Annotated in this window: 89 protein-coding genes, 1 other RNA gene and 5 pseudogenes (2 of these 95 running past the window's edge); 60 read left to right on the top strand and 35 right to left on the bottom strand. The window is 63.7% G+C overall.

Annotated elements, in window-relative coordinates; genetic code table 11:
• Positions 1 to 1689 carry the 3' portion of an esterase-like activity of phytase family protein gene (locus MMB49_RS06670; protein ID WP_047270621.1) on the top strand. It extends 801 nt beyond the left edge of the window, so 1689 of the gene's 2490 nt are visible here — the last part of the coding sequence; the start codon falls outside the window, past its left edge; its stop codon occupies positions 1687 to 1689.
• Here MMB49_RS06670 and MMB49_RS06665 read toward each other — a convergent pair whose 3' ends face one another.
• Positions 1690 to 2997, bottom strand: coding sequence for an MFS transporter (locus tag MMB49_RS06665; RefSeq protein ID WP_229941005.1), 1308 nt, complete (start codon positions 2995 to 2997; stop codon positions 1690 to 1692). It abuts the gene before it with no gap.
• A gap of 537 nt (positions 2998 to 3534) precedes the next feature.
• On the opposite strand from MMB49_RS06665, the gene MMB49_RS06660 reads away from it, so the two are divergent.
• The 7 genes and pseudogenes from MMB49_RS06660 (at position 3535) to gmk (ending at position 11547) form a co-directional block, all read left to right on the top strand.
• Entirely contained in the window at positions 3535 to 3738 is a 204-nt protein-coding gene (locus MMB49_RS06660) for a hypothetical protein (protein WP_003815483.1), read from the top strand.
• A gap of 272 nt (positions 3739 to 4010) precedes the next feature.
• Positions 4011 to 4574 carry an elongation factor P gene (gene efp, locus MMB49_RS06655; protein WP_003813823.1) on the top strand — a complete coding sequence of 188 codons (564 nt, stop codon included), beginning with the start codon at positions 4011 to 4013 and terminating at the stop codon, positions 4572 to 4574.
• A 21-nt stretch (positions 4575 to 4595) separates the two neighbouring features.
• On the top strand, positions 4596 to 5267 hold the full coding sequence (nusB, locus tag MMB49_RS06650; RefSeq protein WP_047270615.1) for a transcription antitermination factor NusB: 672 nt from the start codon (positions 4596 to 4598) through the stop codon (positions 5265 to 5267).
• Positions 5268 to 5354: 87 nt separating this feature from the next.
• Positions 5355 to 6572, top strand: a complete 1218-nt coding sequence (gene carA, locus MMB49_RS06645; RefSeq protein WP_047270919.1) for a glutamine-hydrolyzing carbamoyl-phosphate synthase small subunit — start codon at positions 5355 to 5357, stop codon at positions 6570 to 6572.
• Complete coding sequence (carB, locus tag MMB49_RS06640) at positions 6565 to 9945, top strand: carbamoyl-phosphate synthase large subunit (RefSeq protein WP_003813818.1); 3381 nt, start codon at positions 6565 to 6567, stop codon at positions 9943 to 9945. Before carA ends, carB begins: the two co-directional genes overlap by 8 nt.
• A gap of 18 nt (positions 9946 to 9963) precedes the next feature.
• Positions 9964 to 10884, top strand: a pseudogene (gene pyrF, locus MMB49_RS06635) (orotidine-5'-phosphate decarboxylase); the annotation flags it as partial.
• A gap of 9 nt (positions 10885 to 10893) precedes the next feature.
• Positions 10894 to 11547, top strand: a complete 654-nt coding sequence (gmk, locus tag MMB49_RS06630) for a guanylate kinase (RefSeq protein WP_162098250.1) — start codon at positions 10894 to 10896, stop codon at positions 11545 to 11547.
• A gap of 243 nt (positions 11548 to 11790) precedes the next feature.
• On the opposite strand, the gene MMB49_RS06625 is transcribed toward gmk, so the two are convergent.
• From MMB49_RS06625 to MMB49_RS09530, 3 genes and pseudogenes are all read right to left on the bottom strand, one after another.
• Positions 11791 to 13896: a DUF262 domain-containing protein gene (locus MMB49_RS06625; RefSeq protein ID WP_047270612.1), complete on the bottom strand. Its 2106-nt coding sequence runs from the start codon at positions 13894 to 13896 to the stop codon at positions 11791 to 11793.
• A gap of 86 nt (positions 13897 to 13982) precedes the next feature.
• On the bottom strand, positions 13983 to 14654 hold the full coding sequence (locus MMB49_RS06620; RefSeq protein ID WP_003813814.1) for a response regulator transcription factor: 672 nt from the start codon (positions 14652 to 14654) through the stop codon (positions 13983 to 13985).
• A pseudogene (locus MMB49_RS09530) lies at positions 14651 to 16089 on the bottom strand (sensor histidine kinase). The gene MMB49_RS06620 and the pseudogene MMB49_RS09530 overlap by 4 nt, the downstream one beginning before the upstream one ends.
• 165 nt (positions 16090 to 16254) lie before the next feature.
• Here MMB49_RS09530 and MMB49_RS06605 point away from each other — a divergent pair.
• The 3 genes from MMB49_RS06605 to MMB49_RS06595 all read left to right on the top strand — a co-directional run bounded on the left by MMB49_RS06605 (position 16255) and on the right by MMB49_RS06595 (position 19182).
• Complete coding sequence (locus tag MMB49_RS06605; protein ID WP_047270610.1) at positions 16255 to 17073, top strand: DUF5067 domain-containing protein; 819 nt, start codon at positions 16255 to 16257, stop codon at positions 17071 to 17073.
• Between the two features lie 102 nt (positions 17074 to 17175).
• Positions 17176 to 18009, top strand: coding sequence for a Bax inhibitor-1/YccA family protein (locus MMB49_RS06600; RefSeq protein WP_047270608.1), 834 nt, complete (start codon positions 17176 to 17178; stop codon positions 18007 to 18009).
• Between the two features lie 210 nt (positions 18010 to 18219).
• The gene (locus MMB49_RS06595) at positions 18220 to 19182 is read left to right on the top strand and encodes a DMT family transporter (RefSeq protein ID WP_014760462.1); all 963 of its coding nucleotides are present in this window, start codon (positions 18220 to 18222) and stop codon (positions 19180 to 19182) included.
• A gap of 107 nt (positions 19183 to 19289) precedes the next feature.
• Here the strand turns inward: MMB49_RS06595 and MMB49_RS06590 are convergent, their stop codons facing one another.
• Complete coding sequence (locus MMB49_RS06590) at positions 19290 to 20018, bottom strand: GTP pyrophosphokinase family protein (protein ID WP_003815463.1); 729 nt, start codon at positions 20016 to 20018, stop codon at positions 19290 to 19292.
• Between the two features lie 89 nt (positions 20019 to 20107).
• Between MMB49_RS06590 and miaB the strand changes: the two genes are divergently transcribed.
• Entirely contained in the window at positions 20108 to 21562 is a 1455-nt protein-coding gene (gene miaB, locus MMB49_RS06585; protein WP_022173656.1) for a tRNA (N6-isopentenyl adenosine(37)-C2)-methylthiotransferase MiaB, read from the top strand.
• 174 nt (positions 21563 to 21736) lie between these two features.
• A complete protein-coding gene (gene miaA, locus MMB49_RS06580) occupies positions 21737 to 22717 on the top strand; it encodes a tRNA (adenosine(37)-N6)-dimethylallyltransferase MiaA (protein ID WP_047270916.1) in 981 nt (326 codons plus the stop codon).
• 65 nt (positions 22718 to 22782) lie between these two features.
• Here miaA and MMB49_RS06575 read toward each other — a convergent pair whose 3' ends face one another.
• On the bottom strand, positions 22783 to 23571 hold the full coding sequence (locus tag MMB49_RS06575) for a Fic/DOC family protein (RefSeq protein ID WP_082247914.1): 789 nt from the start codon (positions 23569 to 23571) through the stop codon (positions 22783 to 22785).
• Between the two features lie 92 nt (positions 23572 to 23663).
• Between MMB49_RS06575 and MMB49_RS06570 the strand changes: the two genes are divergently transcribed.
• The 7 genes from MMB49_RS06570 (at position 23664) to MMB49_RS06540 (ending at position 31109) form a co-directional block, all read left to right on the top strand.
• Positions 23664 to 26639 (top strand): DNA translocase FtsK, encoded by a 2976-nt coding sequence (locus MMB49_RS06570; protein WP_373159288.1) that lies wholly within the window; start codon positions 23664 to 23666, stop codon positions 26637 to 26639.
• 126 nt (positions 26640 to 26765) lie between these two features.
• A complete protein-coding gene (pgsA, locus tag MMB49_RS06565; RefSeq protein ID WP_047297701.1) occupies positions 26766 to 27437 on the top strand; it encodes a CDP-diacylglycerol--glycerol-3-phosphate 3-phosphatidyltransferase in 672 nt (223 codons plus the stop codon).
• A 71-nt stretch (positions 27438 to 27508) separates the two neighbouring features.
• Positions 27509 to 28054, top strand: coding sequence for a CinA family protein (locus tag MMB49_RS06560; protein WP_047270601.1), 546 nt, complete (start codon positions 27509 to 27511; stop codon positions 28052 to 28054).
• 60 nt (positions 28055 to 28114) lie between these two features.
• Positions 28115 to 28627, top strand: a complete 513-nt coding sequence (locus tag MMB49_RS09525) for a helix-turn-helix domain-containing protein (protein WP_047270599.1) — start codon at positions 28115 to 28117, stop codon at positions 28625 to 28627.
• Between the two features lie 171 nt (positions 28628 to 28798).
• Positions 28799 to 29032: a DUF3046 domain-containing protein gene (locus MMB49_RS06550; RefSeq protein ID WP_003813799.1), complete on the top strand. Its 234-nt coding sequence runs from the start codon at positions 28799 to 28801 to the stop codon at positions 29030 to 29032.
• A gap of 269 nt (positions 29033 to 29301) precedes the next feature.
• Positions 29302 to 30492 carry a recombinase RecA gene (gene recA / locus MMB49_RS06545; protein ID WP_003820771.1) on the top strand — a complete coding sequence of 397 codons (1191 nt, stop codon included), beginning with the start codon at positions 29302 to 29304 and terminating at the stop codon, positions 30490 to 30492.
• The gene (locus tag MMB49_RS06540) at positions 30489 to 31109 is read left to right on the top strand and encodes a regulatory protein RecX (protein WP_047270595.1); all 621 of its coding nucleotides are present in this window, start codon (positions 30489 to 30491) and stop codon (positions 31107 to 31109) included. The genes recA and MMB49_RS06540 overlap by 4 nt, the downstream gene beginning before the upstream one ends.
• A gap of 285 nt (positions 31110 to 31394) precedes the next feature.
• Here the strand turns inward: MMB49_RS06540 and rnpB are convergent.
• Positions 31395 to 31758, bottom strand: an RNA gene (gene rnpB, locus MMB49_RS06535) — RNase P RNA component class A.
• 324 nt (positions 31759 to 32082) lie between these two features.
• Positions 32083 to 32280 carry a hypothetical protein gene (locus MMB49_RS06530; RefSeq protein ID WP_014760456.1) on the bottom strand — a complete coding sequence of 66 codons (198 nt, stop codon included), beginning with the start codon at positions 32278 to 32280 and terminating at the stop codon, positions 32083 to 32085.
• 187 nt (positions 32281 to 32467) lie between these two features.
• Here MMB49_RS06530 and hpf point away from each other — a divergent pair, with 187 nt between their 5' ends.
• From hpf to trpD, 3 genes are all read left to right on the top strand, one after another.
• Positions 32468 to 33133 carry a ribosome hibernation-promoting factor, HPF/YfiA family gene (hpf, locus tag MMB49_RS06525; protein ID WP_003813792.1) on the top strand — a complete coding sequence of 222 codons (666 nt, stop codon included), beginning with the start codon at positions 32468 to 32470 and terminating at the stop codon, positions 33131 to 33133.
• Between the two features lie 172 nt (positions 33134 to 33305).
• The gene (gene secA, locus MMB49_RS06520) at positions 33306 to 36227 is read left to right on the top strand and encodes a preprotein translocase subunit SecA (RefSeq protein WP_268253407.1); all 2922 of its coding nucleotides are present in this window, start codon (positions 33306 to 33308) and stop codon (positions 36225 to 36227) included.
• Positions 36228 to 36801: 574 nt separating this feature from the next.
• Entirely contained in the window at positions 36802 to 37848 is a 1047-nt protein-coding gene (trpD, locus tag MMB49_RS06515) for an anthranilate phosphoribosyltransferase (RefSeq protein WP_013390084.1), read from the top strand.
• 38 nt (positions 37849 to 37886) lie between these two features.
• Here trpD and MMB49_RS06510 read toward each other — a convergent pair whose 3' ends face one another.
• Positions 37887 to 38486, bottom strand: coding sequence for a hypothetical protein (locus MMB49_RS06510; RefSeq protein WP_013390083.1), 600 nt, complete (start codon positions 38484 to 38486; stop codon positions 37887 to 37889).
• A 48-nt stretch (positions 38487 to 38534) separates the two neighbouring features.
• Here MMB49_RS06510 and MMB49_RS06505 point away from each other — a divergent pair, with 48 nt between their 5' ends.
• On the top strand, positions 38535 to 39251 hold the full coding sequence (locus MMB49_RS06505) for a lysophospholipid acyltransferase family protein (RefSeq protein WP_047270914.1): 717 nt from the start codon (positions 38535 to 38537) through the stop codon (positions 39249 to 39251).
• A gap of 97 nt (positions 39252 to 39348) precedes the next feature.
• Here MMB49_RS06505 and MMB49_RS06500 read toward each other — a convergent pair whose 3' ends face one another.
• Entirely contained in the window at positions 39349 to 41490 is a 2142-nt protein-coding gene (locus tag MMB49_RS06500) for a Stk1 family PASTA domain-containing Ser/Thr kinase (RefSeq protein ID WP_082247913.1), read from the bottom strand.
• Positions 41491 to 41554: 64 nt separating this feature from the next.
• Entirely contained in the window at positions 41555 to 42652 is a 1098-nt protein-coding gene (locus tag MMB49_RS06495) for a polyprenyl synthetase family protein (protein WP_042995708.1), read from the bottom strand.
• Positions 42653 to 42849: 197 nt separating this feature from the next.
• Here MMB49_RS06495 and MMB49_RS06490 point away from each other — a divergent pair, with 197 nt between their 5' ends.
• The 3 genes from MMB49_RS06490 to MMB49_RS06480 all read left to right on the top strand — a co-directional run bounded on the left by MMB49_RS06490 (position 42850) and on the right by MMB49_RS06480 (position 47638).
• Positions 42850 to 43521: a DUF4192 family protein gene (locus MMB49_RS06490; protein ID WP_022173789.1), complete on the top strand. Its 672-nt coding sequence runs from the start codon at positions 42850 to 42852 to the stop codon at positions 43519 to 43521.
• A gap of 174 nt (positions 43522 to 43695) precedes the next feature.
• A complete protein-coding gene (locus MMB49_RS06485) occupies positions 43696 to 45195 on the top strand; it encodes an RNA polymerase sigma factor (RefSeq protein WP_182430256.1) in 1500 nt (499 codons plus the stop codon).
• 130 nt (positions 45196 to 45325) lie between these two features.
• Positions 45326 to 47638, top strand: a complete 2313-nt coding sequence (locus tag MMB49_RS06480) for a DNA gyrase/topoisomerase IV subunit B (protein WP_047270585.1) — start codon at positions 45326 to 45328, stop codon at positions 47636 to 47638.
• An 80-nt stretch (positions 47639 to 47718) separates the two neighbouring features.
• On the opposite strand, the gene MMB49_RS06475 is transcribed toward MMB49_RS06480, so the two are convergent.
• Entirely contained in the window at positions 47719 to 49158 is a 1440-nt protein-coding gene (locus MMB49_RS06475; protein WP_047270583.1) for an aspartate ammonia-lyase, read from the bottom strand.
• Positions 49159 to 49382: 224 nt separating this feature from the next.
• Between MMB49_RS06475 and MMB49_RS06470 the strand changes: the two are divergent.
• The 4 genes and pseudogenes from MMB49_RS06470 to MMB49_RS06455 all read left to right on the top strand — a co-directional run.
• Positions 49383 to 49535, top strand: a pseudogene (locus MMB49_RS06470) (MFS transporter); the annotation flags it as partial.
• Positions 49525 to 49980: a DUF2975 domain-containing protein gene (locus MMB49_RS06465; protein ID WP_229941002.1), complete on the top strand. Its 456-nt coding sequence runs from the start codon at positions 49525 to 49527 to the stop codon at positions 49978 to 49980. The pseudogene MMB49_RS06470 and the gene MMB49_RS06465, both read left to right, overlap by 11 nt.
• Positions 49965 to 50172, top strand: a pseudogene (locus tag MMB49_RS06460) (helix-turn-helix domain-containing protein). Before MMB49_RS06465 ends, MMB49_RS06460 begins: the two are co-directional and overlap by 16 nt.
• Positions 50173 to 50229: 57 nt before the next feature.
• Positions 50230 to 54876, top strand: a complete 4647-nt coding sequence (locus MMB49_RS06455; protein ID WP_047270581.1) for a DEAD/DEAH box helicase — start codon at positions 50230 to 50232, stop codon at positions 54874 to 54876.
• A 229-nt stretch (positions 54877 to 55105) separates the two neighbouring features.
• Here the strand turns inward: MMB49_RS06455 and MMB49_RS06450 are convergent, their stop codons facing one another.
• On the bottom strand, positions 55106 to 57778 hold the full coding sequence (locus MMB49_RS06450) for a DNA topoisomerase (ATP-hydrolyzing) subunit A (RefSeq protein ID WP_047270579.1): 2673 nt from the start codon (positions 57776 to 57778) through the stop codon (positions 55106 to 55108).
• A 157-nt stretch (positions 57779 to 57935) separates the two neighbouring features.
• Between MMB49_RS06450 and MMB49_RS06445 the strand changes: the two genes are divergently transcribed.
• On the top strand, positions 57936 to 59159 hold the full coding sequence (locus tag MMB49_RS06445; protein ID WP_047270577.1) for an alkaline phosphatase family protein: 1224 nt from the start codon (positions 57936 to 57938) through the stop codon (positions 59157 to 59159).
• 116 nt (positions 59160 to 59275) lie between these two features.
• Here MMB49_RS06445 and sepH read toward each other — a convergent pair whose 3' ends face one another.
• Positions 59276 to 60331 (bottom strand): septation protein SepH, encoded by a 1056-nt coding sequence (sepH, locus tag MMB49_RS06440; protein WP_047270912.1) that lies wholly within the window; start codon positions 60329 to 60331, stop codon positions 59276 to 59278.
• A 149-nt stretch (positions 60332 to 60480) separates the two neighbouring features.
• Between sepH and MMB49_RS06435 the strand changes: the two genes are divergently transcribed.
• The 5 genes from MMB49_RS06435 to MMB49_RS06420 all read left to right on the top strand — a co-directional run bounded on the left by MMB49_RS06435 (position 60481) and on the right by MMB49_RS06420 (position 64786).
• On the top strand, positions 60481 to 60774 hold the full coding sequence (locus MMB49_RS06435; protein WP_003813752.1) for a DUF4193 domain-containing protein: 294 nt from the start codon (positions 60481 to 60483) through the stop codon (positions 60772 to 60774).
• Positions 60774 to 61250 (top strand): dUTP diphosphatase, encoded by a 477-nt coding sequence (gene dut, locus MMB49_RS06430; protein WP_003816978.1) that lies wholly within the window; start codon positions 60774 to 60776, stop codon positions 61248 to 61250. The genes MMB49_RS06435 and dut overlap by 1 nt, the downstream gene beginning before the upstream one ends.
• 149 nt (positions 61251 to 61399) lie before the next feature.
• Positions 61400 to 63730, top strand: coding sequence for a RelA/SpoT family protein (locus MMB49_RS06425; RefSeq protein WP_047270575.1), 2331 nt, complete (start codon positions 61400 to 61402; stop codon positions 63728 to 63730).
• A gap of 251 nt (positions 63731 to 63981) precedes the next feature.
• A complete protein-coding gene (locus tag MMB49_RS09670) occupies positions 63982 to 64269 on the top strand; it encodes a hypothetical protein (protein WP_047270573.1) in 288 nt (95 codons plus the stop codon).
• Positions 64270 to 64342: 73 nt separating this feature from the next.
• Complete coding sequence (locus MMB49_RS06420; protein ID WP_229941001.1) at positions 64343 to 64786, top strand: hypothetical protein; 444 nt, start codon at positions 64343 to 64345, stop codon at positions 64784 to 64786.
• 109 nt (positions 64787 to 64895) lie between these two features.
• On the opposite strand, the gene MMB49_RS06415 is transcribed toward MMB49_RS06420, so the two are convergent.
• The 3 genes and pseudogenes from MMB49_RS06415 to MMB49_RS06405 all read right to left on the bottom strand — a co-directional run.
• On the bottom strand, positions 64896 to 65351 hold the full coding sequence (locus MMB49_RS06415) for a hypothetical protein (RefSeq protein ID WP_192829141.1): 456 nt from the start codon (positions 65349 to 65351) through the stop codon (positions 64896 to 64898).
• 9 nt (positions 65352 to 65360) lie between these two features.
• Positions 65361 to 66449 carry a peptidase gene (locus tag MMB49_RS06410; RefSeq protein ID WP_047270569.1) on the bottom strand — a complete coding sequence of 363 codons (1089 nt, stop codon included), beginning with the start codon at positions 66447 to 66449 and terminating at the stop codon, positions 65361 to 65363.
• Positions 66450 to 66576: 127 nt separating this feature from the next.
• Positions 66577 to 66801: pseudogene (locus MMB49_RS06405) on the bottom strand (hypothetical protein); the annotation flags it as partial.
• A 307-nt stretch (positions 66802 to 67108) separates the two neighbouring features.
• Here MMB49_RS06405 and MMB49_RS06400 point away from each other — a divergent pair.
• Both MMB49_RS06400 and MMB49_RS06395 read left to right on the top strand, forming a co-directional pair.
• Entirely contained in the window at positions 67109 to 67255 is a 147-nt protein-coding gene (locus MMB49_RS06400) for a hypothetical protein (RefSeq protein WP_192829140.1), read from the top strand.
• Positions 67256 to 67359: 104 nt separating this feature from the next.
• Positions 67360 to 68703 (top strand): tyrosine-type recombinase/integrase, encoded by a 1344-nt coding sequence (locus MMB49_RS06395; protein ID WP_047270565.1) that lies wholly within the window; start codon positions 67360 to 67362, stop codon positions 68701 to 68703.
• 278 nt (positions 68704 to 68981) lie between these two features.
• Here MMB49_RS06395 and MMB49_RS06390 read toward each other — a convergent pair whose 3' ends face one another.
• Complete coding sequence (locus MMB49_RS06390) at positions 68982 to 69749, bottom strand: Fic/DOC family protein (RefSeq protein ID WP_047270563.1); 768 nt, start codon at positions 69747 to 69749, stop codon at positions 68982 to 68984.
• A 2-nt stretch (positions 69750 to 69751) separates the two neighbouring features.
• Positions 69752 to 69943 carry an antitoxin VbhA family protein gene (locus tag MMB49_RS06385; protein ID WP_003820306.1) on the bottom strand — a complete coding sequence of 64 codons (192 nt, stop codon included), beginning with the start codon at positions 69941 to 69943 and terminating at the stop codon, positions 69752 to 69754.
• A gap of 193 nt (positions 69944 to 70136) precedes the next feature.
• Between MMB49_RS06385 and MMB49_RS06380 the strand changes: the two genes are divergently transcribed.
• From MMB49_RS06380 to MMB49_RS06310, 15 genes are all read left to right on the top strand, one after another.
• Positions 70137 to 70352 (top strand): hypothetical protein, encoded by a 216-nt coding sequence (locus MMB49_RS06380; RefSeq protein ID WP_003820304.1) that lies wholly within the window; start codon positions 70137 to 70139, stop codon positions 70350 to 70352.
• 102 nt (positions 70353 to 70454) lie between these two features.
• Positions 70455 to 70691, top strand: a complete 237-nt coding sequence (locus MMB49_RS06375) for a hypothetical protein (protein ID WP_047270561.1) — start codon at positions 70455 to 70457, stop codon at positions 70689 to 70691.
• 26 nt (positions 70692 to 70717) lie between these two features.
• Positions 70718 to 71632, top strand: a complete 915-nt coding sequence (locus tag MMB49_RS06370) for a colicin transporter (RefSeq protein ID WP_116453805.1) — start codon at positions 70718 to 70720, stop codon at positions 71630 to 71632.
• Positions 71633 to 71784: 152 nt separating this feature from the next.
• Positions 71785 to 73284, top strand: coding sequence for an IS21 family transposase (gene istA / locus MMB49_RS06365; RefSeq protein WP_047271245.1), 1500 nt, complete (start codon positions 71785 to 71787; stop codon positions 73282 to 73284).
• A complete protein-coding gene (gene istB, locus MMB49_RS06360; protein WP_015439062.1) occupies positions 73281 to 74060 on the top strand; it encodes an IS21-like element helper ATPase IstB in 780 nt (259 codons plus the stop codon). Before istA ends, istB begins: the two co-directional genes overlap by 4 nt.
• Positions 74061 to 74484: 424 nt before the next feature.
• Positions 74485 to 79824: an LPXTG cell wall anchor domain-containing protein gene (locus tag MMB49_RS06355; RefSeq protein ID WP_047270517.1), complete on the top strand. Its 5340-nt coding sequence runs from the start codon at positions 74485 to 74487 to the stop codon at positions 79822 to 79824.
• Positions 79825 to 80069: 245 nt separating this feature from the next.
• Positions 80070 to 80303: a hypothetical protein gene (locus MMB49_RS06350; RefSeq protein ID WP_003817136.1), complete on the top strand. Its 234-nt coding sequence runs from the start codon at positions 80070 to 80072 to the stop codon at positions 80301 to 80303.
• A 14-nt stretch (positions 80304 to 80317) separates the two neighbouring features.
• On the top strand, positions 80318 to 81163 hold the full coding sequence (locus tag MMB49_RS06345) for a type IV secretion system protein (protein ID WP_047270519.1): 846 nt from the start codon (positions 80318 to 80320) through the stop codon (positions 81161 to 81163).
• A gap of 34 nt (positions 81164 to 81197) precedes the next feature.
• Positions 81198 to 81548 carry a PrgI family protein gene (locus MMB49_RS06340; RefSeq protein ID WP_003817139.1) on the top strand — a complete coding sequence of 117 codons (351 nt, stop codon included), beginning with the start codon at positions 81198 to 81200 and terminating at the stop codon, positions 81546 to 81548.
• A gap of 3 nt (positions 81549 to 81551) precedes the next feature.
• On the top strand, positions 81552 to 83948 hold the full coding sequence (locus MMB49_RS06335) for a VirB4-like conjugal transfer ATPase, CD1110 family (RefSeq protein WP_047270522.1): 2397 nt from the start codon (positions 81552 to 81554) through the stop codon (positions 83946 to 83948).
• Positions 83949 to 83952: 4 nt separating this feature from the next.
• A complete protein-coding gene (locus tag MMB49_RS06330; protein WP_047270524.1) occupies positions 83953 to 85677 on the top strand; it encodes a CHAP domain-containing protein in 1725 nt (574 codons plus the stop codon).
• 13 nt (positions 85678 to 85690) lie between these two features.
• Positions 85691 to 86233, top strand: coding sequence for a hypothetical protein (locus MMB49_RS06325; protein WP_003817146.1), 543 nt, complete (start codon positions 85691 to 85693; stop codon positions 86231 to 86233).
• Positions 86230 to 87711, top strand: coding sequence for a molecular chaperone (locus MMB49_RS06320; RefSeq protein ID WP_101357246.1), 1482 nt, complete (start codon positions 86230 to 86232; stop codon positions 87709 to 87711). The genes MMB49_RS06325 and MMB49_RS06320 overlap by 4 nt, the downstream gene beginning before the upstream one ends.
• Positions 87712 to 88018: 307 nt before the next feature.
• Entirely contained in the window at positions 88019 to 88723 is a 705-nt protein-coding gene (locus tag MMB49_RS06315; protein ID WP_047270528.1) for a hypothetical protein, read from the top strand.
• A gap of 45 nt (positions 88724 to 88768) precedes the next feature.
• On the top strand, positions 88769 to 89977 hold the full coding sequence (locus MMB49_RS06310) for an XRE family transcriptional regulator (protein WP_047270530.1): 1209 nt from the start codon (positions 88769 to 88771) through the stop codon (positions 89975 to 89977).
• A gap of 215 nt (positions 89978 to 90192) precedes the next feature.
• On the opposite strand, the gene MMB49_RS06305 is transcribed toward MMB49_RS06310, so the two are convergent.
• The 12 genes from MMB49_RS06305 to MMB49_RS06250 form a co-directional block, all read right to left on the bottom strand.
• The gene (locus MMB49_RS06305; protein ID WP_047270533.1) at positions 90193 to 90468 is read right to left on the bottom strand and encodes a helix-turn-helix domain-containing protein; all 276 of its coding nucleotides are present in this window, start codon (positions 90466 to 90468) and stop codon (positions 90193 to 90195) included.
• A complete protein-coding gene (locus tag MMB49_RS06300; protein WP_047270535.1) occupies positions 90465 to 92300 on the bottom strand; it encodes a VirD4-like conjugal transfer protein, CD1115 family in 1836 nt (611 codons plus the stop codon). Before MMB49_RS06300 ends, MMB49_RS06305 begins: the two co-directional genes overlap by 4 nt.
• A gap of 12 nt (positions 92301 to 92312) precedes the next feature.
• Positions 92313 to 92624: a hypothetical protein gene (locus MMB49_RS06295; protein WP_003817158.1), complete on the bottom strand. Its 312-nt coding sequence runs from the start codon at positions 92622 to 92624 to the stop codon at positions 92313 to 92315.
• A complete protein-coding gene (locus MMB49_RS06290; protein WP_047270536.1) occupies positions 92621 to 92932 on the bottom strand; it encodes a hypothetical protein in 312 nt (103 codons plus the stop codon). Before MMB49_RS06290 ends, MMB49_RS06295 begins: the two co-directional genes overlap by 4 nt.
• 66 nt (positions 92933 to 92998) lie before the next feature.
• Positions 92999 to 99670 (bottom strand): DEAD/DEAH box helicase family protein, encoded by a 6672-nt coding sequence (locus MMB49_RS06285; protein ID WP_052773295.1) that lies wholly within the window; start codon positions 99668 to 99670, stop codon positions 92999 to 93001.
• Between the two features lie 119 nt (positions 99671 to 99789).
• A complete protein-coding gene (locus tag MMB49_RS06280) occupies positions 99790 to 100227 on the bottom strand; it encodes a TnpV protein (protein WP_003817163.1) in 438 nt (145 codons plus the stop codon).
• Positions 100228 to 100620: 393 nt separating this feature from the next.
• Positions 100621 to 102558 carry a hypothetical protein gene (locus tag MMB49_RS06275; protein WP_047270540.1) on the bottom strand — a complete coding sequence of 646 codons (1938 nt, stop codon included), beginning with the start codon at positions 102556 to 102558 and terminating at the stop codon, positions 100621 to 100623.
• 14 nt (positions 102559 to 102572) lie between these two features.
• Entirely contained in the window at positions 102573 to 103625 is a 1053-nt protein-coding gene (locus MMB49_RS06270) for a PcfB family protein (RefSeq protein ID WP_047270542.1), read from the bottom strand.
• A gap of 43 nt (positions 103626 to 103668) precedes the next feature.
• Positions 103669 to 105297, bottom strand: a complete 1629-nt coding sequence (locus MMB49_RS06265; protein WP_047270544.1) for a relaxase/mobilization nuclease domain-containing protein — start codon at positions 105295 to 105297, stop codon at positions 103669 to 103671.
• Between the two features lie 2 nt (positions 105298 to 105299).
• On the bottom strand, positions 105300 to 105680 hold the full coding sequence (locus MMB49_RS06260; protein ID WP_047270546.1) for a MobC family plasmid mobilization relaxosome protein: 381 nt from the start codon (positions 105678 to 105680) through the stop codon (positions 105300 to 105302).
• 449 nt (positions 105681 to 106129) lie between these two features.
• Positions 106130 to 106378, bottom strand: coding sequence for a DUF2442 domain-containing protein (locus MMB49_RS06255; protein WP_047270910.1), 249 nt, complete (start codon positions 106376 to 106378; stop codon positions 106130 to 106132).
• A gap of 123 nt (positions 106379 to 106501) precedes the next feature.
• Complete coding sequence (locus MMB49_RS06250) at positions 106502 to 106798, bottom strand: LPD28 domain-containing protein (protein ID WP_003817175.1); 297 nt, start codon at positions 106796 to 106798, stop codon at positions 106502 to 106504.
• A gap of 408 nt (positions 106799 to 107206) precedes the next feature.
• Between MMB49_RS06250 and MMB49_RS06245 the strand changes: the two genes are divergently transcribed.
• The 6 genes from MMB49_RS06245 to MMB49_RS06220 all read left to right on the top strand — a co-directional run bounded on the left by MMB49_RS06245 (position 107207) and on the right by MMB49_RS06220 (position 112696).
• Complete coding sequence (locus MMB49_RS06245) at positions 107207 to 107638, top strand: hypothetical protein (RefSeq protein ID WP_047270547.1); 432 nt, start codon at positions 107207 to 107209, stop codon at positions 107636 to 107638.
• A gap of 19 nt (positions 107639 to 107657) precedes the next feature.
• Positions 107658 to 109865, top strand: coding sequence for a type IA DNA topoisomerase (locus MMB49_RS06240; protein ID WP_047270549.1), 2208 nt, complete (start codon positions 107658 to 107660; stop codon positions 109863 to 109865).
• 51 nt (positions 109866 to 109916) lie between these two features.
• Positions 109917 to 110426, top strand: a complete 510-nt coding sequence (locus tag MMB49_RS06235) for a hypothetical protein (protein WP_047270551.1) — start codon at positions 109917 to 109919, stop codon at positions 110424 to 110426.
• A gap of 107 nt (positions 110427 to 110533) precedes the next feature.
• On the top strand, positions 110534 to 110947 hold the full coding sequence (locus tag MMB49_RS06230; protein ID WP_047270553.1) for a helix-turn-helix domain-containing protein: 414 nt from the start codon (positions 110534 to 110536) through the stop codon (positions 110945 to 110947).
• A 24-nt stretch (positions 110948 to 110971) separates the two neighbouring features.
• The gene (locus MMB49_RS06225; protein WP_047270555.1) at positions 110972 to 111340 is read left to right on the top strand and encodes a hypothetical protein; all 369 of its coding nucleotides are present in this window, start codon (positions 110972 to 110974) and stop codon (positions 111338 to 111340) included.
• 42 nt (positions 111341 to 111382) lie between these two features.
• Positions 111383 to 112696, top strand: a complete 1314-nt coding sequence (locus MMB49_RS06220) for a HipA domain-containing protein (RefSeq protein WP_047270557.1) — start codon at positions 111383 to 111385, stop codon at positions 112694 to 112696.
• Between the two features lie 180 nt (positions 112697 to 112876).
• Here the strand turns inward: MMB49_RS06220 and MMB49_RS06215 are convergent, their stop codons facing one another.
• The 4 genes from MMB49_RS06215 to MMB49_RS06200 form a co-directional block, all read right to left on the bottom strand.
• A complete protein-coding gene (locus tag MMB49_RS06215; protein WP_101357247.1) occupies positions 112877 to 113785 on the bottom strand; it encodes a colicin transporter in 909 nt (302 codons plus the stop codon).
• 26 nt (positions 113786 to 113811) lie between these two features.
• Positions 113812 to 114084 carry a macrolide ABC transporter ATP-binding protein gene (locus MMB49_RS06210; RefSeq protein ID WP_047272474.1) on the bottom strand — a complete coding sequence of 91 codons (273 nt, stop codon included), beginning with the start codon at positions 114082 to 114084 and terminating at the stop codon, positions 113812 to 113814.
• A gap of 5 nt (positions 114085 to 114089) precedes the next feature.
• Positions 114090 to 114761: a ParA family protein gene (locus MMB49_RS06205; RefSeq protein WP_003816882.1), complete on the bottom strand. Its 672-nt coding sequence runs from the start codon at positions 114759 to 114761 to the stop codon at positions 114090 to 114092.
• 112 nt (positions 114762 to 114873) lie between these two features.
• A protein-coding gene (locus MMB49_RS06200) for a WhiB family transcriptional regulator (protein WP_047272435.1) crosses the window boundary here: on the bottom strand, positions 114874 to 115343 show its 3' portion. It continues 28 nt past the right edge of the window; 470 of the gene's 498 nt are visible here — the last part of the coding sequence; the start codon falls outside the window, past its right edge; its stop codon occupies positions 114874 to 114876.

Below are 115343 nucleotides of genomic sequence, written 5' to 3'. Positions count from 1 at the left end.
AACAGCGAGACCGGCAACAAGGTGGCACTCTCGTACGTCTCCGGGCTGAATGGCGCGCCGGATGTTTCCGGTGTGGCGAACCTCAACGACCCGAAGAATGCATCCGAGTTCGTGAAATCCCGCCAGATCGGCGAGCTGGACAAGTTGCCGGATCTGGGCGCCTCCGCGAAACCCGGCGCTCATCAGGCGAACCCTCTGATGGATAACTACGAAGGGCTCGTCATCACGAACCTCGACCAGCTCGCCACTCCCGATGCCTCGTGGTATCGCGGTGACGGTGAATACAAGGCCGCTATCTCCATCATCAGCGACGACAACTACAGCGCCACCCAGACCACGCGCATCCTCGATGTCGAAGCGGAACCGTTCCAGAAGACGGCGGCAGGATTCGACGACTCGGCAAGCGGTCGCCTGTCACAGTACGTCACGGCACTCGGCAGAAACGATCGCCTTGACTACTGGTCGGCTAACGGATTCAGCGACGGCACCGGCACGTCGGAGCCGATAGCGTTCGGCGGACTGTCCTCGACGGCGTACAACAGGAAGCTCGGACAATATGTGTCCGCAATGGACAATCATGGTACCGATGTCGCTCGCCTATGGCTGCTGGGCAACGATCTCGACAAGGCGGCTCCGACCGGCAGCATCGTCCTGACCGATGAGAACGGTACGCCATACAACGGCGAAACCACTGATGATGAGGGGCTCGGCGTGCTGCCGAACGGCGACTTCCTGCTCACCTCCGAAGGCCATCCGAACGCGGCGGAAGGCGAGCATGAGCAGCCGAAGATCCGTATCTTCGGCATCGACGGCCGTCAGAAGAACGAGTTGCCCGTGCCTGAACTGTTCGACATCAACTGCAGGGGACAGGCCGTGCACAACAAGAGCCTGGAAGCGCTGACGGTATCGCCGTCCGGCCATCAGATCGTGGTCGGCAACGAGTACGCCCTCAAGAACGATTCGCCCAGCGGCAAGGACATCGCCACCACAGCCCGCCGCGCGCTGGTCTACCGTGACGACGTGAAAGGCGCCAAGGGACAGTGGAAGCTTGTCAAGCAGGTGGCGTTCAAGGCCGCCGACGTGAACATGGGCATCACCGAGTTCGCGGCGATTGGCGAGGACGGATTCCTGGTGCTGGAACGCTCCTGGGACCAGACCCATGGGTACGTCATAAAGCTTGCGTATGCGCACGGCATCGCAGCCGCCCCGGACGTCTCCGATGTCGCGTCGCTGTCGAAGAGCGCCGACTCGTCGTTCCTGCCGGTCACGGAACTCGCCGATTTCGGCGGCAAGCTGACCCTTGGCGCCCAGTTCAAGCCGAATGTGCAATACATGGACGCCAACCCGTTGCTTGACAACTTCGAGGATCTGGTCATCACCCATACGGACGACAATGGCCGGCTCGATCTGAGCCTGCTCACCGACAACAACTTCGACACCACAGAGACGACGCGAATCGTCAACGTGCAGATCGACCGGTCAGTGTTTGTCGCCGACCCGAGCAACGGCGATGGGCAGCAGCATGGTGCAACTATTCAGAGGCCTTCAGGTGCGGGTCTGGGCGGATCGACCGTCCGGCTGGCTCACACGGGCGCGGCCGTGACGGTGGTCTTCATGCTCGCGGTTGTAACTCTCACGTCGGGGCTCGTCCTCATTGCGGGTAGGCGGCTGCGGATATCGCGAGAGTAGTCAGCGCCACGGTTCAAGGTTCGAGAAAGCCGCCTTGTCAGGTATTTCACGAATACCGTTACTCATGAAGGCCAGTAATACGGTACCTGTCATGATTGCGGCGGTGGTCGCCGCCGCAATCATGTACCCCAGAGAGGAAAGCATGATTCCCGCAATACCGGACGCCAATGAGGCAAGCGTGATGTTAAACAAGGAGAACACTGAGAACACGCGGCCACGCAAATCATTCGGAATGATCAGCGACGCGTAGGCACCAAGGACGGAATTGGCGGGAACGACCATGAGATTCATGATCGCCATGCATCCGGCCAGTAGATATGTATTCTGGGTGAATGGCTGTAAAGCGCATCCTACCATGATGATGAAGGAAACTTGTACTGTTCTGCCTCCCGTCAGACGGTTGGCAAGGGGAGTGGTCAGAAACGACCCGCTCAGCAGTCCGACACCGCTTCCGGTTGAGATGAGCCCAATCTGCCAGCCGGGAATGTTCAGCATCTGTTGATTCAGAATCACAATGCTGACCATCAGGGTGAGGACACAATTCAACAAGAGCACACTGCTGAATACGGATACTGCTTGTGGCCATCGCGTGTACCATGCAAAGCCTTCGATCAACGATGAATGCGATGAACTGCCGCCAATGTGGTTTCGTGGTGTTTTCTTCGTGGAATCATCGGAATCCGATGGGGAGGCGTCGTTCTTGGGCCGTAGATCCGAACGAATCAGCGGAGTCGCAACGGACATCAGCGCATACAGGACGGCGCTGATCAGGAATGGAATCTCGGGGCCTAATCCGTACAGGAACCCTGACAGCGGTTTGGAGAACAATTGGATGCATGCATCGCGCGATTCATTCGCGGAATAGGCTTGCACCAGCTGATTCCCGGTGACGATTTGAGGCAAGATGATATTGGACACATTGGAAAACACACCGGAAGTGAGTCCCCGTACAATGGCAAACAGGAATAGCAAAGGGGCCGACATCATTTTCGCAACCAGGGCCAATGTCATCACACACAGTGTTACAGCCGATATAAGACCGAAAACAATCATGAGTTTCTTGCGATCGATTCTATCCGACAGGTGCCCGCCTGGAAGTGTTCCCAAACCTTCGCACAGTGCGAACACGGTGCCGACCATACCTGCCGTAGTTACATCATGGCTTACCGCATATGCCACCAGCGTGAACGCAAATCCGCCGATTGTGGTTCCCAGTGCTGACGCAGTGTCAGCCACGAACCAGGACCGGTAATCCCTCACCCTCCATGGTGAGATTGTTGATTCTTTTTCCTGACGTTTTTCAGTCACGGTTTTTTCTTCTTTCTGTTGATATGAATAGTTCGATTACATCGAAGAGACTGTTGACGTCATCTCCATATACAGGATGCTCTGCTGTATCGTTCCACCCATAGGGGATGAGGGCTTCCCTTTTGAACGTCAGATATTGTATGCACGATTCCAATTGCTGTTGAATAGTATTTGAGGGAACGTCATATCCGGCAATTTGAAATCGACTTTTCTCATCACCAGGAAGTCAACTATTGATTGAATGTGTCTTTCGTAGTCGCGAGGAGGAAGCGAGACATGTAACTTCCAGAAGAAGGCCGGAAACTGGTTGTCTGTAAAAATGGACAAAGGCGAAATGCCCTTTGATTTCTACGGATCTGGTGCCATGTGATTCTAAATTGACCAACAAGAGCAGCACCTCCTAAATAGTGAATAGCTCCTACCATAAACGAGAAAGGGAATGAAGATGTTTCTCTCTGATGCTGATGTAACGAATCATATATATATATCGTTCACAGCGGTGTAATAAATGCGGCAACTGTTAGTGAAAGGAGGCGAATGATTATGGATACCGAAGTCGAGACGTTACCAAGTAAGTCGACTAGGCAGGAAGGATATGTTGAGGCGAAGCATTGCCTGTGCATAGAATTACTGCCAGACGTCAATGAGCGCGCGACGCGTATCTTCGCGCCGCAGGTTCGTGTTTCAGACCACATGCTTGATTCCGTTCTTTGCATCAACACTATAAACTGCATCGATTGATTACGTGAGAATGGCGTCATGTCGGTTGTCTCCTTTCGGTTCAGCCGACATGTCGTTATTGTCATTATTATGTTCGTTATTCAGCTACTAAGTCATTAGGTGAATTCCACTATTGCTTGTTCCGTTTCAATTGCATGAGGAACAGCTGATGCAGCCGGAAGATGCCATTGGGGGATTGTTCGGCCGCGACGCGCTGTATAGACGGTATGGCATAATAGACAAGGCTATTTTTGAGCTTTGCCGAAATTGAAAACATGAAAAGGTGAGTTACTGTGGCACAGACTACCAATGACATCAAGAACGGATCCGTCCTGAACCTGGACGGCCAGCTGTGGACCGTCACGAAGTTCCAGCACGTCAAGCCGGGCAAGGGCCCAGCTTTCGTGCGCACCACCATCAAGAACGTGCTGAGCGGCAAGATCGTCGACAAGACCTTCAACGCGGGCATGAAGATGGAGTTCGAGACCGTTGACAACCGCAACCTGCAGTACTCCTACGAGGACGGCGACAACTTCGTCTTCATGGACATGACCACCTACGATCAGGTCTACATCCCCAAGACCCTCGTCGGCGATCAGGCCAAGTTCCTGCTGGAAGGCACCGACTGCGTCGTGTCGTTCCACGACGGCACCCCGCTGAGCGTCGAACTGCCGGCCTCCGTGATCCTGACCATCACCCACACCGAGCCCGGCCTGCAGGGCAACCGCTCCAACGCCGGCACTAAGCCCGCCACCGTCGAGACCGGCGCCGAGATCCAGGTTCCGCTGTTCGTGGGCGAAGGCGAGAAGGTCAAGGTCGACACCCGCGACGGCTCCTACCTCGGCCGCGAGAACTGAGAGTAAGGACAACAGGCTTCCATGGCACGTTCCACCGCTCGCAAAAGGGCTCTGAACACGTTGTATGAGGCGGACGAGAAGGGACAGGATTTCCTGTCCCTTCTTGCTGAGCGCATCGAAGAGCCTGGTGCGCAGACCCCGCTTCCCGACTACGCCATCGAGATCGTGCGCGGCGTCGCCGATCACCGGCGTGAGATCGACTACATGCTCAACGAGCATTCCACCGGGTGGAAGGTTCGCCGCATGGCCGTCGTGGATCGCAATATCCTGCGCATCGCCGCATGGGAGATCATCTTCAACGACGACGTGCCCGATCGCGTGGCCATCGACGAGGCGCTCGGCCTGGCCAAGACGTTGAGCGACGGCGACTCCCCGGCGTTCATCCACGGCCTGCTCAGCGCGATTTGCGATGACACCGAAGGACGCGAGGCCATTCTCCACCCCGAAAACGACGAGCCCGACGCACAGTCGAGCGACGACGGTCATGAGCCTGGTGAGCCTGCCGGCGAAGCGTCGCATGCGGAAGCCGAAACCGGCGATTCCGAAGCGTCCGAGGACGATGACATCGCCGACGGCGTCGATTTCGACGACATGACGTTCGACGATGTATCCGATGACGTTGCCGAAGCTGCATCCGAGCAGACGGCCGATCCACAAGCCGGCCAGCAGGACGGCGAGTCCACAAGTAAATGATGAGAAACCAGCCGAATTGCCGGTGGGGCGCGTCCCCGCCGACAGTTAAGGTTGGTACGAATATCCTGAGAAAATAAGGGGGTTTTGGTGAACCAGATTGATTCCGAAACCGTGAGTTTTGCCCCTGATGACGCCGTGCTTGTACTTGAGGACGGGCAAGTGTATGTGGGTGACTCTTACGGCGCGATCGGCAAGACCACTGGCGAGATCGTGTTCGCGACCGGCATGACCGGTTATCAGGAGACTTTGACCGATCCCAGTTACGATCGGCAGATCGTGGTGCAGACGTTCCCGCACATCGGGGACACGGGAATCAACCGGGAGGATCCGGAATCCTCCCGTATCTGGGTGGCCGGATACGTGGTTCGCGATCCCAGCCCCACCGTCAGCAACTGGCGGGCCACGGGCAGCCTTGACGACGATCTCGTCGCCGAGCACATCGTCGGCATCAGCCACATCGACACCCGCAAGCTGGTGCGCCATCTGCGCTCCGCGGGCGTCATGCGTGCCGGAATCTTCTCCGGTGACGCGCTGCTCGACGACGCAGGGCGCCTGAAGACCGTCGCCGCGCTCATCGACGAGGTCAAGGTCACCCCGCAGATGAAGGGTCTGAGCCTGTACGACGAGGTCAGCACCAAAGAGACGTATACGGTCGAGCCGTGTGGCGAGTACGAGGGCAAGGAGCCGCTCTACACCGTCGCCGCCGTGGATCTCGGAGTCAAGGGCATGACCCCGCATCGCATGGCCGAGCGCGGCTGCCGCGTGCACGTCGTGCCGTCCACCATCACTTTCGAGGAACTCACCGCGCTGAACCCGGACGGCGTGTTCTTCTCCAACGGCCCCGGCGACCCGGAGCAGGCCGACCCCGAGGTCGAGCTGCTGCGCAAGGTCCTGGACGCCGGCTACCCGTTCTTCGGCATCTGCTTCGGCAATCAGCTGCTCGGCCGCGCACTCGGCTTCGGCACCTACAAGCTCAAGTTCGGCCATCGCGGCATCAACCAGCCCGTCAAGGACCTGACCACCGGCAAGGTGGAGGTCACCGCGCACAATCACGGCTTCGCGGTTGACGCGCCTATCGGCGAGACCGTCGACGCCCCGTTCGACAACGGGCACTTCGGCAAGGTGTTCGTCAGCCACATCGATCTGAACGACGACGTGGTCGAAGGCCTGCAGTGCGTGGACATCCCCGCGTTCTCCGTGCAGTACCATCCCGAGGCGGCGGCCGGCCCGCACGACGCCGCATATCTGTTTGACCGTTTCGTCGATCTGATGAAGACGTCCAAGGAGGAAAACCGCAATGCCTAAACGCACCGACATCAAGTCAGTGATGGTCATCGGCTCCGGCCCGATCGTGATCGGGCAGGCGGCCGAGTTCGACTACTCCGGCACCCAGGCGTGCCGCGTGCTGCGCGAAGAGGGCATCCGCGTCATCCTCGTGAACTCCAACCCGGCCACGATCATGACCGACCCGGAGATGGCCGACGCCACCTACATCGAGCCGATCGCCACGCCCATCCTTGAGCAGATCATCGCCAAGGAACGCCCCGACGCCCTGCTGCCCACCTTGGGTGGCCAGACTGCACTGAACGCCGCGATGGCGCTCGGCGAGGCCGGTGTGCTCAAGAAGTACAACGTCGAGCTGATCGGCGCCTCCCTTGACGCCATCGACCGCGGCGAGGACCGCGAGCTGTTCAAGAAGGTCGTCGACGAGGCGGGTGCCGAATCCGCGCGCTCCGAAGTTGCCCACTCCATGAAGGAAGTGGACGCCGTCGCCGCCGAACTCGGATACCCGTTGGTGGTGCGCCCGAGCTTCACCATGGGAGGCCTCGGCTCCGGCATCGCGCACGACGAGGAGGAGCTGCACCGCATCGCCGGCGCCGGCCTGCATTACTCGCCGACCGACGAGGTACTGCTGGAGGAGGGCATCGAAGGCTGGAAGGAATTCGAGCTCGAACTGATGCGCGACCGCAACGACAACGTCGTGGTCGTCTGCCCGATCGAGAACGTCGACCCGGTCGGCGTGCACACCGGTGACTCCATCACCGTGGCCCCCTGCTTCACCCTGACCGATCGCGAATACCAGAAGCTGCGTGACATCGGCATCGCCATCATCCGCGGCGTGGGCGTCGACACGGGCGGCTGCAACATCCAGTTCGCCGTGCACCCCGACACCGGTCGCATCATCGTCATCGAGATGAACCCGCGCGTGAGCCGTTCCTCCGCCCTGGCATCCAAGGCCACCGGCTTCCCGATCGCCAAGATCGCCACCAAGCTGGCGCTCGGCTACACCCTCGACGAGATCCGCAACGACATCACCCAGTCCACGCCGGCCTCCTTCGAGCCGACCATCGACTACGTGGTCACCAAGGTGCCGCGCTTCGCGTTCGAGAAGTTCCCCGGCGCCGACCCGCGTCTGACCACGTCGATGAAGTCCGTCGGCGAGGCCATGGCACTCGGCGGCAACTTCCAGGAGTCGCTGGGCAAGGCCATGCGCTCCATCGACAAGCGCCACATGGGCTTCAGCTGGGATGGTGACAAGCCGGACGAAGCCGAGGTCGCCGAACTGCTCAAGGCCATCACCGTGCCGACCGAGCACCGCTATCTGCAGATTCAGCGCGCTCTGTGGGGCGGCGCCACCGAACGGCAGATCTTCGACGCCACCAAGATCGACCCGTGGTTCGTCAAGCAGCTGGCCCTCATCAACCAGACCGCGATGGAAGTGCGTGACGCCGAGAAACTCACCGCCAAGCTGCTGAAGAAGGCGAAGCTCGCCGGCCTGTCCGACCTGCAAATCGCCCACCTGCGCAATCTCGGTGACGAGGGCGAGAACACGATTCGCGAGCTGCGCTGGACCTACGGCCTGCGCCCGGTCTACAAGACCGTCGACACCTGCGCCGCCGAGTTCGACGCGGTCACGCCGTACTACTACTCCTGCTACGCCGACGAGACCGAGCTGCGCAAGCGCGATCGCGAGGCTGTCATCATCCTCGGCTCCGGCCCGAACCGCATCGGTCAGGGCATCGAGTTCGACTACACCTGCGTGCACGCGGTGCAGGAGCTCGGCAAGGACTATGACACGATCATGGTCAACTGCAACCCCGAGACCGTCTCCACCGACTACGACATGTCGAACCGGCTGTACTTCGAGCCGCTCACCTTCGAGGACGTGCTGGAGATCTATGAGGCCGAGAAGAAGATGGGCCCGGTCAAGGGCGTCATCGTCCAGCTCGGCGGCCAGACGCCGCTGTCGCTGGCCGCGCGACTCAAGGCCGCCGGCGTGCCGATCCTGGGCACCACCCCGGAGTCCATCGACCTGGCCGAGAACCGCGAGCTGTTCGGTGAGGTGCTGCGTCGCGAGCACATGAACGCGCCGCGCTACGGCACCGCGCTGTCGCTTGAAGAGGCCCGCGAGGCCGCCCACAACATCGGCTATCCGGTGCTCGTGCGCCCCAGTTACGTCCTCGGCGGACGCGGCATGGAAATCGTCTACGACGACGCCCAGTTGACCAAGTACGTCAACCGTGCGCTCGACGAGGCCAAGGCCGACACGGTCGTGTCCGGACGCCTGCCCTCCCCGCTGCTCATCGACAAGTTCCTGCAGGACGCCATCGAAATCGACGTGGATGCCCTGTTCGACGGCGAAGAGCTGTACATCGGCGGCATCATGGAGCACATCGAAGAGGCCGGCGTGCACTCCGGCGACGCCGCATGCACGCTGCCGCCGAGCACGCTGTCCGACGACCAGATCCGTCGCCTTCGCGAAGGCACCTACGCCATCTCCAAGGGCTGCGGTGTCAAGGGCCTGATCAACGTGCAGTACGCCTTCATGGCCAACACGCTGTACGTCATCGAAGCCAACCCGCGTGCCTCCCGCACCGTGCCGTTCGCATCCAAGGCTACCGGCGTGGCCCTGGCCAAGGCGGCCGCCCGCATCATGGCGGGGGAGACCATCGCCGATCAGCGGGCCAACGGCCTGCTGTTGCCCAAGGGCGACGGCGGTGACATCCACCGTGGCCAGCAGGTCGCCATCAAGGAGTCCGTGCTGCCGTTCAAGCGCTTCCGCACGCCCGTCGGCAAGACCGTCGACATCCTGCTCGGACCCGAGATGCGCTCCACCGGCGAGGTCATGGGCTTCGACCGTGACTTCCCGCACGCCTTCGCCAAGAGCCAGCTCGCCGCATACGACGGCGGACTGCCTACCAGCGGCAACGTCTTCATCTCCGTCAACGACACCGACAAGCGGCAGCTGCCGCTGATGGCCGTCCGTCTGGTCGAGCTCGGATTCTCCATCTGGGCCACGGAGGGCACCGCGTCCGTGCTGCGCCGTTACGGCATCGACTCGAAGATCGTCGACAAGATCAGCACCCGCGTCGACTCCGACCCGGATGCGGCCGTCAAGGTCGAGCACGCCGTCGGTGGCATCGGAAAGAACGTGGTCGAGCTCATCGAAGAAGGCAAGATCGACATGATCCTCAACACGCCGAATTCCCGGGGATCGCGTTCCGACGGATATTCCATCCGCGCTGCGGCCATCGCGGCCGACCTGCCCCAGTTCACCACCATGACCGAGTTCTCCGCCGTGCTGATGGCCATCGAAGCCGTCAAGCACAACGATTACCAGATCATGAGCATCCAGGAGCACGCCAAGCAGCTGTTCGAGTTGGAGAGCCAGGAATAAGTTAGGCCAGGAGCAATCATGACACACGCCAGCAGTGAGGAAGAAATCAAGGCCATGCGGTCGGATTTCGGACTGCGCCTCAGCAGTTCGATGGCCCAGTACGGCCCCTTGTGCGTCGGCATCGACCCGCACAGGAAAAACCTCACTGACTGGGGGTATAACGTCGACGCGGAAGGCGCGGAGCTGTTCTCCATGCGCATGCTTCAGGCCATGCGAGATCGCGCCGCCGCTGTCAAATTCCAGGAGCCCATGTTCGAGCGCTACGGGTCCAAGGGATTCGCGGCGCTCGAACGAGTGCTCTACGCCGCTCGTCAAATGGGCATCATCACCATCGTGGACTGCCTCCATGGAGGCCTGTCCACCACCATCTCCGCCATCGCGGACGCATACTTCAAGCCGGGCGCCCCTCTGCTGGCCGACGCCATCACCCTGCTGCCATACTATGGCGCACGCTCACTGCGGGGCCTCACCAATGAGGCCCTCAACAACGGTCGCGGCGTCTTCATCGCCTCCCTGACCTCCAATCAGGAAGGCGCCAGCATGCAGACGGCCATCCGCCAGAGCGGCGACTTCAAGGGCAAAACCGTGGCGTTCGGCATCGCCAGCACTGCCCAGAAGTTCAATGACGACATCGACGGTATGGGCTCGGTCGGGCTCATCATCGGCGCCACCATAGGCCAGTGGATCGCCGACAGCGGTGTCGACCCGGCGAAATTCACCGGTCCCATCCTTTCCCCGGGCTACGGCTGGCAGGGCGCCGAGGCCAAGGACCTCAAAACCGTCTTCAAAGGCACCAAGGGCAACGTTCTGGTGACCGTATCCCGTTTCATCGCCGCCCATGGGCCCGATATTTCCGCGCTTGCCCAAGCCACCGAGGCCATCGCCATCGACGTCCGGCAGGCGCTCTACGAAGCCATGAAAGAAGGCGAGGACAAGGAGAAAGACGGTATGGGAACCATTACCGCATCACTGCAGCAGACCCCGGCCGAGCCAGCGGCCACTCCCGACGATGATGGCACACCTCGCAAGCGCCTCGTCGTCCTCACCGGCCCCGCCGGTGTGGGCAAGGGAACCGTCGAGAACATCCTGCGTAAGAACCATCCCGGCGTCTGGGTCTCCGTGTCCGCCACCACCCGCAAGCCGCGGCCCGGCGAGGTCAATGGTGTCAACTACTGGTTCCTCGACGACCAGCAGTTCACCGACAAGGAAGAGGCCGGCGATTTTCTCGAAACCGCCACGGTCCACGGCCTGGCCCGCTACGGCACGCCCCTCAAGCCCGTTCAGGAACACCTCGCCGAAGGCGTCCCCACCATTCTTGAGATCGACCTGCAAGGTGCCCGACGCGTCAAGCAGCGTGCCAAGGAGCTCGGTCTCGAAGTCGTCTATGTGTTCATCGCCCCGCCCAGCTTCGACGAGCTCGTTCGCCGGCTCAAGGGACGCGGCACCGAAACTCCCGAGGAAGTCGCCAAGCGTCTGGAAACCGCTCATGTCGAACTCTCCGCCGAAAACGAATTCGACGTCACCATCGTCAATGATGATGTCGATAAGGCGGCGGAGGACCTGTGGCGGGTCATCGCCTCCGAATACGGCATCACGGAGTGACCGCCGAGCGGCACATCTGACTGCCGGACCGTTGCCGTTGGTTGTTGCCGCTGTTTTATGCGCCCCTTATCCAGCCAGAGTCCCATCCGCATACCCTGCGATGGGACTTTTTCGGTATACGCATCATCTTCCATCCGTCCACAGTTCCATTTATGTCGTCTGATGTGGGACCATGACCGGGTGAGGGATATGGGAATGGCGGACTTGTCGAAGTGCCGTGGTCGTGGACTGGCAGCCAGGCGTCTAGCGGGTGCGCAGACGGTAGGCTTTCCAGATATCGCTGAGTTTTTCGCCGTTCGACGTACGCTTCCACACATCCAATCCGGCGCTGCGACCGCCTGCCGCGCGTGCCGCGGCCGTGGGCGACGCATATTCCGAGCCGTCCTCAAGACGGAAGCGTCCCTCCTGGGTCACGGTCACCAGCCAACGTTCGCCCTTGCGCGGTCGCTCCCATACCAAGGTCTCGCCGGGAATCAGCAGACCGGCGGCGACGACCTGCTTGATGGTGACACGCTGTGAACCGCGCGTCTGCCGGGAGCCTGCGTCGCCGGAAAGCTGCTCCGGGGGTTTGCTCGTCAGATCGGCATGGCTCTCGTCATAACGGATGTCCCAGTATTCGGCAAGCAGGCGAATCGTCTCCTTCTGCCGGTATTCCAGCATCGCCGGCGTGCATTCGTTGAAGTCGGCAATCTGCTTGGTCAGCGGGAAACGGCAGGAGTCTGCACGCAGCAGCACGCGGTCGCGACGGCGCCCGTACTCCGTGAGCCGGTCGACCTGCCCCTCCTTGCCTTGCATCAGCACCATATTGCCCAGACGATACATCCAATAGTCATGCAGGTCCGCCGTCCAGGAAGAGAACGACGCCGCCGACGCGATATCCAGAGGCATGATCGGTACGACCGCCAGCGCACGCGGGCGCGGAATGCGAGCCCCGGCACGCTGCTCGTTGGCCCGAACCAACAGCAGACGCACCAGATCAGGGTCTCCCTGCAACTCGCCGTGCAGCCTGATCAGGGCACCTGCCCGGTCGGCGGCGCTGACGGACAGTCCGCGTACCAAGCGAACAGGGAATCCCTTATCCAGATCGCGGATCGCAGCTGCGGTGTGCCCACGACGGTCAATGGCACTCCGACGATTCAGCATATCGACACCGGCCACCTGTTCCAAAGCGCACAGAATCTCACCCAAGCGCTGTCGGTCATGCGACCCCAACGGGTCGGCCGTCCTGCCGCCGTCCCGTGCCGAATGCGAACCACGTTGGGCGAAGAACGAGACCTCGGGGTCGCCGAGGTTCCTGAACGAATGCGTCAGCGCCCACATCGCCACGGCTTTCCACTCATGATGCCGATAGTCGTTCAGCGCCTCCAGCCTGCCTCGGACATCATCCGGCAGCACGGTATCCGACGGGCGCTCAAGAATGCGCCACGCCATGGCATACGGGGCGAGAACACCGTCGATGAACGCCTCAATGGAATGACCGGCGAGATACTGGTTCAGCACGTCGGAAAGGAAGTCCTCGATCAGTTTGCCCGTCGCGGGCTTGTGCGTGAGGATGAGATGCAGATACCGGAAGAACTCCTCCACGCGGGCGGCGTCATCGCCCAGCGGATCCATGATGTCATCCCAACGGGAGGCGTACGTGTCCACCGCGGCGGCGGGCAGTCCTGACATCGCCCGGGCCTTGAACACATCCGATGGCGTCAGGGGGAGGCCGCGCATGTTCATGACGTCGAAAATACGATGCGCTCCATCAAGGTCATCGGTGGTGACGATGACCAAGGTCACCGAATTGACCAGATAGGATGCGAACCGGTGGCGTTCCTCCTCGTCAAGCTGTGCCAATGCATCGTATGCCTGCTTTGTGTTGGCGATGATGTTGCGCTGCGCGTTCGAGGAGCAGTCCTCATCGTTCATGTCGAACAGCGCCTCCAGATTGCCTTCCTGAACGTATTCGCGGAAAAATGCGGCGTCGCGTTCACGGAGCGTCAGCCGGGGCTGCGAGGTGATGCCGCGCAGCTTGTCTCCGGGCTCGACGATCAGAGCGTCCAGCAGACGCATCCATTCCTCGTCATGTTCGAGGTCGCGCAGCGCGGCGATGATGATTGACAGCGAGACCAGACGCTGCTGGCCGTCGATGACCGAGAAGCTGGTGTCGCCTTCCCGCACGAGAATCAGAGAACCGAGGAAATACGGCGTCTCCGGTGATTTGCACGCCTCCTCAAGGTCGCTGATGAGCTGCAGGATGTTCTCCGGTTTCCAGATATAGGCGCGCTGGAAGGATGGGATGGACAACTGATAGTCCGGAGTGAACACCTTGCCCAGTGATTTTTCCGTCGCGTTGATTGCCATGACGCCCCCTCATCGGTAGCTGCTGAGCATCAGCGTACCAGCGGGTCGGTATGGATGCGCTGGCGGCGACTTGCGTGACGGCGCCGTTACAGGTCCGCTCGTTCGACAAGCCGTGCCATCTGCACGCGCCCCATGTCGAGTTTGTCCGCGGCACTGGAGAGATGCGCTTTCGCGGTGCGTTCCGATATGAACATGCGTCCTGCGATCTCGGCGTTGGTGCAGCCTTCGGCGGCGAGCAGCACGGCTTCGCGCTCCCGGGAGGGCAGCGTGTCCAGCAGGGCCCGAGCCTCGTCACGCCTGGACTGGGGCCGCTGCATGCTCAGATCATTGATGAGCTGTCTCTGGCTGGCCGGATTGAACTGCGGGGTCCCCTCGCATATGCCGACTATGCGGCGGATGATGTCCTCCGGCGCGTCGGTCTTGGATACGAATCCCTCGGCGCCGGCCTCCACGGAGCGTTCCACCGTGTTGGACGGGTTCAAGGATGTGAGGATCAGCACGTGAGGAGGATTGCGAAGCGCGCGAAGACGACGGGTGGTCTCGATGCCGTCGATGCCGGGCATCGCCACATCCATGAGAACGACGTCCGGGTGCTCGCTGTCGGCGTTTCGCACGGCGGTGGCTCCGTCGGTTGATGTGGAGACGACAGAGACACGCCCCTGCGAGTAATCGCGGAGAATCATACTCATCGCCTGGCACACCAGCGGATCGTCGTCTATGACGCTCACGGTGATGACGTGCTGTTCGGAATCGTTCACGGCTTCATTCTATCGGCTTGACAGGCGATCCACGGCATTGCCACGTCGAGATGGAAGACATGGTGGTCGTCGTGCCCGTATCGGCATGTCCCGCCGGCCGTCTGCACCCGTGCCGTCAGGCCGGCAAGTCCGTTGCCGTCCGTTGCGGATGGGACCTCGCGCTCGTTCGGGGCGGAGAGACCGCGCTTCATGGGATTGCTGATGTGGATGCGGATGCCGTTGCCGGGGTTCATCGTGACTTCCACAGACACCGGCTCACCCTCGGCGTGTCTGCGGGCATTGGTCAGCCCCTCTTGGATGGCTCGGTATGCGATTTTCCCTGTGCCCTCATCGAGGTCGGAGAGCTGCTGGATGTCTATCCAGGTGTTGATGCGCATGCCGGCGGAGCGCGCATCGTTGATCAGGGCGTCCAATGACGGGCGTGTCATTGACGTTTGCGGGGCGGGAGCGAGCTGCTGACGTGCCTGTTGGGGGTGACGGAGCATGCCGATGATGGAATGCGCCTCATCCAAGGCTCCTGCGGCTTGCCGTCGAATCTCCTCGGATTTCTCTTCGATAAGCGAAGCCTGATTCCGCAATTCGGGGGTCAGCGTCTGCCCCGTCTCATGTGGGTTCGTCGCATCGGCAAGCTGGATGAACGCCCGTGCCTCGCCCTGCAGGGCACTGGCGTTCAAGGCGATGAGGGACAAGGAATGAGCGAGCGTGTCGTGGCTTCGGCTGCGATGGCGTCGGCCAGCTGCTGATCGGTGAGATTGCGATGCAGGCTCACCGCATAATCGCTGATGGCCTGGGTCTTGGCAGCGGCCTCGTCCAATTGCACTCGTGACCGGATATACAGTCCCGCCAGAATGGCGATGAGGATGGCTATCAGCTCCACCACAACGGCTGTGGCTATGATGGTCGGCCTCCCCGCAAGCATCACGGCATGGCCCGAGGCGACATCCGAATCCGGCTTGATGAAGATGGCCGATTGCCACATCGAGGAGTTGAACGGGCGCAACGTGTCGCGCATCTGCCCCCAGACCCCGACCAGCGTCGCCGCGACGATGGCGCGGATGATGCGCTGCCTGCCGCGGCGTCTTGCGATCAGCGATGTGAGCGCCATCAGCATCAGCATCGGATCATAGGGAAAGATCAATACGACGGCGCAGCAGATCCAGAACACCGGTTCCGGGTGCTTGTCGCGTGCAAGCAGCAGGAACGGGAACGCGAAGGCCAGTAGGGAACTCGCGATGAACCAGACGTACATGGCGTTGACCGGATTATTGATGTACCGGGTGGCTGCGAATGAAGTCTGCACCAGGCACATGAACGCGGAAACGGTGATCATCACTGCGGTGCACCATACGCGCGTGCGCACGGCGACGGTGTCCTCGTCGGACGTCGTCGCCGGGAGCGGTCCTCCCGCGCGGGGGTGGGGCGAGAAATCATTCATGGCATCCACTCTACGGGGTCAGGTCTTTCCGCGCCATCGAACGCGGGTTCATTCTTATCTGCCCGAAAGGGCAATCGGAAATGAACGTTCGTCCACTGATGCAAACGTGCGAACTCCGATAGCGTGGATGGTGCATAACTCACCGAGATCAAGAAGGAGAATGCTATGTCGCACGGTATCAAGGGGGAGACGTCCGCACAGGGCACCCCCAAAGGAACCACGATCTGCGGTATCGTAGGCGTCGTCTTTGGCGCTTTGGGGCTGGTCCTCAGCTTTATCCCGATCGTGAACAATATAGCGGCCATCCTAGGCGCCATCGGCGTGGTGCTGGCGATCATCGCCATGGTGGGGACGTTCCGCGGCAAGAAGGCGGGCAAGATACTTTCCATCGTCGCGGCGGTGCTGTCGGTGTTCGCCATCGTCATCACTCTGGCCATGCAGTCCGCAGCCAGCAAGGCCATTGATGAGGCCATTAACGGTTCCGGCACGTCACAGAGCAAGTCGTCCGACGCGAAAAAGAGCGGCGACGATTCCTCCAACGACGGTTCCGCGAACAACGATCCGACGAACAATGACTCCACCGATACGACCAAGGCATCGGGGGAGCAGGACCAGGAGGGTGATCTCAAGAACCTCCATGTCACGATCGTCTCCGCGGCGAAATCGGGCAACGACTATGAAGACAAGCCTACGGTGATGGTCACGTACGAATGGAAGAACAATTCAGGCAAGAACAACTCCTTCGCCGCGCTGGCGCATCCCCAGGTGTTCCAGAACGGACAGGCCCTGGACACCGCCGTCTATCTTAACCAGCCGACCGGATATGACATGAATTCATATACGGCGGAGATCCAGCCCGGAGCGACGGGAAAGGTGACCCTGGGATACGTGTTGAAGGACGAGTCGACCATCACCGTCGACGTGACCGACCTGTTCTCCATCGATGACTCCCGGAAGGTCGTGCACACGTTCGACCTGAAATAGACGAATAGGCAGGCGTTGCGGGTGTGATGCTCAAGGCTGAACATTAATGATTTGTTCAGCCTTCTCCGTTACGATGAAGCATACGCAAACAAAGGAGCCAGCATGACATTCGGACAGCAGCCAGGCAACGGCGATCCCTATTACGGCGGCAATCAGCAGCAGCCCGCATATGGGCAGCAGCAATACGGACAATCACAGTATTCATACGCGCCCAATGGCACTGCGGCGATCAACGCCCAGACCATCTACAGCCGTGAACAGGTGCAGGCGGCCCAACGGGCATCCGTCACCAGGGCATACGGCGAGATGACGCTCGGCCTTATCATCACGGCCGTCGTCGCGGTCGTCGCGCAGATGACCGGCGCATACGTCTCCTTCATCGAGTCAACCGGCCTGATCGGCTTCTTCGGATTCGCGATCGTACAGGTTGTGCTGGCCGTGGCGCTGGGCGCCCGCATCATGAAGATCAAGGCATCGACCGCCCGTGTCATGTTCTACGTGTACGCGGCGCTGATGGGATTCACTCTCAGCTCCATCTTCCTGGTGTACAGCATCTCCGACATCGGCGTGGCCCTGGTCCTGTGCGCGGCGTTCTTCTTCGTGCTCACCATGTTCTCGTTGACCACAAAATTCGACATGCTCAAGGCCGGCCCCATCCTCATGGTGGGCCTGGTGGTGCTGATCATCTCCCAGATCGTGCTCATGTTCGTTCCGGGCAGCACGACCGGGATGCGTATCATCTGCGCCTTCGGCCTGATACTGTTCGCCGGCATGACCCTGTACGACGCTCAGCAGACCCGTGCGCTGTTCAGCGCCTATGAGGCCCAGGGGCCGGAGATGATCAAGAGGATCTCCATCATCTGCGCGCTGAACCTGTATCTCGACTTCGTGAACATGTTCCTGTACATCCTTCAACTGTTCGGCAGCCGAGACTGATATCACTGGAACGGTACCGTCATAGCCGATTCCGCCAATACGGATATTGTCACGACGGCAGATGCGATGGCCCATCCCGCAGTCGCGGGATGGGCCATCATCGTTCAGATGCCCATCGCGCGAATCAGCGAGACCACTCCATCATCGTTCGGGACCGGTCACGGTGATACGCTAGCGTGAATGCTCATGAAGCAGCAGGAAATGGCCGGTATGGCATGTCTTGTGTTGACCTCGCTGATTTGGGGATTCGCGTTCGTCTCCCAGGTGCAGGGCATGGCATCGATGTCGCCGTTGTTCTTCAACGCCACGCGGTTCACCTTGGGGGCGATCTCGCTGATCCCGTTGCTGCTGTGGAAGCGTTTGCGACGATGCCGGGAATCGGGGAAGACGGTTGGCGCGGGGAACCGTGAGGCTGGCGATGACGAACATGACATGATCGCCGGCAGCGCACTGTCGAACCCGCTCATCGTCGGAATGATATGCGGTGTGTTTCTGTTCGCGGCGAGCACGCTGCAGCAGTACGGCATCATGTTCGGCTGTTCGGCCGGCCGCGCCGGATTCATCACCGCGCTCTACATCGTCATGGTGCCGTTGTTGGCGTATCTCGTCCTTCGCCGCGCAGTGCGCATGATGACTTGGATGGCGGTGGGCGTGGCCGTGGCCGGATTCTACCTGCTGTGCATCACGGACGGCTTCGGTTCCCTGACGCTGGCCGACTGCCTGCTGCTGTTCACCGCGGTCCTGTTCGCCGCTCATATCCTGTCGATCGATACGCTGGGAGCGTGCGTCGACGCGCTGACACTGTCATTCATCCAATTCGTGACGACCGCGGCACTCAGCTGGGCCGGCACGCTGATCGAAGGCTCCATGGACTGGAACGGGGCAGGGCAGGCGTGGATCGCCGTGCTGTATGCGGGAATCGGGTCAGTCGGCGTCGCCTACACGTTGCAGGCTGTAGGCCAACAGTGGGTGCCGCCGACCCGCGCATCGCTCATCATGTCGCTGGAATCGGTGTTCTCGGTCATCGGCGGCGCATTGCTGTTGGGCGAGACGATGACGGTACGCGGATACCTCGGCTGTGCGCTGATCTTCGCGGGTATCGTGCTCGCGCAGATGCCCGGTGTCGGCCGCAGACGATTGGCGGTGAACAAGACCGGAAAACGGGATCAGTGAACGCGACCGGAAAACAAGAAAGACAGAATCCCGCTGATCGGCCGTCAGGCGGATCCGTTCCCGTCAGCGAGGGCGGAGGATGCGTGACGGGGGCCGATTCGACCAGCTTAGTCGGCTTTCGGTGTCTCCTCGACCTGCGGCGCGCCGTTGATGTCGCGGTGGATGTTCTGCATCTGGGTCTCGATGTTCTGCAGGCTCCGCGCGCAATCAAGCAGCGTCTGCGAGTGCTCGGCGAGCTTTGCGTCCGGCAGATCGGTCTTGTAGCGCAGGGCGTGCTCCAGACTCGCCCAGTAATCCATCGCGATGGTGCGGAACTGGACCTCCACCGGGGTGTAGTGGGCGCCGGATGAGAGGAACACGGGCACCGCATAGATGACGTGCAGCGACCGATAGCCGTTCTGTTTGGGGTTCTTGATGTAGTCCTTGACCCGCAGCACGGAGATGTCGTTCTGCGCCGACAGATAGTTCGACACGGAGTACACGTCGTCGCGGTAGTTGCAGATCACGCGGATGCCTGCCACATCGAACAGGTTGTCCTTGATCGACGACACGGTCACCGGCAGCGTCTTGCGCTTGAGCTTGCCGAGGATCGAGTTCACCGACTTGAGACGGCGTTCCATGTGATGGATGGGATCATGCGAGAACCGCACCTGGAACTCTGAATCAAGGATCTCCAGTTTGGTGCTTATCTCATACATCGCGCCTTCGTAGACTTGCATGAGATTCACGAATTCGGTGAGTTCTTCCGGTGAAAAAGACCCCCGGTCCATGCCCACGGCATCGAGTCGGGTTTTCAGGTCATTCGTGTTGATGCGGCTTTGTCGGTCAAGTATCACGGTTCACCATCATAGCCGAACTCTTGCGGAGGAACTGAAAAATCGCAGCACGCTGGTGCTGGCTTGGGCAATCGTTACGATGGTTGACTATGAACGAAGACATGATGACCGAGTCGGAGCGCACCTCCACATTGACGGACCCGACCCTTGGCGCCACAACGGGGCGCGGCAAGGGCGTATTTTACGTGCACACGCTGGGATGCCAGATGAACGTGCATGATTCCGAGCGAATCGCCGGTGTGCTCGAAGATGACGGATACATCCCGGCGACCGAGGAACAGGCGGCGGACAAGGACGTCGACCTGATCATCATGAACACGTGCGCGGTGCGAGAGAACGCCGCGGAACGCATGTACGGCACCATCGGCCTGTGGGCGGACCTCAAGCGCACGCATCCGAACATGCAGATCGCGATCGGCGGATGCATGGCCCAGCTTGACCGCAAGAGGATCGCACAGAAGGCGCCGTGGGTGGATGCGGTGTTCGGCACGAAGAACATCGGCTCGCTGCCGCGCCTGCTGGATCAGGCCCGCATGGCGGGGACCTGCCAGGTCGAAGTGGCCGACAAGCTGGACTATTTCCCCAGTCAGCTGCCGGTCGCCCGCGCTTCGAAGGTGTCGAGCTGGGTGTCCATCTCGATCGGCTGCAACAACACGTGCACGTTCTGTATCGTGCCCACCACGCGTGGCAAGGAGCATGACCGCCGTCCCGGCGACATCCTCGCGGAGATTCGCCGATGCGTGGATGAAGGCGCCAAGGAGGTCACGCTGCTCGGCCAGAACGTCAACTCGTTCGGTTACGGCATCGGCGACCGGTATGCGTTCTCCAAGCTGCTGCGGGCCTGCGGAGACATCGAGGGATTGGAGCGTGTGCGTTTCACGTCGCCTCACCCGGCGGCGTTCACCGATGACGTGATCGCGGCGATGGCCGAGACGCCGAACGTCATGCACCAGCTGCACATGCCGTTGCAGTCGGGCTCCGACAAGATCCTGCGTGCGATGCGTCGCTCCTACCGTTCCGCCAAGTTCCTGGATATCCTGCGCAAGGTGCGCGAGGCGATGCCGGACGCGCAGATCAGCACCGATGTCATCGTCGGATTCCCTGGCGAAACGGACGAGGATTTCGAGGCGACGATGGATGTGGTGCGTCAGGCGAGGTTCCAGTCGGCGTTCACATTCGAATACTCGCCGCGTCCCGGAACCCCCGCGGCCGAAATGGAGCAGGTCCCGCATGAGGTCGTGCAGGAACGGTTCGACCGGCTGGTGAAGCTTCAGGAGCAGATCACGGAAGAGGAGCTCGCCAAGTTCGAGGGCCGTGACGTCGAAGTGATGATTACCGGGGCTCAAGGCAAGAAGGATTCCGCGACACATCGCGTCACCGGTCGTGAACGGACCGGCGTGCTGGTGCATATCGGCGTGCCGGACGGTGAGCCGATGCCGCAGATCGGTGATTTCGTGACCGCGACCGTCACCCATGCCGGTCGCCACAACCTCATCGCCGACCCGGATGTCAACGCCGGCCAGACGTATGCGGTCCGCCGGTGAGCGGGACAGACACCGCGATATAAGCGAGACGACATCATGAGTGAGACCATGAACGATGTGACCATGACCGATGTGACCATGACCGATAAATTGACGAATAATGACATGGCGTCGAACGTGACCGGCCCGGCCTCGTCAGGCTCCGAAGGTCGGTCAGCAAACCCGTCCGTGGCGATGCCGAGGGTCGTCAGCATCGTCGGGCCGACCGCGTCCGGCAAGACCGGCCTCGGCATCGCCGTCGCCCGGGCGCTGGCGGAACGGGGGGAGCGGGCCGAGATAGTGAACGCGGACGCCTACCAGATGTACCGCGGCATGGACATCGGCACGGCCAAACCGACCGCGGACGAGCAGGCGGCGGTTCCGCATCATCTGCTCGACATCATCGATCCGGACGAGGCCATGTCGGTCGCCAGATTCCAGCAGGTAGCGCGAGCCACCATCCATGACCTGCAATCACGCGGAATCCGCCCCATTCTCGTCGGCGGGTCCGGCCTGTATGCGCGGGCCGCCATCGACGACATCTCGTTCCCCGGCACCGATCCTGATGTGCGCAGGCGACTGGAGGAACGTGAGCGCAGCGAGGGGGCCGGAGCGCTGTTCGACGAGTTGCGGGCGAAGGACCCTCAGGCCGCGTCGCGCATGGACCCCCACAACCCGCGTCGTACCATCCGCGCGTTGGAGGTCATCGAAGTGACCGGGCGTCCGTATTCCGCCAGCCTGCCCCGCTACCGGTACGTCATCGCCTCAGTGCAGATCGGTCTGGACCTGCCCCGCGAGGAGCTGGACCAGCGCATCGACATCCGCACCAAGCAGATGCTGGAGGGTGGTTTCATCGAAGAGGTGGAGCGGATCCGCCCCCATCTGGGAGCGACCGCCGGGCGGGCGCTGGGCTATCAGCAGGTCATCGATTACCTGGACGGGCTGTGCGATCTGGATGACACGTTCCGAGACATCGCACAGAAGACCAAACGGCTCGCCCGCAAGCAGATGGGATGGTTCGGGCGTGACCCGCGCATTCATTGGCTCCATGCGCTCAATCCGCGACTGGTGGATAACGCGATGGCCGTTATCGACCATGCCGACGCGGGCGATTACGACCCGATCGATGAGCAGGCGGACGAGTATACGCAACATCATCTGGGCGACCTGCAGTAATGGCAGAGCGGCCCGTGGCGACCGGTACCCCGTGGTGACCGGCAACAGAGTCGCCGCGGCTTCGGTCAGTGAGCGGGCCCCTGCTCCCAGCCGGCGATCAGGAAGACCCGCGTGGGGTTCGCGGGGCGCACGATGTCGGCGAACATCTGGCTGAAGGCGTTGATGTCACCTCGATATGCGGCGTGTTTCGCCTGCTTGTATGACTCGCGCGTCACGCCTCCCCAGTCGAGATCCCACCCGGCGTCATGCGCGAGACGGGACGCGAAGATGCGAAGCGTCATGGCGTTGCCTCCCTTGAACGGGTGCAGGTAGCCCAGTTCGTCGTAGACGTGGGCGAGCTCCCGGACGAACACGCCCCGGTCGAGGTTGTCCAGGTTGCGTTTGTCGGCAAGCTCGGTCGAGATGTTCAAGGCGCCGGTCTCGATCAATTGCGCAGGAAAGAATGCCTCGGGGTTCTTGGCCTGATGCCGCTTGTCGGTGACCTCGCGGGTGACGTTCGAGGTGCGCAGCCGTCCGGCGTCGGAGAACACGCCGTCGAACAGTCCCCGGTGGATGGCGACGAGCTCGGCAAGGTCGCCGCTCGGATTCCAACGGCGTTCAGCCAACAGCACCGTTCGGGCGAACACGCTGCTGGCGTGGTCGGTGGCATGATCGTCAAGGCTCCCGTCGGCGAGCCTGCCGCTGACGATCCCGGAGGTCTCCCGGTCCGCGGCGTCGATCAGAGCGGATACGTCGTTGTCGCCCTGCTCGTATCCCGCCGCGGCGCGCATCGTCGCATCGCCCGGCGTCATCGCTTCCAATGCGCAGTTTTTGAGTGCAAATGCGACTGCGCTCGCACGTTCTGCTGGAGTCATAGTTAGATGGTACATGCGCCGATGCCCCTCGCGCGGGTTTTGACGCGAATTGATCGGGAAATAACGGGTGATGGGTAGAATCTGAAGACGCTATGGCACGAACAACATCCTCATCAGGCAATGGTCCTTCCAACGACTCGCCGCGTGGCACCCGCACGCAGCGTGCTTCGTCGCGCGGCGGCGAGACCGGGAAGAGAGCTTCCGGCGGGCGTGGCGGCATGGGGGACGATGCCCGCACCCCGGTCGAGGAGCCGCTGTGGAAGCGGATCATTCTCGCGGTTCCGCGCGGCTTCGGCTCACTGGTTCGGTCGGTTGCCGGAGTGGGTGAATTCGACCCCGTGTATCGCCGGGATGGCCTGTGCTTCCTGCTGATCGTGCTCGCCGTATTCTTCTGCGCTTCCGAATGGTTCCGCGTGAACGGGATCATCGGCCGGGTGCTGCATGCGTTCTCGGCCGGCGTGCTGGGCGTGATGAGCGTCGTGTTGCCGGTGCTGCTGGTGATCGTGGCCATCCGTCTGATGCGCAACAGCGGCAAGAATTCCGACAACCCCCGCGTGGTGAGCGGCTGGGCGATACTGTTGTGGTCCGTCTGCTCGATCATCGACGTGGTCGTGGCCGCCGACGCGCGTTCGTTCGACATCGGCCTGCTGCAAAGGGCCGGCGGACTGCTTGGTTTCGTGCTGGGCTCGCCTTTGGCATGGGGATTGTCGAAGGTGTTCGCCGTCATCGTCTTCGTGGTGGTCGGCTTGTTCTCGCTGCTGATGATCACCCGCACCCATGTCACTCAGGTGCCGGATCGCGTCCGCACCATCGCTGCCATGATCTCGCAGCGTTCCCTGCATCCTCGTCAGGAGCCGGATTCGGCCGCGCAACAGGATCAGTTCCCCAACGAGGTGCGTGTGGGTGACGGCGATGAGACCCTGGCGTTCGCCGAGGGCGTCCCCGCCCATGACGGTACGGACGAAACTGAGTCGGACTCCGGGGGCGCGAAGGACGGATGGTTCTCCCGTCTGTTCCGGCGCAAGTCCGCGGAGAAGACGGATGACGCGTCACTTGACCGGTATGCGGGGGATGACCCGTTCTCCCACGCGGCGAGTCGGCATGGGCAGGCCGCCGAGACATCACTGGACGCACGCGGCAGTGTCATGCCCCGCACGGTGTCCTCCACCATGGGCGCGATGGCCGGAGCAGCTGCCGGCGCCATGTCCGGGGGCGTGGCGGCGGCCCACGCCGCCGATGCCGTCGCGACGATGACATCCGGCATGGCCGCCGCACACCCCGGTGCCGCATCTTCCGGTACCTCAGGCGTACCGGCGTATGCGACGGATCCCGACGGGGGAGCCGGGGCGGCCGGGAGTGCGAGGTTGGTCTCATCGACGGTTGCCGGTACGTCCGATCCGTGGGCGGCGATGCCCGCCGCGGGCGCTGCCGGTGCGATTTCCCCCATGTCCCCGGATGCCTCCTCGGGCGCATCGGCCGGTGCGGGCGAGAACATGAATCCCAATGTGGACGACCCTGCGCTTGCGGCGCCGGACGCCCCGTACCAACTGCCCGACCTGAACATGCTGTCGCACGGCCAGCCTCATGCCGTGCGCACGCCGGCCAATGACCGCGTGATCCGCGCGCTGACCTCCACGTTCCAGCAGTTCAACGTCGACGCGAAAGTCGTCGGCTTCCTGCGCGGCCCGTCCGTCACCCAGTACGAGGTCGAGCTCGGCGCGGGCGTCAAGGTCGAGAAGGTCACGAACCTGCAGCGCAACATCGCCTACGCGGTGGCCAGCTCCGATGTGCGCATCCTCTCGCCGATCCCCGGAAAATCGGCGATCGGCATCGAAATCCCGAACGATGACCGCGAGATCGTCCACCTTGGCGACGTGCTGCGCTCCGACAAGGCGATGAATGACCCGAACCCCATGCTCGCCGGCGTCGGCAAGGACGTGGAGGGCCATTTCGTCACCGCCGACCTGACCAAGATGCCGCACCTGCTGGTGGCGGGCGCCACCGGCTCCGGAAAATCGAGCTTCATCAATTCGATGCTCATGTCGATCATCATGCGTTCCACGCCCGAGCAGGTGCGCCTGATCATGGTCGATCCCAAGCGCGTGGAGTTGAGCGCGTATGCGGGCATCCCGCACCTGCTCACACCGATCATCACCGATCCGAAGAAGGCCGCACAGGCGCTCGAATGGGTGGTCAAGGAGATGGACGCGCGCTACGACGACCTGCAGTTCTTCGGATTCCGCCACGTCAAGGACTTCAACGAAGCCGTGCGCGCGGGCAAGGTGCATGCGCCAGCCGGTTCGAACCGCAAGGTCGCCCCGTACCCGTACCTGCTCGTCGTCGTAGACGAGATGGCCGACCTGATGATGGTCGCCAAGAACGACGTCGAAAGCTCGATCCAGCGCATCACACAGCTGGCGCGTGCCGCGGGCGTGCACCTGGTGCTCGCCACGCAGCGCCCGTCGGTCGACGTGGTCACCGGCCTGATCAAGGCGAACATCCCGTCCCGACTGGCATTCGCCACATCCTCCGCCACCGATTCGCGAGTCATCCTCGATTCGGTGGGCGCCGAGACGCTGATCGGCCAGGGCGACGCCCTGTTCCTGCCTATGGGCTCGATGAAACCCATCCGCGTGCAGGGATCGTGGGTGAACGAGTCCGAGATCCGCAAGGCCGTCGAGTTCGTGCGCACACAGCGCAAGCCGCACTACCGCGAGGACATCGAGCAGATGGCGCAGGAGGCCGAGAAGAAGGCCGTCGAGCCGGATGAGGACATCGGCGACGATATGGACGTGTTGCTGCAGGCGGCCGAGCTGGTGGTCACCACGCAGTTCGGTTCCACATCGATGCTGCAGCGCAAGCTGCGCGTCGGCTTCGCCAAGGCCGGCCGACTCATGGATTTGCTGGAGTCGCGTGGCGTTGTCGGCCCGTCCGAAGGCTCGAAGGCCCGTCAGGTGCTCGTCCAGCCCCAGGATCTGCCTGCGGTGCTCGCGTTCATTCGTGGCGAGACCGATGCGATGCAGGCCTCTGCGCCCGCCGCGGCCGCGCAGCAGGGCGAATTGGCGTAGTGGGTGCCAAGTCGGCCTGACCGGCAGGCCTGACCCGGCCATGATGCAGCCATATCTGACGGGATTCCCAGAGAACTCGAACCGCATATTCATCCAAGGTAGGAGTGTGGGGGTATCGTGAACACTATGGAAAACGATATGCAAAACGATACAACGGAACGCTCGGCGACCGCCAAGAAGTCGCTGCTGGACGGCTGGAACGCACCGCCGAACCTCGTCACGTATTCGCGCATCGTGCTGGTCGTGATATTCCTCGGCCTGTACATCACCGCAGGCTCGTGGGGCGAGAACAACATTCCCATGCGATGGGCCGCGGCCGTGCTGTTCATCGTCGCCGCGTCCACCGACAAGGTGGACGGGTGGATGGCCCGCAAGTACAACCAGGTCACCGAACTCGGCAAGCTGATGGATCCCATAGCCGACAAGCTGCTCACCTGCGCCACGCTGATCGTGGCCGCGGTGTTCGGCGAGCTCGGTCCCGTCTGGCTCGGCTGGATCATCGTCGCGCTGTTTCTGCTGCGTGAGGTGGGCATCACCGTCATGCGCTTCTTCGTCATCGACAAGGGCGGCAAGGTGATCGCCGCCGCCTGGCCGGGCAAGCTCAAGACGCTGTTCCAGTGCATCGGCCTGTCGATGCTGCTGCTGCCCGTGTGGGTGTTCAATCCGGCCCAGACCGCGCCGGTGTGGATGACGGGATATTACACGCTGACGTACGCCCTGATATACATCGCGCTGATGCTGTGCCTGTATTCGGGGGCGATATATCTGATCAACACGTTCGGGAGCCGCAAGGACTGAGCGAGTGGACGCCGTCGTGCCTGCGCACGGCGGCGTTTTTGTTTGATGGCGTTTGATGGAGGGGGATTGCGATGAATGATGCCGATTCGTGCCGTTGCGACGACATGACCGCGCGGATTCTGCGGTTTTGCGAGGCGCATGACGTGAAGATAGTTGCGGCGGAGTCGTTGACCGGCGGGCTGCTGGCCGATGCGTTCGTGCGCGTGCCGGGCGCATCCCGCGTGTTTCTCGGGTCGGCGGTCACCTACGACATTCGTGCCAAGGCGTCGATTCTGGGGGTCGACCGCGGTTTGTTGGAACGCGAAGGGGCCGTGCATCCCGAAGTGGCCCGACAGATGGCGGCGTCGGTCGCCGGGCTGTACGGGCAGCCCGAATACGCTGACCGTGTCATCGGATTGTCGACCACCGGCGTGGCGGGGCCCGGACCGGATGGAGACAAGCCCGCGGGACTGGTGTATGTGGGAGTGCGGATTCCAGCCGCCATAAGCCCTGACGGCGTGCCGTCCGTGACCGCCCACGAGCTTCATCTGACGGGTGGGCGCGAGGAGGTCCGTCGCGGTGCCGTATTCAGCCTTGTGCAAATCGTGAGCCATTTCACAGGAGATATGCAGGAATAAACCGCCGCCGGCGGTGTTGAACACAGTGGAAGCACTTGGACGATATGAAAGGAGGGTCTCATGGAAACGATGACCCGAACGGGCGAGCGGATGGAAACGGCTGGCATCCCCGTCAAGCAGGTGCAGCCGGGTACGGCCAGGATGCGTGATCTCACGCCGGCGCAGCGGCGTGCCGTGTTGTTCGCCCAGCAGCAGGTGTTGCGGGCGCGTGCGGCGAAGAAGGCCAAGGATGAACGGCAGGCGGAACTGAATCGTATGCGTATGGAGGAGGATTCCTTCGAACCGCGTCAGCGCGCGGTCTCGCGTGGCGTCGAGACGCTGCCCGAGGGAAAGGATGTGTCGCTGCGCGAGGCCATCGGCCATGTGCTGCGCGATCTTCGCACCCGCGACAACAAGACGTTGCGTGAAGTGAGTGAGAAGGCCGGCGTGTCGCTGGGCTATCTGTCCGAGGTGGAGCGCGGGCAGAAGGAGGCAAGCTCCGAACTGCTGAGCTCCATCGCGGGATCACTGGGTGTAAGCACCGCGCAGATGCTGCGGCTCGTCGCCGATTATCTGGATTCGATCAGCGAATAGCGATTTGCGGCGCCGGATGCCGCGTGCATATGCATATCGTCGTATCGGGTGCATGAGAGGAACCGTCCGCATGGGCTTGAGGCCCGGCGGGCGGTTTCGTCGTGTTCGGGGGCGTGGAGTCGATTGGTATGCCGGCATTCGCAGCGGCGGGGCCGGGTTAGACTGGGAGACATGCGAGAACGGGAATTCTGGGAACTGGTGGATGAGGTGTTCGGTCATGGGTATGGCCGGAGCCTGGTCCAGGATCAGCATCTTGACGCGCTCGCGGGACTTACCGCGGCGCAGGCGCTGTCTGCGGGGGAGCAGCCGCGCGTGGTATGGAACGTGCTGTGCGACCATATGGACGTTCCCGATCCCCAGCGTTGGGGCTCCGATCACAACGCGCCTCCGATGCCGGTCCGCTGACGAGACACGCGGAACGGGTGATATCGAACAGGTGTTCGCCTATTGGGGTATAGTTATCCACAGTGCACGATGATATGACGTAGTGCGCCGCACGGTTCGACACGCCGACGAATTCCTTGCGACAGTAAGGGGGAGTCGGTGCGGATCGATGGATGCCGGAGAGCCTTCGACCACATTGGCCGGATTCGTTTGCGCCGGTGTTCGTATGTTCCGTACGGTTGATGCATGTGGCATATGGCGCATATGGATGACAACGTAAGGAGATTGACATGGCACAGCGTACGACCTCGAAGGGTGGGGCGGGCAAGGCCGCATCGAAGGCCTCTGTTCGTGAGGCCGCAAGCAATGGGCCGGTGGGGGACGGCATCGATCCCCGACGCAAGGCGGCTTTGGACTCCGCTCTGGAGCAAGTGGAGAAAAGCTTCGGCAAGGGATCCGCGATGCGCTTGGGCGACAAGCCCGAGCAGAACGTCGAGGTGATTCCCACCGGATCGCTGGCGTTGGATCTGGCCCTGGGTATCGGCGGTCTGCCGAAGGGGCGCATCGTCGAGATCTATGGCCCTGAATCGTCCGGCAAGACGACGCTGGCGCTACATGTGGTCGCCAACGCACAGAAGAACGGCGGGGTGGCGGCATTCATCGATGCCGAGCACGCGCTGGATCCGGTCTATGCCCGGCATCTGGGTGTCGACACCGATTCCCTGATCGTCTCGCAGCCGGACAACGGCGAGCAGGCGCTGGAGATCGCGGACATGCTCATCCGGTCGGGTGCCCTTGACGTCATCGTCATCGATTCGGTCGCGGCCCTGGTTCCCAAGGCGGAGATCGAAGGCGATATGGGTGACAGCCATGTCGGTCTGCAGGCCCGTCTGATGAGCCAGGCGCTCAGGAAGATGACCGGCGCTCTGGCACAGGCCGGCACCACGGCCATCTTCATCAACCAGCTGCGAGAGAAGATCGGCGTGTTCTTTGGCAACCCCGAAACCACGACCGGTGGCAAGGCGCTGAAATTCTATGCGTCGGTGCGTCTGGATATCCGCCGCATCCAGACCATCAAGAACGGCGAGGAGGCCGTGGGCAACCGCACCAAGGTCAAGGTCGTCAAGAACAAGATGGCTCCGCCGTTCAAGTCCGCCGAGTTCGATGTGCTGTATGGCGAGGGCATCTCCAAGGAGGGATCCGTCCTGGACATGGCATTGCAGTGCAACGTGGTCAAGAAGTCCGGCTCATGGTTCACGTATGACGGGGACCAGCTCGGCCAGGGCCGTGAGAACGTGCGCAAGTTCCTCAAGGACAATCCGCAGATCACCGAGGAGATCGGCAACAAGGTCAAGGCGGAATTCGGCCTCATCGAAGTGCCCGATCAGCTGGCCGACGGTGAGTCCGCGACGGACGGGGATGCCCCTGAAACGGCGCCGGAGGATGGCGCGCCCGCTGCCGCCGCATCGCCTGCCGCATGATCAGCGCAGAAGCGTTCCTCGCCGCTCATGGAACATGTGAGACGCCGGTTGTCGAACCGGGCGTCGACTCCCCGCGACGCGGAACATGGTCACGTGGGAACCGCCCGGCTCGGCGCTCCGCGCGGAGCATGTTGCGGCCTGGGCGGGAGCCGGAGGATCCCTGCGATGTCGATGCGTGTCGGGAGTCCGCATTACGCCTGCTGGATGCGGCGGATCGTCCATCGGGTGCCTTGCGAGACCGTCTGATCGACAAAGGGTATGACGATGAGACGGTCGCCGCAGTGGTCGACAGGCTGATCGAGGTTGGTCTGGTCGATGATGAGTCGTACGCGCAATCCGCCGTGCGCTACTGCGTCGGCCGTCTGATGGGATACCGCGGTGCGGTTATGGAACTGGCTCGCAAGGGGGTCGACCGTCCGCTGGCGGAGCGGGTCTGCGACGAGGCCCGCATGAGCGGTGTCTTCGAGGACGCCGCATGGGAGTTGGGGCGGCGCAGCGCCGCCAAGACACAGGGCATGGACCCGAAAGTGCGCAAGCGCCGGTTCTGGTCCTCGGGCGGGCGCAAGGGGCACGACGCCGAAACCCTGCGTGCCGTAGCCCATGAGCTATTTGATTAGAATGAACTATCTCAATGAACTATCTCTTAGATGAGATACAGCGCGGGGCAAGCGGGGGAGATGCCCCGGTGGCTTGGCGGGGTGGCGGGTTGCCGGCCCGGTGGTTTGTCGATCCGGTGGTCTTACCGCATTGCCGGCGTGAGAACACCCTCCGACGCTTCGCGCCATCTCCCGCCAGCGGGAGGGAACGGGGCTGCCGGCATTGCGTTGTTTCGTTCGCGCGCCCTCATATTGGTGGGAGGAATGTGTTGGCGGGAGGTATGCGGATTCGGGGGGGGGTAAAGAAAAGCGAGACCCCCGATACCCCGGGTTCTGTCGCGTGTCGCCACGCGGATGGCCATCCATCTCGACCTGACGTTGCCGCCAGGCTCTAGCGGCCTACCCGAAGACACGGGCGAGCAGCCCTTGCCGTCTTCTGCTTGGCCTTGCTCCCGATGAGGCTTGCCATGCGACCGACTGTTACCAGCGGACCGGTGGTCTCTTACACCGCCGTTTCACCCTTACCCGCTTGCGCGGGCGGTCTGTTCTCTGCTGCGCTATCTCTCAGGTCACCCTGGGCGGACGTTATCCGCCATCGTGCTCTGCGGAGCCCGGAAGTTCCTCAGCCTTGCCAAATGAATGACGCGGCCGCGGCCATCTGGGGGTCTCGAATCAGCTACTATACGGCAGGCCAGGGATTTTACGCAGGAGAATCAGGGTGGGCCGGCGCACCGGGCGAGACGATGAACGCCGAATGCCGAATTGCTGTCGGTGGGGTCGTGCTCATCCTCCCGCTGGCGGGAGGTGGCGCGTGGCGCCGGTGGGTGGTGACCACCCCACAGTCGGCCGCCGACAGGATGCCGCAGATCCGCAGCCGCATCGGCTTATGGATCACAGGATCGAATCGTGGCTCGACTGGCACAGGCACCTCCCGAACATTCCATACCGTTATGTCGCTGGCCTTGCTTGCATGCTCGATTCTGCCCGAATGGTCTTATACCGTCAGCATTGCCTTGCGGGCAAGCTTGTCGTGCCAGCGTTCGGTGACGACGAAGTACACGGACCACACGACCTCTATGACGACCATCCAGAGCAAGACCTCCATTGATGTGATGCTGCGGCTCAGCGCCAGCAATACCAGCAGCGCAACAATCTGTGTCGCCAGACCAAAAAGTATAACAGTTTCCTTCAAGGAAAGTAAGCCGCACAGTATAAGCACAGCAACGTTACGGGAACCTGTGAAAAAAGAAACGTATTTCTCTGGGCGAGTTCCCCGCCGTTTACCCTCTGTTCGGCTACAATGAAACTTACCCGGGTGGTGATGACGCCATTCGGCACACATATAGCGGGTGACACCGCTTGAGTATAGGGAGGTCCACATGGAAATCGTCGTTACCGGACGTCATACGCAAGTCAAGCAGAAGTTCCGTGATGTCGTCGAAAGCAAGATGAATCGTGTGACCGCTATCGCGCCGGATGCGCAACGAGCTCAGATCGTGCTGACGCATGAGGGGAATCCGCGTCAGGCCGACACCGCGAAGCGTGTGGAGATCACCGTGATCGCAGGCAGCACCGTGGTGCGCGCCGAGGCTTCCAGCACCGATGAGTTCAGTGCTCTGGACATGGCGCTCGACAAGCTGACGCTGCGCCTGCGCCGCACCCGTGACCGCCGCAAGGATCATCGCCGCGGGTACATCAACCCGACGCCCGTCGATCTGGGAGCGGTCGCTCCGCCGGAACCGGAAGAGGAGCCGGAGCCGGAAGAGCCGAACAACAGCCCCGAAGCCGCCGTCGCCTCCGACCTCGGTCCGGGCGAGTCGGTGGAGGTCCAGGTCGGTGACACGCCGATCGTGATTCGCCGCAAGCTGCACATCGCCGAGCCGATGAGCATCGACGAGGCGCTGTACGAGATGGAACTGATCGGTCACGACTTCTTCCTGTTCGTCAACAAGGAGACCGGCCGCCCGTCCGTCGTCTACCACCGCCACGGTTGGAGCTACGGCGTGTTCGAGATCGACACCCCGGAGAACATCAAGAACAAGTAAGTGTTCCGCCACGTGATACATGGCCTGCCCGGCATATCCAGGCAGGCCATATTTGCGTGTCGGCACACGACGAAACAAGTATCGATGGGCGTGTCCAGCGGGTCGGAACGGCAAAAATCCGAGTGTTCGCATATCATGGATGGAGTTTGTGCCTGATGTCGGGCATCAGGCTATGCTCGTTGACGTACGAAAGCTTAAACAGGGAGCGAATGTGGTAGATATCGTTGACAAAGCCCTCCGCATGGGAGAAGGGCACCAGCTCAAGAAACTGGAGAACGTGGCCAAGGCCGTGAATGCCCTTGAGGACGAGATTTCCGCTCTGTCCGACGAGGAACTCAAAGGCCAGACCGCCAAGTTCAAGCAGCGACTGGACAACGGTGAGAACCTTGACAAGTTGATGCCCGAAGCGTTCGCCACCGTCCGTGAGGTGTCGAAGCGCACTCTGGGACAGCGTCACTTCGATGTGCAGCTCATGGGTGGCGCGGCTCTGCACTGGGGCAATATCGCCGAAATGAAGACCGGTGAAGGCAAGACCCTGGTCGCGACGCTCCCGAGCTACCTGAACGCACTCGAAGGCAAGGGCGTGCACGTGGTCACGGTCAACGACTACCTGGCGAGCTACCAGAGCGAGCTGATGGGTCGTATCTACCGCTTCCTCGGCATGAACGTCGGCTGCATCATCACCGACCAGAAGCCGGCGGAGCGCCGCAAGCAGTACAACGCCGACATCACCTACGGCACCAACAACGAGTTCGGCTTCGACTACCTGCGCGACAACATGGCGTGGGAGAAGGCCGATCTGGTGCAGCGCGGCCACCATTACGCCATCGTCGATGAGGTCGACTCCATCCTCATCGATGAGGCCCGTACCCCTCTGATCATCTCCGGCCCGGCCGAGGGCGACGTGACCCGTTGGTACCGCCAGTTCGCGCGTCTCGTGCCGAAGCTGACCCGCGACGAGGACTATGAGGTCGACGAGAAGAAGAAGGTCGTCGGCGTGCTCGACCCGGGCATCACCAAGGTCGAGGACTTCCTCGGCATCGACAACCTGTACGAGCCGAGTAACACCGCACTCATCGGCTACCTCAACAACGCCATCAAGGCCAAGGAACTCTTCCTGCGTGACCGCGACTACGTCGTCACCCACGGCGAGGTTCTGATCGTCGACGAGCACACCGGCCGTATCCTGCCGGGCCGCCGTTACAACGAGGGTCTGCACCAGGCGCTGGAAGCCAAGGAGAACGTGGAGATCAAGGCCGAGAACCAGACCTTCGCCACGATCACCCTGCAGAACTACTTCCGCATGTACGACAAGCTCGCCGGCATGACCGGTACCGCCGAGACCGAGGCCGCCGAGTTCATGGGCACCTACAAGCTGGGCGTGCTGCCGATCCCGACGAACAAGCCGATGATCCGCAAGGACCAGGACGACCTCATCTTCCGCACCAAGAAGGAGAAGCTGGCCGCCATCGTCAAGGACGTCGCCAAGCGCCACGCCAAGGGCCAGCCGGTGCTGCTGGGTACCGCATCCGTCGAGTCCTCCGAGGTCGTCTCCTCGCTGCTCGACGTGGCGGGCATCGATCATCAGGTGCTCAACGCGAAGCAGCACGCCAGCGAGGCCAAGGTCGTCGCGGTCGCCGGCCGCAAGGGCGCCGTCACCGTCGCCACCAATATGGCCGGTCGTGGTACCGATATCATGCTCGGCGGCAACGTCGAGTTCCTGGCCGACCAGAAGCTCAAGTCCGAGGGCTATTCCCCCGAGGACACGCCGGACGAGTACGAGAAGCGCTGGCCGGGCACCTTGGCCGAGGTCAAGGAGCAGGTCAAGGACGAGCATGAGGAGGTCGTCGAGCTTGGCGGTCTGTACGTGCTCGGCACCGAGCGCCACGAATCCCGCCGTATCGACAACCAGCTGCGCGGCCGTTCCGGCCGTCAGGGCGATCCTGGCGAGTCCCGCTTCTACCTGTCGCTGGAAGATGACCTGATGCGTCTGTTCAACACGCAGCTCGTCGCCCGCGTCATGGCCAAGGGCATGCCGGAAGGCGAGCCGATCGAGGCGAAAAGCGTGTCGAAGGGTGTGCGCACCGCACAGAAGACCGTCGAGGCGCGCAACTTCGAAATCCGTAAGAACGTCCTCAAGTACGACGACGTGATGAACAAGCAACGTACGGTCATCTACTCCGAGCGTCAGGCGGTGCTTAAGGGCGAGGACATTCACGGTGATATCGAGCGCTTCATCGCCGATACCATCGACAGCTACATCAAGGGTGCCCAGAAGGGTTCCAGCAAGCCCTCCGACTGGGATTGGGACGGCCTGTTCAAGGCCCTCAAGACCGTGTTCCCGTTCGAACTTGACCAGGACGCCGCCAAGAACGCCGCCGACAAGCTCAAGGGCGACAAGGCCGTTGCGGCCGTGCGCGACTCCCTCGTCGATCAGGCCAGGGAGGAGTACGCCGAACTTGAGGAGAAGGTCGGTGAGGAAGGCCTGCGCCAGTTGGAACGCCGCGTGGTCCTCGCCGTGCTTGACCGCAAGTGGCGTGAGCACCTGTACGAGATGGACTACCTCAAGGATGGCATCGGCCTGCGCGGCATGGGTCAGCGCGACCCGCTGGTCGAGTACCAGCGCGAAGGCTACCAGATGTACAACTCCATGATCGAGGCGATCAAGGAGGAGTCCGTCCAGCTGCTCTTCCACGTCGACGTGCAGCAGGTGTCCAGGAGCGAGGAAGCCGGCATCGAGTCCGATGACGCCGTCGTTGATGAGGCCGAAGAGGCCGTCGGCGCCGCGAGCTCCGAAGTCGACAAGGTCGAGGACGCCGATGAGGCTGAGACTGCGGAGGAATCCGCCGAGAAGGTCGCCATCGCCCAGTCCGCCAAGGAATCCACTGCAGGCGAGGCCACCGCGCCGATCACCGGCCCGGCTCCGATCAGCCATGCCGAAGGCAAGTTGCCCGCCAACAAGCGCCCGAAGAACGAGGAGCTGAAGACCCCGTGGTCCGACGGCCGTACGTTCCCCGGCACGTCCAAGAACGCGCAGTGCCCGTGCGGTTCCGGTCGCAAGTACAAGATGTGCCACGGCCAGAACGAAGAGTGAGATAGGCTCTCCGGACTAGACGAGTAAGTGGCTCCCCTCGATGTGAGGGGAGCCACTTGCGTTTTCGGGGGAGAGGAAGGGCTTGTCCGCGGGTTGAGCCCGTCGATTATTCGCGGGGCCGCGGAATCGAGGTTCGCCGAGCCTCATTCGCTGTACAACGCACGATTTTGATGGATTCGCGCGTGTTGTACAGCGATACCGCAGGACAACGCGCGCATCAATCGATATACGCGTGCGTTGTCCGCCATATTCGGTGCCCATCAGTGCAAAGGCCTGGTACGCACGCGGCGATCTCATTGACCCTGCAGCGATTCCGATCCATTGCCCGGCAAAGCCTTGGGATACTGCATAACGTTTCAGTCGGGACTCCCGTAGCGGCATCGCGGCGATGCCTGCCGCGTTGCCTGCCCTGATTGTCGGCACGCTGTCCGGGCCGGACAAGTAAGTGGCTCCCGCTGACGGGAGCCGATGATGTTTTGCAATATGGAAGATTACGGGCGACGAAACGACAAGCCATTACAATGAGGCGACGAATACATATCACACGGCGTGACGAAACGCCAAGGAGGGCATCATGGCCGAGATCACATGGAAGTCGATTCTCACCAAGCTGGTCGGGGGAGACCACCTGAGCGCTGAGGAATCGGAGTGGTTCGTCGACGACTTGATGCAGGGCAACGCCGATCCGGCCGCCGTGGGTGCCGCGCTCGCCATGCAGGAGCAGCTGGGACTGACCGCCGACGAGGTGTGTGGCGCCGCAAAGGCCATGGTCTCCCACGCCGTGCCGCTCAACGTGTCCGGTGAGACCACCGACATCGTCGGAACCGGCGGTGACGGCTTCGCCACCGTGAACCTATCCACGATGGGTTCCGTGGCCGCAGCTGCGGCGGGCGTGAAGATCGTCAAGCATGGCAACCGCGCCGCCTCCTCGAAGTGCGGAGCCGCCGACGTGCTCGAGGATCTCGGCCTGCCGATGGATCTGAAGCCCGAGGCGGTCGGGGAGATCGGCGACGAGGTAGGCATCACCTTTGCGTTCGCCCGCACCTTCCACCCGGCCATGCGCTTTGTTGGCCCGATTCGCGCCGCGCTCGGCATCCCGTGCGTGTTCAACATCCTGGGACCGTTGACCAACCCGGCCAATCCGGCGCACGTGGCCATCGGCTGCGCCAACCGCAAGGTGAGTCCGATCATGGCCGCCGTGTACGCCAGCCGCGGCCAGTCCGGCCTGGTCTACACCTCGCACGAGGGCCTCGACGAGCTTGCTCCCACCGGCCCGATCTCCGTGTGGGAGATTCGCGACGGCAAGGTCACCGAAACCGATTTCGACCCGACCCTGGATCTGGATCTTGCCAAGATCTCCGTCGAGCAGCTCAAGGGCGGCGAACCCGATGTGAACGCCGCCGCGTTCACGGACTTCTTGGCCGGCAAGGACATCCCGTCACGCACCACCGCGTTGCTCAACGCTGCGTCCGCCATCGTGGCAGACGGCAACCTGGTCGGCGACGGCACACTCGCCGAGCGGTTCCGTGAGGCGTATGCGCTCGCCGAGAACACCGTCGATTCCGGCAAGGCCGCGGCCCTGTTCGGCAAGTGGATCGAGACCGCCAAGTCCAAGGCCTGATCATTGCGGTGCCCGTCCGATGAGGACGGGCACCGTCGTCATATCCGCGCGCCGTCGTCGAACATGTCGGTGCGTGTCTCGGTGTGCCCCTTGTGTTGGAGGATGAGGCCGGCGCCGCCGACCAGCGCGCACAGACCGAATATGGAGCCCAGGAACGTCGCCAGGGCGGGTACGAACACGGATGCGATGATACCCGCGACGCCTGCGACCAGCAGGATCCAGAACACCAGCTTCGAGGCGTTCACGCGGCCGATTTTCGGGTTCGGCGGCACGAAGTCATCGCCGTACTCGTCCATGACGTCATCGGTATCGAGCCAGCTGCGGCCACCATGGTCGCGGGGGCCGCGCTGGTGCAGCGGCACCTTGTCATCGGTGAACGTGCCGGCGTCCAGATCGTCGACCGACAGCAGCGCCTCCTTCTCCTTGCGCTGCGCATGCTTCTCGAAGCGCCGCGCGTTGCGCGAGCGCTCGACGTCCTGCAGGTCGTTGGCATGCTCCGCGGCGAAGGCGGCCCAGTCGAGATCGTCGCCGGCGTTGGAGCCTGTGTCATGCCCGTCATGTCCGGCGCGCGGAGTGGTGTTTGGATGTTCTTCACCCGCGTTGGTATCGTTGTGGTTGCTATCGTGATGATCGGTCATACCGTCCTACTGTAATCAGGCGGACGGCCAAACTTGGGAGGTGTCATCGTGCTGTACTGGTTCTTTGTCAAAGGTTTCGGTTGGATTGCCCGTCGTCGTATGGGACCGACGGCGATCGGACTGGAGAACGTGCCGCGTGAAGGCGGTGCCATCATCGCCGCGAACCATCTGGCGGTCATCGACGATGCGCTGATACCCATCACCTGCCCGCGCATGGTGCATTTCATGGGCAAGGCCGAGTATTTCGAAGGCAAGGGCATCAAGGGCCGGTTCAAGAAATGGTGGTTCACGTCGGTGGGAGTGTTCCCCGTGGACCGTTCCGGCGGCTCGAAGTCGCTGGGCGCGTTGGCCCACGCCCGTGAGATCCTTGAGGAAGGCCACCTGTTCGGCATCCACGTGGAGGGCACGCGCAGTCCTGACGGGCGACTGTACCGGGGCCACACCGGTGCCGCGCGCCTTGCTCTGGAGACCGGCTGCCCGCTGGTGCCGACCGCGTTGGTGGGAACGCGCGAGATACAGCATCCCGGTCAGGTCATCCCGTCGAAGGGCAAGACGAAGGTGATATACGGCAAGCCCATCCCGGTGGATCGCAAGGACGCCGACGAGATCACCCATGAGGAGGTGCGGGCGCTCACCGACCATCTCGTCAGCGAGATCCGAAAGCTCAGCGGACAGGAATACGTGGACGAGTACGCCCAGAAGGTCAAGGCGGAGCTCAAGGCCCGGCAGGAGGCCGAAGCCGCAACCGCCGGCGAAGACCACTGACCGACGATCCCGAACGCGAACGAAGCGGCTCCCCCTCTCAAACTGATAGAGGGGGAGCCGCTTCGCGTATATGCCGGTATATGCCGGCGCGCCGCCGTCACACGACGGTGAGCGTGATGACGGTCTTGTTGCCGTTCGTGTCGCGCAGCCTCGTCTTGCCGGTGGCGCTCTGCTGCTGCACCAGGCCGAGGATGTTCAAGCCGCCGGTCTTGACTTCGAAACCGAGGGATTCCAGCGTCTTGATGGCGTCGCTCTTGCTCTTGCCGACGAGGTTCGGCACGTCCGCGGTCTCGGGCCCCTTGGATACGGTCAGCTTCACGGAGTCGCCCCAATGCAGTTCGGTACCGGAGTCGGGCGAGGCGGAGATGACACTGCCGGACTTGACGCTGTCGCTGTACTCCTCCGAAACGGTGGTCTTGAGCTTCGCGTTGTCGAGGGCGGTCATGGCCTCGTCCTTGGTCTTGCCGACGATGTCCGGCATGGTGACCGGCATGAGTCCCTTGGATAGTACCACGGTGATCTCGGCGTTGTGGTCCAGGGTCGAGCCGGGCGTCTCGGAAATGCTTTGCAGGGCTCCCTCCGGCAGCGTCATCGAATATTCGGCTGAGGAGTCATCGCGTTTGATGTTGGTGAATCCGGCGTTCTCAAGCGCTTTGATCGGATCCTTGCCATCGGCCGACGTCGGATCCGCGATGTCGCTGGGGATGGTCGCCTGCTTGACGCCAAGCGACACCGTCACCGTGATGCGTCCGTTGTGGCGCTTGCTGATATGGGTGCCGACGTTCTGCGGGTCGGCGGAGATGATGTTCCCCTTGGCGACGGTGTCGCTGTACGCCTCGGAGGAGGTGAACGGGATGTTCGCCACGTTCAGCGTGCTCTGGTAATCGCTCCACTTCGCCCCGACGATGGAGCATTCGGTGTTCTCCTTACAGGAGATGTCGGTGGGCTGCGGCAGCGTCCAGTAGCTGCCCGGACCGAGGAAATACCACCATGAGCCGCCTGCGCCGGCGACGAGCGCCACGACGAGCACCACCACGAGCGTGATGATCAAGGGTTTCTTCGAGCGCTTGCGCTTGGCGGGCTCCGAGCCTTGGTCATCGAGCGGGCGCGCGTCCATCAGCCCGATGGTGAGTGCGGGATCCTGCGGCGTGATTACCTGGGTGGCGGAGACGTCCTGGGGTGCGGTGCCTTCAGGCATCACCGAAGTACGGGCCGTGGCAGGGGCGGTGCCGGTCTGCGGGGCGGTGCCGGTGCGCGAATCGAACAGCGGCGGCGCGGGCGGGGCCGGGATGGCGCCCACCAGCGCGGGGGCGGTCGGCTCCTCGGTATCGCCGCCGGTGCCTACGTCGGCGGGCTTGCGGTACTGCCATGCGTCCATCGGCAGGTTCGCGGTCAGCTGTTGCAGCTCATGCAGGGCGTCGGATGCGTCGGCGGGCCGTGCCTCGACGGCGCGGGCGGTCAAATGCGAGACGAAATCGGCGACCTGCTGGTTGATGCCCGGGCAGGTCGAGGTCAGGGACGGCACGTCCTCATGCACGTGCTTGAACACCATGGTGACGGGATTGTCCGATGTGAACGGCACGTCGCCGGCGAGCATCTCCCAAGCCATGATTCCCACGGAATACAGGTCCCCCTGCATGGTCGCCTTGTTGTCCTCGATCATTTCAGGCGCCAGATACGCGGCGGTGCCGAGCAGCATGCCGGTGGTCGACAGTGTCGCCTGTGACGCGGCCTTCGCCAGACCGAAATCGGTGATCTGCACGTGCCCGCGGTCGTTGATCAGGATGTTCTCGGGCTTGATGTCGCGGTGGACGACGCCCACGCGGTGCGCCGCTGCCAGTCCGTCCAGCGTCTCGGAGATGACGCGCAGCATCTCGCGCACGCTGAACGTGCCCTGCAGGTTCATGTCGTGACGCAGGTTCACGCCATGCACGTATTCCATGACCAGATAGTCCAGCCCATTGAATTCGCCGGTGTCATACACCTGCACGATATGTGGGTTCGCGATCGCCGCGGCGGACTTGGCCTCGCGGTGGAACCGTTCCACGAACTGCTCGCGGTGCGCTCCCTGCGCCAGCTGCATGTGCATGATCTTGATGGCGACGCGGCGTTCGAGCCTGGTATCCTCCGCCTCGTACACGGTCGCCATGCCGCCTTCGGCGATTTTGCGTATGACGCGGTATCGCCCCTCTATCATTCGTCCCTGCGGCTCTTGCGACGTGGCTGCGACTTCACTCATGGTTGTATCGTAAGGTTCTTTCTGCTGGAAAACGGCATTTCCAATACATACGTTGGCGAAAACTCTACGCTTTGATGATCGGGATGAACCTCATGCATGCCTCGGTGAGCGTGCGCTCGTCCTGCGGTGAGAGCCGCAGGTCCCCTATGGCATGAAGCGTGCCCTGCCACAGTGCGCGGATGCGCCGGCGGGATCGGTCGATGGCGCCGGTGCCTTCGAACAGCTCGATGCACCGGCGTACGTCGTCGTCGCCCCGCGACTGCGACGAGAACATGTCGATCAGTGTGCGGCGCTGCCTCTGGTCGGCGCCGCTGATCGCGTCCGCGAGCAGCACGGTGCGCTTGCCCTCCCTGATGTCGCCTCCCACGGGCTTGCCGGTGGATCTGCTGGATCCGATGACGTCCAGCAGGTCGTCGGCGAGCTGGAACGCCTGGCCGAGCGGCAGTCCGATGGCCATGGCGTCGGCATGTGCCCGCCTGGGGTCTCGGCCGGAGGCGAGAAGCGCGAATTCGAGGGGCGCGATGGTCGTGTAGCTGGCGGTCTTCCATCGGAACACGTTCATGGATTCCCGTGCGAGCCGTTCCGGCTCGTCCAATGGAGACAACTCAACTGCGAGGTCGAGCACCTGCCCGATCTCCACCTCGCGGTGCATGCGCAGGAACGTCGAGACGATCATGTCGGGCCGGGGCATCCGTTGCGCCGCGGCATGGGCGATGTCGACGCTGGCGGTGGCGAGCAGGTCTCCCAGCATGATGCCCAGTCCTCGGCCGAGCGACGCGCTGTGCGACGTCGTGCCGAGCGCCTTGTGGGCCGCGGGTTTGCCCCGTCGCAGGTCGGAGTCGTCGATGATGTCGTCATGGACGAGCGCGGCGGTCTGGAAGACCTCTATCGCGCAGGCCAGGTCGAGCACCGCGTCGCGTCCGCGGGCATGGGCGTCATCGTCGTCATGCCCCTGCGGGTCGGTCGCGTCGAAGGCGTGGAGGGCCAGCAACGCCCTGAGCCGCTTGCCGCCTTCGCTGGAGATCAGGGCCTGACGCGCGACCTCGCGGGATATGGTCAGGCACGGGCCTTCGATGGTGTCGTCGGCGTCGAGCGCCATGAAACGGTCCACCGCGTCGGCGATGCGGGACTCGATCAGGGCCAAATCAGATGAAACAGTCATACCTAGAGGTTATCCACAGGGTTTTACGAATACAAGAACTGCGGATTTGCAAGCCTGACAAGCCTTCGACCACATAGGTTGGATTTCGCCCTGAAAACCGGCCCGATACGGCATAGTTGATGGTATCCCGTCGCGGGGGCGGCGGTCGCCGGCATCGTGCGCCGGCGGTGGATGGGACCGGTAAGGGGGACCACGATATGGGACAGGAGACGAACACGCAGGCCGTCCGGTATGCGGAGGCGGTCGCGGACGATGACATGCTGCGCGAGGACGATCTCAGACGCATGCGCGATGAATACTGCGAGCGCCGCAAGCTCAGCGGCACCGTGGCGGCGGACGCGCAATGGGCCGATGAGCCGTTCGACCATTGGCTGGCGGGCCTGTCGGCGCAGCCGCGGGCCATCGATGACGCCTCGATCGCCGCGCTGGTGGTGGGAATGACGGTGACGTTGTCGATCAGGGACGCCCTGATCATGTCATTGGTGGCCGGGGACACCTGCGCCGACAAGCGCACGATGATGGATTTCGCGTCGCGCTCGCATGCGCCGGATGTGCAGAGCCGCATGTGCAGGGAGCTGCAGGGCGCGTTTTTCGACGAGCGACGTCGGCCCGACGAACCGAGATGCCGGGCCGGCGCCGACATGCTCGTGGCCATGGCCGATCGCGTTCCGGAGAGCTTCAGCGTGCAGCCGCTGGCCGTGCTGGCGTATGTGATGTGGTGGATGGGCGACAGTCGAGCGGTGGCGTTCGCGTTGCGCTGCCTGATGCTGGATGAGGATTGTTCGCTGGCGGCGATCGTGTGCTCGGCGTACCAGCGCGGCGTGATGCCGGCGTGGATGGGTGCCGGCCCGCATCACGACGCCGCATGACGGCTCGCGGGAGACCATCGGTTCCACGCCGCAATGAGCCGTGGGAATAATCGTCCTTGGAAGATGGTTAACTCACATAGTTGACGATTTGCTCTTGCCAGAAGTGCGCCCGATGTGGTATAAGCACGCTTGGCATGATGATGCAGGAGGATGAGTTTGGCCACGAAGGATACGATGGCGACGACAGTCCCGGACGATACGGACGCCAAGACGAAATCCGAGAAGAAGGGAACCGCCGCGCGTACGGCCTCTACGGCAGACAAGAAGACCGCAGCGGGCAGGAAGTCCACTGCGGGCAAGAAGACCTCGTCGAGGTCCGCCGCGTCCAAGTCCACGGCACGCAAGTCCTCGGCGAAGGCAGCCGCGCCCGCGAAGCCCACCCGCAAGCGCGCCGCGTCCAAGTCGGCGAAGGCCGTCAAGGACGAGACCGAGGAGATGGCGAAGACCGAGGAACTCGCCAACGAGGATTCCTCGGACGATCTCGACGACCAGGTCGATGAGGATGGTCTGGAGAACCTTGACGACGATCTCGACGATGTCGATGACGGCGGTCTGGATGGCGACGATGATGACATCGATGACGAATCCGGTGAGGATGACGACGTTCCCGAGGACGAAGAGGACGACGAGGGGACCGAACCCGGGCGCAAGGAGCCTGAACAGCCCAAGGAGAAGGGCGCGTTCGTGGTGCGCGACGATGACGACGACGAGAACCTGACCCCGTCGGGCAATCCGAAGCGCCGCGTCATCGCTGCGGGCGCCACAGCGGATCCGGTCAAGGACTATCTCAAGCAGATTGGCCGTGTCAGCCTGCTGAACGCCGAGCAGGAGGTGGACCTCTCCGAGCGCATCGAGGCCGGCCTGTACGCCCAGCATCTGCTCGATACCGAGAGCGACGGCATGGACTTCAAGCGCAAGCGCGAGCTCAAGTGGGCGGCGAACGACGGCAAGAAGGCCAAGGACCACCTGCTGGAGGCGAACCTGCGACTCGTGGTGTCGCTGGCCAAGCGCTACACCGGCCGTGGCATGCTCTTCCTCGACCTGATTCAGGAAGGCAACCTGGGCCTCATCCGAGCCGTCGAGAAGTTCGACTGGAAGAAGGGCTTCAAGTTCTCCACCTATGCCACGTGGTGGATCCGTCAGGCCATCACCCGCGCCATGGCCGATCAGGCACGCACCATCCGCGTGCCCGTGCACATGGTCGAGGTCATCAACAAGCTGTCGCGCGTTCAGCGCCAGATGCTGCAGGACCTGGGCCGCGAGCCCACGCCGGACGAGCTGGCCCGCGAGCTCGACATGCCGGTCGAGAAGGTGCAGGAGGTGCAGAAGTACGGCCGCGAGCCGATCTCGCTGCACACGCCGCTGGGCGAGGACGGCGATTCCGAGTTCGGCGACCTCATCGAGGACACCGACGCCATCGCGCCGTCCGACGCGGTCGCGTTCTCGCTGCTGCAGGAGCAGTTCAAGCAGGTGCTGGAGACTCTGAGCCCCCGCGAGGCCGGCGTCATCAAGATGCGTTACGGTTTGGAGGACGGCCAGCCCAAGACGCTGGACGATATCGGCCGCGTGTACGGCGTGACCCGTGAGCGTATCCGCCAGATAGAGTCCAAGACGATGTCGAAGCTGCGCCACCCGTCGCGCTCCCAGACCCTGCGCGACTTCCTTGATCAGTGATCGCGCCGCTCGGCAGCGCGATCACGCGAGGAGGGGCGGTCCAGTGGACTGTCCCCCCCCCGACGGAGCCATCCGTTGATAGCTCCCCTCGATGAGGAGAGCCGCGAGTTATACAGAAAATAGGATTTGTATGCCCAAACAGGAATACGGTGCCGACAGCCTTACCGTGCTCGAAGGCTTGGACGCGGTGCGCAAGCGCCCCGGCATGTACATCGGCACCACCGACAGCCAGGGTCTGATGCACTGCCTGTGGGAGATCATCGACAACGCGGTGGACGAGGCGCTTGCGGGCGCCTGCGACCATATCACGGTGACCCTGCACGACGACGGCTCCGTGGAAGTGGCCGACAACGGCCGTGGCATCCCCGTCGACGTCGAGCCGAAGACCAAGCTCACCGGCGTCGAGGTCGTGCTGACCAAGCTGCATGCCGGCGCGAAGTTCGGCAACGCGTCCTATAACGCGGCCGGCGGCCTGCACGGCGTCGGCTCGTCCGTCGTCAACGCGCTGAGCTCGCGTCTGGACGTCGAGGTCGACCGCGACGGCAAAACCCATCACATGGCCTTCCACCAGGGTCATCCAGGCGTATATTCCGACACCGATCCCGAGCATCCGTCCCCGGACGCGCCGTTCAAGCGCACCCGCAAGAACCGCCCGACCGAGCTGGAGATCATCGGCAAGGTCAGCCCGAAGACCACGGGCACGCGCATCCGATACTGGGCCGATCCCGAAATCTTCAACGACACCGCCGAATTCAGCTACGAGCAGCTCATCGACCGTGTGCGCCAGACCAGTTTCCTGGTGCCGGGACTGCGGATCACCGTCATCGACGAGAACGTGCCGGAAACCGGCGACGACAGCGTCGACGAGATGATGGAAGTCGACGCCGCACAGACGCCCGCCGACGATGGAACCGGCCTGATGGACGCTGCCGACATCGCCTCTGCGGCCGACACGGCCGTCGAAGATACCGTTGAAGCAGGTGAAGCCGAAGCGCGACCTGCCGCAGTCTCCGCCGCGGTCGAGACGGCGAAGGTGGGCGCGGCCCGCCACACGCACGCCCGCGTCGAGGAATTCCGCCACACCGGCGGTGTCAAGGACTTCGTCGATTTCCTGTCCGCGGGAGAGGCGGTATCCGACATCTGGCGCATCACCGGCGAGGACACCTACGAGGAGGAGACCCAGGCGGTCGGCGAGGGCGGCGAACTGCACGCCCAGAAAGTCACCCGCAAATGCGGCGTCGACATCGCAATGCGGTGGACCAACGGGTACGACACGACGATGCGCAGCTTCGTCAACGTGGTCGAGACGCCCGGCGGCGGCATGCACGTCGACGGTTTCCTCATGGGGCTCACCAAGCAGATCCGCAAGGCCGTTGAAGACAACGCCCGCAAACTCAAGGTGAACCTCAAGGACTCGAACATGCGCGTCGAGCGCGACGACATCCTGGCCGGACTCGTGGCCGTCGTCACCGTGCGCATCGCCGAGCCGCAGTTCCAGGGGCAGACCAAGGACGTGCTCGGCACCGCTCCCGTCAAGCCCATCGTCACCAGGATGACCGACAAGCAGTTCGGCGAGATGATCACGGGCTCCAAACGCGGCTACAAGGAGCAGTCCGGTCGTGTGCTGGAGAAGATTGTCGGCGAGATGCACGCCCGCATCCAGGCGCGCAAGACCAAGGAGGTCACGCGCCGCAAGAACGCGCTCGAATCCGCCGCCATGCCGTCGAAACTGTCCGACTGCCAGCCGGGCAACGACGATGTGGCCGAGCTGTTCATCGTCGAGGGCGACTCCGCGCTTGGCACGGCCAAGGCTGCGCGCAATTCCGGATTCCAGGCGCTGCTGCCGATCCGAGGCAAGATACTCAACGTGCAGAAGGCATCGTTGAGCCAGATGCTCAACAACAAGGAGTGCGCCGCGATCATCCAGGTGGTCGGTGCGGGATCCGGCGCCGGTTTCGACATCGAGCAGTCCCGCTACCACAAGGTCATCATGATGACCGATGCCGACGTGGACGGCGCCCATATCCGCATCCTGCTGCTCACGCTGTTCTATCGGTACATGCGCCCGCTCATCGAGCACGGGTACGTCTACGCCGCCGTGCCGCCGCTGCATCGCATCGCGCTCGCCGGCTCGCACAAGGGCGAGTTCATCTACACGTACTCCGATGACGAGCTCGCCGGCCGTCTGGCGGATCTCGAACGGCGACACATCTCGTACAATCCCGACATCCAGCGCTACAAGGGTCTGGGTGAGATGGACGCCGACCAGCTCGCGGACACGACGATGGATCCGCGCACGCGCATGCTGCGGCGCATCCGCATGGAGGATGCGGCACAGGCGTCCGAGATATTCAGCCTGCTCATGGGCGACGATGTGCCGCCGCGCAAGGCGTTCATCGTCGACAACGCCGACGATTTCGACCGCTCCAAGATCGACACCTGATCCGGCTTTCTGCCGGCTGTGCACTGTCCGGGCCGCCGTCGGCTTGTATCAGGCCGGCGGCGGCCCGAGCCGATATCCGTCTACTGATGCTCCCGGCAGGTCTGGCCGAGGCGGCGCGACAGGGCGATCGGGTCGAGCAGCTCGTCGAGCGTCGACGCGGGCAGGTCGGTGCGCTCGCCGGCGACATCGCGCACGGTGCGATTGTCGTTGGCCGCTTCCTGGGCGATGTCGGCCGCGTGTTCGTATCCGATGGCGCCGTTCAGTGCGGCGGCGATCGACGGGGAGTATTCGGCGTAGCGGCGCCCCGTCGAGGCGTTGATGGTGATGCCGGACACGCAGCGCTCGCGGAACATCGCCATCGCGCGGGTCAGCAGCTCGATGCCGTTGAGCAGTTCGTGGATGATCACCGGGTCGAAGGCGTTGAGCTGCAATTGCCCTTCGGATGCGGCCCATGTGACGGTCGTGTCCATGCCGAACACCATGAAGCAGCATTGGTTCACGCATTCGGGGATGACCGGGTTCACCTTGCCGGGCATGATGCTGCTGCCCGCCTGCCGTGCCGGCACGTTGAGGTCGTCGAATCCGGTATGCGGGCCGGAATTGAGCAGCCGCAGGTCGTCGGCGGCCTTTTTCAGGTGTATGGCGAGGTTCTTGACCGTCTGCGACGTGGCGATGTATCCGCTCATATCGGTCATGGCCGCCACGGGATCCGACGCCGCGGTGATGGGCAGCCCGGTGATGGCGGCCAGATGGCGTGTGGCGGTCGTGCGGAACCGCAGGTCGGCGCAGATGCCGGTGCCGATGGCGGTGGCGCCGAGGTTCAGCGTGGTCAGTTGCGGGACGACGTGTTCGAGGGCCAGGAGGTCGCTTTTCAGGAAGCTTGCGAATGCGTGGAATTCCTGACCGTAGGTCATCGGCACCGCATCCTGCAGCTGGGTGCGTCCGATGGTGACGTCGTTCGTGTGCTTGTCGGCGAGGTCGTGGAACGCCCGCGTGAGTTTCTTCGTCTCTTCCGCGAGCGGCCCGATGGCGTCGATCAGCGCGAGCTTGCAGGCCGCGGGGTAGGTGTCGTTGGTCGATTGTGAATGGTTCACGTCGTCGTTCGGGTGGATGAACCCATAATCGCCTTTGGAATGCCCGCCGAGCTCCAACGCCCGATTGGCGATGACCTCGTTCATATTCATGTTCGTCGATGTGCCGGCGCCGCCCTGCAGCACGTCGACCGGGAACTGGTCGGCGAGCTCGCCGTTCTCAACGTCGCGGCATGCGGCGACGATGAGCCGTGCCTTGTCGTGGTCGATCAGTCCGAGCTCGTCGTTGGCTTCGGCACAGGCGCGTTTGACGGTCGCATAGGCCCGCATCAGCTGGGGATGGGTGGAGTCCGCGATTCGAGAGACGGTGAAGTTACCGAGCGCCCGCTGCGTATGGATGCCCCAATACACGTCTTTCGGCACATCCATGTAGCCGATGCAGTCGTGCTCCTTACGCGTGACCGTGTGTATCGTGTCATTGCCGACCATGTTGCCGCCTTTTCTCGTTCAGGTTTTCCGGGTCAATCATCTCGTTTTTATTCGAGAAACGCTATGGTTGCGCTGAGCGCGAATGACCATGCGTCCGTGAACGGGTCCGGAGCGCGGCGGACCGGCGCGCTCGTTCGGCCTGCGAGAACGGATATCCTGTGGTTCGCCTAGCATGTGTACGAACGTACATACCACTGGATAATACCGGGAGAATCATGGCCAATTTGCTGCTCGCCGTCCCCTACGGATTGGGCGCAGGCGGCGTCGATGCGGCGCTGAACAACTGTGTGGCGATCCATTACGCGAGTCGTCACATGAACTGGCTGCACTGCATGTGGGGGATCGTCCGCGGCGGGGCAATGCGCCATGGTCGTGGTGTCGGGCGACGTCGTGCAGGCCAACCCGGAATTCGCTCCGTCGCGTTGGGTGTATGCCGTCGCGGACATACTGGGCGTGGCGTGCGTCGAGGCGGCGATGGTGCCGCTGTGGAATCTGCTGACGTTGGTGGACCGGCTTGACGTGTTCTCCAGCCGCGCGGTTCGCTGGGTCGATGCGATCATCGCATGCGCGGCGGTGGAGGCGGCGCTGGTGTTGTTCGTGACGCTGTACGGAGGTCTCGCCCATGCCGAATACCGCGACCCGGCGTCGGGTGCCTATGTGGATGTTGCGCTGGGGGCTCCGGGCGTGGTCCCTGCTGGGCGCGGCCGGCCTGCTGCTGCTCGCGGCGTTCGTGCTGCTGATGCTGGTCATGCGCTCACTGCTGGCCGCCATCGCCCAGCGAGACGAGCTGGAGGTGGTGATCTGACATGGCGATCCGAGTGAACCTCGACGTGATGCTCGCCAAACGCAAAATGTCGGTGGGGGGAGCTGGCGGAACGTGTCGGCATCACGTCGGCGAATGTCTCGGTGCTGAAGAACGGGCGGGCCAAGGCCATACGCTTCTCCACGCTTGACGGCATCTGCGAGGCGCTGGAGTGCCAGCCGGGCGATGTGCTGGAGTGGGTCGAGGAGTAGGTCGCCCGTCTTCGAGCGGTGTGTCGTGGGTCTAGGCTGCATCGCATAATCGAATATATGTACGAATGTTTGAATCTGTTCTCGGGTCCTACAAGGGCATGGTTCAAACATGCGTTTGATGTACCTACTGCGGCGCAGAGCCAGGCATGGCCGGTCATCCATGCCGGGGGCAATGCTCTGGTGGTCGCGCCCACCGGCTCGGGCAAGACATTATGCGCGTTCCTCTCGGCCATCGACCGCCTGATGACGGGAGAGACAGATCGTCTGAACGGCTCCGGTGCCATGACCGCTCCGAAGGGCGCGGCTGACGTTTCCAGAGAGCGGCGTCGGACTCGGCGTGTCAAGGTGCTGTACGTCTCGCCGCTGAAGGCGCTGGCCGTCGATGTCGCGAAGAACCTCCGCGCTCCGCTCGACGGCATCGCCGCCGAATGCGAGGCGTCCGGCCTTGCCGCTCCCGATATCGGCATCGCCATACGCAGCGGTGACACGACGACACGGGAGAGACGCGCCATCGCCTCCCATCCGCCGGACATCCTCGTCACAACGCCGGAATCGCTGTATCTGCTGCTGACGTCCAAGGCGCGCGTCATCCTGCGCGACGTCGAAACGGTGATACTCGATGAGGTCCATGCCGTCGCCGGCACCAAACGGGGCGCGCACCTGGCCGTGAGCCTGGAACGGCTGGATGCGCTCGCCGGGCATGCGACGCAGCGCATAGGGTTGTCCGCCACGGTAAGGCCTGTCGACGAGGTCGCGAGATTCGTCGGCGGGATCCATCCCGTGACCGTCATCAATCCGCAGGAGAGGCCCGCGATGGATCTGCGCGTCGTCGAGCCGCTGGAGAACATGAGGGACCTCCAATCAGCCAATGTGCCCGGCCGTGCGGGAGGCGTCGGCGCGTCGGCGGCATCGGCCCCGCATATCAGCGGCGTGACCCCGGCCATGAGACGGCTCGCCCAACGGCGTGGCCTGCCAGTGTCGCCGGATCGACGGTCGGTTCTGGTTTCGCCGGAGGATTCGCAATACGATTCGCAGGCGATCACCGGCGCCGCGGGGGATCGGGCGGGCGGATCCATATGGCCGGTGATCGAGCGGGACGTGCTGGATCAGGTGCTCTCTCACCGCACCACGCTGGTGTTCGTGAATTCGAGGGGCCTGGCGGAGAAGCTCACCGCCAGGCTCAACGACCTGTATGCACAGGATCATGGCACCGATGCCGCGCAGACGCAGTCACCGGAGGGGCGCAGCGGGTTTTCCCGGCATTACGATCCCGTGGTCGGCTCCACGACGATGCTGGTTCGGTCTCACGATGACGGGGACGTCATCGCGATGGCCCATCACGGGTCGGTGTCCAAGGAGCGGCGCAAGCGGATCGAGGAACAGCTCAAACATGGCCTGCTGCGTTGCGTGGTGGCCACCAGCAGCCTGGAATTGGGCATCGACATGGGGTCGGTGGATCTGGTGATACAGATATCGCCTCCGTTGTCGGTATCGTCAGGATTGCAGCGCGTCGGACGCGCGGATCATCGTGTCGGAGGGGTGTCCCACGCGCTGATCTACCCTCTGACCCGGGAGCAGATCATCGGGGCGGCGGCGAGCGTGGAAAGCATGCGGGCCGGCGACATCGAACCGATATCGGTGATCCGCAACCCGCTGGATGTGCTCGCCCAACAGACCGTCGCGGCCGCATCGATGGAGGACCTCAGGACGGACGACTGGTATGCGACGGTATGCAGATCGGCACCCTTCCGCGACCTCGACCGCGGCACGTTCGACTCGGTGATGGGCATGATGACGGGGGCCTACGACAGCGAGGACTTCTCCGCCTTCCGCCCCTGCCTGATGTGGAACCATGATGAGGACCTGATCTCCGCCCGCCCCGGGGCGCAGCGGCTCGCCGTGACCAGCGGCGGCACGATTCCAGATCGCGGACTGTACACCGTGGTGCTGCCCGAGACGGATGGGGGCAAAGGGCCTCGAAGAGTGGGGGAACTCGACGAGGAAATGGTGTACGAGTCCCGTGTCGGCGACATCATCACCCTGGGTACATCCACATGGCAGATTCAGGAGATCACCCGCGACCGCGTGATCGTCACCCCGGCACCGGGCAGGACGGCCCGTCTGCCGTTCTGGCACGGGGACGGCAGCGGCAGGGACTGCGGGTTCGGTACGGCCGAAGGCGCTTTCATCCGGCAGGTCTGCACGGGGCTGACGGATGCCGCAGAAGCGGGCCATCCACGGTTCGACACCGCCACGGCAGACCGCCTGCACGATGACGGGCTGGACGACAACGCCGTGGAAAACCTCGCCCGACTGCTGGCGGAGCAGAGGAAGGCCACCGGCGTCGTGCCGGATGACCGCCGCATGGTGATCGAACGTTGTCCCGACGACGAGGGGGACTGGCGGGTCATCATCCATTCCCGATATGGCCGTCGCGTGCATGAGCCATGGGCGATGGCAATCACCGCGCGTCTCAAGCAGCGTTATGGATTCGACGGCCAGGCATACGCCGCCGATGACGGCATCGTCCTGAGGCTTCCCGCCCAGGAGCATGACATCGATGTCCCGGATCTCATCAGGTTCGACCCTGACGACATGCAGCGCATGATCGAGACGCAGGTGGGGGAGACGGTGCTGTTCGCGGCCCGGTTCAGGGAATGCGCCGCACGCTCGCTGTTCCTCCCCAGAACCGATCCCGGCAGGCGCGTGCCGCTATGGCAGCAGAGACTGCGTGCCGCGCAACTGTTGAACGCCGCGCGGCTGAAACGCAATTTCCCGCTGCTGCTGGAAACCGCCCGCGAATGCCTGCAGGACGATTACGACATGCCCGCGTTGCGTCGCATCATGACGGACATTCAGTCGGGAAACATCGGTCTGGTCGATGTGACGACCGACATTGCGTCCCCATTCGCCGAGAACCTGCTGTTCGGCTATGTGGGCACCGTCATGTACCAGTACGACGTGCCTCAGGCGGAACGATCGGCGCAACTGCTGTCGATCGATCCCGATGTGCTGGAACGGCTGCTGGGGCAGGCCGATTTCTCGGCGATCATGGATCCTCGGGCCGTGCATGAGGTCGAGGAGGAGCTGGGGCGCAGGACGTTCTGGAACGAGCTGCCGGACGATGACATCGATGGCCGGGTCGCAAGATACGCCAAGACGCACGGGCCTTTCACCGTCGAACGGATGATGGCGGACCTGTCGATCGACGCGTCCGGCGCGGTGCACGTCTTGGACATGCTCAAAGCGCGAGGAGAGATCCTTGACGGCATCGCCGCCGAGGACGGAGGAAAGGCATGGCTGCACAAGGAGGTGTTCCGACGCATCCGGGCCAGGTCGCTGGCCAAGGCCAGAGCCGAGACCAAGCCCGTCGAATTGAGCGAATACCAGACATTCCTTATCGGGCTGCAAGGTGTCGGGCCGGTGGGCGGCGAACGATATGACGGCGAAGACGGGGTGATGCGTGTCATTGAGCAGCTGGAAGGCGTCGCCCTGCCTCCCTCGGTATGGGAATCGTCCGTATTGCCGGCACGGGTGCGCGACTATCGTCCGGCGATGCTCGACGGCCTGCTCTCCTCCGGCGAGATCGTCTGGGTGGGTTCCAAGACCACCGGCAGCAAGGCGAAGGAACCAGGACTCGTCGCATTGCATCCGGCGGACTCCCTGCTTCTGACAGTGCAGGATGGGGAGAAGAACGGCGAAGCCCCCGGGGAGCCGGTCACGCTGCCGGATGCGGTGATGGCCGTGCTGGCACCGGGCGGGGCATATCATGCGAATCAGCTCGCAGGGATGACGCGCGCGGCATGGGACGCGTCGTCGGAATGCGTGGACGAATCCACCGGCGAGATATTGCCCCACCCATGGTCCGACTCCCAGTTCGAGGAGGCCCTATGGTCGCTGGTCTGGCAGGGGAAGGTCACCAACAGCTCGTTCGATCCGCTGAGATCCCTCGGAGCGTCATCCCATGCGGTGAAGGCCCCAGCCCGTGCATCACGGCGCAGGGTGCGGGTCAGGGTCAGTGTCCCGGCGAACATGACGGGACTATGGTCCGCCGTACCTCATGCAGATATGCAGGAGGCGTCCGCGGAGCGGGTCGCCATCGCGCGGGTTGAGGCGTTGCTGGACCGTTACGGCGTCATAGCTCCGCCCATGATCGACAAGGAACGTCTGGCCGGCGGATTCTCGGGCCTGTATCCGGTGCTCAGACGCATGGAAGAGCATGGCGCATTGATGCGCGGCATGTTCATCAGCGGATGCGGTGCCGCACAGTTCGCGTCGCGTCAGACCGTGGATGCGCTGCGGGCATGCGCGGCGGAACCCTCCGCGGTCGTGTTGGACGCCACCGACCCCGCCAACCTGTACGGAAGCGTCATCGCATGGCCACGAACGATAGGCGGGTTTTCGATCAGGCCGGCGCGGCGCTCCGGCGCATCGGTCGTGCTCCGGGGCGGACGATTGCTGGCATACGCGGTGCCCCGAAGCCATCATCTGTTGCTCGCGCAGGACGCGGATCCCGCATTGCAGCAGGCCTGCAACGAGCTCGCCTACGCATTGCAGCGAAACCTGCGTGACGGGGGTATTCGCGGGGGTGTCACCTTCTGTGATGCCAACGACGAGCCATTGACTGCGCGAGGCGAGTGGTCGCGCATATTGCACGTCGCGGGATTCGTCCCCGTACCCCAAGGCATGAGGCTCTACTGCTGACAGCCGCCGCCGGTCTCCGATATGTTCCGCCGCCAGCGCTAGGTCACCGGCGTATCTACGCGTGAGGTACGCCATCCGGCATTGCGCATCATCCGACACGGCGTGCCATCTGATATTGCGCGCCTGCAGGAACTGCGCGTCTGCCGAAACGTGGACGGCACCCCCCCCCCTACGCCCCACAGGTGTGTGTGGGACGATGCTCGCTGAAGGCACCGGCCCCGAAACAGCCTCATCCGCAGAAGGCGACAGGCGCGGCCAGATCGACACCGGATGCGTCGCGGCGCATGTCGGGCTTGGGCAGCTCCACCGGCGAGCCTCCCTCGGTGGAGGCGTGCAGCGGGTACATGCCGACGTGGGCGAAGATCAGGGTGTTCTGGCCCTTGAGGAAACGCTGCGACCTCACTCCGCCGGTGCCGCGGCCCTTGGTCGGGTACATCTCCAACGGCGTCACCTTGGCCGCACCGTTTTCGGTGCCGGGCAGCGCGTCCTTGTCTCCGGCGACCGTCAGCACGACGGCTCCGGACGCGGAGAACATGCCGTTGTCGCCCTCTTCGTACGTCCACGCGATCTTGCCTGCGGGCACCACGTTGAACGTGATCGCCGTGCATCCCTCAGCCAGACGGATTCCCGCCATGCCGCCGGCGGTGCGACCCTGTGGGCGCACGTTCCCGGCATCGAACGTCAGCAGCGAGGAGTCGGACGCGACGAACACGAGGCGGTCTTCGTCCGCCGCGTCGGCGGCGAACAGCACGGAGTCGCCGTCCTTGAGGTCGATGACGCTCCAGGAGTCCATCGTGGTGGGGGCCTCGCGGTTCCAGCGTTTCACCACGCCGGCCCGTGTGCCGATGGCCAGGGGAGCGGGGGTCGGGTCGCCGTCGTCGCGCTGATCCATGGGGATGGCGGCGACGACATGCTCGCCGGGAATCGGATCGGTGCTTTCGGTCATGCCGATCAGCTCGTCGGCCGGTATGCCGCCGGCGACGTTCGTCTGCGGCGATGCGGCGAGCGCGGGCAATTCGACCACATGGGCCAGCACCAGACGCCCGGCGGACGTGACCAGTCCGTACGAGGACCGTGTGGTGGTGCGGAAGATGGACACGATGTGGTCGTCCTTCGTACGTCCGTCGCTCGTCGACCGCGACTCCCAAGCATCCAATGCGGCCGGGGTGGAACGCGCTATCGTGCCGGACGCGCTGAGCATCACCGTGCACGGCTCGTCGTCGATTTGCAGCGCCGCGACTGCCGCGGCATCCTCGCCGGCCTTCCTGGCCGCGGCCGCGGCGGTCACGTCCGCTTCGGCCGACGACAGGGTGGTCGCGGCTGCGGCGGCCTTCATCGCGGCCGCGTTCACGCTGTCGTCTCCATGAGGGGTCACCGGCGTCAGCGTGCCGTCCTCGGCCTCGTCCAGCAGCACGGTACGGCGAGGCGTCCCGTATTCGGCAACCGCCTGATCCATTTCGTCGACGACCACGCGGTCCAGTTCCTGCGCGGAGGCCAGTATGCGCTCCAGCTCCTCGATACGCCGCTTGAGGTCGTCGCGCTCCGCCTCCAGCTCGATGCGGCTCATGCGTGTGAGCCGGCGAAGGCGCAGGTCAAGGATGTACTGCGCCTGCACGTCGTCAAGGTCGAAGACCGCGATCAGCCGCGACTTCGCGGCGTCGGCGTCATCCGAGGTGCGGATGACCTGGATGACCTCGTCGATGTCGATCATGGCCAGCAGCAGGCCCTCGACCAGGTGCAGGCGCTCCAGCGCCTTCCGGCGGCGGAATTCGCTGCGCCGGCGCACCACGATGCGGCGGTGGTCGATCCACACCTGCAGCATCTCCTTGAGACCCATGGTGTGGGGTCGGCCATCCACCAGCGCGACGTTGTTCATCGTGAAATTGTCCTGCAGCGGCGTGTGTCGGAACAGCTGCGCGAGCACGGCGTTCGGGTCGAAACCGGTCTTGATCTCGATGACCAGCCTGGTGCCGTTATGGCGGTCGGTCAGGTCGATGGCGCCGGAGATTCCCTCCAGCTTGCGGTTCTTCACCCCTTCGGAAATGCGTTCCAGCACCCGTTCGGGGCCGACCATGAACGGCAGCTCGGTGACCACGATGGCCTTCTTGCGCGCCGTCACGTTCTCGAAATGCGTCATCGACCGCGTGGTGAGTGTGCCGCGGCCGGTCTCGTACGCTTCGCGGATGCCGTTTCGTCCGATGATGATGCCGCCGCCCGGCCAATCGGGGCCCGGCACGTAGCGCATGAGCTCCTCCAGCGTGGCGTCGGGATGCGCCATCAGGTGCTTCGCGGCCGCGACGACCTCGCCGAGATTGTGGGTCGCCATGTTCGTGGCCATGCCGACAGCGATGCCCGAACCGCCGTTGACCAGCAGGTTGGGGATCGCGGCCGGCAGCACGGTCGGCTCCTTGAGCTTGTTGTCGTAGTTCGGCGTGAAATCGACGGTGTCCTCATCGATGTCGGCGTTCATGCCCAGCGCCGCGGGCGCCAGACGGGCCTCGGTGTATCGGGAGGCGGCCGGGCCGTCGTCCAGCGAGCCGAAATTGCCATGGCCGTCCACCAGCGCGAGACGCATCGCGAACGGCTGTGCGAGACGCACCATCGCCTCGTAGATGGCTGAATCGCCGTGGGGGTGGAGCTTGCCCATCACCTCGCCCACCACGCGGGCCGATTTCATGTACGGGCGGTCGGGCGTCAGGTTCATCTCGCCCATCTGGTAGATGATGCGGCGCTGCACGGGCTTGAGGCCGTCGCGCGCGTCAGGCAGGGCTCGCGCGTAGATCACCGAATACGCGTATTCGAGGAACGACTTGCTCATTTCCTCGTTCAACGGCGTTTCCACGATATGCTCTTGGACCTGACGCGGGTCATAGGCCTGATGAGTCGTGGTGCGATGTGCCATAGGTGCCATTCCCCAATCTGTGCTTCGGCCATCCGCATGGCGCGAATGGCCGAAATGGTGCCGTTGAAAAATCCAATCGTCCATGATAGCGAACAATCATGCCAAGAATCCCGCCCAGCCGTGTCCTTTTCCGACGGACGGTGCTTGAATGGAAAACATGAACGCTGAAATCGCGAGCATGGACGAATTGCTGCAGACGATACCGACCGTTCGGTATGGCGACTGGCGGCGCGACGCCGTACGCGGCGGGGCGCTGCACCTGTCCGCCGTGCTGCCGGCGGTCAGCGCGGCGATAGGGCATCCGGTCGCCACGCGGATCCACCATGATCCAGAGGCCTTGCGCGTCGCCCTGGGGGTTCCCAAGGCCGACAGCGTGATCGTGGCGCTGGTTGACGGCCTTGGCTACTGGAACCTTCGGATGCGCGTCGGACACAGTCCGTATCTGCGCGCATTGCTGCGCGACGAGTCCAACGACAGGCCCATCGCCACATGCGCGCCGAGCACCACCGTCGCCGCGATGGCGGCTTTCGGCACCGGCACGTGCCCGGGCCTGACGGGGATGGCGGGCTACACGCAGCGCAACACCCAAACGGGGGAGCTGTCGCAGCTGATCCAGTTCGACAACGCGATCGCGCCTCTGGACCTGCAGAGGGAGCCCACGGTGTTCGAGACCCTGCGGGCCGCCGGCGTGCGGGTCACCAGCTGCGGACTGCCGAAGTTCGCCGACTCCCCGCTGACGAAGGCCGCGTTGCGCGGTGCGGACTACAAGGGCGATATGCGGCCGCTCGGCCGCGTGAGGGCCGCGTGCGAGGCCTCGAAGACGCCGGGGCTGACGTACCTATACATCCGCGACGCCGACAAGGTGGGGCACGCCTACGGCTGGGAGTCCGAGCAGTGGACGGCCGTGTTCGAGCGGGTTGACGAACAGCTGGCGCAATTGCACAGGCTTGCGCCGAGGGGCACGCTCATCGTCATCGTGGCTGATCATGGCATGGTCGGTTCGGATCCGGACCAGCGCGTCGATATCGCCGAGAATCCCGAGCTCGCCCGGGGCGTGGCCCTGGTCGGCGGGGAGCCCAGGTCTCTGATGCTGTATGCCGAGCCGGATTGCGACCCGAATGACATCGCGCGTCGATGGCGCGATCGGCTGGGTGACGCCGCCCTGGTGCGTACCCGGGATGAGGCGATCGATCAGGGCATGTTCGGTGTCGTCGAGCCGCGTGTCAGGCCGATGCTCGGTGACGTGCTGGTATCGGCGGCCGGGAGGGCGACCTTCGTGGATTCGCGCATCCAGACCGACAAGGCGACGCATCTGCCGGGTGTGCATGGCTCGCAGACGGCGCTGGAAATGGACATTCCCTGCCTGATTGACGTGGCGTGACCGTTGCGATGCCGAACGTGTCACGCCGATGTCTCATTATCCGGACGGCCTGTCGCGTTTTTCCGTAAAAAAGGATTGACGTGTCTCGCTGGACAGCGACGGCGGGCCAGACGATCCTACTCGCCGAAGAGAATCTCGTCCCAGCTGGGCACGGCGGAGCGACCCGAACGGCGTTTCGCAGGCGGCGTCTGCCGGTCGGAGCGTTCGGCAGACGTCTTGCCGGATTCGGATTCGATCTCGGGTGCCGTCTGAGCCGCGGAAGCGGACGCGTCCGAATCCGGTGTCGGCCGCGGCAGTTTCGACTCGGCGGCGCCGAGCGCGGCCTCGCCGGCCTTCGCCGGAAGCGCGCCGGTGCGCGGGATGTCGATTGAGGGGCCTTCCTCGGATGGCGCAGGCTCGGTGCGCACGTCCAACGGGGACGCCGAACGTGGCATCCGCGCTTCGGGGCGCGCCGCAGGCAGTGTCGGGGCAGGGGTGTTCCACGCCGACACGGTGCGCTCTATCCTCGCCGAGCGTACCGAATCCCCGGGCAGCGTCGCGGGCAGCATCTCGGAGGGCGTGCCCTCGGTCCCGTCGCCGCGCGCGCCTGTCGCCGTTCCCAGCAGCTTCTTCGCCGTGGAGTTCAGACATGCCACCGCGTTGTCGTGCATGTTCCAGGACCATTCCGCCCTGGCGGTGCGCCCCGCGGCGTCGAACGTCGCGGTGATCTTCCACGGTTCGAGTCCCCGGCGTGTCGCCTTCCACGTCACCGATTCCATGCCGATGCCGGACAGCGCCAGCGCGCGTTCCACCACGTCGGCGGTGGTCCGCCCACGGCTCTCCTTGGGGGCCGGCACGGTGAGGAACTGCTCGATGGCGTACTGCTTCTCGACCTCGACGGCGGACGAGAAACGCCGCACCAGCGCCTCGCTGAGACGGTATCGTTCCGCCACCCGCGCGGGATCCGCGCCGGCCCGGATAAGCGCCTGAATCTGCGAGATCGGTAGCGTAGCCGAGCTGGATGCGCTGGGAGCCGACCGGGACTCCTCGCGGATCTGCTTCGCTTCCAGAATGGCGCGTTCCAGCGTTTCGTCCACATCGACGAAGAAACGCTCGTCGCCTGACGCGAACACGAGACGACCCGCGTCGTCGACGTGGTCGAACCGGGCTTGTGTGAGCGGGTTCTCAGGCATGTTCACACCACTTTCCTCAGAAAATTACAACTTCTTCTATTGTGCCCCACGTGTCGTATTTTACGAGTATTTCAAATCGTGTATCCTATGCCGAGTAAAAGTCATGTATTCTATGGCGCAGAACGTGCCACCATGATGAAAGGATTCAGATGGCTCAGGATTATGATTCCCCCCGCAATAAGGACGAGGATGAGGAATCGCTGCAGGAGTTGGGCAAGGGCTCGCGCAGCTCTTCAACCGATATGGACGACGACGAGAACGCCATCGCCGAGGATTACGAACTGCCCGGTGCCGATCTGAGCAACGAGGACGCCTCCGTGACTGTCATCCCCATGCAGAACGACGAGTTCATCTGCTCGGAGTGCTTCCTGGTCAAACATCGCAGCCAGCTGGCATACGTCACCGACGACGGCCAGCCGGTGTGCGAGGAATGCGCGGCCTGATGGCGTTCGACGAGACATATGACGAGCCCGAATACACCGAGGTCCTGGTCAAATCGCTTGATCCCGGCCATCCGGTCGAGCTGCGGTACGCCCACGCCGGAGACGCGGGCGCCGACCTGGTCGCCGCCGAGGACGTGACGCTCAAGCCGTTCCAGCGCGCCCTGGTGCCGACCGGCATGGCGATCGCCCTGCCCGCCGGATACGTGGCGCTGGTGCATCCGAGGTCCGGACTCGCCGTCAAGTACGGCGTGACCGTGCTGAACGCGCCCGGCACCATCGACGCCGGGTACCGCGGCGAAGTGAAGGTCCCTCTGATCAACCTCGATCCGGAGCATACGATGGAGTTCCATCGCGGAGACCGCATCGCGCAGCTGGTCATCCAGCGTTACGTCGAGGCGAAGTTCGTCCCGGCGAGCACCCTGCCGGGTTCCGACCGTGCGGAACGCGGTTTCGGCTCCACCGGCGTGTCATCCTGACGGACGATCCTGGCCGACGGTGCGAACACGGCCGTCACGGCCCGCAAGCCAAGGCATGCGGGAGACCGTTCACGGCGGAAGATGCCGCGTATGCTTTTTCATTCGCGGCGGGTAGGATGTGATACCAAATACCTGAGAGGGAGGCAGACATGGCCAACGATGAAGCCGAGCATAATGCCGCCCGCATGCTCGGCTGCGAGATCAGCGACGACCCGCTGAACCCGCTGCTGCCGATCATGCAAGCGTGCCGGAACCATCACCCCGACGAGGATCTGAGCATTCTGGAGCGTGCCTATCGTCGGGCGGTCATCCAGCATTCCTCACAGCGCCGCAAATCCGGCGAGCCGTACATCATCCACCCGCTTGCGGTGGCGCAGATTCTCGCCGACCTGGGCATGGGGCCGCTGGTGGTCGCCGCCGGTCTGCTGCACGACACCGTCGAGGACACCGACTACACGCTGGACGAGTGCCGCGCGGAATTCGGCGACACGGTGACCGGTCTGGTGGACGGTGTCACCAAGCTCTCCAAGATGGAATACGGCGATTCCGCTCAGGCCGAGACCATCCGCAAGATGGTCGTCGCGATGAGCCGCGACGTGCGCGTGCTCGTCGTCAAGTTGTCCGACCGTGTCCACAATGCCCGCACATGGCGGTACGTCAAGTCGTCCAGCGCCCAGAAGAAGGCGCGCGAAACCCTTGACGTGTACGCGCCGCTCGCCAACAGGCTCGGTATGAACGCCATCAAGACCGAGCTTGAGGAACTGAGCTTCAAGGTGCTGTACCCGAAGATCTACAACGAGATCGTGGTGCTGGTCGCGCGGCGTGCCGGCCAGCGCGACGTGTATCTCGCGCAGATCCTCGCCGAGATCAACGAGGATCTTGACGCGCAGCACATCAAGGCGTACGTGACCGGCCGCCCGAAGGACTACTTCTCGATCTATCAGAAGATGATCGTGCGGGGCCATGATTTCGCCAACATCTACGATCTGGTCGGCGTGCGCATCATCGTCGACACGATCCGCGACTGCTATGCGGCGCTCGGCGCCGTGCACGCGCGTTGGAGCCCCGTGCCCGGGCGCTTCAAGGATTACATCGCCATGCCCAAGCTCAACATGTACCAGTCGTTGCACACGACGGTCGTGGGGCCGGGCGGCAAGCCGGTCGAGATCCAGATCCGCACCTGGGACATGCACCGGCGCGCGGAATTCGGCATCGCCGCGCACTGGAAGTACAAGGAGAACGGGCAGGCAGGCCGCGCCCTGAGCGCGCCCGACAAATCCGATCTCAAGCGCGGTTCCGACGACAACCAGGAGCTGAGCGAGACCGACAACCTCAAATGGATCCAGCAGCTCGCCGATTGGACCAGCGAGACCCCGGACTCGAACGAGTTCCTTGGCTCGCTCAAGGAGGATCTGGGCGCGGCCGAGGTCTACGTGTTCACCCCGAAGGGCAAGATCGTCTCGCTGCCGGCCAATGCCACGCCGGTGGACTTCGCCTACGCCGTGCACACCGAAGTCGGGCACAGGACGATGGGCGCGCGCGTCAACGGCCGTCTGGTGCCGCTCGACACCAAGCTTGAGAACGGCGACACCGTCGAGGTGCTGACCTCGAAATCCGACAACGCCGGCCCCTCCCGCGACTGGCTGAGCTTCGTCAAGAGCCCCAAGGCCCGCAACAAGATCCGCCAGTGGTTCTCCAAGGAGCGCCGCACCGAGGCCATCGAGGAGGGCCGCGACGAGCTGACCCGCGCGATGCGCAAGCGTAACCTGCCGATCGGCACGCCGCTGACCACCCAGGCGCTGGTCGGCGTCGCCGACGAGCTGAATTTCCCCAACCCCGACGCCGTGTTCGCGGCGATCGGCGACGGGCAGATCTCCACGCAGAACGTCATCGCGCATCTGGTCAAGGACGCGGGCAGCGACGAGGTCGATGAGGAGGTTGAGCAGGAGGCGCTGCCGCTGCGCGCGGTCGAGAACGCCAAGAAGAAGACCGGCTCCCTCGGCGTGTCCGTCAAGGGCGTAGACGATGTGTGGGTCAAGCTGGCGCGCTGCTGCATGCCGGTTCCCGGCGACAGGATCGTCGGCTTCATCACGCGCAATCAGGGCGTGTCGGTGCACCGCGCCGACTGTCAGAACATGATCGACCTGCAGCGACGTCAGCCCGAGCGCGTCGTGGATGTGGCATGGACCAGCACCAAGGGCCTGTTCATGGTCAGGATTCAGGTCGAGGCGCTGGACCGCCAGCATCTGCTATCCGATGTGACCCGTGTGCTGGCCGACCACGGCGTGAACATCCTGTCCGGCTCCCAGGCGACCGGCTCCGATCGCGTAGCGATCAGCCAGTTCAGCTTCGAGATGGCCGACCCGCAGCATCTGAACCGTCTGCTCGCTGCCGTGCGCAAGATCGACGGCGTGTTCGACGTGTACCGCGTCACCGGCGCGAAGGATTCCGCCGTGCCACGCCTGCGCAAGATGCAGTAGCCGGGTTCGTTCCAGCGATCGTCTAAGTCTTCCGCCCGTCCGCTGCCGGTTCCGCGTGACCTTTGCAATGCCGGACGGCCCCGGGGATGACGGGCGTGCGGAAAATCACCCTTTCGGACGAGGGCATGACGGCACGATCCGGTGTGTAATCGATAGTGTCATCGATTGGCGGGATCGCCTATGGTGACACGATGAATATCGACCGGCGCCGGACATCAGAGGTACGGCGCCCATACGGGATCGAGGCAGGCATGTTCTTCCTTCAGCGTAGACGTCGCCCGGCTTTGGCGCGGGTGGTTCGCAACAGCAATGCGACTCTCTGGCGATACGGTCGCCGGGAGTATGACATGGAGGCCGGCGCGGATGGTCGGACGGCCATGACGTCCCCGATGGAACGACCCTCCTGGACGGATTGCAGCGATCGCCGGGCGCCGCATGCCGTCTCGTCGACGTTGGACGCCGTTCTGGGGCGTGTCCATGACATCCCCCAGTCGGCGATGTCGCGTCTGAGCAGCTCTCCCACGGTGTACGCGCGCTGACGGTGACGTGCCCCGCTTACGGGCGCGGCGATGCTGCCGGCCGCGTCGGGGCGTTCTGCAGGACTTGACCGCTATGAGTACGATTATCATGCGTGCCTCGCATGATAATCGCACGTGGTCGTTTTCGGCTTTGTTCCAAGGTTTTCGTTTTTTGGGAGGCCTGCCGATCAGCCTCGTTTTCGCCGAGGCATCTACAGGCACGCGAGAACAATCCGGTGACATTCCACCGTCCTGCCGGCGCTCAACGTCTTCGCCGACCGGCACGGAAAAAGAACGATCCGCCTTGTGGTTTCATGATGTTCAGCATGGGCGATGCCCAAAAGCATTCGCCCAGCAGTACGTCTCCGTGTCGGACAACAGGCACGCCGGGCACGAGGCCTTCAATGTCTCCGTCGCGCAGAACCATCTGCTCGACGTGGCCGTTCGTGGATGGTGTCCGGCACGCCGGTTCGATGAAAGAAACCGCGAGGATCACGGACGGTTCGGCGGCGACATACCGTTGTTTGATTTCGATTAATGCCCGAACGATCTACGTGGTTGTTTGGGCTGCACTAATTTACCGGTCTCAAGCATGTGTATGGCGACGCCGGTGGAATTACGTGTTTAGCTCCAAAGGTCTGGACTATTTATCCGGTAATGACGGAACGGGTTCCGATGGGATTGCGTGTGGTAAGCAGAAGGGATGCATTGACTGCGATCGCGGCGCATTCGGTTGGCGCGTTGGGGAGTGTTCCTTCGTAGAGGGTGATTAGCACTGCGGAGGAGTCTTCGTCGACGGTGGCCCGTACACCATGACATTTGGGATTTCCCATGGAGAAGAAAATGCGCACGGAGGTGTCCGAGACCACTTCGTATCGGTTCCATGAGGATATATGTTCGTTGCTGAGGTCGGTTCGTTGCTGTACGTCGTTGGAGGATTGCTCCGGTGCCTTTGCTGCGGAATCGTATCCTGCATCTGTACCTGGTGAGCTGGGGCTGGATTCGCTCCCGTTAGTTGCGCATCCCATTACCGTGATACTGGTCAAAGCAAATACCAGAAGCGCAGCAACAAAACGGCTGCGGAAGCGAATCCAACTGGCCATGATGTTGTTTCACCAGTCCTTGTTTGCTGCAACGAACAAGTCGTTGACGCGGCTGTCGAAGTATGGGCCTCGAAGATAGGAATTGTCTGCGGGGCCGTTCGAGGTTACGCTGCGTACATATCCGAGACCAGTGGTATTGCTGTATTCGTCGAGCCAAGGTCCACCGGACGAACCACCGCCGAAATCGCAACCAGTAATATGGTTGAACTTGTAAAGGCCATTCCAACCAGTTTGACTAGAGCCCCAGCAGGCCCACATGCTTTGGCCTCCGCTGAGGTTCGTTGGATAGCCGAAAATACTGACGTCGAAACCAGTACCTCCGCCCCACCTAAACCCGTGACCACCAACCGCGTTTACAACAGTATCCCCGGAAGTGCTGCCACTATAGGTGGTAACAAAGGCAACGTCTGAATTGAATCCTCGCCCGGATTCACCATAGTTGATCCAGTCATTGAGCGTTCGGAGCGTGGCAGCTTGGTAAGTGCCATACGTGGCACCGTTGCTGTAACCCGGTGCGAATATCCAATTGGTATGCCAATCTTTTCCTGGGCCGCCATGGACACAATGGCCAGCAGTAACGACCAGACGTTTGGAACGGCTATTGACGGAGGCTCCAGAGCATACGTAATCCTTGCCGTCGGTCTGATTGCGGAAGAAAACTTTTCCGTTGGTCTTTGAGAAATTCGTGACTGGCGTCACAGCCTGTGGCGTGATTGCGTTCAAGATTGCCGTCACGGGGGACGATCCGTCAGTAACTGGTTCGTCTGCCAAAGCCGGTTGTTCGAGCTCGCCAATCTGTCGGTTTACCTCGGCCGTGCTTGTTGGTGTATCAGCGGGAATGGCACTCTTCATGCGTTCTGGAGTCCAGTAGGCTGTGGCGATGGGGTCGCCGACGCTTGTGTTATTGGCCGGAACGTAAGTGTAGGTACGATTTGCACCAAGGGCTGTTACCTGTGCGCGCACGGCTGTTGTGGTGGACGAAGACAATGGATCACTTGCCATGGGCGATGCGGATGCCGGCACAGTGGTCGAGATAAGGAGAACAGCGGCCGACACGAAGGTTGTGAGGGTTGTGTATGTATTGCGGAATCGAGTCATGTTGATCTCCCCGGGAGTTGGTTCACGTAGGGACTGGGATAAGTATGTCCGTTGACTTTCAGTGTCTACGAACATACGCGAGTAAGACGTTCACAACTTATGATTATGGCTACATTACATACCTAAATCACAGAAAAATTATAACTCCATGACGCCAATCGGATTGGCAACAGCGTGTTGGATAGGTCCTTAGAGGACGATCCTCGTTCGATGAATTCCTTCGCACTCCGGTATCCGAGGATGGAACGGAGCCGCTGGTCGTCGAATTACCACACGTAGTCGTTGAGGTCGCGCCTCAGTCGCTCGATCGTGGTGTAGCGGTTCCGGTTACACGAGCTCCTTCTTCAACAGCAGGTCGGCGAGGCGCTGTACGTGCCGTCAAGCCGCATCAACGAAGTCGAACGCGGAGCACGGAACCTGCCCGAACTCAAACAACGGGTCCAAACGCTTGACAATGTATAGGAGCATCAAAATACAGAGCAGGAGCCGCTCATGGCTGTCGCTGCCGGTGCGCTGATCATAGTGAACCAATTCGTATGACGTTCCGCGTTGCAGCTCGGCGGCCCGGCTACCGGCCGTGGCCAGTCCACGGGCCCGTGCGCCATTCCCCGCAATCAAACAGCAATGCCCGGTCTCAAGCCCATGAGACACTTGGGACCATGACTGCCATCATCATGCGCACCTCCGAAGGTGACATGCGCATGATGCTTCTTCTCTGGGATGCGACACCAGGAAACAGGTCACTGAAGATCGTTGAGATTCCAATCAAAACCACTCTGAACAATCCCGGTTTTCCCGAAAAATAGAATCCCCGAGGCCGCAGGGTGGCACCTTATTCAAAATCACCGGCGTAGGCAATTACTCTTTCTTCTAATGGTTTTTCAAGAAGTAGAGAAAGACAAAACAACCGATGTCCAACGGAGACAGGAAAAGACGAAAATGGGGATGCGTCGTCGCCTGCAAAGACGCAGACGGAAGGATCGTCTCCTGGCAGGCCCGATACCAGAGTCCCGTCAATCCCAGGCAAAGAATCTACCGCCGGTTCGGATTGGAATTCCAGACCGAGGCGTACCGCTGGCTCGACGAGGAGCACGCGCTCGTCATCGACCATAAAAAGGGAATCCGCAGGTGGACGCACCCGTCGGCGAGGACGATGCACGGCAGGGTCCTGTTCTCCTCATACGCGACGCGTTTCGTCGCCGACCTGCGGAAGAAGGACGGATCGGAGCTGAGCGGAAGAAGCAAGCGGATCCAGAAGGCGGCGTTGGACAAACTGCTCCCCTGGTTCGGCGAGACGCCCATGTGCGACATCACGGAGGAATTCGTCAACGAATGGTATGCGAAGGCGTGCGACGAGGTGCGTCCCTCCGCGCTTGAGCACGCGGTCTGGCTGCTCAAGCGCGTGATGAGGGCCGCGACCGAGCGGCAACCGGACGGAGGTCCGCCGCTGCTGCCCTCGAATCCATGCAACCTCGTCACGAGGAAGAGACCGTCCAAAAGACGCGAGCAGGCGCCGATGACCAAACAGGAGATCGACACGCTGGTCGAGGGCTTCCCGGAATACTACCGCCTGTCGATCCATCTCGCGCTGCTGGTGGGCGGGCTGCGCATCGGAGAGGTCTGCGGACTGCAACTCAGGGACATCGACCTCGACCACAGGCTGCTGTACGTGCGGCACTCCGTGACGCAGGGTCCGGACGATCTGGGCGAATACCGGCTCGACGAGACGAAGACCCCGGAAAGCCACCGAGTCGTACCCATCCCCGCACCGGTCTGCCGTCTCATCAGGGAACATATCGACAGGTTCTGTCCCGACAGGGATCCCGACACGATGCTCTTCCACGCGATCAGGCACCCGGAACGGGTCCTGAACCCGACGACGATCCAACGGCAGTTCCGCACCGCGAGGAAAAGAATCAACCGCGAGGACGTGACGTTCCACTCCCTGCGCGCGACGCACGCGACGATGTTCATGATCCAGGGCGGCACGCTGCGCGAGACCATGGACGAGCTCGGCCATGTGGACGTCGACGTGGCCGTCCGATGCTACCAACGCGTGGTGCCGAGACACAGGCGCGACGTCGCCGAACGTCTGGCGCTCGAATACCTCCCCGCCGGGGAGCCGGCCGGCATCAAGGCGCAGATAGCCCGGAAGGAGGAGGAAATCGACCAGCTGCGGCAGGCCGTCGCCGGACTCCGGAGAAGACTGGAGGAGCTCGAAGACGACGGAAGGGAACGGAACCAGGCCGGATAGGCATACCCACAAAACCGAAATACCGAAATATTGAAAAACCAAAACCGGTGAAGAACGGCATCAAACGGAACGGACCTCACGTCTAAGCGTTGCGGCATCTGCCGCCGCAACACTTAGACGCGTGAGACAACCCACGGCTGGCCGCGAGCCAATGCCCTCACCCGACCGGATACCGGAAACGGTGAATACCGAAAAAACGAAATACCGGAATGCTGAAAGAACAAAATACCGAAAACCAGATACCAAGGTAATGGATCCTGGTCCGACGCATCCGAAAGTCATCTTGCCCTGTGCCCGCGTTCCGGCTTTCCTTGCCCCGGGGAGACGACGGTGCGTTGGTAGGAGTAATGCTCATACACGTGACGGCGCTGCGCGAGAGACATGTCGTATGCCGTGTTCGCCGGTTGCGCATATTCACCAAGATGGGCCAGGTCATTCGACATGGTCAACGGTTCTGACAACGGCTTGACGATTCTTCTGAACATATCCTCGAGAGGACGCAGGTCGTTTCGCTGCATCCCCACGATCGAGGCTTGATCGTTCGTCCTTTTGTCGATGAGTCCCCAGTCGAAATGCCAGCCGGCCTCGCGCGCGATGATCTCCCAGAAAATGCGTTGCGTCCGTCCGTTGCCCTCACGGAACGGGTGAAGGATGTTGAAGTTGTTGTAGCTGACGCTCAGACGCTTTACGAATTCGTCATGGCCGAGACCTTTGAGAAGATCGTCACCGCGAAGCACCTCCTCGGAGTAGCGAACCCCTATGCTGAACAGCTCCAATGGCTGGAAGGGAAGCCCCTCGCCCTTGCCCATGTCGATGGTTCGCACCTCCCCCGCCCAGTCGTACACGTCCCGGAAGAGGAACCGGTGTATGCGGCGAAGCTGTTCCAGCGTCCCTTCCGCAGGAGGGAGGTTCTCTCTCAGAATGGCGGCACGGGCGGAGCAGAGATCGTTCTCCGCAGCCGCCAACGCATCCTCGTCCGTGGCGCCCACAAGGTTCCGCAGCACGTTCGTTCCCGGAATCAGGTAGGGATCGAAGACACGCGCCATCATCACTCCAGTCCGTAACGGCGACGGGTGCGGGCAAGAAGTTCGGTGCCATCGATTGTTCCCCGCGCATATTCTCCGGCATCGCGCATGAAGGCCCTCGTCACGTCGCCGCCTTCCAGCCGCACGGACTGCACCGACAGTCCGACGTTCTCCGTGCGGCGGCGCATCTCGGATTCAGATATCGTTCCGAACATCGTGCCTCCTTTTCTCCTTGCATTCTAGCAAAACCGACGGCCCTTAGACAGAGCCGCGCCTGATTCCGCTCCTCACGCATGTCGTGTCAGGCGTCATGCCGTTCGTCCCGGTCCGCGTCAAGGGCCGTAGCCACCTCTTCCGATACCGGCATGTACATCGTCCCTGTCGTAGATCTGCGCGGCGGCCCGTTTCATGGCGCGGCGTTCGGCCCTGGATCATGAACATCGTCGCGACGTCGCCGAACGTCTGGCGCTCGAATACCTCCCCGCCGAGGAGCCGGCCGGCATCAAGGCGCAGATAGCCCGGAAGGAGGAGGAAATCGACCAGCTGCGGCAGGCCGTCGCCGGACTCCGGAGAAGACTGGAGGAGCTCGAAGACGACGGAAGGGAACGGAACCAGGCCGGATAGGCATACCCACAAAACCGAAATACCGAAATATTGAAAAACCAAAACCGGTGAAGAACGGCATCAAACGGAACGGACCTCACGCGTCTAAGCGTTGCAACATCCATAACGACAACACTTAGACGCGTGAGGACGGATACCGGAAGACCGGAATCGGTGGATACCGAGATACCGAAAAACCGGAGGGCCGTGAAACCGAACGACGCGGAGGCCTGGGTGAAGACCAGCGTGAGCCTTCGCGCCTCGACCCGACGCCGGCTCAAGGCCTGGGCCGCCGAGCATGACATGCGCATCCAGGAAGTGGTCGATGCCGCCCTCGAAACGTACCTGGGCTTGAAATAAGCTGTGAACCCATGAAAGGAGAACAAATGACAGAGAAAGAAAAGGCCATCGAAGACGAGACCATCGAACTTCCGACCGGGCCCGCGGAGAAGAAGAAGCCGCATCGCGGAAGGATCGTCGTCATCACCGTCGCCGCACTCGCGCTGCTTGCGGCGGGAGGCATCGCCTGGAGGACGCACGAGGACCGCCTCATGGCCGAGGCCAGGGCGGACTGCGCGGCCGAGAGCGAACGTCTCCGCGTCGCGACGACCGCGTACGACGCGCTATTGAACGGCAAGGCCGCCAGCATGGCGAAGACCGACGTGAAAAGCGTGAAGGACGCGAAGACCCTTGACGTCCTGTCCAAGGCCATGAAGGCGTCCACGCCGAAGACCGTGTCCTGCAAAGCGGATTCGAGGCCCGGCGTGCAGGATGCCACGAAGGGCGTCACCGCGAACGCATCATGGTACAAGGCCCACACGAAGTCCCTGAACGGGCTGGTGAACGCGGTCGAAACGTCCAAACTCGACAAGACCGTGGACGACGCGAACACGCTGTACAAGGAGACGGACGGCAGGGTGGCGGACGACAAGACCCGCGCAAGCCTGATGGACGCCATCAGAAAACGCGACGCGGACGCCATCGCGAAGGCCGTGAAGGAGGTCAACGAATCGAAGGCGGCGAAGGAGAAGGCCGACGCGGAGGCGAAGGCCAGGGCCGAACAGGAGGCCGCGGCTGCCGCGCGGCAGGCGCAGGCGCGGCAGTCATGGCCCTCGTCCGGTTCAGGCCACACCGGCTACACCGGCAACGGTTATTCCGGCAACACGTCCACACCGAGTGGCGGCTCGCCCGGGGCATCTTCCTCGGGCTCCACCGGAAGCACCCACTACAGTTGGGAAGAAAATAACGGCGACCAATACGACTGCAAGCCGGGTCAGTTTGTTTATGTTCAATGGTTTTAAGACCGGTTGAGCGTTTGGTTTTTAGTCCGAAAGAGCGGTAGGAATTAGTCCATTTCATCGTTGATGGAAAACAAGTGACACCGGTCTGTCGTTATCGATTAGTTTCCCGAGTTGAAAAAACAACCATTGACGGTTCTCGGGAAAGGAAAGGAATGACCATACCGGTGTCGGTTCAACAACGTATCAGGCTCCTTGACCAGCAGGGAACGCCATGGCGAGCCATCGCCCGTGATTTGAACGTGTCCAGGGACACGGTCAGGAAATACGCCTTGATGGAGGATTGCTCGCCCAAACCCAAACCATCGACCACGCGGCCGAGGAAACTCGACGGGTTCACGCCCGTGATCGACGAGTGGTTGCAAGCGGACCGGTTCATGCCCCGCAAGCAGCGCCATACCGCCAAACGCGTGTACGACAGACTCGTCACGGAGAAAGGGTTCACCGGCTCGTATTCCGCGGTGCAGCGTTACGTGAAGCAATGGCGTCAAGAACATCGTCCCGCCTGTGACGGGTTCATGGAGCTGGAATGGCGGCCCGGGGTCATGCAGGTCGATTTCGGCGAGGCCGTGGTGGTGCTGGCGGGCGTGAAAACCAAGGTGCATTGCCTGGTGGCGTCGTTTCCGTATTCGAACAAGCGTTACGTGGTCGCGTTGCCTGGCGAGAACGCGCAATGCGTGTGCGAGGGATTGGTCGAGATCTTCGAGCATATCGGCCTGGTTCCGATGGTGTTGGTGATGGATAACGCCACAGGGGCCGCGCACCGGACCGCTTGGGACAAGATCACGATCGTCGGGCTCTTCCAGTTGTTCCTGGAGCATTACCGGATCGAGGCCAGGTTCTGCAATCCCAGGAGCGGTTGGGAGAAAGGCAGCGTGGAGAACGCGGTCGGGTTCCTGCGCCGCAACCTCATGGTCCCGTTGTTGAACGTCGAGTCCTATGCGCAGTTAAGCAAGCATCTGCTGTCGCGGTGTGACGAACTCGGCAACGACAAGCATTACCGGGCTGATGAAAGCGTGAACGACTTGTTCGAAGAGGACCGGGCGGGCATGCGGCCATTGCCGCGCGTGCGCTTCGACGCGGTCGATTGGCAGGAACGGCGCGCCGACAAGGAAGGTGTCATACAGGTCGGTTCGTATCGTTACCTCGCGGGCCCGGCCTGGCGTAGCTGGCCGCTATTGGTGGGATTGCGCGCGTTCGACGTGGAGATCCGTACCCGCGACGGCCGCAAGGTGGCCTCGCTGCCCAGGGCTTATGGCGAGCAGGCCGGTACGGTGCGTAGCCCGTCGTCGCTGCTGCCGGCATTGGCGCGCAAGCCACGCGCGTGGGGCGAATCACCCGTGCGCGGTGATTTTCCCGAGGGCCTGAGAACCCTGATCGACGCGCAGGACTCCGCCCGGCGCAAGGCCACGTTCCGCTTGTTGGAGCGCGTGGGTGCCGCTTGCGGTTTCGACGTGGCCTGCAAAGCCGCGGAACACATCATCGGCCAGGGCAGACCGATCGACGAGGCAGCCCTGAGCATCATGGCCAGACGGATAGCGTCCGGCGAGGCGCCGGCCGATGTTCCCGCGCCCGACCTGAGCGTGTACGACGACTTCATGAAAACAGGCGATGGCGATACGCTCAAGGAGCGGGAAGGAGGGAAGGACCGATGAGCCGGATCCAGAACCCCGCGCCGGACGCCACCCGACGCCGCGCGTCCACGAACAGGAAAATGGAAACGATCATGCGATTGGCGCGCCGACTGCCGTTGACCAGGCAAGTGCTCGCCGACCAGCTCGAAACCGCGACCCCGTCGCAAATGGAGTTCATGGACCAATGGATGAACGCGGAGATCGAGTCCAGGGAACGATCGAAACGATCCCGGCTGCTCAAGCAGGCCGGTTTCCCGGCCGTCAAGACATTGGACGGCTATGACTGGGAGAACATTCGTTTTCCGGTGGATTGGGGCAGGCGGTCGCTTGAATCATTGGAGTTCGCGAGCCGTCCGGAGGATGTGGTCATGTTCGGACCTCCCGGCACGGGCAAAACCCATCTGGCGATGGCGTTGGGAAGGAAGGCCTGCCTGGAAGGCATGACGGTACGGTTCTTCACCGCCGCTGGCCTGGTCATGCGCTTGTTGCACGCCAGCACGGAAGGCAAACTCGACAGGGAAATCGCGTCCATCGGCAAGGCCCGCCTGTTGATCATCGACGAGTTGGGCTACGTGCCGATCGACGAGGAAGGCAGCCGGTTGTTGTTCCAGGTCATCACCAACGCGTACGAGATGCAATCCATCGTTTACACCACGAACATCGAGTTCAGCGGGTGGGGCCGGGTGTTCGGGGATCCGAACATGGCCGCGGCGATCATCGACCGGACCGTGCATCACGGCAGGATGCTCAGGTTCGAGGGCGAGTCCTATCGCAGGACTCATGCTCTTATGCAATGAAACAATAAAACACGAGCAATGACAGGCCAGTTCCGAACTGGACTAAAACCTACCGCTTTTTCGGAAGGAAAACTCACGCCACACTGGCCTATAACAACTTGACAAAACACAGGGTCAGTTCTGCCCCATCGGCTGATTCCCTCCCATCCCCTCTCCTCTTTCAGGGCCCCGCGGCATCCGTCGCGGGGCCCTTCCCATCCCCCCCCCCGGCGGATGTCCAAACCGACGCCCCCCGGACGGTGGTTCCATGGTGTGCGTGCACCGGACGCGCCCGATATCGCATGTTATCGGCGCCCGCCCGCGTGGAACACCCGGACGGGCCCGCCCCACGGCGGACCGGGGGAACACGCGTTCCCCACGTCCCGCCCCGGCGGCACCGCCGGGGCGACCCGCAAGACAGGAATCCCTGAAAGGAGAGGGAACATTGGTTTCCGAAAAGAACGACAAGAAGCGCCGCGGGCTCAGGCCCCTGGTCGCCGGCATCGTCGCCGCGGCGACGCTGCTCTCCCCGTGCGTGGCGTACGCCGGCGAGGGCGGCGCGGGATCCGGGTCCGGCTCCGGCGGCGGCACCGGCATCGGCACCGGCAAGGTCAGCTGGGTCTACAAGGACTCCTGGGGCGCGCCCACCCGCGAGAACGCCGTCGCCGCGATGGCCAGCATCGGCGTGAGGAACCTCGGCGGCGCGCAGTCCAACCAGGCGATCGACCAGGCGCTGAACCAGGCGAACACGGAATGCGCGGACCGCTCCAAGGCCGACGGTCTGTCCAACGCCCAGTGCCGCCTCGTCGGCCTCGGCTTCGTCCACACGCCCGGCAGCGCTGGCGACTACTACACCGGCGCCAACGGCACCTTCAACGCCGACGTGTGGAAGGCCGCCTACAATTCGTCCGGCATCCCGAACAACACTTACACCTACCAGGGCGCCAAGTACACGACCGCATCGCGCTTTAATGACGGTGTGACCTCCATTAATGCTCTGGCCACGCGCGAGATGGGCAAGGCGCCGGTCGCGGTCATCGCGATCGTGCTCAACCAGGCCGAACCGCCCGTGAACTACGACCTGGGCGTGTCCACCAAGGCGAACGGCACCACCACCAAGGCCGGCGACACGCGCAATGTGGCCGACACGATCACCACCAGCCGCAACGGCAGCCCGATCAGCGAGAACCTGACCGGCACCAGCACCCTGCGCTGGACAGGCGTCGACGGCACCACCCGCAAGGCCAGCAAGCAGTTCACCATAGGCAACCAGGCGAGCCAGGACGTGTCCTTCTCCTACAAGGACATAGACGCCTCCTGGAAGAGCTGGCCGGCCGGCAGGTTCGCGTTCGACGTGAGCTTCGCCAAGCAGGGCAGGATGAAGAACGCCGTGGCCCTGAACGGCGACAAGGACGCGAACGAGCAGTGGTCCGCGCCGCAGCTCCCGCCGCCCTCCAAGACGCTGACCGACGCGGCCGGCGGACAGGTCACGGCCCCGAACGGCCAGATCGCGTCCGGCAGCCTCTACACCGCGCACGTCAAGGCGCACAGCTCCGCCTCCGAGCATTTCTGGCTGTACGACACCATCGACGTGAGCTCGCAGCAGGTCGTGATCGGCGGCACCGAAACGGACGACCCGTCCAAGATCACCGTGACCGACGAGGACGGCAAGACCGTCCAGGCCGAGATTTCGATCGATGACGGCCAGACGGGCAAGCGCATCGTCAAGGCGCACGTCGTCAGGCCCGCGTCCGGCTGGTACACGCTCAACGTGCCCCAGGCGGCCAAGCCCACCGGCGCCGACTACGACATCCCCGACGATTCGAAGGCATGCTGGCAGGGCGACGGCAAGGACTGCCAGACCGGCAACAGCGAACAGGTCGGCAAGGTCACCCCGAAGCCCGACAAGGTGTGGGTGCTCGACCCCGACGGGGCGCTGAAGGCCGACGACCCGCAGCGCACCAACGACAAGGGCAGCGACAACCGCACGTTCGTGACCGGCGACGCGATCGGCGCCGTCGTCAACGGACGCATCCCCGCCCATCTCCTGAACCCGTTCACCAGCTACAGCATCCAGGACGACTGGACCGCCAGCAGCCAGTGGATCGACTGGGGCCACAAGGACCAGGTGCGCGTGTACGTGGACGGCGAGGACGAGACCGCGAACTTCGACATCGCCATCGACACCGCGAAGCACACGACCACCGCGACCGCGAAGAGCGTCTTCCTCACCAGGACCGCGCTGGGCACCGCCGGCCGCAAGGTCAAGCTGTACATCGGCGGCATCGTCAGGAAGGCCCCGAACGCCGACTGGGCGGCCGACCAGAGGAAACTGACCAACAAGGCGTCCGAGACGTGGAACAACGAGACCACCGGCACGAACGAACCGCCCGTCTGGGTGCGCAACCCCAAGCCCGACAAGGTGTGGAGCGTCGACGCCGCCAAGGCCGCGCAGTCGTCCGACCCCGCATGGACCAACAAGGCGTCCGACGACACGAAGACGTTCGTGCAGCGCGACACGTTCGCCGTGACCGTCAACGGCAAGCTCCCGGGGAACCTCGCCAGGAAGATGACCTCCTACGAGATCGGCGACGACTTCGCCAAGGCGGCCAAGTACATCGACCTGGACAAGGCCAGCGTCGAGGTCACCATCGACGGCAAGGACTCCACCGACCGGTTCGACATCCACAAGGAAGGCACGAAGGTGTGGGCCAGCGCCAAGAAGTCCCTGCTCGACACGACCTACAACACCGCCGCCGACCGCGCCGTGCGCATGACCGTCGAGGGCGCGTACCTCAAGGGCGTGCTCAAGGCCGGCGAGAAGGTCACCATGACCAACGGCGGCTGGGAGAAGTGGAACGACCAGGAGATCCCGTCCAACGAGCCGCCCGTCAAGGAATGGAGCCCGAACCCGGACAAGAGCTGGATCCGCCTCGAGAACGGCAAATGGGAGGCCGCCATCGACCCGTCCGAATCCAACAAGACCGGCGCGGACACCATGAAGTTCCTCGACGGCGACCAGGTCGGCAGCGTCGTCAACGGCACCATCGCCAACGACCTCGCCAAGGTCAACGACATCACCCTGACCGACGACTACGCCAAGGCCGACTACCTGTTCGACCTGACCGGCGACAGGAGCCGGATCCGCGTGTACGAGGCCGACGCGGCCACCGACGCGAAGTCCAGCGTCGCGGACATCATCAACACCGGCCGCGACGTGACCGACCGCTTCGACATCACCGTCAACGGCACCAAGGTCACCGCCAAGGCGCACGCCGACTACCTCGCGGAGCAGGTCGGCCTGAAGAACCCGAAGCAGATCACCCTGTTCCTGCCCGGCACTGTGGACTTCGCGGACGGCAAGGGCGCGGCCCAGGTCCGCAAGGACTTCAACAAGGCCGCGGGCGACGAGCTCACGTTCTGCGAGAACCCCGACGGCTCCAAGCTGGCCAACTCGGGCAGCGAGAAGGTCAACGACGAGACCCAGCCGACCAACGAGCCGTACATCTGCGGCTACGTGCCGCCGGTCAAGAAGAAGGTCATAGCCGAAGGCAGCCAGGGCGGCGCGAACCAGGACGCGAACGACAAGGTCGTGTACCCGGGCCAAAGGGTCGAATACCGCCTGACCACGAAGCCGCAGCTGCCGGCCGACCTGGCCTACGACGTCGTGCACGTCCGTGACACCGACACGTACGACCAGTACCTGATCCCGGACAAGCAGACCCTCGAGATCACCGACCTCGTCACCGGCACCCCGCTCGTCACCGCCGACCCCCAGATGGGCGTCGAGGGCGACTACACGGCCGTATGGGACGACGCGAGCCACGAGCTCACCATCGCCTACTCCGACAAGTACGTGCAGGAACACTGGACGAAGGGCTCGCACCCGCAGGTCCAGGTCCGCTTCGAGGGCACCGTGAGCGAGGACGCGCCCACGACCGTGAAGGTCGGCAACCAGTGGGCGCTGACCCTGAACGGCAGCGTCACCCCGTCCAACATCGTGGAGAACAACCCGCCCAAGCACGACCCGAGCAAGAAGGACACCCAGTCCTCCGCGCAGGGCGACCCGACCGTCACCATCGACGGCAAGACCATGCTGCTCGGCGACACCGGCAACTACACGGTCACGCTCGACCTGAAGCAGAAGGACAACGCGTACCGCGTGTGGCGCGCCGGCATCACCGACGACTACGACGAGCAGTACGTGAGCATCCTCCCGTCCGACATCGAGGTGCTCGACCAGTCCGGCGAGGACGTGACCGGCAGGTTCAACGTCCAGGTCCGCGACGGCGTCGCCTACGTGTACGCGAAGACCGTGGACACGTTCGTGCCGAAGACCGGCAGGACCATCCCGGGCGACCCGCAGCCCGAGGACCTCGCCGCCTACGCCTCCGCGAGCGGGCACGACCCGCTCAACGAGCCGGCCATCGACCAGACGCTGCTCGGCCAGGAATACCAGGTCGTCATGCCGTACAAGGTCGTCAAGGTCACGGACGGCTACACCGTCAGGAACAAGGCCGTCCAGGTCACCAACGACACGAAGGCCGAGACCAACGAGGTGTCCAACCCGCTCAAGCCGGTCAACCCGGCCAAGGACGTGACCGTCAAGGTCGGCGGCGATTCCGTCAACGGCAAGAGCGTGTACGAGGGCCGCACGTTCCTCTACAGGCTCGATTCCAGCGTGATCCCCGCCGACCGCGCCTACCCGCAGGTCGACCGGTGGTCCATCACCGACCAACTCGACGTCGAGCACGACCAGTACACCGGCCAGTGGGCCGTGTACGCGACCCGCGACCTGTACCGCGACGGCGAGATCATCGCCGCCAAGGGCGCGAAGCTCGCCGGCAGCGGCTTCGACGGCTCGAAGTTCGGCGGCGACCTGTTCACCGCGTCCGCGGACGACCAGGGCGTCGTGACCGTCGAGGCCACCGAGGCCTACCGTAAGCTCGTCTCGGCCGACACCGCCCACGAGAACGGCTGGCGCGCGTACATCCAGTGCAAGCGCATCAAGACCGCCGACCGCGTCGAGAACCGGTTCACCGAGCACTTCAACGGCAAGGACCTCGAATCCAACGTCGTGTGGACCCGCACGCCCGACATGACCCCGAGCCTGCACCTGGAGAAGTACGACGCGGAGTCCGGCGAGAAGCTCGGCGACCGCGACGACGTCAAGCAGGCGCTCAAGATGGACGGCGACTCGTTGGAGATCGCGTTCAAGATCACCAACACCAGCAAGGTCGATCCGACGACCGGCGAGGGAGCGTGGTTCCAGGCCAAGAGCCTAAAGCTCACCGACGGCACCATCGCCGGACTGGGCAAGGTCGAGGACATCAGGACCCCGGCCAACTGGGACACCCTGGTCCTCAAGCCCGGCGAATCCGTGACCGTGACCGGCACCCTCAAGGGCGTGACCGAGGGCGGCCACCACACCGACCGCGCCAAGGTCACCGGCACCCCGCTCGTCGAATGCCCCGTCACCGACCAGCTCGGCGACCAGTCCGGCAGGACCGAGGGCGACCAGGCCGTCGACGGCGACGCCGGCAAGGCGGAAGGCCTCAAGCAGGTCACCGTCTCCGGCCGCACCCTGTGCGAGGACACCACGGTGGACTCCAACCCGGACGACTGGAACGGCTACCGTCCCAAGCCGCTCGCCATCACCGGCGCGGGCATCGTCCCGATCGTCCTGGCCGTGCTCGTCGCGGTCGGCGGCGGCGCGGGCCTGCTGATCGCGTCCCGCCGACGCGCGGCGAAGGCCCCGGCCGACACCGAGGGCTCGGAGGAGTGATCCGACGAACCTGACCCCGGGCCCGCGGCGGACCGTTCCCCATGATCCGCCGCACGGGCCCACGGGCGCGCCCGGATCCCCTCCCTTCCCGGACGCGTCCAAGGCCCCACCGGCGAACGGTCGGCGGGGCCTTTTCCATACCATCGTCCGAGCCTCTTCGGGTTCGTCGGGAACGTCCAAACCGGAGCCTTCTCGACGGCCATACCGTGGTCATGTCATTCAAAACAAGTCGAAAGGACAACATCATGTACGGAATCACCATCGCGGCAGACAGCGGCAGCGTCGTCACCAGCGCGTTGCAGCTTTTCAGCCAGTTCGCCATCATCGGCGGGGGCCTGTGGGCCGTGTGGGGCGTGGTCACCCTGGCGGGCGGACTGAAGGACCAGAACGGCCCCGCCACCCAGTCGGGCGTCTGGCAGGTCGTCGGCGGCGGCCTGATCATCGCGGCCGCGGCCCTGTTCTCCAACATCGCCCTGTAGACGGGAGGCCACGCATGGTCGATTTCATCGTCGGCATCCTCAACTCGATAGGGTCCGGCGTCGGCGACGACCTCGTGGCCGACCTGCTGAAGACCCCCGCCGAATACAACGCGGACATGTACCAGCTGAGCCTGACCGTCGCCCTCTCGGCGGTCAAACCTATAGCCAGCACGATACTGGCGATCATGTGCGTCCTGGAACTCGCCAGGGTCAGCACCCGGGCGGACGGCGACCGAGAGCTGGGCGTCAAGCTCGTCGCCATGGCGATGTTCAAGCTCACGCTCGTGTTCACCGCGGCCCAGCACAGCGAGCTCATGCTCCAGGCCATCGACGAGATTGGCGACAGCGTGCTCGGCGGCATCCAGTCGTCGGTGGACACCAGCGGCGCGTCGTCGGGCCTCGGCCTTGGCGACAGCATGCGCGACGCCATCGACTCCGCCGGCTGGAAGGGCCAGATACCGTGCCTGATCCTGCTGCTCATCCCGTTCCTCGTCTCCAAGGGCGCGACCATCGTCGTCACCGTCGTCATCCTCCTGCGTTTCGTGCAGATATACATGCTCACCGCGTTCAACCCGCTGCCGATCGCGTTCATCGCCCAGGAGGAGACCCGCCAGTGGGGCATCAACTACGTCAAGCAGTACGCGTCGCTGGTGTTCCAGTGCGCGACCCTGTATCTGGCGATCCTCATGTACCGCACGCTCGTGGGCGGCACGCTCAACCCGAGCAAGTTCAAGGACGGCGACAGCCTCTCCGGCTGGGTGATGGGCAACTTCACCGGCCTGCTCCTGGCGAGCGTCATGCTCATCGGCGTCGTCATGGCGGCCAACTCCGTCGCCAAGAAGCTCTTCGGCGGCGAATGAAACACAACGCAATCCACGAAAGGAAGCAATCATCATGGCGTTGCAGATGCCCGTCTACAGGGAATTGACCACCATCGAATCGAAGGTGTTCATGGGGATGAGCTGGCGGCAGTGCCTCGCCGCCGTCATCCTCGCCGTCGTGTGCGGGGGAGGGTACATCGGCCTGTGGCTCGGGCTGGGCATGGACCCCAACCTCGCCATGTACCTGATCTTCCCGCCCGGCCTGCCCGTGGCCATATGGGGATGGGTGAGGCCAAAGGGCCTCATGCCCGAGAAATACCTGAAATACATCCTGCGCCACTACACGCAGCGCGAGGTCTACCTGCTCGACGGTCCGGGCAGACCATACCGCACCGGCGCGAAACCAACGATCAAGGAAAGGTGAGGAATGTTCGGAAAGAAGAAAACCCCGGTGGCCGCGCCGGCCGAAGGCGGTGCCGAAGCCAGGGCGAAGGCGAGGAGAAAGAAGGCGACGCGTCTGCCGAAGGGCGTCAAGCAGCTCATCGGCTACGACGCGATGCTGCGCAACGGGACCGCCAGCCTGGGCGACGGGCGGTGGAGCGCCACCATCCTCTTCCAGGACATCAACTACCAGCTGAGCCCGGAATCCCATCAGATGGAGATCATCGACCGGTGGGCCAAGCTCATCAACAGCTTCGAGGCCGGGCAAAGCGTGCAGATCGCCTCCTACACGCGCTCACGCGGCGTGCGGGAGATCCTCGCCGACGTGATGATGGACGAGACCGGCGACAGCCTCGACCACTACAGGCTCGACTACAACCGCCTCGCCCAAGGCAAACTCGAATCCGTCAGCCGCAACACCAGCACCGTCAAGACCCTGACCGTCACCGTCCGCGAAAGCGACGAGCAGGCCGCCGTCGCGAGCCTGAACGCCCTGTGCAACAACCTCGTCAGCCAGATGCGCTCCATCGACGCATGCAAGGCCACCCGGCTCGACCGCGAGCACCGGCTGCGCCTCATGGCCGAGGTGCTCCGGCCCGGCGAGGAGTTCCGGTTCGACGAACGCCGTTTCGAGCATCAGCCCGGCAAACCCGACACCAAGGACCTCGTGTGCCCGTGGAGCATCGACGCGCGAAACCCGACCATGCTCGACATCGAATCCCTGAACTCGAAATACCTGCACCGCACCATGTGGGTGTCCGGCCTGCCGCCGGAACTGTCCGACCAGCTGGTCAACGACCTGACCGGACTGCGCGCCCGCGTCGACGTGAGCATCCACCTCGCGCCCATGGACCGCGGCGAAAGCATGACGCTCGTGCGCCGCAAGAACGCCGAGGTCAAGATGCAGATCATGGATCAGCGGCGCACGAACCGCAAGCAGGGCCTCGACCCCGACGACCTTCCCGACGACCTCGCCGACCAGCAGGAACAGCTCGGCCAACTGCGCGACGAGCTGCGCTCCACCAACCAGAGGCTCGTGGACTCGATCATCGTGATCGGAGTGTCCGCGGCAAGCCAGGAGGAGCTGGAGGTCGCGTGCAGGAACGTGAAGGCCAAGGTCAACGCGCAGTCCTGCACGGCCGAGAGCCTCAAGTTCATGCAGATGGAGGGACTGACGGCCGAACTGCCGCTGGGCAACAACCCACTGCCCATGAAACGCACCCTGACCACGAACAGCGCGGCCATCCTCATCCCGTTCACCACGCAGGAGGTGTTCGAGCCGCACGGACTGTTCTACGGAAGCAACGCCCGCTCCGGCAACCCGATCCTCGCGGACCGGCGAAGCCACATGAACTCCAACGGATTCGTGCTCGGCACGTCCGGCGGCGGCAAATCCTTCACCGTCAAACAGGAGATCGCCGGCATGTTCCTCAACCGTGACGACGAGGTGATCGTCATCGACCCGGAACGCGAATACCTCGCCCTCGCGGCCGCGTTCGGCGGACAGATCATCCAGATCAGCGCCGGCACCGGCACGCGCGTCAACCCGATGGACATCGTCCTGGAGGATGATTCGGCCTCCGACCCCGTCAAGGACAAGACCAACAACGTGGTCTCCATGATCGGCGCGCTCATCGGCGGCATCGACGGACTCGACCCGCTCCAGAAGGGACTCGTCGACCAGTGCGTCAGCAACCTGTACACGCGTTACCGCAACCAGGGCGGGGGAGTGGTCCAGCCCACATTGCAGGACCTGCACGACGAATTGCAGGCGGGCGGCGACCAGGTGAGCCGGTACCTTGCCGACGCGCTCAACCCGTACATCACCGGCTCCATGAGCGGCTTCAACGGGCAGACCAACGTGGACCTGTCCAACCGGTTCACCGTGTTCGACGTGTCCGGCTTGTCCGGCGAGCTGCGCACGTTCGGCATGATGGTCGTCATCGACCAGGTGTGGAACCGCGTCATCCGCAACAAGGCCAACGGGCGGCGCACCTGGCTGTACGTCGACGAGTTCCACCGCTTCTTCTCCAACCAGTACGCCGCCGCCCAGTTCAAGGACATCTACAAGCGTGCCCGCAAATACGGGCTCGGCGTCACCGGCATCACGCAGAACGTCGAGGAGATCCTCGACCTGCAGGACGCGCGCGAGATGCTGTCCAACAGCGATTTCCTCATGCTCCTGAGCCAGAACAGCACCGACGCGGACGCCCTGTGCGAGCTGCTGACCCTGAGCGAGGAGCAGCGCCAGTACTTCACCGGCGTGCTGCCCGGCCAGGGACTCATGAAGATCGGCAGCGCCTACGTGCCGTTCGACGGTCGCATCCCCGCGGGCGGCGACCTCTACCGTCTGTACTCCACGACCTTCCAGGAAGGAAAGTAAACGCATGAGCGGAACCCAAGCCCACCACGCCGGAGGCACACGCGCCCGCATCGGACGCGCGGCCACCGGCGTGGTGTCCAGCGCCGCGCAGTTCGGCGCGGACCGGACCGACATCACCGATTCCATGGGTCACACCGCCGCCGAGATGGCGGGACGCGCCGGCATGTACGGCATGTCCTCCACCATGCACGGCGTGGGCTGGACGGCCGGCAAGGCGCGGCGCATCATGAACCGCGGCAAACGCGCCCTGCGGTCGGGCAAGGGAATGCGCAAGACGGCCGGCAAACCCAAGGCGCTGTCCGAGGCGAAGCCCAGCGATAAGATCGGCAGGTTCGCCGCGAAAGGCAAGGCGAGCCGGCGGATCGGCAAGCACATAGGCGCGGGCCTTGGAAAAGCCGGCCGGAGCGTCAAACGGATGGGATCCACCGGCATGGGCTGGATGGACGAAGCCGGCGCAAGGCTCACCACTGCCGACGACGACTTCGCGTCGAAGCTGGGAAGCACCACACGCGACCTGTCCTTCAAAGCGGCACGCGCGGGCGTGAAAGGCGTCAACTCGTCGGCCAAATTCATCTGGCGGCACCGCCGCGCGCCGGCCAAGGCGGTACGCGGAGCGAAAGCCACCGGACAGGCCGCCGTGCGCGCCGCCCGCGCCGCCGCGAACTTCGTGCGCATGGCCGCGTCCCGCGTCATCGCAGGAGCCGCCTCCATCAGCCTTCCCATCATGCCCGTCATCGCGGCCATGCTCGCGGTGCTCGGCGTGCTCCTGGCCGTCATGGGCGCGTTCCTGGGATCCAGCGCCAGCGAATCCACGGTCGCGGGCATGCCCGCGGAATACGAGGCCGACGTGATCCGCGCCGGATCCATCTGCCAGGTCGTCACGCCGAGCATCATCGCCGCCCAGATCGACCAGGAGTCCAATTGGAATCCGAATGCCGGCAGCTCCGCCGGAGCACGGGGCATCGCACAGTTCATGCCGTCCACATGGGCGTCCGCGGGCAAGGACGGCGACGGCGACGGCAAGGCCGACATCTGGAACCCGCATGACGCGATCTGGAGCCAGGGCAACTACATGTGCGGCCTCGCCTCGCAGGTCGAGACGGCCAAGAAGTCCGGGAAACTGACCGGCGACACGCTCCAGCTGACCCTCGCCGCCTACAACGCCGGCCTTGGCAGCGTCCTGAAATACGGCGGCATACCGCCCTTCACGGAGACCGCCAACTACGTGAAACGGATCGTCGACCTGGCCCGGACCAAGTACACCTCCTCGGGCGGTACCGGCGATTCGGGTCCGACCGTCGGCGCGCTGAGCCCGAAACTCGTCATGAGCGACAGCTGGCACGTGAACATTGAGGCCATGGGCCTGCACTACACGCGCTTCCCCGACTACGACACCTACCAGTGCACCTGGTGGGCCGCGATGCGACGCAACCAGATCGGCAAACCCGTCGACGCGCACATGGGCAACGGAGGCCAATGGAACGACACCGCAGCCCGCCTCGGATACAAGGTTGGCCGGAGCCCGAAGCCCGGCGACGTGATCTGCTTCGAGCCCGGCGTGCACGGCTCCAGCGGATACTACGGCCATGTCGCGGTCGTCGAACAGGTCAACTCCGACGGCTCGATCCTCATCAGCCAATCCGGCAAAGGCTGGATGGCGGTCGTCACCGAGACGATCAGCGCGTCCGACCTCAAGGCCATGGGCGGCGGCGTCAGCTTCATTCACTAGGAAGGAAAGGGAAATGGACGAGCGCAAAAGGAACATCCTCATCATCGCGGCCACGACCGCGGCCGTCGTTCTCATGGTCGTCGCGAACATCGCTTTCATCCTCATGCATCCGTCCGGCACGGAAAATCGGAACAAGCTCGCGGCATCCGACGTCAAGGCGGAGACGTCAACGTCCACGCCGGCCGCAAGACACCAGAAACCATTGGAGGTATGCGAGAAGCTCGCCCCGAAGGCCGCCGCCACATACACCTCCAAGGCCGCCGACCGCGACCGGCTCATCAAACGATACTTCGCATCCGACGCGCAGGGCCTGAACATCCCCATCGACCGAATCGCCGACCAGCCCGACGTACAGGCATCCGGCGGCATGAACGCCGGCACCTCCACGACCGCGACGTGCAGCGTCTGGACCGGCCTTGAATCGCCATGGACCCTCACATGGCGATGGACCGCCGACAAGGGCTGGAAATGCACCGGCATCAGCGGGCCGCTCGAAGGCGCGTACACCGTCCTCGGCGACAAGGCGCCGGAGGAAGACAAGGACGACGAGAAATGATCAGGACCGACAGGAAGACGGGCGAGCCGATCCTCAGCCCCAAACTCACTGCCGACCAGCTGCACGCCATGGCCAACGACCCCGGCTGGCGCCCGTGGATGCGCCTCATAGCCGAACACCCGCACGCATGGCCGGCACTCATCGACTGGTGGCACAACGCGCAGACACAGGGCTTCGACGCGGCTGGAGCGGCGCCGAAGCCTCCCGAATCCATGCGCCGTCGCCGCCGCGTCGCCATACCATCCGCGCCACTGCCGCCGGAAGACGAACCAGAACAGGAACCCGAGCCGGCATCTATGGACGAGGAGCCATCCCGGTCGCAATCCTCCGTTTCCGGTTCTTCCCACGAACCGGAAACGGAACAGTCCCATCCCGACGATTCCGCGGAGAAGGCCCCGAAGGACGCCGACGGCGATTTCGCGGCACTCGAACAGGTCGCCGACCCGGAGCCAACCGCAATGAGCCTCCCGCCCATATCGGAACCGGAACCGACGGAAACCGGGAAGACCGAGAGACCAGGAGGGCTGTCGGCGGCCGTCACCTACTCGGCCGACCTCGACGATCTGAAGGTTCGCCGCGTCTTCCCGGTCGGGAAAGCGCTCGTCGCGATCGTCATGGCCGCGAGCCTCATCGCCGTGTCCTGGATAGGACTGCAAATCAAAACCCGCCACGCCGCCGCCGTGCGGCAAGAGGCGCATGAGACCGCAATCAGCGCATGCGACTCGGCCGAAGCGACACGCAAGACCGTCCAGTCCGACCTGGACAGGACCACGGCCAAAGCCTCCAAACTACTGAAGGACACCAGTCGCGGCCAGGTCGCGGATCCCAAGACGCTTGACGCGTTGAATCGGCTCCTGGACGCAAAGACGACCACAATCAAGGGTTCCTGCGCGCCCGACGCCGCCGCATCAGACGTGGACAGGACCACTGAGGCGCTGCGCAGAACGACCAAAGAGCTCAAGAACCGTCTCACCGACCTCAAGACCGCAACCAAGGCCGTCACCGACAGCAAACTCGACAAGACCGTCGACGACGCGAACGCGCTGTACAAGGAGACGGACGGCAGGGTGGCGGACGACAAGACCCGGGAGATCCTGCTGAAGGCGGTCAAGGCCCGTGACACGGACGCCATCGCGAAGGCCGTGAAGGAGGTCAACGAATCGAAGGCGGCGAAGGAGAAGGCCGACGCGGAGGCGAAAGCCAAGGCCGAACAGGAAGCAGCCGCGGCTGCCGCCGCGCAGCAGCAGGCGCAGGCATCGCAATCCCAATCGGCTCCACAGCGGCAAACGCCCTCATATTCGGGAGGAAGCCAATCGCAATCCCAAGGAAGTTCCGGATCCGGTTCCGGAACCGGACGACGCCCGTCTTCGGGAGGCTCGTCGTCCTCCGCCAATACGGTCGGAGCCTCGCCGGGATGGTCCGTGCCCGCGCCATCAGACGAGGGCACCGGCTTGCCCGGAAGCGATCCGGGGTTGTGATTCGCGAAAAGAGGAGGTGCGTCCACCACGCCCACGCCATCGATGCCCTCCACGCCCTCCACGCCGACGCCCCAGCCGACGCCGTCGACCCCATCGAAGCCATCAGGCACCGACGGCGCGACCGTCGGCTGACGACATTCACGTGGCTAAACGCAGTCGGCTTGTACTGCCGGCTGCGTTTAGCCGTTTTTCGTTTTTTTACGGAGGCGGTTGCCATCGGTATATACCGAAATGCCGATATACCGAAATGTTACATAAGGGTGTAAAATATTCCATTAGGAATTTATGACGCGAAAAAGGAGCGGCCGTGTATTATCCTCCGGAACAGTTCAAGATGCTGGACGAGGCCCATGCCCTCACCGACTCATTGCAGGACCTCGCCCCGAAGCTGTACGAAACGCTGAACGCGGCACGGGCCGATCTGTTGGATCGTTATCCGTCGGATCTGTTCTGGGACAATCAGAACAATATGAATATGCCGCGTCTGATCAACCAGCGATGCGCAAGGATCTGGAACGATGACAGCTGGGTGCTTTCCGACAAATGCGGATACCTTCACCTAAGAGAGGGCTCGTCCGGGCTGCGCGCGATCCTGCGCCGCGTGGATCCGGTGACGGGCAAGCTGCCTAAGACGAATGCCACCAAAGCGTCCCGCGCATACTACATGCAGGAGACCTGCAAAGGGGCCGGGGCCCTCAAGAGACTTTCGCAGGACGATCTGTTCGCGCCCGATGGCGAGGTATCCCCGGATTTGAGCGACACCAGACTGATTCTGGCGTGGCAGGAAACGGATAAGGCCATTTCGGTCACGGCATACCGGCCGTTGGAAGTCGTGCCGTACGCGTACTCGGGATCGGCTAGGAAATACGATTTCAGTCTGGATCTGCTTGACAGGCCGGTGGAGGTAAAGGACTTCACCCCGATCGAGGACAACGACGACAACCTGCTACCCAACCTCGTCTTCGACGACACAAACGAAAACGAGAGCACTGAGATTCAGGCGGAACGATAGAATGGGCTTCCCTCATCGCTCCGTCGCTGATAGGAGATGAAAGCCATGACGGAATACCACGCCGAAAGAATCGCGCAGGCGCGGCACCTGGAAGGCATGACCCAAAGGGAATTGTCCGAGCGTTCGCACATCTCCCAATCGAAACTCAGCAAGTTGCAGAACGGCTTTATCGTCTTCAAAGAAAACGAGGCCAGGTCGATCGCCGCGGCGCTGGGCTTCCCGGTATCGTATTTCACGCGCGAGGATCCCATACTGCCCATGACGGCGGTCACGTATCGCAAGACCAGCAAATCCAGCATGGGAGAGCTGTCTGCCGTATCGATCGAGTATTCCGAACTATGCGCCACGGTGTCGCGACTGTCCGGTCTTCTGGGCATGACTGCCGGCAAGACCGCTTGGATCCGGAAGATCGCCCCGCGTACACCGGAGCTTTCCGTCTCCGAAATCGACCGTATTGCCAATCAGGCGAGAACATGCATGGGGTTGGAACCCGTTGGTCCGATTGGAAACCTGACCCGCAGCCTGGAAAGGCAGGGCATTGTGGTGGCTCCGATGAAGTCCACCGGTGGCAGCGATGATGGGAAGACGAGGCTGACGAGCGAAGGCATCACATATCCGCAATGCGAGGGAATGCCATGCATCGGATACTCCGCCGGCAAACGCATCGGCGGCGACCGCCAGCGCTTCACCAAGGCGCATGAACTGGGACATCTTATACTGCATCGGTTCCGCAGGCCCGATACACCGCAGCAGATGGAGCGTGAGGCGCATCTGTTCGCGGGAGCGTTGCTGCTGCCCGCCGAGGATATGTCGCGCACCGTCCAGAGGAACGCCACGTTAAGCGACTTCCTCAAAATCAAATCGGGCTGGGGCGCCTCCATCGCCGCGTCAATCAGCCGTGCTCGCGCGCTGGGCATCATCAGCTCCGAACGCTATCGTTCCTTGCAGATCCAATTGTCCAGCCGGGGATGGCGCAAACAGGAACCCGTCAATGTGGGGGAGGAGCATCCGCTGCTGCTCAAGCAGATGATCCAGGCCGTTTTCGGAGTCGGCTCAAGCATCGGTGGCGAGCAGGCGATTAAGTCCTTCGACGCCGCCGGCAAGCTCGCAATCCCGTTCCGCTATCTTGACTGCTGGTCCGACGGTCTCGTCGAAGAAGGCGTGGAATTCGGCTTCGTCGAGGATCGAATCAATTCGGTCGCCAGCGACCGTGTCCGTCATGATGTGGAACGGGAACGCATTCCCGTCGGCTGAGGCCTAGCCTGGTTGGGGCTCGCGGCGGACTTCCCAAAATGCGGGGACACGACTAATATGGCGGATAACAGCAGCTCCCTAAGCCTACTCGCAGTGCTCAAACCAGGGGGCTCTTTCCATATCGGGACGGAATCCAGGCTGGCCGTGAAGACGGACTTACCTCGCGTTCAGGGTTCGTGCGCCCGCATGACGATGGGAGTGAACAGTGAGCGATTTCAGCGAACGCGACGGGCAGCTGCTGCGCAGTCGCAGAGCAGCTGGATGGGGCTGATGGCGGGCACTTCGGCGAAGTGGGCGAGCTCGGGAATCGTGATGGCGGTCTTCCGTTCCGCCTCGATGTTGAAGACGACGGTTGCGGAGATGGCGTCGTCCGGATATCTGGAATTGACCTCATGGGCGAGTTCCTGGGCGGTCAGTCCCGCGAGCTTCCTGTACCTGCGCAGCAGTTGCCCGGTCGACGCAGCTTCAATGGCGGATGGTTCGCTGGTCATGCGGCCTTCCTCCATCCTTCGGAGTGTTTGAGTGTGGATTTCGGTTTGGTGATGGTGGTTCCCGGCCATGCCTTGCGGCTGAGGAACGGGTGGAGTCCACGCAGGTTGTAGATGCATTTGTCGTTGTCCAATTGGGCGAGCTCGTCGGGCGTGAGGAGTTCGCGTCCGGTGCGCTGGTAGTTGGTGGTGTGGCTGCCGGACACGCCCTTCGAATCGCTGGTGGTGCGGATGTCGATGGTCTCCTTGCCGAGCAGTTTGCTGAGCCATTCGGTGGTGGACTGCTCGTTGCCACCGAGGAAGAGCACACTGTCGCAGTTACCGACGATGGTCTCCCACGAGTCCTTGTACATGGTCTTCAATTGGGCGATGGTCTGGAGGATGATGCTGACGCTGACCTTGCGCGAGCGGATCGTGGCGACGAGCTTGTCGAAGTTCGGGATGCGCCCCACGTTGGCGAACTCGTCGAGGAAGCAGTGCAGTGGCGTGGCGAGGCATTCGCCGGGGTATGTGCGGCAGCGGCGGATGATGCTGTCGAAGAGGCATTGGTAGAGGATCGCGGCCAGGAAGTTGAAGGTCGGGTCCTCGTCGGGCAGCGCGAGGAATATAGCCGTCTTCCCGTTGGGACGTCTGTAGCCGCCCTCGTGCTCGTCCTGGTATCCGCCGATCCGGTCGATGCCGAGGTTGTCGTCGGAGAGGATCTCCCTGACCGGGCCGACGGTCAGTGGGGCGAGGCGCACGCCGAGGCTGATGATGATGCCCTTCTTGGTCTCTCCGGCGCCCTGGGTGAAGGGCCGGTACTGGCGGGCGGCGAACTTCAGGCCCTGGGCGAGACGCCATGCCTCCCGCAGGTCCGGGTCGTCGTGGTCCGCGCCCTCGCGTTCCCATTCGGCGCGGGTCTCCTCGTATATTTCAGTGGCGGTCCGGGCGACGGCGTCGACCTGGCTTTCCTTGGTCTCGTCCTGTTCGCTGGCCTCGAGCAGGTCGCGCATGTCGGCCACCGCGTTGAGGGTCTGGCCGGCTTCGATGTTCAGGCAGTCCTTGAGGATGTCGTCGGGCAGGTAGTAGACGAACGCGGTGAGCGCGGTCAGCAGGCTGCGTTCGGATTTGGTCCAGAAGTCGTTGGTCTGGTGCTCCTTGGGTGTGGAGCCGTTGGTGTTGTCCATGATGTTGGTGACCAGGCGCATTATCGCCACATCGGGCTTGTCGGGGTCGATGTAGCGCATGGGGTTAAATTTCGTCCAGCTGGTCAGGTCCACCAGGTCGAGCTGTTTGACCGTGTATCCCATTTTCTCCAGTTTTCCACCGGTCTTCGCGTAGAGTTCGCCCTTGGGGTCGGTGCACGCGTAGTTCATGCTGCCTTTGAGGATGTTGGGGATGACGTGGGTGGCGGTCTTGCCGGAGCCGGAGCCGCCGATGACGGCGGTGTTGAGGTTGCGTCGCGTGGCCTGGGCGTCGAGGCTCAGGCCCTCGGTGGCCGTCATCTGGAGGTTCTGCCTGGTGTCGCTGTCGGTGTATGGGGCCATCTCCCGGCTGGTGGACCAGCGTGCGGACCCGTATTCCTCGCCTTCGCGCCAGTTGCGTTGGCTCATACTCCACCGGTAGAGGTGGAACAGGCCGACCGCGCCCGCGCCGCCCAGTCCGCATAGGAGGCTGGTCCGGTCGAATCCCAGGGCGGTCGGATGCTGGAGCATGGTCGTCATGCCATCCATGATCCGTTCGATGCTTTCGCCGGCCGCGATGCCGGCCTGGACGCGTGCGGCCGCGAGGTCGGCGATCCAGAATCCCGCGAGGATGGTCAGCGTCCTGACGACGATTCCCCTTATTCGTTCCATGATGGTTCCTTTCTATTGTTTTCTTTCGTCGAGGTTCGCTTTGAGTTTGGTTTTGAACCGCTCGTACAGCGTCTTCCTGCTGGTGATCCTCGCGCCGTCCGGGCTGGTCCCGGTCTTGGCGTTGTCGCCGTCGGCCTGCGCCGCGTCCTTCGGGGACGTGAGGGGCGTGACGGTGGTCATGCCGTCCGGCGTGACGTCAATGCTGAATGGTTGGCCGTCGGCCATGAGCGTGGACATGAGCCGGCCGGTGCGGCTGTGGATGTCGATCCATTCGCCGGCACCGGTCTTGTCCGGCCTGGTGGCGCTGACGGTGGTCCGTGTCATCGCTCTCCGTCCGGCTCGTCGTGGCTGGGGTCGAATGCGAGGCTTGTGGCCTCGATGTCGATGCCGGATTCCTCGTCTCCGGCGGTGCCCTTGACCATGAGGCGGGCTCCCTTGTGCGCGTTGCGGCCGATGTTCTCCGAGTGATCCCCGCCGCTGGCATGGATGGTGATCTTTCGCCCGTTTCCGTCCGGATCGACCAGTGCCTCGAGCAGCCAGTCGTCGTGTCCTCCGTGTGGTTGCGGGTCCCTGATGAGCGTGCCCTCGAACCAGATGACGGGCTCCGTGGCGCGCTGTTCTTCCGTTGCCATATGTTCCTCCTATAAGGTGAGGGGCGGCGTGCGAAGCCGCGCGCCGCCCCCGGTGGATGTGTGGGCCTACAGTCCCAGTCCGTGGCGTTTGGGTGTGTGCTGCTCCCGCGCGGGCGCCGGGCGTTCCGGCTCCGGCCGGTCGAGGTCGCGGCCTCGTTCCGGCTCGTGCTCCTTCAGCTGGTCGAGCTGGTGCAGCGTCCAAGTGGACAGTTCGCCGTCGTATGACGCGCGGGCGAGGATCTCGTCGCGGTTCTCCCAGACGAGCTGGTCGGCCTGCTGTTGGGTGACGCCCGTCCAGTCGCCCTGCTCGTTGATGCGCATGAGCGGGTCCGTCCGCGGATCCCATCCGCCCATCTCGCGTTTCTCCGCGATGTCCGCTTCGGTGAGACCGTCGCCGGCGAGCTGGATCGCCTTGTCTGACGGGTAGGCGGCGATGTCGTTCTCGGGGTCGTGCGCGTTGACCTCGCTTACGATGCTGTGCAGGATTCTGACGGCGGCCGGGTCGGGGGATTCGTATCGTTCCAGGATGTGGCTCGCGCGCATGCAGGATGCCTTACGGTGCTGCTCGTAGAGTATGGCCGGATCCTCCTCGACCTTCGTCACGAGATATCCGGCATCCTCCCTCGCCTTCATCGCCTGATCGCGGTCGAAGGCGGTGCTCAGGTATGCGATGTGCCTGTCGGGGTCCCCGGGTTTCCGCCACCGGTAGGCGTATTCCTCCGGCGGCTGGTGCGCGGCCAGGTGGCTCGGCTCGGATGCGCGGGCCTTGTGGAGGCCGCCCGCGCGTTCCCATTCGGCCACCGCCTTGCCGAGCTCCTGTAGCGCGTCGGGTTCGGCGGGGTCGATGACGGTGTGTTCGCGGTCGGCCAGATCGTTGTCGTCGTATTGCCATTCCGCCTGTGGCCGGTTGGCGTAGAATACCTCGATCCGGCCGGCCAGACGGTCCGTGTCCTTCCATGCGGGGTTGTCGTGGAAGTCGATCTGCACGGCGCGGCCGTCCGTGAGCCGGGCTTCGAGGTAGTGTCCCATGGCGTTGCCGCCCTGGGTGATGCCGTCGATATTGGGGTCCTGTTCGAGCAGTCGTCCGATGTCTTCCCGTGTCAATGGCATGCGTGCGCTCCTTTCCGTTTTTGTGGTTTCCTGGTCTCTACTTTCCGTCTCCCGGGGTTCGTCGGGTTTGGACGTCAGCCGTTCGAGTTCGGCTTGTTTTTGCCGGTATTCGTCCTCGTGGGCGAATGGTTCGGCCAGTGTCTCCTGTGCGGCGGCGAGCTCCCTTTCGGCGTCGGCCAGCCGTTCCGCGAGCTTGCCGGGGTCGGTGGCCATGTTCCTGACGAGTCGGTCGAGCTGGCTGACGATGCTGGATGGTCCGGTCAGGTATGGACCGGGCATCTCGGTGCCGGATTCGTGTTCGTGGACCGCCTTGACGGCCAGGGTGATCCGTCCGGTGGTGTCGGCGCGGCGTGCGATGACGGGCAGGCCGTCGTATTCGGCTATCGTGTCCCCGTCGTGCGCCTGGTGGGCGGCCTGGTGGAGGAGCCTGCATGCGGTCTGCCGGTCGCCGACCGGCTGTCCGTTGATGGTCATGCCCTCCCATCGGCCGTTCATGCGGGCGGTCTGGTGGATGCCCAGGGCCTTGGAGGCGAGCGGCTTGTCGTCGGCCTTCTCGCGGATCGACTGGCGCAGGAGTTCGACGCGTGGCTGGAGCTGCTGGCCGATGTCCCTGCGGGTGTCGGCTTTCTGCTGCGCCCATGAGGCGCGCAGGAGCTTCAGCTGGTTGATCTCGTTCTCCAATGTCATGCGGCGTTGGATGTCGGGGTCTCCGGTGGCCAGCGCCTTGATGTTGGCGAGAGTCACCACGTCGGCGTCGAGGTCCGCGGCCTCGCGTGCGGGGCTCTTCGAGCTCATGAGCTGGCTGATGAACCTTTGCTTGCGTTCCACGGTCTGGTAGCTGTACGCGTCGAACGTGCCTTCGGTCACGTACCGGTAGTCGCGCACGTGGCCGTACGTGTTGCCCTGGCGTTGGATGCGGCCGAGGCGCTGTTCCAGGTCGGCGGGACGCCAGGGGCAGTCGAGGTCGTGGATCGCGGCGAGGCGTTCCTGCACGTTGGTGCCGGTGCCGAGCTTCTGGGTGCTTCCCATCAGCACGCGGATCTCGCCGGACCTGACCTTGGCGAACAGCTGCTCGCGTTTGGCGGGGTTGTCGCCCGCGTCGTGCACGAACGCTATCTGCTCGGCCGGCACGCCCAACGCCACGAGCCGGTCCTTGAGGTCCTGGTAGGCGTTCCATCCGCCCGATGCGGGCGTGCTCGAGTCGCAGAAGACGAGCTGCGTGCCCAGGCGCGGCGTCTCCTCTTGCCAGATCCGGGCGACGTTCTCGGCGCATGCCTGGATCTTGCCGTTCTCCAACGGCCGGTCGTTTTCGTGGCCTTTGAGGAGTTTGGGGTCGAGGGCGATCTTGCGTCCGTCGCCCGTGATCTTGAGGAGGTTGTCGTCCTCCGGTGGCACGTCGCCGTCGCGCACGCGGTCCGCCCTGTCGGACAGTTCCTCCATCTCCTCCTTCTGCCGGTCGGTGATGGGTACCGGCACGGGCACCTGTTCCAGTTCGGGCAGGGGCAGCTGGATGTCGTCGTTGGTGATCATGTCGGTGAACTGCTTCACCGCGTTCATCAGTTCGGGCAGGTTCTGGAACCGCGCGAACCTTTGCTTGACCTGGAAGCCGTTGCCTTCGGGTTTCAGTTCCACGGTGGGCACGACCTGGCCGTAGGTGCCCGCCCATGCGGCGAACGTGTCCAGCCCCTGCGCCTTGAGGGTTCCGGGCGCGAGGTAGCGCTGCATGTTGTACAGCTCGCTCATGGAGTTGGATACCGGCGTTCCGGTCATGAACGCGATGTTGCCGCCGTGCCCGGCCTCGCGCAGCCATTCGCATTTGTCGAGCAGGTCCTCGCATTTCGCGGCGGACGACAATTGCATGCCCAGGTCCGCGGATGCGACGGGCACGCCGAGGTTCTTGAAGTGGTGGGCCTCGTCGACGATGAGCATGTCCACGCCCAGCGATTCGAACTCGATGCCCGCCAGCGCCTTGTCGTCGCGCGACTCCTTGCCGTCGCGCAGCCTGTTCATGGCGGTCTCGGCGCTTTTGCGCGCCGCCTCCAGCCGTTTGACGGTCGGGTCCTTGTCGTCGCCCCTGGCCTTGGCGGCGGCCTCGACGGCATGGGCGAACTCGTCGACGCGGGCGCGCATGTTCCTCAGCCGGCGTTCCTTGCTGACGTGCAGTTGGCTGAACCGGCTTTCCGGCACGATCACCGCGTCCCAGTCGCCGGTGGCGACCCGTCCCCAGAATCGGCGCACCGATTCGGGGTTGCGTTGCGCGTCCTTGTCCATGACGAGGATCCGGCCGGCCGGGTAGAGCCTGAGCACGTCGCCGGCCCACTGGTCCACGAGGTGGTTGGGGACCACGAGCATCGGCTTGGACGCCTTGCCGAGGCGTTTCGCCTCGTGGGAGAGGGCGACGCCCTCGAACGTCTTGCCGGCTCCGACGACGTGGGCGATGAGGGTTCCCTCGTCGCTGCGCAGGGCGCGGGCCACCGCGTCCTTCTGGTGGGGGCGGAGCCGGACGCCGTGGGCGATGCCGGGCGTGGTCAGGTAGGATCCGTCGACGTGGCGGGGCCTCAGGCTGTTGAATCTGCGGTTGTACAGGGCGGTGAGCCTTCGCGCGCGGTCGGGGTCCCTGAACGCCCATTGGTTCCATGCGTCGCGGATCGCGTTGGCCTTCTCGATGGCGGCCATCGTGGCCTTCTGGTCCTTGACGCGTTTGGGTTTGCCGGATGCCGTGGTCTCCGTGGGGGAGTCCTTGGTGACGGTGATCTGCGCGTTGTTCAGGCACGCCTCCAGCAGTTGGAACGGGTTGCGGTCCTCGGTGCCGTACGTCTTCGCGGCCTTGTAGTCGATGTCGCCGCCGCCCGAGTAGCCGACGCGCCATTGTCCGAGCTGGGGGATCCAGTCGACCGAGTATTGGGCGAGCTTGCCGGGCGTGAGTCCGTGGCCGCGCACGTTGAACGTCTCCATCATGAAGTCGTGGACGTCCCTGGCGGGGATCCACGGGGCTCCCAACGGCGCCTTGATCTGCTCGGCCTCCAATGGGGTGGGCTGTACGCGTTTCAGCATGCCGGCCACGTGTTCGAGGCGTTCCGCGTCCGCCTGGTCGGCGCGCGCGGCCGCGGCGTGCTCCGGCAGTTCCCGCCATTGCTTGATTTGTTCCTCGCGGCGTGTGCGGAACGCCTGGTAGTCGTCGGGGCGTGCGTCGACGACGCGTGGCGGGACGCCGTAGGTGTTGTGCTTCTGCCCTTGGCGCAGGTCTTCGGGCAGTTCGCGGGCGATGCCCCAGATCCATTCGCTGAGGGACATGTCGGTGGCGAGCCGTTCGGCGAGCCGCGTGTGATCGTCGGTGTCGGGCATGAGAGTGCGTGCCATTCCGCCGATGGTCGTGTCCGTCCAGACGGGCCGGCCGTTCGCGTCGTCGGCGCGCCAGCTTTCGAACAGGTTGGAGAGGATCGCTGTCTTGTCGGCGGTGTCGAGCCGGTCGGTGTGGGCGATCTTGTGGACGAAGAGGGCGAGGTTCCTGACGGGCATGTCCCGGTCCGCGAGGATCGGCGCGTAGTTCTGCGGGGCGTCGCCGTCGCGCCATGTCCAGCACAATGCGTCCCACAGCGGGCTGGTGCCGTGCGATTGGTGCCATGCCGGCGCTTGCCACGGCTTCCTCTCTCCGGTGTCGGACCGTTCGAGGGTGACGCGCGCGTGCTGTTCGGGAAGTTCCTCCACCGCCCGCCAGGCGAGGGCGAGGACGAGTTCCGGGTTGCGGCTCCAGCCCATGGTCCATGCGTTCCGGCCGTTGATGCGTTCGATGACCGGTGCCGGATCCCTGTAGGATTCGGCGGAGTACGGGTCCTTGAGGCTGCGCCACACGTCCGCGCCCGCCTCGCTGATCCATTCGCTTGCCCGCTCCGTGGCGGGCATGTCCTCCGGCGTCGCGTAGGTGGATGCCGTGAACTCGGTCATGGCCTCGGTGCCGGCGCGGCGTCTCAGATGTTCGGCCATGGCCGTGACGTGGTCGAGTCTCGTTCCCACGTCGCCGGTGAGGTAGTCCTCGGCGGGCATGACCGTGCCGGTGTCGGGGTCGCGTATGATTCGGTCGCCCAGGCCGGCCTCGGCCTCCTCGACGGTGGTGTCGGCGAGGCGCGCGATGAGTTCCAGGTCGACCCTGCCGGCGCGGTCGAGGCTGATGTTCAGCGCGTCGTCCAGGCTGTCCGCATGGTCGGGCATGGGCGGTACGGGGCTGATGGTCCGCTGCGAGAGGCATTTCGCCTTGCCGACGAACCTTCCTTTTTCGTCGGTCTCCTCCAACGCCATGACGAGGTGGCGGCCGGATTCCTCACTGTCGTAGGCGCGGAGGTTGGCGCGGTCGTTCAGGCGTCCGAACTCGCCGGTGAACCGGTCGTATGCCTGGTCGAGTTCCTTGCGTTTGGCCTCCACGGCGGGGTCGTCCACGCGGGCGGGGTCGAGTTCGAGGCGTTGGAGTTCGCGCGCCAGGTCGCGCAGGCGGATCATGCCGCGCAGTCGGCGCGCCTCGTCTCCCTGACCGTGGGCGGCCTCGGTGACGGTGGCGCCGTCGCCGTACCAGACCACGCCGCGAGGGTCGACCGAGTATTCGAACGGGGTCACATGGTCCGGGCGGACGATGACCTCCGCGCGTTCGGCCGGTTCCATCTCGCCCAGCTGCAACGGCGGCCTGCCGTGGGCGATCTGCATGGAGAGCATCGTCCGGAGCCGTTCGCCGATCTGTTCCGTCCCGCCCTGGAAGACGACGTCGAAGTCGCCGCCGAACCGGCCGATCACTGGTCTGATGTCGCCCACCGCGTGCGTGGGCATGTCGTTGGCGACCGCCTGGTTGACGTTGACGGTCACGTCCTGGTAGCCGGGCACGGCGATCGGTGTGGAGTGGATCCATGCCTCGTCGGGCGTGCGGTCGAGCGTCCGTTCGCGTCTGCGCAGCACAAGCACGTCGGTGACGGCCTCGGTGCCGGCCTGGCGGGCGAACGTCGAGGACGGCAGACGCACCACGCCGATGAGCTCGGCTTTCCTCGCGAGGTCGGCGCGCATGGTCTCGGAGCGTTTGTCGAGCGTGTACCTGCTGGTCAGCAGCATCGCGACGCCGCCGGGGCGCAGCGCGTCCACCGAGCGTTCGATGAAGTAGTCGTGCAGGGGGAGGCGGGACGTGCCGCCGTCCGTGGTCCGGTAGTCGAGGCTGATGTCGCCCGAGTAGGGCACGTTGCCGATGGCGAGGTCGAACGATCCCTGTTGGATGGTGCAGTCCGCGAGGTCCGCGTTGAGGATCGTGGCGTACGGGTTCAGCGCGGCGGCGATGCGCGCGCTGATCGGGTCGAGTTCCACGCCCGACACGTGCGCCGCGACGTCGTCGGGGATGCCGGCCATGAAGTTGCCGGTGCCGCATCCGGGCTCCAGCACCTGGATGGGTGTGGGGCCGATGTCGAGCGCGTCCCACATGGCCTTGACCACCGGGCCGGGCGTGTAGTAGGCGGTCAGTGTGGAGGCGCGCGCCTGCGCATACTCTTCCGGGGTGAGGGCCTGTTCTATCGCGTCGCGGATCGTCCGCCATTCAGGCTTGTCCGAGAACACGTCCGCGCATCCGCCCCAGCCGGAATATCCGCGCAGCGTATCCATTTGCTTCGCTGAGGGCCGGCCGCCGTTGTCTCCGCCGAGTTTCTTGAGGGTCTGGATGGCGGCGATGTTCGCTTCGGCGCGTTCGCGGGGCGAACGCGCGCGCTGCGCGTCGAGGGATGCTAGAAGCTCTCCACGACCTCGTGGATCGCCATGCTCATCGACTCCGACTGGGCCTCGTTCATCCCGTTGAGCCGGTCCAGGTCGGTCAGCTGTGGTGCCGCCTTCAGGCAGTCCGTCCGGTTGAGCAGGTGCCTGGACTCCATCAGCTGGTCCATGATCTGCGCCTGGCGTTCCCTCGTGCGCGTCTCGATGTCCCGCAGATGCTCCTCGAGCACGTTGGCCATCATCATCTCCCTGAACCACTGGGGATGGTGCTCCTTGAGCCAGATGAGACGCATCCGCTGGATGCCGTGGACGCTGTTCGTCGTGAACACCTTGTACGGCAGCGCGTCCTCGGAATACAGGTTCGGCAGCGTCTCCTTCAGGTGTTCCAGCTTCCTGCTGTTCTCCTCGTAGCGTGCCTTGAGCTGCGGGTCGGTCCATGTCATCTCGTCCATTGTTGTTCCTTTCTTCAGTGTTGTTTTCCGTGCCGGAGAATTGTGTAAAACGTTTTACCACAGGTTGCGGCGTGGTTTCGCCGGGAGTGGCGGCGCCGACCCCGAGCTTGTTCTCGGCGGCGATCCGCGCGTCCCGCCGGCCGAGTCCGCGGAGCCGGTTCTCCCGGTATTCGGCCGCCACGGCGGCTATCGTCTCGTCGTCCGCTCCGCGCACGCGGAGCCGTTGCACCGCGACGTGGCCCACCGTTATCTCGTATCCGCGCACCTGCTCCGCTATCCTGTCGGCCTGTCTTTGTTCCTCTTCGAGAAGGCTGAACAGGTCGATCTGCTCGTATTCGGCCGGGGCCGTCTGCTTCGCGTATAGGCGTTTTCTCGCCATGGTTCGCCCCTTTCTTATAGTGTTTTCCGTTGGCCGTGGTTCCGGTCGATGCCGGGTGCCGGCGTGGCTGTGTTGAGTCCGTCGAGGTTCTCCCTGAGCTTGGTATGGAACCGGTCGAGCGTTGACTTCAGGTCCGTGTGCCGTCGCTCCGGATCGTCGCGGCGCGTCGTCTCCGGCGGTTCGGCTTTCGCTCCCGGGTCGGCGGCCGGCGAGCCGGCTTCGTCGTGGTCCCGTCCCTGTTCCGTCTCCTTGGTCGGTTCCGTTTTCCGTGGCGTGTCCGTCGCCTCCGCGTCCTGTTCGATGGTTGGCCGGGTCGGCGTTTTGTCTCTGTCCTGCATCGGTTCCTGTGCGCCGGCGAGTTCCTGGATGAGGAGCCTGGCGGCCTGGCGGCGTTGGCGGTTGGTCCACCGTCCCTCGTCCCCTCCGGCGGTCCGGTCGACGAGTCGGCGCGCCCATTTCAATGCGACGGCCGGCTTGTACGTGCCAGCGCGCCGGTATTCCGTGAACCGGCCCTGCATGCGGCTGATTTGCGGCCAGGATTCCTCCACGGTCTTCGAGGCGAGTTCCACCGATGCCGTGTCGAGCGTCTCCTCGGCGTCTCGGCTGCGCTTCTGCGCGTCGATGATTGCCTGGACGAGCGTCTGCGGGTCGACCTGCACGGTGCGGCGTTCCGCGCCGCGGCCGGTGAACAGTTCGACCGGGGTGCCGGGTCTGAATCTGAGGTTGACGGCCCGTCCCTCGTTCTTCTGACTCTGGTTCTTGCCGCTCATGAACATGTCGGTGGCCCAGCCGGTCAGGTCCTGTCCGTCGATGACGGTGCCGCGGGGGAGTCCGACGATCATCTTCGGCCAGTCGCGTCCGTCCTTCGCATGCAATATATAGATGTGCGCGAGCCTGTTCGCCACCCACGCGTTCGGCCAGACCTGTCTCGTGGCCGTGGTCGCGTGCGCCGGTTCCTGCCGTTCCGGCGTCTCGTCCGCGGGATCGGCGGACCGTCCGGGCCGCTCCTGCTGGGGGAGTGCTGGCGTCGGTGAGACGGGGCGGCCCTGGAGGATCGAGATGGCGGCCTGGTCGGTGAACTCGTCCCAGTCCGGGGCGCGCCGGCCGTCGTTCAGGTTCAGCAGCGGTTTCTGCTCCAGTCCCGGTTTGAGCAGTCCGCTGCGCATGACGCGGCCGGTCATGCCGTGGGCGACGGGTCCGCCGTCGTGTTCGCGCCAGAACTGGTATTCGTCCCGGTAGACGCGGCTTTGGGTGAGCAGTTCGCCGTCGCTCATGGTCTTGGCGGGGAAGGATTCCCTCATGTCCTCGCTGTGGCTGATGGTCGTGACCTGCATGCTCAGGTCGTCGTATTGCAGGTGTTTGAATGTCATCGCGTCGAACAGTCGCTGCTGGTTTTGATGCCAGGAGAAGACCATGAGGTCGTAGCCGTTGTCCTCCAGGAAGAACACGCAGGGGCGCGGCTCGTGCTCGACCGCGTTCTGCATGAGGCTGGCCTGGAGCAGGTCGGGGTCGAGCCGGCCTGCCGCGGACGCGGCCACGGCGAGGCTGTCGCTCCATCCCATCGGGAGCGGTCGGCCGGTCGTCGGATCCGTCATGCGGTACTCGCCCGGTGTGGTCACGGTGTCCCACTGGTCGGGGTGGCGGTGGTCCCACTGTTCGATGCCCGCGAGCATCGCGTCCATCGGGCTCTGTCCGCTCTCCGGTCTGATGGCGAAGGATTCGGTGGCGCGGGTGGTGTCGCCGGCGATTGTGTTCCGGTGGGCGATGGTTTCGCCGGGAGCGTAGATCATGCCCACCGAGTCCTCGCCGGCAGTCCTTGCCGTGCCGGCCGTCCATATCGTGTCGCCGGACGAGGCCCACATGGTCACCGGCCATGGGGTCGGGTCGTTGGTCCCGTTGATGGTGTCCTGGAAGATCGCGGCGCGTTTCGTCGCCTGTTCCTGCTGGTTCATTGTGGTTTTTCCTTTCAGCGGCCCTTGCGGGGCGTGCGGTCCCTGTTCTGGGTGGGTGGCATGTGGTTCTTCTGTTCGGCGAGGTTCTCGTTGAGTCGGGTCTTGAAGCGTTCAAGCAGTGCCTTCTTCGATCGGATCGGCTTCGGTTTTTGCTCTTTGCCGGCCGGCCTGGGATTGTCTGCTCTGGCCTGTGTCTGCTGTCGCGTGGCCGGTGTCCGGGCTTCGTCCGGTGCGGGTTCCGGTTCGCTTTCCGGCTTCGATGTCGGCGTCTTCCGGTTCGGCTCGGTCGTCTGCTTGCGTGTCCGCTCCTGGGTTTGCGCGCCCTGCCCGTAGTCGTCGCGCAGGATGTCGTCGAGCTCGTCGCGCAGGCTCGGGTCGGCGGCGGCCTTGCCGATGATCCGGTCCGCGAAGTTGCGGCCGGACTGCTCGTCGCATGTTGTGTCGCCCATGAGCTTGTCCCATGAGAGTTCGGGGTGGCGGGCGGTGAGGCTGTTCGCGGCCATCTCCATGACCTCCGGGTCCACGAAGTCCCAGGCGATGCGCTGCGTCGGCATGGGCTTCGTGGCTGGTTCGGCCGGGGTCTCCCGCGCCGGGGGTTCTGGCTCGTTTCGGGTCTGTTCCGTCTGCTCGACGGTGAAGTCGTCGTCGGTGACGTCCAGGCCCATGCCTTTGAACGCGCGTTGCACGGCGTGGCGGACATGGTCTTCGTCCTTGCCGGCGAAGTGCAGGATGAACTGGCCTTGGTCGGCGCGTTCGAGGTGGTAGTCGATGCCGGCGGTCTTGAGGCTGTGCTGTACTTCGCGCATGGTCGAGTCGTCGAGTTGCAGCTCGTGCAGGTCGCCGTCCTTCTTTTGCTGCAATCGTTTCTCGGACATCTCGCCGCTGTCGATCTTGTTCTTGACGGCCTCGCCGGCGGCGTGCACACCGGTCTTCGCGAGTTTCATGCCGCCGCGGAGCATCGCCATGGCCACGCCCTTGGGGATTCTGAGCATGAGCTTCGCGCCTCCGGTGATGATGGTCTGGACGGCGTTCTGGATCTTCTCCTCAGCCTGTTCCTCGATTGGCATTGCGGTTCCCTTTCTGTTGTCGGTTGGTGTTTCCTGGGACGGTTCAGATGGACCGTCCACGCTTGTGCTGCTGCTGTTCGCGCTGCTCGGTCTCCGTTTGCTCGCGGTCGCGGGTCGTGTGGATTTCCCGTTCGATGGCTGCCAGCTCGCCCTCATACCGGTCGCACAGGGCCTCGCGGCGTTCCATCTCGCCGCGTGTCTCGGCCACGAGGTCGGGGTCGCCGCGTTGGATCGCGTCGTGCAACGCGATGACGGCGGACTGGAGTTCGTCGTGCGATTCGCGGACCTTCGCACGCAGCAGACCGAGTCCCTTGGCGCTGTCGCCGCCCGCGAGCCTGGTCCAGCGGATCGCCGCGTTCAGCGCCTTCGCCTCGCCGGCGAGGCGGTCGAGGCGGCGCGCCTGTGCCTGGTAGTAGCGCTGCTGGGCGGGGCTGACCCCGTATCTGAGGGGCAGCCGTTCGGGCGAGGTCAGTGGTTCGAGCCGGCTTGTGGGCTCGCCGAACCACTGGTAGAGGCCGGGCGTCGGGGTCTTGCCGGCGTACCGGTTGGACGGGTCGAGGATGATCTGGTCGCGGTCGCGGGGGAGGAACGCGCGCAGTGTGGAGCCGCCGTCGTCCACGAGACGTTTCGCGTCGAACGTGATCTTCTTCTTCCGGTGGGTGCCTGGCAGCCACACGGTGATCGTCTTCCTGGTCTGTTTGGCGACGAGTCTGCGGTTGAACGTGATGGGGATGACGGGCGTGCTTTGCAGCCCGGCCATGATGTTCGTCATGTCGTATGCCTGGCCGAGTTTCGCGTCGCGGATCTTGAAGCCGGTGTCCTTGAGCGTGTATGTGAGGTGCTGGCCGCGGACCGTCACGTCCACGCCTCGGATGTCGAGTATGTCCTTCCAGTCCTCGAAGTTCTCCGCCGTGGACGAGGTCAGGTCGATCAGCATGCGGAGCCTGTCCTTGACGCCCAGGCCTTTCGCGGACGCGTAGATCTCCTCCATCGACATGCCGTACCGGCGTTCCAACGGCTCCCCGCCCGAGGCCTTCCGCGCCTTCGTCTCCGGTTCGTTCGCGCTCCGTACGGGTGCTTCATCGACGTATTTGGGGTCGCGCGCCGGCGACGTTCCGGCGTCGCCGGCGGCTGTCGTACCGCCACGCATCTTGCGCGTCTGTTCCTCCACGACGGGGTTGAACACGACGCTCAGCCCCTCGCGGCGGCATATCTCGTCGCTGACCGCCCGCCACTGGTCGATGATGTCCTTGGGCAGCTCGGCCTTCAGATGCTTCCCGTACCGGGAGGCGGCGCACACCATGATGTGGTCGTGCAGGTGGTGCCGGTCGGTGTGCGTGGCGACCACGAACTTGTATTCGCCGCCGGTGATCCGGCGCGCGAATTCCACGCCGAGCTCGTGCACCTGCTCGGGCGTCACGGGGTCCTTGGGACTGAAGCTGAGCTTGATGTGGTAGGCCAGCCGGCTGTCCTTCCGGATGCCTTTCGGCGACCTGCGGTTGTCGTCGAGCATGCCTTCGGCCAGCGCGTCGTAGTCCGTCCTGGTCCGCTCGTAGTTGGAGCTGACCAGTCTTCCTCCGTCGGTCTTGGCGGGGTTGATGATGTACGCCATCGCCCCGTTGTCGCCGCCGAGATTCGATTTCACGGGCCTGCCGAGCTTGACCACCGCCATGCTCACACGTCCTTCCGGGCTTCGCGCCTGTCGGCGAACAGGTCGCCGAGTAGACGCTCGATGCGGTCGAACGACGCGCGGAGCTCGGCCACCTGCCCGGCGGTGATGTGCTCGTTCGCGTTGGCCCAGTGGGCTATCTGGTTGACGTTCACGCCGATGCGGTCGATCTCGCGCGCGATCGGCTCCGGGTCCGTCAGCGGCCTGATCTCGGTGACGTGGATGCGCCGTTCGGACAGCATCCTGCGCGCGTAGGAGCTGAACGACCGGTGCTCCGGCGCGTACCTGGTCAGCTCCTCATACAGCTTCCGCACCCGCTCCCACTCGTCCGGCGTGAACCTGATGATCTTCTCGACGCAGTGCGTCCTGTTCTCGGCCCGGCTCATTCCACGCCTCCGTGTGAGGTGTGGGGACGGGTTTTCTGTGATGCCGCGCGAGCGGTCTGGAGGCTCCGCCGACCATGGGGCACGGGTCTTCCCGGCAAGCCGATTCGCATCGCGAATCGAGTGATTGGATATCCAATCACGTCGCTTGCTGCTCCCATATCCATTTCATGGATTGGGAGCGATTTCGCACGGCATGATTGCGGAATGCCGTGAAGGATGATCGCGTTCACTCCTCGCTCCTTTCGCTCATGGCCTTGAGGGGAAGGCCGGTGTCTTACGCCAATCGTCCGTCGCGGAAACGGCGATGGGTTTGGACACTTGGAGCGCGGGAAATGAAAAGGCCTCGCGAAAAAACGCGGGGTCGGCGGCGCGTCATGTCCGTCATGCATGCAGACATGAAAAAAGCCCCGGCCGTCTTGGTGACGGTCGGGGCAGGGGCGCGCGGGCTCCTAGATGATTTGCATGCCGGAGCGGACGCGTTCCGCGGCGATGTCGATGTCCCCGGGCCATGAGGGCACGCCGAACGTGAGTCGCACGCGGCCGAACGTCTGCGTGTCCTTGAGCGGTTTGAACATGCCGCGTTCGACGTATCGGGACATGTCGAAGATTCCGGTCGCCCCGTCGGAACAGGTGACCTTGAGCTTGTAGCCGGGCATGGGTTCGCATTGGGTCACTTTGATTGAATAGTCGATGGTCATGTCCGTCGCCTCCTGGCTCTCGTTGTATTCCATTCTAGGATATTGGAGTCCAGAGGACGGTAGCTATCCTCTGGCCGCTGGAGGCGCCGCCCGCGTCGTGCGGGCGGCATCGTTCCCGGCCTGTCACTCGGCCGGGAACGGCTCGTCGTCAAACCACCAGTCCCTGATGGTGAGCATCCGGTCGTGCTTGTCGAGCTCGAGGTCGACGGGCGTGATGATGTCGGCGGTGTGGTTCACCCACACGAACGGTTCGATGCTGCACGGCTCCCATCCGTCGTCCCCGCCCCTGACGGCGTAGCGGTGCCACCCGTCCGGAACATCTTGGCCGTTGAGGCGCAGACTGCTCCACATCGCCTCGACGCGCCCCGCCTCCTCGGTCTCGAACACGACGTGCTGAAGGTCGGTTGATTTCTTTTCCATGGTTCCTCCTTGGTTCCGCCGGCGTTTCCTTTCGCCGGACATGGGGCAGCCTTGCGGCGCCGCCGCGCGGCGGAGGACGCGTGGGCCGTGCCCGTCGAGGGAGAATCGGGCGAAGCCCTTCCCGAGACGAAGCATGGAACACGCAGGCCCGAAGACACGGGCGCGGTGTCGCGATGATGAACCATGGCCGGCCAACCATTCCCTTCCAGGCGACGCCTGGAAATACAGGAAGGGTTGGCAGTGGCAGAGCGCGGCATCCATGCCGCCGCTCCGTTTCCTCGGCTCCGCCAGGATCACGTCCGCGTGATCCTGGCGGAGCCGATTGTCCAAACCGGAGCCGTCCACATGGCGGGAGCATGGTTCATAGCCGGCATGGGCCGGATCTCGATAACGGAAAGGAACACGACCATGGCATCCGATTACGTGGACGACTTCCTGCGCGACGAACGCGAGTCGTTCAAGCGCAAGGAGGCGGCGGCGAAGAAGTTCGACAGCCGTCTCGACAATTTCCGCAAAAGCGCGCAGGCGCTGCGCGACGCGGCGAGGCAATTCGAGGAGGCGTTCCCCGGCATGAGCCGGACGATGATCGCGGACAAGCTGGCGATGACCGGAACGGAGAAGAACGTCGCGTTCGATGCTAAGGGCGAGCTCGTCGCCGCGCCGGCCGGAAGGAAAACCCCGCCCGCCGAACCCGAACGGGAAACCGTCGCCGAATCGGATCCGGAGACGACCGGATCCGACGTCCAGGCGGCGGACGACGAGACCGCCCCGCAGGAGGCCGCAGCCGAACCCGACACCTCGGACGACGGACGGCCCGCATGGGCGTCCGGCAACTACTGATGATCGGACGTGATGCGAGATGCGACTGATCATCGCCGAGAAGCATTCGGTCGGCCAGGCGATCGCCCAGGCGGTCGGCGGGCACGCGGAAAAACACGACGGCTACATCCAGGTCGGCGGCGACCTGGTCACCTGGGCGCAGGGCCACCTCGTCGACCTGGCCGCGCCCGACGAATACAAGAATCACGATTGGGGAAAGTGGAGCCTCGACACGCTGCCCATCGACCCGACACCCGGCTGGCAATGGAAGGTCAGCCGGGACAAGGGCGCGGACCGCCAGTACAAGGTCGTCGCGGGACTGATGCGCCGCGGCGATATCGACATGCTTGTCGACGCGTGCGATCCCGACCGCGAGGGCGAGGCCATCTTCCGCAGGATCGTGGCGCATGTAGGAGTCTCCAAGCCGATGCGACGCCTGTGGGTCGCGAGCCTGGAAGAGGACGCCATCCGCGGCGCCCTCGCGTCCATGAAGGACGAGACGGAATACCAGGGACTCGCCGATTCGGCGATGATCCGCGCGAAGGCCGACTGGCTGATCGGGATGAACGCGTCGCGCGCCTATTCGCTCGTCTACAACGCGAGATTCACCGTCGGCCGCGTGCAGACGCCCACGCTCGCCATGATCGTGGACCGCGACCGGCAAATCGCCGGCCACGTGGCCCGACCGTACTGGAAGGTCGTCGCCCCGATGGGCGGATGGAAGCTGACCGGCGAACGTTTGGACAAGAGGGAGAACGCCGAGACGCTGCTGCGGATCGTCAACTCGGACGATTTCACCTTCCAGATCCTCAAGGCCGAACGCAAGCAGCAGCACGACGCCCCACCGCGCCTGTACGACCTGACCGGATTGCAGAAGGACATGAGCAGACTGCACGGCCTGACCGCCGCCCGCACCCTCACGGCGCTCCAGTCGCTCTACGAGAAGCGTCTGACCACGTATCCCCGCACCGACTCGCGGTACATCACCCACGACGACCTGGACACGCTGCGCGGCCTCGCCGAAGGCGACCGGCTCGTCACCGGCTTCATCGAACCGTCCGCGAAACCGGAACGGCCGCGACTCGAACTGACCGTGAACGACGCGAAGGTCGCCGGACACACCGCCATCCTTCCCACCATGCAGGCCGACAGGGCGGCGCTCGACGAACTCGGCGATGACGAACGCCTCGTGCTGACGCGCGTGGCACGCCGCATGTGGGAGGCCGTGGGCGACGACTACGTGCACGACGTGACGAACGTCGTCGCGAACATCGACCCGCATTGGTGCGAAAAGCATCCGGACGAAGGCCGCCTTCTGCCCGAAGGCGAATGTCGCTTCACCAGCCGTTCCGACCAGCCCGTCTCGCCCGGATGGCACGCCATCGAGCATGCCGCCCCGCAGGAAGACCAGGATGACACCGACGAGACCGCGGGCAACATCATCCCTGTCAACCTCACCGACGGGGTCTTCATCGCGCCGGTCCCGCAGGGCGGTGCGACACTGTCCGAGGGAAAGACGAAGCCGCCGAAGCCGTTCACCGAGGCGACGCTGCTCGCCGCGATGGAGCACGCCAGCCGCTGGGTGGAGGACAAGGAACTCAAGGCCGCCCTGGATGACGACGAATCCCACTCGGGAGGCATCGGCACGCCCGCCACCAGGGCGAACATCATCGAACAGCTCGTCCACTCCGGATACGTGGACCGCAAGGGCAAGCAGCTTCGCTCCACCGAACAGGGACGATCCCTGATCGACGTGGTCGCCACGAAGCTCAAGGACGTGGCATTGACCGCCGGCATGGAACGACGACTCTCGGAGGTCGAGCACAACCACGCTGACCCCGCGCAGGTCGAAACGGAGTTCCGCGACCTCGCCGTGCGCATCCCGGCCGACGCGCGGTCCACCGTCCGGCAGGACCATGTGCAGACGAAGACGCGGAACACAGAGTCGTTCGGCCCATGCCCACGCTGCGGCAAGCCCGTCATCAAAACGGGCAAGGTGTTCCAATGCTCCACCAACCGGCGCGAGAAACAATCCGACGGCACATGGAGGACCACGGAAGGATGCGGCTGGCGCGCCTGGACGACCGTAGCCGGCAAAACCGTCACCGACTCCGCCATACGCCGGCTGCTCGCCGGCCGGAAGGTCAGCCTGAAGGGGTTCACCTCGAAGAAGGGCAGCAAATTCGACGCCTCGCTCGTCGTCGACAAGGATCGCGGCGTCATCTTCGACTTCGGCAATAAACACTAGAGAAAGGAGACTAAAGAGACCAACATCACCGGCGACCGGTTCAGTCCGTCGGTGATCCTGTTCTGGTTCAAGACCAGCATCGCCGCGAGCAGCATGCGAGTGCAGTGCAAGAGCCCGAACACCCTCCTGGGCGTGATCCCGCTCGGCTCGTCCACACAGACGATCCCGTTGCGCAACATCGCGTCCGTGGACACCAACATCTTCCTCATCGCGGGTCTCGCCTGCATGAAGGACAGCGCGCTTGTGGGGATCCTGTTCCTCGTGCTCGCCGCCGCGAACCTGGCGAACACGATGAACGCGCAGCTTGACTTCGTCAACCAGGCCGGCGGCCGCAACACCGTCAAGGTGTCCATCCTGAAGAAGGCCAAGCTCATGCAGCTCGCGCAGGCGATCCAGCAGCTCGTCTTCGCCGACGTCGAAGGGCAACGCCACCAGGAGAGCATGGACATGGTCCAGAAACAGTACGCGGCCCAGACCAACAGCGTCCTGATCCAGCAGCAAATGCTCGACCAGCAGCGTAAGGCCAACGCCGGCGACAACCCGCCGACCCCGACCGAGTGACGAAACCGGGAAACGCCGGGTCCGCCCTGCCGAAAACCTCGATTATACTAAAAGTATAATCGAGGTTCGCGCGGGCGAACCCGGCTTTCTAATATCCAGGAGGGATCATGGCGGAAGGGGATTGGAGCGAGTCCAAGGCGTGGATACGCGCGACGCGCGAACGCATCGGCATGACCCAGCACGACGTGGCCGTGCTCGCGAACCTCACCGTGGACATGGTCAAGAAATACGAGTCGGAGAAATACCGGATCCAACCCTCGGATAGGATGAAGGACATGCTCGAGCACTATCTCGCCGAACACAGGCGTGCCGTCGCGGCCATCGTGGAACGCCACAGGGGAGAGGAGCGGGCCACGCTCTCGTTCTCGCGCGTCTCCAACCTGCCCGACGACCTGCCCGACTGGATCAAGGCCGAGGCGTCCGCGAAACGGCGCGCCGCCGCCGTGCGTGAGGCCGCCGTGCTGCTCGAGGCGGAGGGCGTCGCCGTCGACTACACCTACCTGCCCGAAGAAACGGACTAGAAAAGAGAGAAGGAAGGACCGATCATGTTCGGACTCTATATGCTCGCGATATACTTGGGCGTCGCCGTCATCGGTGCGGGCATCGTCGCACTGCTCGTCGTCGTCGCGCTGGCGGTGGGGTTGGTCACGCATCCCATCCGCACGCTCGCCCTCGTGTTCCACAAGCTCGCCGCCCTGGCCGCCGGCCTGGCACTGATGCTCGCTTTGATCGCCTGGTTCTGGACCGACCACTCTAAATCGGACTTCGTCCCGTGCTTCTGGGGATCCATCGGCGTGATCGTCGCATCCATCCTCATCCGTATGCTCGCCGAGTGGATTCTCGAGCGGCCAACCAGGGCCGAGCGCCGCGCCATGAAACGGGCCGCCGCACCCACGTTCGATTCGCGCCTGTAGAATTTATTTTCTGAAACGCCGAGTCAGAAAGGAAGGGGGAGCATGCCACGCAAGCTGATCATGTGCGGGGGCCATCCGGTCCTCGCATTCGAATACGATCCCGCGTCCGGCCGCGCGTGCTCCTCGGGCGAGGTCCTTGACCATGATCGTCTGCCCCTGGAGTTCACCACGCACGGCAAGAGCGCGCTGTACGCCAAGAGGATCGACGAATGGTGGAGGTCCCGCGCCATTCCCTCCACCCGTGACGGAATTCGCCGTGTGCTCGAATCGCTTGGCGCGGCATCGACCGACGAACTGCTCGACAGGACCTACGGGCTGAGCCTGTCGGACCAGTACTGGGTCAGACGTGAGGACGATCCGGTCGAATGGAAGGACGTCAATTTCTTCGACAATCCCTTCAACGAGGCGCTGGGCGAGATCCTGCTCACCTCGTACTCGTCGTCCCATGACATCAGCCTCAACGCTCCCGACGTGTCCACTGGCGGCGACCTTCCCAAACGCTGGACGATCGACAAAACCACCGGCAGGAGGCTGCTCGTCAAGTCGGGCCGTACTGGCCAGGAGCCGATGAACGAGGTCATCGCCTCGAAGCTCTGCATGCGATTGGGCGTTCCGGCCGTCCGGTATTCCCTGGCACGCAACGGCAACCGTCTGGTGTCCACATGCGCGGACATGCTCTCCAATCATGAGGAGCTGGTCTCCGCCTGGCAGGTGCTCCAATCCGTCAAAACCACCAATGGACTCAACTCGCATGACCAGTGGATCCACGCCGCAGTCGGCTTCGGCGCAGACGAACGGGCGGTTCGTGACGCCACGGACGATTGGCTCGTGGCCGACTACCTCATGCGCAACACCGACCGGCACTACAACAATTTCGGTCTGATCCGGAACATCGAGACCCTTGCGGTCCGTCCGGCCCCGATCTACGACACCGGCGCGAGCCTGTGGAGCGGCGAGCTCGACGTGGACGACCGCGACTGGTTCGCCAAGCCGTTCTACACCGCGACCGGCCGCCCCTCGGCCTTGCGGCAGCTCAGACTGGTGGAGGACTGGAGCCGGTTCGACCTGGACGCCCTGTCGGACTGGCCCGACGAGGCGGCGCACGAACTGTCACGCATGCGCATGTTCGCTCCCGAACGCCTCGACGCCATCCGGGACCAGCTCACGAAGCACATCGGAACGATTCGCAGGATCAGGGATGACAAGTCCCTTCGCGCGTCCGATCCGATCCGCAACAGAGCGGATCTGCTGGACAGATTCGGCGACACGCTGCGGAAGAACCTTGCCCGGCAAGACGGGGATGACAAGAGCGCCGGGATTGATTACAAAGGTCCTAGGCACCATATGGGTCATTAGACTGAAGGCCCTGGGCCACGAAATGAGAATCAGGGAGAAAGGGAATCGGGCGCGTCCGGTGCACGCACACCATGGAACCACCGTCCGGGGGGCGTCGGTTTGGACATCCGCCGGGGGGGTGGGAAGGGCCCCGCGACGGATGCCGCGGGGCCCTGAAAGAGGAGAGGGGATGGGAGGGAATCAGCCGATGGGGCAGAACTGACCCGGCTTGCAGTCGTATTGGTCGCCGTTATTTTCTTCCCAACTGTAGTGGGTGCTTCCGGTGGAGCCCGAGGAAGATGCCCCGGGCGAGCCGCCACTCGGTGTGGACGTGTTGCCGGAATAACCGTTGCCGGTGTAGCCGGTGTGGCCTGAACCGGACGAGGGCCATGACTGCCGCGCCTGCGCCTGCCGCGCGGCAGCCGCGGCCTCCTGTTCGGCCCTGGCCTTCGCCTCCGCGTCGGCCTTCTCCTTCGCCGCCTTCGATTCGTTGACCTCCTTCACGGCCTTCGCGATGGCGTCCGCGTCGCGTTTTCTGATGGCGTCCATCAGGCTTGCGCGGGTCTTGTCGTCCGCCACCCTGCCGTCCGTCTCCTTGTACAGCGTGTTCGCGTCGTCCACGGTCTTGTCGAGTTTGGACGTTTCGACCGCGTTCACCAGCCCGTTCAGGGACTTCGTGTGGGCCTTGTACCATGATGCGTTCGCGGTGACGCCCTTCGTGGCATCCTGCACGCCGGGCCTCGAATCCGCTTTGCAGGACACGGTCTTCGGCGTGGACGCCTTCATGGCCTTGGACAGGACGTCAAGGGTCTTCGCGTCCTTCACGCTTTTCACGTCGGTCTTCGCCATGCTGGCGGCCTTGCCGTTCAATAGCGCGTCGTACGCGGTCGTCGCGACGCGGAGACGTTCGCTCTCGGCCGCGCAGTCCGCCCTGGCCTCGGCCATGAGGCGGTCCTCGTGCGTCCTCCAGGCGATGCCTCCCGCCGCAAGCAGCGCGAGTGCGGCGACGGTGATGACGACGATCCTTCCGCGATGCGGCTTCTTCTTCTCCGCGGGCCCGGTCGGAAGTTCGATGGTCTCGTCTTCGATGGCCTTTTCTTTCTCTGTCATTTGTTCTCCTTTCATGGGTTCACAGCTTATTCCAGGCCCAGGTACGTTTCGAGGGCGGCATCGACCACTTCCTGGATGCGCATGTCATGCTCGGCGGCCCAGGCCTTGAGCCGGCGTCGGGTCGAGGCGCGAAGGCTCACGCTGGTCTTCACCCAGCCCTCCGCGTCGCTCGGTTTCACGGCCCTCCGGTTTTTCGGTATCTCGGTATCCACCGATTCCGGTCTTCCGGTATCCGCCGGTTCCGTCCGGTCGCTGTTGAGCAGCGTGGTCAGGTCGCGCGGGCGGGGCGTCAGGTTCATGTTCCTCACAGGTCCTCCTCCTCGTCCTTGAGCTGTCGCATGGTCTGCTTGAGTTCGGCGGCCAGGTCGCGGTACTCGTGCAGGCGGGACCCGCGGGGGCGGGTGGATTTCGCGTTGAGGATGTCCTGCCGTTTCGGGATCAGCGTCTCGAAGCACGCGATGCCCGCGTCGTCGATCCATGCCAGGGCGTCGCGCAGGGCGGTCGTGTTGGCCTCGGTGCGGCACAGGAGGATCGCGGCGGGGACGCCGCGCCGGTCGCACAGGTCCTTCACCCCGGCGGCCTGGTCGAGGTCGATGCGGCTGGGGCTCGACGGGATGACCACGAGGTCGGCGTTGTTCACCGATTCGTCCAACGCGCGCCCGTACGGGGCGGAGTCGATCAGCACCCAGTCGACGGGGTCGTCGAGACGGCCGTTGATCCCGTGCAGGTGCGCGATGTCGGCCGGCGCGGCGGACATCACGTCGAACGGCAGCGGGTCGTCCAGCTCGGCGGCCCTGTACCACCAGTCCTTCGCGTCGCCCTGCACGTCCGCGTCGGCGACGAGCGCGCGCTGCTCGCCCCGGGACTGGTCCACGAGGGCGCAGGCCAGGAACACGGCGCTGGTGGTCTTCATGCTGCCGCCCTTGCCCGTCGCCAACGCGATCACCATCGGCTCGCGGTTCTTCTTGTCGTTCATCGGTTTCTCCTTATCTCGGTATGTCGGTATCCGGTTTTTCGGCATTTCGGTTAGTTGGTTTTTCGGTATTGCGGTTTGTGCCGCGTCCCACGCGGATCGCGACGGGAAGCGGTCAGAAGAGGCTGCCCTGGACCAGGCCCTTCGGCACGGGTTCGGTCGGGAGGAACAGCGGATCGTCGTGCGTGTATTCGCGGCGCGAGCGTTGGCGGCGTTTGGTCCGTCGCCAGTAGTCGCGGCCATCACGGCGCATGCGTTCGGCCCAGTCCGGGTGGTCGGCCAGCCAGTCACGGACCCGACTCCGTGGGATCCGGTGCAGGCCGCCGTCGGCGATGTGGAGGTCACGGGCGATCAGTCGGGCGAGGGGCCAGCGGCTCGCATAGTCGAGCCCGCCGTACACGGCCTTGTCCTTCCAACCGTTGACGAGAGCGCGGCTGATGCAGTCGAGGCGCATGGGGCACGCGGCACACAGCACGCGGCCCTTGCCGCGCATCCGTTCGTCGACCAGGTCCCGGCCATCGTCGTCGGTCGTCGTGTTCCACATGCGATCCGCCATGGCCGGGTCGACCGCGGCGATTCTCGCGC

This window comes from Bifidobacterium sp. SKU, from assembly GCF_026016405.1.
Lineage (GTDB): Bacteria > Actinomycetota > Actinomycetes > Actinomycetales > Bifidobacteriaceae > Bifidobacterium > Bifidobacterium bifidum.
Note: the sequence above shows the minus strand (reverse complement) of the source record. Positions and strands in the feature narration are given on the sequence as shown.

What these genes read in the sequence shown, in the direction of transcription:
- MMB49_RS06330 (WP_047270524.1), top strand. Translation starts at nt 83,953, where the DNA reads ATGAGCGGAACCCAAGCCCACCACGCCGGAGGCACACGCGCCCGCATC.
- MMB49_RS06305 (WP_047270533.1), bottom strand. Translation starts at nt 90,468, where the DNA reads ATGACCAGCGAACCATCCGCCATTGAAGCTGCGTCGACCGGGCAACTG.
- secA (WP_268253407.1), top strand. Translation starts at nt 33,306, where the DNA reads ATGCTCGTTGACGTACGAAAGCTTAAACAGGGAGCGAATGTGGTAGAT.
- MMB49_RS06210 (WP_047272474.1), bottom strand. Translation starts at nt 114,084, where the DNA reads ATGAACCTGACGCCCCGCCCGCGCGACCTGACCACGCTGCTCAACAGC.
- MMB49_RS06395 (WP_047270565.1), top strand. Translation starts at nt 67,360, where the DNA reads ATGTCCAACGGAGACAGGAAAAGACGAAAATGGGGATGCGTCGTCGCC.
- MMB49_RS06220 (WP_047270557.1), top strand. Translation starts at nt 111,383, where the DNA reads ATGCCACGCAAGCTGATCATGTGCGGGGGCCATCCGGTCCTCGCATTC.
- MMB49_RS06475 (WP_047270583.1), bottom strand. Translation starts at nt 49,158, where the DNA reads ATGGTCGGCAATGACACGATACACACGGTCACGCGTAAGGAGCACGAC.
- MMB49_RS06575 (WP_082247914.1), bottom strand. Translation starts at nt 23,571, where the DNA reads ATGACTCCAGCAGAACGTGCGAGCGCAGTCGCATTTGCACTCAAAAAC.
- MMB49_RS06345 (WP_047270519.1), top strand. Translation starts at nt 80,318, where the DNA reads ATGGTCGATTTCATCGTCGGCATCCTCAACTCGATAGGGTCCGGCGTC.
- MMB49_RS06385 (WP_003820306.1), bottom strand. Translation starts at nt 69,943, where the DNA reads ATGTTCGGAACGATATCTGAATCCGAGATGCGCCGCCGCACGGAGAAC.
- MMB49_RS06660 (WP_003815483.1), top strand. Translation starts at nt 3,535, where the DNA reads ATGATTATGGATACCGAAGTCGAGACGTTACCAAGTAAGTCGACTAGG.
- MMB49_RS06295 (WP_003817158.1), bottom strand. Translation starts at nt 92,624, where the DNA reads ATGACACGGACCACCGTCAGCGCCACCAGGCCGGACAAGACCGGTGCC.
- MMB49_RS06560 (WP_047270601.1), top strand. Translation starts at nt 27,509, where the DNA reads ATGAATGATGCCGATTCGTGCCGTTGCGACGACATGACCGCGCGGATT.
- MMB49_RS06320 (WP_101357246.1), top strand. Translation starts at nt 86,230, where the DNA reads ATGATCAGGACCGACAGGAAGACGGGCGAGCCGATCCTCAGCCCCAAA.
- MMB49_RS06410 (WP_047270569.1), bottom strand. Translation starts at nt 66,449, where the DNA reads ATGACTCGATTCCGCAATACATACACAACCCTCACAACCTTCGTGTCG.
- dut (WP_003816978.1), top strand. Translation starts at nt 60,774, where the DNA reads ATGGCGTTCGACGAGACATATGACGAGCCCGAATACACCGAGGTCCTG.
- MMB49_RS06420 (WP_229941001.1), top strand. Translation starts at nt 64,343, where the DNA reads ATGAGTACGATTATCATGCGTGCCTCGCATGATAATCGCACGTGGTCG.
- MMB49_RS06335 (WP_047270522.1), top strand. Translation starts at nt 81,552, where the DNA reads ATGTTCGGAAAGAAGAAAACCCCGGTGGCCGCGCCGGCCGAAGGCGGT.
- MMB49_RS06380 (WP_003820304.1), top strand. Translation starts at nt 70,137, where the DNA reads ATGGCGCGGCGTTCGGCCCTGGATCATGAACATCGTCGCGACGTCGCC.
- miaA (WP_047270916.1), top strand. Translation starts at nt 21,737, where the DNA reads ATGCCGAGGGTCGTCAGCATCGTCGGGCCGACCGCGTCCGGCAAGACC.
- MMB49_RS06425 (WP_047270575.1), top strand. Translation starts at nt 61,400, where the DNA reads ATGGCCAACGATGAAGCCGAGCATAATGCCGCCCGCATGCTCGGCTGC.
- MMB49_RS06230 (WP_047270553.1), top strand. Translation starts at nt 110,534, where the DNA reads ATGGCGGAAGGGGATTGGAGCGAGTCCAAGGCGTGGATACGCGCGACG.
- MMB49_RS06370 (WP_116453805.1), top strand. Translation starts at nt 70,718, where the DNA reads ATGACAGAGAAAGAAAAGGCCATCGAAGACGAGACCATCGAACTTCCG.
- MMB49_RS06450 (WP_047270579.1), bottom strand. Translation starts at nt 57,778, where the DNA reads ATGGCACATCGCACCACGACTCATCAGGCCTATGACCCGCGTCAGGTC.
- MMB49_RS06550 (WP_003813799.1), top strand. Translation starts at nt 28,799, where the DNA reads ATGCGAGAACGGGAATTCTGGGAACTGGTGGATGAGGTGTTCGGTCAT.
- MMB49_RS06445 (WP_047270577.1), top strand. Translation starts at nt 57,936, where the DNA reads ATGAACGCTGAAATCGCGAGCATGGACGAATTGCTGCAGACGATACCG.
- MMB49_RS06400 (WP_192829140.1), top strand. Translation starts at nt 67,109, where the DNA reads ATGACTGCCATCATCATGCGCACCTCCGAAGGTGACATGCGCATGATG.
- MMB49_RS06480 (WP_047270585.1), top strand. Translation starts at nt 45,326, where the DNA reads ATGCCCAAACAGGAATACGGTGCCGACAGCCTTACCGTGCTCGAAGGC.
- MMB49_RS06465 (WP_229941002.1), top strand. Translation starts at nt 49,525, where the DNA reads ATGGTCGTGGTGTCGGGCGACGTCGTGCAGGCCAACCCGGAATTCGCT.
- MMB49_RS06570 (WP_373159288.1), top strand. Translation starts at nt 23,664, where the DNA reads ATGGCACGAACAACATCCTCATCAGGCAATGGTCCTTCCAACGACTCG.
- MMB49_RS06625 (WP_047270612.1), bottom strand. Translation starts at nt 13,896, where the DNA reads ATGGCAATCAACGCGACGGAAAAATCACTGGGCAAGGTGTTCACTCCG.
- MMB49_RS06275 (WP_047270540.1), bottom strand. Translation starts at nt 102,558, where the DNA reads ATGAACCAGCAGGAACAGGCGACGAAACGCGCCGCGATCTTCCAGGAC.
- MMB49_RS06600 (WP_047270608.1), top strand. Translation starts at nt 17,176, where the DNA reads ATGACATTCGGACAGCAGCCAGGCAACGGCGATCCCTATTACGGCGGC.
- trpD (WP_013390084.1), top strand. Translation starts at nt 36,802, where the DNA reads ATGGCCGAGATCACATGGAAGTCGATTCTCACCAAGCTGGTCGGGGGA.
- istA (WP_047271245.1), top strand. Translation starts at nt 71,785, where the DNA reads ATGACCATACCGGTGTCGGTTCAACAACGTATCAGGCTCCTTGACCAG.
- MMB49_RS06540 (WP_047270595.1), top strand. Translation starts at nt 30,489, where the DNA reads ATGATCAGCGCAGAAGCGTTCCTCGCCGCTCATGGAACATGTGAGACG.
- MMB49_RS06340 (WP_003817139.1), top strand. Translation starts at nt 81,198, where the DNA reads ATGGCGTTGCAGATGCCCGTCTACAGGGAATTGACCACCATCGAATCG.
- MMB49_RS06300 (WP_047270535.1), bottom strand. Translation starts at nt 92,300, where the DNA reads ATGGAACGAATAAGGGGAATCGTCGTCAGGACGCTGACCATCCTCGCG.
- gmk (WP_162098250.1), top strand. Translation starts at nt 10,894, where the DNA reads ATGGGAACCATTACCGCATCACTGCAGCAGACCCCGGCCGAGCCAGCG.
- MMB49_RS06415 (WP_192829141.1), bottom strand. Translation starts at nt 65,351, where the DNA reads ATGGCCAGTTGGATTCGCTTCCGCAGCCGTTTTGTTGCTGCGCTTCTG.
- sepH (WP_047270912.1), bottom strand. Translation starts at nt 60,331, where the DNA reads ATGCCTGAGAACCCGCTCACACAAGCCCGGTTCGACCACGTCGACGAC.
- MMB49_RS06310 (WP_047270530.1), top strand. Translation starts at nt 88,769, where the DNA reads ATGACGGAATACCACGCCGAAAGAATCGCGCAGGCGCGGCACCTGGAA.
- MMB49_RS06270 (WP_047270542.1), bottom strand. Translation starts at nt 103,625, where the DNA reads ATGCCAATCGAGGAACAGGCTGAGGAGAAGATCCAGAACGCCGTCCAG.
- nusB (WP_047270615.1), top strand. Translation starts at nt 4,596, where the DNA reads ATGGCACGTTCCACCGCTCGCAAAAGGGCTCTGAACACGTTGTATGAG.
- recA (WP_003820771.1), top strand. Translation starts at nt 29,302, where the DNA reads ATGGCACAGCGTACGACCTCGAAGGGTGGGGCGGGCAAGGCCGCATCG.
- MMB49_RS06490 (WP_022173789.1), top strand. Translation starts at nt 42,850, where the DNA reads ATGGGACAGGAGACGAACACGCAGGCCGTCCGGTATGCGGAGGCGGTC.
- MMB49_RS06285 (WP_052773295.1), bottom strand. Translation starts at nt 99,670, where the DNA reads ATGGATACGCTGCGCGGATATTCCGGCTGGGGCGGATGCGCGGACGTG.
- MMB49_RS06510 (WP_013390083.1), bottom strand. Translation starts at nt 38,486, where the DNA reads ATGACCGATCATCACGATAGCAACCACAACGATACCAACGCGGGTGAA.
- MMB49_RS06260 (WP_047270546.1), bottom strand. Translation starts at nt 105,680, where the DNA reads ATGAGCCGGGCCGAGAACAGGACGCACTGCGTCGAGAAGATCATCAGG.
- miaB (WP_022173656.1), top strand. Translation starts at nt 20,108, where the DNA reads ATGAACGAAGACATGATGACCGAGTCGGAGCGCACCTCCACATTGACG.
- MMB49_RS06225 (WP_047270555.1), top strand. Translation starts at nt 110,972, where the DNA reads ATGTTCGGACTCTATATGCTCGCGATATACTTGGGCGTCGCCGTCATC.
- hpf (WP_003813792.1), top strand. Translation starts at nt 32,468, where the DNA reads ATGGAAATCGTCGTTACCGGACGTCATACGCAAGTCAAGCAGAAGTTC.
- MMB49_RS06455 (WP_047270581.1), top strand. Translation starts at nt 50,230, where the DNA reads ATGTACGAATGTTTGAATCTGTTCTCGGGTCCTACAAGGGCATGGTTC.
- MMB49_RS06205 (WP_003816882.1), bottom strand. Translation starts at nt 114,761, where the DNA reads ATGAACGACAAGAAGAACCGCGAGCCGATGGTGATCGCGTTGGCGACG.
- MMB49_RS06215 (WP_101357247.1), bottom strand. Translation starts at nt 113,785, where the DNA reads ATGACAGAGAAAGAAAAGGCCATCGAAGACGAGACCATCGAACTTCCG.
- istB (WP_015439062.1), top strand. Translation starts at nt 73,281, where the DNA reads ATGAGCCGGATCCAGAACCCCGCGCCGGACGCCACCCGACGCCGCGCG.
- MMB49_RS06500 (WP_082247913.1), bottom strand. Translation starts at nt 41,490, where the DNA reads ATGAGTGAAGTCGCAGCCACGTCGCAAGAGCCGCAGGGACGAATGATA.
- MMB49_RS06350 (WP_003817136.1), top strand. Translation starts at nt 80,070, where the DNA reads ATGTACGGAATCACCATCGCGGCAGACAGCGGCAGCGTCGTCACCAGC.
- MMB49_RS09670 (WP_047270573.1), top strand. Translation starts at nt 63,982, where the DNA reads ATGTTCTTCCTTCAGCGTAGACGTCGCCCGGCTTTGGCGCGGGTGGTT.
- MMB49_RS06495 (WP_042995708.1), bottom strand. Translation starts at nt 42,652, where the DNA reads ATGACTGTTTCATCTGATTTGGCCCTGATCGAGTCCCGCATCGCCGAC.
- MMB49_RS06280 (WP_003817163.1), bottom strand. Translation starts at nt 100,227, where the DNA reads ATGGACGAGATGACATGGACCGACCCGCAGCTCAAGGCACGCTACGAG.
- pgsA (WP_047297701.1), top strand. Translation starts at nt 26,766, where the DNA reads ATGGAAAACGATATGCAAAACGATACAACGGAACGCTCGGCGACCGCC.
- MMB49_RS09525 (WP_047270599.1), top strand. Translation starts at nt 28,115, where the DNA reads ATGGAAACGATGACCCGAACGGGCGAGCGGATGGAAACGGCTGGCATC.
- MMB49_RS06605 (WP_047270610.1), top strand. Translation starts at nt 16,255, where the DNA reads ATGTCGCACGGTATCAAGGGGGAGACGTCCGCACAGGGCACCCCCAAA.
- carB (WP_003813818.1), top strand. Translation starts at nt 6,565, where the DNA reads ATGCCTAAACGCACCGACATCAAGTCAGTGATGGTCATCGGCTCCGGC.
- MMB49_RS06255 (WP_047270910.1), bottom strand. Translation starts at nt 106,378, where the DNA reads ATGACCATCGACTATTCAATCAAAGTGACCCAATGCGAACCCATGCCC.
- MMB49_RS06290 (WP_047270536.1), bottom strand. Translation starts at nt 92,932, where the DNA reads ATGGCAACGGAAGAACAGCGCGCCACGGAGCCCGTCATCTGGTTCGAG.
- MMB49_RS06390 (WP_047270563.1), bottom strand. Translation starts at nt 69,749, where the DNA reads ATGGCGCGTGTCTTCGATCCCTACCTGATTCCGGGAACGAACGTGCTG.
- MMB49_RS06595 (WP_014760462.1), top strand. Translation starts at nt 18,220, where the DNA reads ATGGCATGTCTTGTGTTGACCTCGCTGATTTGGGGATTCGCGTTCGTC.
- MMB49_RS06435 (WP_003813752.1), top strand. Translation starts at nt 60,481, where the DNA reads ATGGCTCAGGATTATGATTCCCCCCGCAATAAGGACGAGGATGAGGAA.
- MMB49_RS06245 (WP_047270547.1), top strand. Translation starts at nt 107,207, where the DNA reads ATGGCATCCGATTACGTGGACGACTTCCTGCGCGACGAACGCGAGTCG.
- MMB49_RS06250 (WP_003817175.1), bottom strand. Translation starts at nt 106,798, where the DNA reads ATGGAAAAGAAATCAACCGACCTTCAGCACGTCGTGTTCGAGACCGAG.
- MMB49_RS06325 (WP_003817146.1), top strand. Translation starts at nt 85,691, where the DNA reads ATGGACGAGCGCAAAAGGAACATCCTCATCATCGCGGCCACGACCGCG.
- MMB49_RS06485 (WP_182430256.1), top strand. Translation starts at nt 43,696, where the DNA reads ATGGCGACGACAGTCCCGGACGATACGGACGCCAAGACGAAATCCGAG.
- MMB49_RS06265 (WP_047270544.1), bottom strand. Translation starts at nt 105,297, where the DNA reads ATGGCGGTGGTCAAGCTCGGCAGGCCCGTGAAATCGAATCTCGGCGGC.
- MMB49_RS06240 (WP_047270549.1), top strand. Translation starts at nt 107,658, where the DNA reads ATGCGACTGATCATCGCCGAGAAGCATTCGGTCGGCCAGGCGATCGCC.